The sequence below is a fragment of the Flavivirga amylovorans genome (assembly GCF_030540875.1).
GTDB classification, from domain to species: domain Bacteria; phylum Bacteroidota; class Bacteroidia; order Flavobacteriales; family Flavobacteriaceae; genus Flavivirga; species Flavivirga amylovorans.
Window position 1 is genome coordinate 288,358 of the sequence record NZ_JAUOEM010000003.1, and the last position, 115,343, is coordinate 403,700.

The 115,343-nt window shown below is 32.2% G+C and carries 98 protein-coding genes and 1 other RNA gene (2 of these 99 only partly in view); 51 read left to right on the plus strand and 48 right to left on the minus strand.

What is annotated here, in order from left to right:
- Positions 1-783 carry the 5' portion of a lysophospholipid acyltransferase family protein gene (locus tag Q4Q39_RS09680; protein WP_303282232.1) on the minus strand. 87 nt of this gene lie to the left of the window's left edge, so the window shows 783 of its 870 coding nt (coding positions 1-783); it begins with the start codon at positions 781-783; the stop codon falls past the left edge of the window.
- 61 nt (positions 784-844) lie between these two features.
- Between Q4Q39_RS09680 and Q4Q39_RS09685 the strand changes: the two genes are divergently transcribed.
- The 4 genes from Q4Q39_RS09685 to cmk all read left to right on the plus strand — a co-directional run bounded on the left by Q4Q39_RS09685 (position 845) and on the right by cmk (position 6,203).
- Positions 845-1,495 (plus strand): rhomboid family intramembrane serine protease, encoded by a 651-nt coding sequence (locus Q4Q39_RS09685; protein ID WP_303282233.1) that lies wholly within the window; start codon positions 845-847, stop codon positions 1,493-1,495.
- Between the two features lie 257 nt (positions 1,496-1,752).
- Positions 1,753-4,203, plus strand: a complete 2,451-nt coding sequence (gene lon, locus Q4Q39_RS09690) for an endopeptidase La (protein ID WP_303282234.1) — start codon at positions 1,753-1,755, stop codon at positions 4,201-4,203.
- Between the two features lie 108 nt (positions 4,204-4,311).
- On the plus strand, positions 4,312-5,331 hold the full coding sequence (gene porQ / locus Q4Q39_RS09695) for a type IX secretion system protein PorQ (RefSeq protein WP_303282235.1): 1,020 nt from the start codon (positions 4,312-4,314) through the stop codon (positions 5,329-5,331).
- Positions 5,332-5,507: 176 nt separating this feature from the next.
- A complete protein-coding gene (gene cmk / locus Q4Q39_RS09700; RefSeq protein ID WP_303282236.1) occupies positions 5,508-6,203 on the plus strand; it encodes a (d)CMP kinase in 696 nt (231 codons plus the stop codon).
- 313 nt (positions 6,204-6,516) lie between these two features.
- Here cmk and Q4Q39_RS09705 read toward each other — a convergent pair whose 3' ends face one another.
- Positions 6,517-6,897: a LysM peptidoglycan-binding domain-containing protein gene (locus tag Q4Q39_RS09705; RefSeq protein WP_303282237.1), complete on the minus strand. Its 381-nt coding sequence runs from the start codon at positions 6,895-6,897 to the stop codon at positions 6,517-6,519.
- Positions 6,898-7,291: 394 nt separating this feature from the next.
- On the opposite strand from Q4Q39_RS09705, the gene rpsA reads away from it, so the two are divergent.
- From rpsA to Q4Q39_RS09735, 6 genes are all read left to right on the plus strand, one after another.
- Entirely contained in the window at positions 7,292-9,124 is a 1,833-nt protein-coding gene (rpsA, locus tag Q4Q39_RS09710) for a 30S ribosomal protein S1 (RefSeq protein ID WP_303282238.1), read from the plus strand.
- A gap of 176 nt (positions 9,125-9,300) precedes the next feature.
- Positions 9,301-9,840, plus strand: a complete 540-nt coding sequence (gene pyrR / locus Q4Q39_RS09715; RefSeq protein ID WP_303282239.1) for a bifunctional pyr operon transcriptional regulator/uracil phosphoribosyltransferase PyrR — start codon at positions 9,301-9,303, stop codon at positions 9,838-9,840.
- A gap of 56 nt (positions 9,841-9,896) precedes the next feature.
- Positions 9,897-10,826 carry an aspartate carbamoyltransferase catalytic subunit gene (locus tag Q4Q39_RS09720; protein ID WP_303282240.1) on the plus strand — a complete coding sequence of 310 codons (930 nt, stop codon included), beginning with the start codon at positions 9,897-9,899 and terminating at the stop codon, positions 10,824-10,826.
- A gap of 3 nt (positions 10,827-10,829) precedes the next feature.
- Positions 10,830-11,162, plus strand: a complete 333-nt coding sequence (locus Q4Q39_RS09725) for a ribonuclease Z (RefSeq protein WP_303282241.1) — start codon at positions 10,830-10,832, stop codon at positions 11,160-11,162.
- Between the two features lies 1 nt (position 11,163).
- Positions 11,164-11,634, plus strand: coding sequence for a DUF3291 domain-containing protein (locus Q4Q39_RS09730; protein ID WP_303282242.1), 471 nt, complete (start codon positions 11,164-11,166; stop codon positions 11,632-11,634).
- Position 11,635: 1 nt separating this feature from the next.
- Complete coding sequence (locus Q4Q39_RS09735) at positions 11,636-12,541, plus strand: ribonuclease Z (protein ID WP_303282243.1); 906 nt, start codon at positions 11,636-11,638, stop codon at positions 12,539-12,541.
- Here Q4Q39_RS09735 and Q4Q39_RS09740 read toward each other — a convergent pair.
- Together Q4Q39_RS09740 and Q4Q39_RS09745 are read right to left on the minus strand one after the other, a co-directional pair.
- On the minus strand, positions 12,531-12,950 hold the full coding sequence (locus Q4Q39_RS09740) for a hypothetical protein (RefSeq protein ID WP_303282244.1): 420 nt from the start codon (positions 12,948-12,950) through the stop codon (positions 12,531-12,533). The two genes, Q4Q39_RS09735 and Q4Q39_RS09740, sit on opposite strands and share 11 nt — an antisense overlap.
- A 188-nt stretch (positions 12,951-13,138) precedes the next feature.
- On the minus strand, positions 13,139-13,558 hold the full coding sequence (locus tag Q4Q39_RS09745; RefSeq protein ID WP_303282245.1) for a hypothetical protein: 420 nt from the start codon (positions 13,556-13,558) through the stop codon (positions 13,139-13,141).
- A 94-nt stretch (positions 13,559-13,652) separates the two neighbouring features.
- Here Q4Q39_RS09745 and pdxH point away from each other — a divergent pair, with 94 nt between their 5' ends.
- Positions 13,653-14,300, plus strand: a complete 648-nt coding sequence (gene pdxH / locus Q4Q39_RS09750) for a pyridoxamine 5'-phosphate oxidase (protein ID WP_303282246.1) — start codon at positions 13,653-13,655, stop codon at positions 14,298-14,300.
- A 164-nt stretch (positions 14,301-14,464) separates the two neighbouring features.
- A complete protein-coding gene (locus Q4Q39_RS09755) occupies positions 14,465-14,962 on the plus strand; it encodes a CAP domain-containing protein (RefSeq protein WP_303282247.1) in 498 nt (165 codons plus the stop codon).
- Between the two features lie 261 nt (positions 14,963-15,223).
- Here Q4Q39_RS09755 and Q4Q39_RS09760 read toward each other — a convergent pair whose 3' ends face one another.
- From Q4Q39_RS09760 to Q4Q39_RS09780, 5 genes are all read right to left on the minus strand, one after another.
- Complete coding sequence (locus Q4Q39_RS09760) at positions 15,224-17,152, minus strand: OmpA family protein (RefSeq protein WP_303282248.1); 1,929 nt, start codon at positions 17,150-17,152, stop codon at positions 15,224-15,226.
- 86 nt (positions 17,153-17,238) lie between these two features.
- Complete coding sequence (locus Q4Q39_RS09765) at positions 17,239-19,155, minus strand: OmpA family protein (RefSeq protein ID WP_303282249.1); 1,917 nt, start codon at positions 19,153-19,155, stop codon at positions 17,239-17,241.
- Positions 19,156-19,168: 13 nt separating this feature from the next.
- Positions 19,169-20,095 carry a PorP/SprF family type IX secretion system membrane protein gene (locus Q4Q39_RS09770; protein WP_303282250.1) on the minus strand — a complete coding sequence of 309 codons (927 nt, stop codon included), beginning with the start codon at positions 20,093-20,095 and terminating at the stop codon, positions 19,169-19,171.
- A gap of 11 nt (positions 20,096-20,106) precedes the next feature.
- Complete coding sequence (locus Q4Q39_RS09775) at positions 20,107-27,237, minus strand: T9SS type B sorting domain-containing protein (protein WP_303282251.1); 7,131 nt, start codon at positions 27,235-27,237, stop codon at positions 20,107-20,109.
- 37 nt (positions 27,238-27,274) lie between these two features.
- A complete protein-coding gene (locus tag Q4Q39_RS09780) occupies positions 27,275-27,742 on the minus strand; it encodes a hypothetical protein (protein WP_303282252.1) in 468 nt (155 codons plus the stop codon).
- A gap of 544 nt (positions 27,743-28,286) precedes the next feature.
- On the opposite strand from Q4Q39_RS09780, the gene Q4Q39_RS09785 reads away from it, so the two are divergent.
- From Q4Q39_RS09785 to Q4Q39_RS09800, 4 genes are all read left to right on the plus strand, one after another.
- Positions 28,287-28,772, plus strand: a complete 486-nt coding sequence (locus Q4Q39_RS09785) for a SixA phosphatase family protein (RefSeq protein WP_303282253.1) — start codon at positions 28,287-28,289, stop codon at positions 28,770-28,772.
- A gap of 159 nt (positions 28,773-28,931) precedes the next feature.
- A complete protein-coding gene (gene ppk1, locus Q4Q39_RS09790) occupies positions 28,932-30,998 on the plus strand; it encodes a polyphosphate kinase 1 (RefSeq protein WP_303282254.1) in 2,067 nt (688 codons plus the stop codon).
- Position 30,999: 1 nt separating this feature from the next.
- Positions 31,000-31,905 (plus strand): Ppx/GppA phosphatase family protein, encoded by a 906-nt coding sequence (locus Q4Q39_RS09795; protein WP_303282255.1) that lies wholly within the window; start codon positions 31,000-31,002, stop codon positions 31,903-31,905.
- Positions 31,906-32,006: 101 nt separating this feature from the next.
- A complete protein-coding gene (locus Q4Q39_RS09800; RefSeq protein ID WP_303282256.1) occupies positions 32,007-32,537 on the plus strand; it encodes a porin family protein in 531 nt (176 codons plus the stop codon).
- On the opposite strand, the gene Q4Q39_RS09805 is transcribed toward Q4Q39_RS09800, so the two are convergent.
- Genes Q4Q39_RS09805 through dnaX form a run of 3 tightly spaced genes read right to left on the minus strand, consistent with a single transcriptional unit; the run spans position 32,534 to position 35,431 of the window.
- The gene (locus Q4Q39_RS09805) at positions 32,534-33,115 is read right to left on the minus strand and encodes a MiaE family protein (RefSeq protein WP_303282257.1); all 582 of its coding nucleotides are present in this window, start codon (positions 33,113-33,115) and stop codon (positions 32,534-32,536) included. The two genes, Q4Q39_RS09800 and Q4Q39_RS09805, sit on opposite strands and share 4 nt — an antisense overlap.
- Before the next feature lie 2 nt (positions 33,116-33,117).
- The gene (locus Q4Q39_RS09810; RefSeq protein ID WP_303282258.1) at positions 33,118-33,687 is read right to left on the minus strand and encodes a hypothetical protein; all 570 of its coding nucleotides are present in this window, start codon (positions 33,685-33,687) and stop codon (positions 33,118-33,120) included.
- A gap of 10 nt (positions 33,688-33,697) precedes the next feature.
- On the minus strand, positions 33,698-35,431 hold the full coding sequence (gene dnaX, locus Q4Q39_RS09815) for a DNA polymerase III subunit gamma/tau (protein ID WP_303282259.1): 1,734 nt from the start codon (positions 35,429-35,431) through the stop codon (positions 33,698-33,700).
- A 391-nt stretch (positions 35,432-35,822) separates the two neighbouring features.
- Here dnaX and rnpB point away from each other — a divergent pair.
- Positions 35,823-36,172: RNase P RNA component class A (gene rnpB / locus Q4Q39_RS09820), an RNA gene on the plus strand.
- 61 nt (positions 36,173-36,233) lie between these two features.
- Here the strand turns inward: rnpB and Q4Q39_RS09825 are convergent.
- The 6 genes from Q4Q39_RS09825 to Q4Q39_RS09850 form a co-directional block, all read right to left on the minus strand.
- A complete protein-coding gene (locus tag Q4Q39_RS09825; RefSeq protein WP_303282260.1) occupies positions 36,234-36,980 on the minus strand; it encodes a hypothetical protein in 747 nt (248 codons plus the stop codon).
- A 29-nt stretch (positions 36,981-37,009) separates the two neighbouring features.
- On the minus strand, positions 37,010-37,294 hold the full coding sequence (locus Q4Q39_RS09830; protein ID WP_303282261.1) for a nuclear transport factor 2-like protein: 285 nt from the start codon (positions 37,292-37,294) through the stop codon (positions 37,010-37,012).
- Positions 37,295-37,308: 14 nt separating this feature from the next.
- On the minus strand, positions 37,309-37,527 hold the full coding sequence (locus Q4Q39_RS09835) for a hypothetical protein (RefSeq protein ID WP_303282262.1): 219 nt from the start codon (positions 37,525-37,527) through the stop codon (positions 37,309-37,311).
- A gap of 167 nt (positions 37,528-37,694) precedes the next feature.
- Positions 37,695-38,234 (minus strand): RsmD family RNA methyltransferase, encoded by a 540-nt coding sequence (locus tag Q4Q39_RS09840; protein ID WP_303282263.1) that lies wholly within the window; start codon positions 38,232-38,234, stop codon positions 37,695-37,697.
- A complete protein-coding gene (locus Q4Q39_RS09845; RefSeq protein ID WP_303282264.1) occupies positions 38,234-39,055 on the minus strand; it encodes a DUF3822 family protein in 822 nt (273 codons plus the stop codon). The genes Q4Q39_RS09840 and Q4Q39_RS09845 overlap by 1 nt, the downstream gene beginning before the upstream one ends.
- Positions 39,039-39,776: a hypothetical protein gene (locus Q4Q39_RS09850; RefSeq protein WP_303282265.1), complete on the minus strand. Its 738-nt coding sequence runs from the start codon at positions 39,774-39,776 to the stop codon at positions 39,039-39,041. Before Q4Q39_RS09850 ends, Q4Q39_RS09845 begins: the two co-directional genes overlap by 17 nt.
- A gap of 120 nt (positions 39,777-39,896) precedes the next feature.
- On the opposite strand from Q4Q39_RS09850, the gene Q4Q39_RS09855 reads away from it, so the two are divergent.
- From Q4Q39_RS09855 to Q4Q39_RS09880, 6 genes are all read left to right on the plus strand, one after another.
- Entirely contained in the window at positions 39,897-41,324 is a 1,428-nt protein-coding gene (locus Q4Q39_RS09855) for an ATP-dependent DNA helicase (RefSeq protein WP_303282266.1), read from the plus strand.
- Positions 41,325-41,509: 185 nt separating this feature from the next.
- Positions 41,510-42,238 carry a 3-deoxy-manno-octulosonate cytidylyltransferase gene (gene kdsB / locus Q4Q39_RS09860; RefSeq protein WP_303282267.1) on the plus strand — a complete coding sequence of 243 codons (729 nt, stop codon included), beginning with the start codon at positions 41,510-41,512 and terminating at the stop codon, positions 42,236-42,238.
- A 44-nt stretch (positions 42,239-42,282) separates the two neighbouring features.
- The gene (locus tag Q4Q39_RS09865; protein WP_303282268.1) at positions 42,283-42,987 is read left to right on the plus strand and encodes an HAD family hydrolase; all 705 of its coding nucleotides are present in this window, start codon (positions 42,283-42,285) and stop codon (positions 42,985-42,987) included.
- Positions 42,988-43,605, plus strand: coding sequence for a CatA-like O-acetyltransferase (locus Q4Q39_RS09870; RefSeq protein ID WP_303282269.1), 618 nt, complete (start codon positions 42,988-42,990; stop codon positions 43,603-43,605).
- A gap of 50 nt (positions 43,606-43,655) precedes the next feature.
- Entirely contained in the window at positions 43,656-44,738 is a 1,083-nt protein-coding gene (locus tag Q4Q39_RS09875) for an iron-containing alcohol dehydrogenase family protein (protein ID WP_303282271.1), read from the plus strand.
- 1 nt (position 44,739) lies between these two features.
- Positions 44,740-45,288: a 1-acyl-sn-glycerol-3-phosphate acyltransferase gene (locus tag Q4Q39_RS09880; RefSeq protein WP_303282272.1), complete on the plus strand. Its 549-nt coding sequence runs from the start codon at positions 44,740-44,742 to the stop codon at positions 45,286-45,288.
- Between the two features lie 186 nt (positions 45,289-45,474).
- Here the strand turns inward: Q4Q39_RS09880 and Q4Q39_RS09885 are convergent, their stop codons facing one another.
- Positions 45,475-48,069 carry a zinc-dependent metalloprotease gene (locus Q4Q39_RS09885; protein WP_303282274.1) on the minus strand — a complete coding sequence of 865 codons (2,595 nt, stop codon included), beginning with the start codon at positions 48,067-48,069 and terminating at the stop codon, positions 45,475-45,477.
- Positions 48,070-48,237: 168 nt separating this feature from the next.
- Between Q4Q39_RS09885 and Q4Q39_RS09890 the strand changes: the two genes are divergently transcribed.
- The gene (locus tag Q4Q39_RS09890; protein ID WP_303282275.1) at positions 48,238-48,966 is read left to right on the plus strand and encodes an NYN domain-containing protein; all 729 of its coding nucleotides are present in this window, start codon (positions 48,238-48,240) and stop codon (positions 48,964-48,966) included.
- A gap of 109 nt (positions 48,967-49,075) precedes the next feature.
- On the opposite strand, the gene Q4Q39_RS09895 is transcribed toward Q4Q39_RS09890, so the two are convergent.
- From Q4Q39_RS09895 to Q4Q39_RS09920, 6 genes are all read right to left on the minus strand, one after another.
- Complete coding sequence (locus tag Q4Q39_RS09895) at positions 49,076-50,083, minus strand: Gfo/Idh/MocA family protein (RefSeq protein WP_303282276.1); 1,008 nt, start codon at positions 50,081-50,083, stop codon at positions 49,076-49,078.
- Between the two features lie 30 nt (positions 50,084-50,113).
- The gene (locus Q4Q39_RS09900) at positions 50,114-50,833 is read right to left on the minus strand and encodes a YebC/PmpR family DNA-binding transcriptional regulator (RefSeq protein ID WP_303282278.1); all 720 of its coding nucleotides are present in this window, start codon (positions 50,831-50,833) and stop codon (positions 50,114-50,116) included.
- Positions 50,834-51,007: 174 nt separating this feature from the next.
- Positions 51,008-51,301, minus strand: a complete 294-nt coding sequence (locus Q4Q39_RS09905; protein ID WP_303282279.1) for a 4a-hydroxytetrahydrobiopterin dehydratase — start codon at positions 51,299-51,301, stop codon at positions 51,008-51,010.
- A gap of 60 nt (positions 51,302-51,361) precedes the next feature.
- Entirely contained in the window at positions 51,362-52,204 is an 843-nt protein-coding gene (locus Q4Q39_RS09910; protein ID WP_303282280.1) for a sugar nucleotide-binding protein, read from the minus strand.
- 17 nt (positions 52,205-52,221) lie between these two features.
- On the minus strand, positions 52,222-53,304 hold the full coding sequence (gene gcvT / locus Q4Q39_RS09915; protein WP_303282281.1) for a glycine cleavage system aminomethyltransferase GcvT: 1,083 nt from the start codon (positions 53,302-53,304) through the stop codon (positions 52,222-52,224).
- A gap of 273 nt (positions 53,305-53,577) precedes the next feature.
- Positions 53,578-54,453, minus strand: coding sequence for an AraC family transcriptional regulator (locus Q4Q39_RS09920; RefSeq protein ID WP_303282282.1), 876 nt, complete (start codon positions 54,451-54,453; stop codon positions 53,578-53,580).
- 202 nt (positions 54,454-54,655) lie between these two features.
- Here Q4Q39_RS09920 and Q4Q39_RS09925 point away from each other — a divergent pair, with 202 nt between their 5' ends.
- Positions 54,656-54,913, plus strand: a complete 258-nt coding sequence (locus Q4Q39_RS09925) for a DUF983 domain-containing protein (protein ID WP_303282284.1) — start codon at positions 54,656-54,658, stop codon at positions 54,911-54,913.
- Between the two features lie 73 nt (positions 54,914-54,986).
- Here the strand turns inward: Q4Q39_RS09925 and thrC are convergent, their stop codons facing one another.
- The 3 genes from thrC to thrA form a co-directional block, all read right to left on the minus strand.
- Positions 54,987-56,279, minus strand: coding sequence for a threonine synthase (gene thrC / locus Q4Q39_RS09930; protein ID WP_303282285.1), 1,293 nt, complete (start codon positions 56,277-56,279; stop codon positions 54,987-54,989).
- 143 nt (positions 56,280-56,422) lie between these two features.
- A complete protein-coding gene (locus tag Q4Q39_RS09935) occupies positions 56,423-57,346 on the minus strand; it encodes a homoserine kinase (RefSeq protein WP_303282287.1) in 924 nt (307 codons plus the stop codon).
- A gap of 94 nt (positions 57,347-57,440) precedes the next feature.
- Positions 57,441-59,885: a bifunctional aspartate kinase/homoserine dehydrogenase I gene (gene thrA / locus Q4Q39_RS09940; protein WP_303282288.1), complete on the minus strand. Its 2,445-nt coding sequence runs from the start codon at positions 59,883-59,885 to the stop codon at positions 57,441-57,443.
- A gap of 395 nt (positions 59,886-60,280) precedes the next feature.
- Between thrA and Q4Q39_RS09945 the strand changes: the two genes are divergently transcribed.
- From Q4Q39_RS09945 to Q4Q39_RS09965, 5 genes are all read left to right on the plus strand, one after another.
- Positions 60,281-61,831 (plus strand): NAD(P)H-hydrate dehydratase, encoded by a 1,551-nt coding sequence (locus tag Q4Q39_RS09945; protein ID WP_303282289.1) that lies wholly within the window; start codon positions 60,281-60,283, stop codon positions 61,829-61,831.
- A 323-nt stretch (positions 61,832-62,154) separates the two neighbouring features.
- A complete protein-coding gene (locus Q4Q39_RS09950; RefSeq protein ID WP_303282290.1) occupies positions 62,155-62,691 on the plus strand; it encodes an RNA polymerase sigma factor in 537 nt (178 codons plus the stop codon).
- 46 nt (positions 62,692-62,737) lie between these two features.
- Positions 62,738-63,667 (plus strand): FecR family protein, encoded by a 930-nt coding sequence (locus Q4Q39_RS09955; RefSeq protein WP_303282292.1) that lies wholly within the window; start codon positions 62,738-62,740, stop codon positions 63,665-63,667.
- Positions 63,668-66,199 (plus strand): TonB-dependent receptor plug domain-containing protein, encoded by a 2,532-nt coding sequence (locus Q4Q39_RS09960; RefSeq protein ID WP_303282293.1) that lies wholly within the window; start codon positions 63,668-63,670, stop codon positions 66,197-66,199.
- A gap of 78 nt (positions 66,200-66,277) precedes the next feature.
- Entirely contained in the window at positions 66,278-67,288 is a 1,011-nt protein-coding gene (locus Q4Q39_RS09965) for a hypothetical protein (RefSeq protein ID WP_303282294.1), read from the plus strand.
- Positions 67,289-67,387: 99 nt separating this feature from the next.
- Here the strand turns inward: Q4Q39_RS09965 and Q4Q39_RS09970 are convergent, their stop codons facing one another.
- The 6 genes from Q4Q39_RS09970 to Q4Q39_RS09995 form a co-directional block, all read right to left on the minus strand.
- Positions 67,388-68,398: a redoxin family protein gene (locus Q4Q39_RS09970; protein ID WP_303282295.1), complete on the minus strand. Its 1,011-nt coding sequence runs from the start codon at positions 68,396-68,398 to the stop codon at positions 67,388-67,390.
- A gap of 131 nt (positions 68,399-68,529) precedes the next feature.
- The gene (locus tag Q4Q39_RS09975; RefSeq protein WP_303282296.1) at positions 68,530-69,384 is read right to left on the minus strand and encodes a substrate-binding domain-containing protein; all 855 of its coding nucleotides are present in this window, start codon (positions 69,382-69,384) and stop codon (positions 68,530-68,532) included.
- Between the two features lie 12 nt (positions 69,385-69,396).
- On the minus strand, positions 69,397-70,266 hold the full coding sequence (locus Q4Q39_RS09980; protein WP_303282297.1) for a nucleoside phosphorylase: 870 nt from the start codon (positions 70,264-70,266) through the stop codon (positions 69,397-69,399).
- Positions 70,256-71,197: a DUF1835 domain-containing protein gene (locus Q4Q39_RS09985; RefSeq protein WP_303282298.1), complete on the minus strand. Its 942-nt coding sequence runs from the start codon at positions 71,195-71,197 to the stop codon at positions 70,256-70,258. The genes Q4Q39_RS09980 and Q4Q39_RS09985 overlap by 11 nt, the downstream gene beginning before the upstream one ends.
- A 2-nt stretch (positions 71,198-71,199) precedes the next feature.
- Positions 71,200-71,529: a translation initiation factor gene (locus tag Q4Q39_RS09990; RefSeq protein ID WP_303282299.1), complete on the minus strand. Its 330-nt coding sequence runs from the start codon at positions 71,527-71,529 to the stop codon at positions 71,200-71,202.
- A 108-nt stretch (positions 71,530-71,637) separates the two neighbouring features.
- Complete coding sequence (locus Q4Q39_RS09995; RefSeq protein ID WP_303282300.1) at positions 71,638-72,588, minus strand: isopenicillin N synthase family dioxygenase; 951 nt, start codon at positions 72,586-72,588, stop codon at positions 71,638-71,640.
- A 160-nt stretch (positions 72,589-72,748) separates the two neighbouring features.
- Here Q4Q39_RS09995 and Q4Q39_RS10000 point away from each other — a divergent pair, with 160 nt between their 5' ends.
- The 6 genes from Q4Q39_RS10000 (at position 72,749) to Q4Q39_RS10025 (ending at position 79,017) form a co-directional block, all read left to right on the plus strand.
- Positions 72,749-74,725, plus strand: coding sequence for an alpha-ketoacid dehydrogenase subunit alpha/beta (locus Q4Q39_RS10000; RefSeq protein WP_303282677.1), 1,977 nt, complete (start codon positions 72,749-72,751; stop codon positions 74,723-74,725).
- Positions 74,726-74,827: 102 nt separating this feature from the next.
- Complete coding sequence (locus tag Q4Q39_RS10005; protein ID WP_303282301.1) at positions 74,828-76,048, plus strand: sulfite oxidase; 1,221 nt, start codon at positions 74,828-74,830, stop codon at positions 76,046-76,048.
- Complete coding sequence (locus Q4Q39_RS10010; protein WP_303282302.1) at positions 76,048-76,515, plus strand: monoheme cytochrome C; 468 nt, start codon at positions 76,048-76,050, stop codon at positions 76,513-76,515. The genes Q4Q39_RS10005 and Q4Q39_RS10010 overlap by 1 nt, the downstream gene beginning before the upstream one ends.
- A complete protein-coding gene (locus Q4Q39_RS10015; RefSeq protein WP_303282303.1) occupies positions 76,499-77,464 on the plus strand; it encodes a sulfurtransferase in 966 nt (321 codons plus the stop codon). Before Q4Q39_RS10010 ends, Q4Q39_RS10015 begins: the two co-directional genes overlap by 17 nt.
- A 2-nt stretch (positions 77,465-77,466) precedes the next feature.
- Positions 77,467-78,342 (plus strand): sterol desaturase family protein, encoded by an 876-nt coding sequence (locus tag Q4Q39_RS10020; RefSeq protein ID WP_303282304.1) that lies wholly within the window; start codon positions 77,467-77,469, stop codon positions 78,340-78,342.
- A 258-nt stretch (positions 78,343-78,600) separates the two neighbouring features.
- Positions 78,601-79,017, plus strand: a complete 417-nt coding sequence (locus Q4Q39_RS10025) for a 3D domain-containing protein (RefSeq protein WP_303282305.1) — start codon at positions 78,601-78,603, stop codon at positions 79,015-79,017.
- A 177-nt stretch (positions 79,018-79,194) separates the two neighbouring features.
- Here the strand turns inward: Q4Q39_RS10025 and Q4Q39_RS10030 are convergent, their stop codons facing one another.
- Complete coding sequence (locus Q4Q39_RS10030; RefSeq protein ID WP_303282306.1) at positions 79,195-79,752, minus strand: ExbD/TolR family protein; 558 nt, start codon at positions 79,750-79,752, stop codon at positions 79,195-79,197.
- Positions 79,753-80,657: 905 nt separating this feature from the next.
- Here Q4Q39_RS10030 and Q4Q39_RS10035 point away from each other — a divergent pair.
- From Q4Q39_RS10035 to Q4Q39_RS10050, 4 genes are all read left to right on the plus strand, one after another.
- Entirely contained in the window at positions 80,658-84,065 is a 3,408-nt protein-coding gene (locus Q4Q39_RS10035) for an RHS repeat domain-containing protein (RefSeq protein ID WP_303282307.1), read from the plus strand.
- A gap of 12 nt (positions 84,066-84,077) precedes the next feature.
- Entirely contained in the window at positions 84,078-87,620 is a 3,543-nt protein-coding gene (locus tag Q4Q39_RS10040; RefSeq protein WP_303282308.1) for a DUF6443 domain-containing protein, read from the plus strand.
- A gap of 5 nt (positions 87,621-87,625) precedes the next feature.
- Positions 87,626-88,108, plus strand: a complete 483-nt coding sequence (locus Q4Q39_RS10045; protein WP_303282310.1) for a pentapeptide repeat-containing protein — start codon at positions 87,626-87,628, stop codon at positions 88,106-88,108.
- 92 nt (positions 88,109-88,200) lie between these two features.
- Positions 88,201-88,986, plus strand: a complete 786-nt coding sequence (locus tag Q4Q39_RS10050; protein WP_303282311.1) for a DUF4262 domain-containing protein — start codon at positions 88,201-88,203, stop codon at positions 88,984-88,986.
- 496 nt (positions 88,987-89,482) lie between these two features.
- Here Q4Q39_RS10050 and Q4Q39_RS10055 read toward each other — a convergent pair whose 3' ends face one another.
- Positions 89,483-89,617, minus strand: coding sequence for a hypothetical protein (locus tag Q4Q39_RS10055; RefSeq protein ID WP_303282312.1), 135 nt, complete (start codon positions 89,615-89,617; stop codon positions 89,483-89,485).
- A 574-nt stretch (positions 89,618-90,191) separates the two neighbouring features.
- Here Q4Q39_RS10055 and Q4Q39_RS10060 point away from each other — a divergent pair.
- Complete coding sequence (locus Q4Q39_RS10060; RefSeq protein ID WP_303282314.1) at positions 90,192-90,869, plus strand: hypothetical protein; 678 nt, start codon at positions 90,192-90,194, stop codon at positions 90,867-90,869.
- A gap of 226 nt (positions 90,870-91,095) precedes the next feature.
- On the opposite strand, the gene mgrA is transcribed toward Q4Q39_RS10060, so the two are convergent.
- The 3 genes from mgrA to Q4Q39_RS10075 form a co-directional block, all read right to left on the minus strand.
- The gene (gene mgrA / locus Q4Q39_RS10065) at positions 91,096-92,109 is read right to left on the minus strand and encodes an L-glyceraldehyde 3-phosphate reductase (protein WP_303282315.1); all 1,014 of its coding nucleotides are present in this window, start codon (positions 92,107-92,109) and stop codon (positions 91,096-91,098) included.
- 369 nt (positions 92,110-92,478) lie between these two features.
- The gene (locus tag Q4Q39_RS10070; RefSeq protein WP_303282316.1) at positions 92,479-94,785 is read right to left on the minus strand and encodes a S9 family peptidase; all 2,307 of its coding nucleotides are present in this window, start codon (positions 94,783-94,785) and stop codon (positions 92,479-92,481) included.
- Positions 94,786-94,925: 140 nt separating this feature from the next.
- On the minus strand, positions 94,926-96,233 hold the full coding sequence (locus Q4Q39_RS10075) for a sulfatase-like hydrolase/transferase (protein ID WP_303282317.1): 1,308 nt from the start codon (positions 96,231-96,233) through the stop codon (positions 94,926-94,928).
- Between the two features lie 169 nt (positions 96,234-96,402).
- On the opposite strand from Q4Q39_RS10075, the gene Q4Q39_RS10080 reads away from it, so the two are divergent.
- The 4 genes from Q4Q39_RS10080 to Q4Q39_RS10095 all read left to right on the plus strand — a co-directional run bounded on the left by Q4Q39_RS10080 (position 96,403) and on the right by Q4Q39_RS10095 (position 100,343).
- Entirely contained in the window at positions 96,403-97,956 is a 1,554-nt protein-coding gene (locus tag Q4Q39_RS10080) for a DEAD/DEAH box helicase (RefSeq protein WP_303282318.1), read from the plus strand.
- Between the two features lie 103 nt (positions 97,957-98,059).
- A complete protein-coding gene (locus Q4Q39_RS10085) occupies positions 98,060-98,512 on the plus strand; it encodes a cold-shock protein (protein ID WP_303282319.1) in 453 nt (150 codons plus the stop codon).
- A 66-nt stretch (positions 98,513-98,578) separates the two neighbouring features.
- Complete coding sequence (locus tag Q4Q39_RS10090) at positions 98,579-99,493, plus strand: EamA family transporter (RefSeq protein WP_303282320.1); 915 nt, start codon at positions 98,579-98,581, stop codon at positions 99,491-99,493.
- A complete protein-coding gene (locus Q4Q39_RS10095; RefSeq protein WP_303282321.1) occupies positions 99,483-100,343 on the plus strand; it encodes a DMT family transporter in 861 nt (286 codons plus the stop codon). Before Q4Q39_RS10090 ends, Q4Q39_RS10095 begins: the two co-directional genes overlap by 11 nt.
- A gap of 274 nt (positions 100,344-100,617) precedes the next feature.
- Here Q4Q39_RS10095 and Q4Q39_RS10100 read toward each other — a convergent pair whose 3' ends face one another.
- The 7 genes from Q4Q39_RS10100 to Q4Q39_RS10130 form a co-directional block, all read right to left on the minus strand.
- Complete coding sequence (locus Q4Q39_RS10100; RefSeq protein ID WP_303282322.1) at positions 100,618-101,346, minus strand: GIN domain-containing protein; 729 nt, start codon at positions 101,344-101,346, stop codon at positions 100,618-100,620.
- 17 nt (positions 101,347-101,363) lie between these two features.
- Positions 101,364-101,495 carry a hypothetical protein gene (locus tag Q4Q39_RS10105; RefSeq protein ID WP_303282323.1) on the minus strand — a complete coding sequence of 44 codons (132 nt, stop codon included), beginning with the start codon at positions 101,493-101,495 and terminating at the stop codon, positions 101,364-101,366.
- Between the two features lie 16 nt (positions 101,496-101,511).
- Positions 101,512-102,180 (minus strand): hypothetical protein, encoded by a 669-nt coding sequence (locus tag Q4Q39_RS10110; RefSeq protein ID WP_303282324.1) that lies wholly within the window; start codon positions 102,178-102,180, stop codon positions 101,512-101,514.
- Positions 102,181-102,282: 102 nt separating this feature from the next.
- The gene (locus Q4Q39_RS10115; protein WP_303282325.1) at positions 102,283-103,368 is read right to left on the minus strand and encodes a hypothetical protein; all 1,086 of its coding nucleotides are present in this window, start codon (positions 103,366-103,368) and stop codon (positions 102,283-102,285) included.
- Entirely contained in the window at positions 103,349-103,900 is a 552-nt protein-coding gene (locus tag Q4Q39_RS10120) for a hypothetical protein (RefSeq protein WP_303282326.1), read from the minus strand. The genes Q4Q39_RS10115 and Q4Q39_RS10120 overlap by 20 nt, the downstream gene beginning before the upstream one ends.
- Positions 103,900-104,439 (minus strand): RNA polymerase sigma factor, encoded by a 540-nt coding sequence (locus Q4Q39_RS10125; RefSeq protein WP_303282327.1) that lies wholly within the window; start codon positions 104,437-104,439, stop codon positions 103,900-103,902. Before Q4Q39_RS10125 ends, Q4Q39_RS10120 begins: the two co-directional genes overlap by 1 nt.
- 170 nt (positions 104,440-104,609) lie before the next feature.
- Entirely contained in the window at positions 104,610-105,113 is a 504-nt protein-coding gene (locus Q4Q39_RS10130) for a hypothetical protein (RefSeq protein WP_303282328.1), read from the minus strand.
- Between the two features lie 288 nt (positions 105,114-105,401).
- Here Q4Q39_RS10130 and Q4Q39_RS10135 point away from each other — a divergent pair, with 288 nt between their 5' ends.
- A complete protein-coding gene (locus Q4Q39_RS10135; protein WP_303282329.1) occupies positions 105,402-107,153 on the plus strand; it encodes a chondroitinase-B domain-containing protein in 1,752 nt (583 codons plus the stop codon).
- Between the two features lie 694 nt (positions 107,154-107,847).
- Positions 107,848-108,024, plus strand: coding sequence for a hypothetical protein (locus Q4Q39_RS10140; RefSeq protein WP_303282330.1), 177 nt, complete (start codon positions 107,848-107,850; stop codon positions 108,022-108,024).
- A gap of 182 nt (positions 108,025-108,206) precedes the next feature.
- On the opposite strand, the gene Q4Q39_RS10145 is transcribed toward Q4Q39_RS10140, so the two are convergent.
- Positions 108,207-109,130 (minus strand): M23 family metallopeptidase, encoded by a 924-nt coding sequence (locus tag Q4Q39_RS10145; protein ID WP_303282331.1) that lies wholly within the window; start codon positions 109,128-109,130, stop codon positions 108,207-108,209.
- A 273-nt stretch (positions 109,131-109,403) separates the two neighbouring features.
- Between Q4Q39_RS10145 and Q4Q39_RS10150 the strand changes: the two genes are divergently transcribed.
- From Q4Q39_RS10150 to Q4Q39_RS10165, 4 genes are all read left to right on the plus strand, one after another.
- The gene (locus tag Q4Q39_RS10150; RefSeq protein WP_303282332.1) at positions 109,404-111,254 is read left to right on the plus strand and encodes a T9SS type A sorting domain-containing protein; all 1,851 of its coding nucleotides are present in this window, start codon (positions 109,404-109,406) and stop codon (positions 111,252-111,254) included.
- A 263-nt stretch (positions 111,255-111,517) separates the two neighbouring features.
- Positions 111,518-112,150 carry a dioxygenase family protein gene (locus Q4Q39_RS10155; protein ID WP_303282333.1) on the plus strand — a complete coding sequence of 211 codons (633 nt, stop codon included), beginning with the start codon at positions 111,518-111,520 and terminating at the stop codon, positions 112,148-112,150.
- A 446-nt stretch (positions 112,151-112,596) separates the two neighbouring features.
- The gene (locus Q4Q39_RS10160; protein ID WP_303282334.1) at positions 112,597-112,944 is read left to right on the plus strand and encodes a hypothetical protein; all 348 of its coding nucleotides are present in this window, start codon (positions 112,597-112,599) and stop codon (positions 112,942-112,944) included.
- Positions 112,945-112,949: 5 nt separating this feature from the next.
- Positions 112,950-114,524 (plus strand): FAD-linked oxidase, encoded by a 1,575-nt coding sequence (locus tag Q4Q39_RS10165; protein ID WP_303282335.1) that lies wholly within the window; start codon positions 112,950-112,952, stop codon positions 114,522-114,524.
- Between the two features lie 179 nt (positions 114,525-114,703).
- On the opposite strand, the gene Q4Q39_RS10170 is transcribed toward Q4Q39_RS10165, so the two are convergent.
- Positions 114,704-115,343, minus strand: partial view of a slipin family protein gene (locus Q4Q39_RS10170; protein ID WP_303282336.1) — the 3' portion only. The gene runs 125 nt beyond the window's last position; only the last 640 of its 765 coding nucleotides appear in the window; the start codon falls outside the window, past its right edge; it ends in the stop codon at positions 114,704-114,706.

Sequence of the window (115,343 nt, forward strand, 5' to 3'; positions counted from 1 at the left end):
ATCTGTTAACTCATAATCTTTATACTTATTAGAGTCTTCTGCAAGTGTTATAATTTCAGCTTCATAAAATCCTCGTTTTACTTTGTTTACTTTTAAGTAAGCAGTAGATAAATCTAATTTTTTTGCTAAACGTTCTGCACCAGTAAAACATGGCGTTTTAATTCCCATAAACTGGCTCCAATATACATCTTTGGTTAGTTTGGGTGATTGATCGCTTAAAAAACCAGTAATACTTTTTATACCGTTGGACTCGGTTTGGTTTATAATACTTATGGTTTCTTTAGTACTAATAAGCGTTGTGTTGAATTTGGATCGTATGTCTCTAATTAACTTATCAAAATATGGATTTGCTAGTTTTTTATAAACAGCCAGCCCTTTAAAGTTTATATAATTCTGAAGTACTATAGACCACTCCCAACTGGCATAATGACCAAAAATTAAAATAATGCTTTTATTTAAAGATTCTAAACGTTTAAACTCTTCTGGATTGTTAATTTTAAAACGTTTTTTTAACTCTTTTTCAGAAATTGACATGGTTTTTGCCATTTCCAGAAACATATCACATAAATGTTTATAGAATTTTTTTCTAATAACAGCTATTTCTTTATCTGTTTTTTCAGGGAAAACAAGTCTTAAATTGTTGTTGACCACCTTTTTTCTATAACCTATTATGCGGTATAGTAATACGTAAAGACCATCAGAAACTAGATACAATAATTTAAAAGGTAATCTGGATGTCATCCATAAAAAAGGATAAACAATAATATAAATTAGAAATTGCATTAATTAATTTAGATTTGTAGTGGCAAATATATGTTAAATAGATTTTAAACGATTATTCTAAATGGGCAAATTAGACTTGGTTACCATAATTATAATAGCGGCAAATGTAATCATATCCTATAAAGGTTTTGGCGATTATAGTTTTTTTGATAAGTATAAATTTCATGTAGGTAGTGTACGAAGAGGCGAGCAAATTAGAATGTTTAGTTCAGGATTTTTGCATGTAGATATGCAGCATTTATTGTTTAATATGATTACGCTGTACTTTTTTGCAGGTGTTGTTATTACACTTTTAAATCCACTATATTTTGTGTTAATTTATTTAGGGAGCTTGGTTATAGGAAGTTTACTTTCTTTATATTTCCATAAAAATGAATACCATTATAGTGCTGTTGGTGCTAGTGGTGCTGTTACTGGAATTTTATACGCCGCTATTTTATTACGACCAGAAATGGACTTGTATGTGTTTTTTATCCCAATTCCCATACCAGCTTATGTTTTCGGAATAGGGTATTTGTTGTATTCTATTTATGGAATGAAAAACAGAATAGGTAATATAGGACATGATGCGCATTTTGGCGGTGCTATAGGGGGGTACGTTATTACTTTGGTGCTATCGCCTAGATTGTTTGAAACCAATTTGCTAATGATAGGTTTATTGGCAATACCAATAGTCTTATTATTTGTTTTGAAGAAAATGGGGAAGGTGTAAACTGTTAGATATTAACTCAGTTTTCAGATTGCAAAATCATCCTTGTGTTTTTGAAAAAGTATTTCTTTTAAACTTTCTTTAGAAATTAAAAATAATTAAAAGCATTTTATACTGTGGCATAGCTATTGAATTTATAGTAGTAATGTATATCGTTATTCATGATTTAAGTAGCTGATATTCATTGGTTTAGTTTTTTATAAAACAATTATAATAAATGATCAATTCTGTTTTAATGACAGATTGACCTAAATATATATATGAAGAAATCTAATTTTATAGCCCTTGACAGTTTGTCATTACAGGAATTTGATGAAAACTCAGAATTAATTCCACTAATGACACCAGAAGATGAAGAAGCCATCAATAATGAGGAATTACCAGAAACCCTCCCTATATTATCATTACGAAATACGGTATTGTTTCCTGGAGTAGTGATTCCTATTACTGCAGGTAGAGATAAATCTATTAAACTAATAAATGATGCAAATAAAGGCGGAAAAGTTATTGGTGTAGTGTCTCAAAAAGATGAATCTGTAGAAAACCCAACTGCAAAAGATATTAATGAAACAGGTACTGTTGCAAGAATTTTACGTGTTTTAAAAATGCCAGATGGTAACGTAACGGTTATCATTCAAGGAAAAAAACGTTTTAAAGTGGCAGAGGTTCTTACTGAAGAACCATACATGAATGCGACTATTAGAGACTTGGCAGAAGCAAAGCCTGCGGTTAACAACAAAGAGTTTTCAGCAATTATAGATTCCATAAAGGATTTGGCACTAGAGATTATTAAAGAAAGTCCAAATATTCCTAGTGAAGCTTCTTTCGCTATAAAGAATATAGAAAGCAATTCATTTTTAATAAACTTTGTGTCTTCTAATATGAATCTTTCGGTAGCTGAAAAGCAGGCGCTTTTAGAGATGGATGATCTTAAAAAGCGTGCTTTGGCTACACTTAAGTTTATGAATGTTGAGTTTCAAAAATTAGAGCTTAAGAATGATATTCAGTCTAAAGTTCAAATGGACATGAGTCAGCAACAAAGAGAATATTTCTTGCATCAACAAATGAAAACCATTCAAGAAGAATTGGGAGGTGTTAGTCATGATGAAGAGCTTGAAGAAATGAAGTTACGTGCTAGTGAGAAGCAATGGGATGAGCAAGTAGCAAAACATTTTGATAAAGAAATAGCTAAGATGCAACGTATGAATCCGCAAGTTGCAGAATACTCTATTCAACGTAATTATTTAGAGCTATTTTTAGATTTGCCTTGGAATGAGTTTAGTACGGATAAATTCGATTTAAAACATGCTAAAAAGGTTTTAGATAGAGATCATTTTGGATTAGAAGACGTAAAAAGAAGAATCATAGAATATCTAGCGGTATTAAAACTACGTAATGATATGAAATCACCTATTTTATGTCTATACGGGCCACCGGGAGTAGGTAAAACATCATTAGGGAAGTCTATAGCAGAAGCCTTAGGTAGGGAATATGTACGTATTTCGTTAGGAGGGTTACGTGATGAAGCCGAAATTAGAGGGCATCGTAAAACCTATATAGGAGCTATGCCCGGGCGAATTATTCAAAGCTTAAAGAAAGCAGGAACGTCTAACCCCGTTTTTGTTTTAGATGAAATAGATAAACTATCTAATTCACATCAAGGAGACCCATCATCTGCTATGTTAGAGGTTTTAGACCCTGAGCAAAATAGTGAGTTCTATGATAATTTCTTAGAAATGGGATACGACCTTTCTAAGGTTATGTTTATAGCAACATCAAATAGCTTATCTACCATTCAGCCAGCATTACGTGACCGTATGGAGATTATTAATGTAACTGGTTATACTATCGAAGAAAAAGTTGAAATAGCAAAGCGTCATTTATTACCAAAGCAATTAAAAGAACATGGTTTAAATACTGATCATTTAAAGATTGGTAAAGCACAGTTAGAGAAGATTGTAGAGGGCTATACACGTGAATCTGGTGTTCGTGGTTTAGAAAAACAAATTGCAAAAATGGTACGCTATGCAGCCAAAAATATTGCAATGGAAGAAGATTATAATATTAAAGTGTCTAACGAAGATGTTGTTGAGGTCTTAGGGGGCGCTAAATTAGAACGTGATAAATATGAAAATAATAATGTGGCTGGAGTTGTTACGGGATTGGCCTGGACTCGTGTTGGTGGCGATATTCTATTTATTGAATCTATTTTATCAAAAGGAAAAGGCGCACTTACTATTACCGGAAACCTAGGTAAAGTAATGAAAGAATCTGCTACCATCGCTATGGAGTATATTAAATCTAATGCAGACCATTTTGGAATAGATGCGACTATCTTCGACAAGTATAATGTACATATTCATGTACCAGAAGGCGCAACACCAAAAGATGGGCCAAGTGCTGGAGTTACTATGCTAACATCATTAGTGTCTTTATTTACACAAAAAAAGGTAAAGAAAAGTTTAGCTATGACTGGAGAGATTACACTCCGTGGAAAAGTGCTTCCAGTTGGAGGCATTAAAGAAAAGATACTAGCTGCCAAGCGTGCACGTATAAAAGAGATTTTATTGTGTGAAGAGAATAGACGCGATATAGAAGAAATAAAAGCAGATTATTTAAAAGGGTTAACATTTCATTATGTAACAGATATGAGTGATGTTATTAAAATAGCACTGACAACCCAAAAAGTAAAGCATGCTAAAAAGCTTTAAAACGGCACAAGAAAAGGCCTCGATTTATTTCGAGGTTTTTTTTATGGTTTAAAATAAAAGATACCTACCATCGTTTTAAGATAGATTTACTTACTTTGTGCCGTAAATATGCTAAAGAAAATTATCACTTTTTTTTGTTTGTCTTGTAGTTCTCTTATTATTGCTCAGGTAGGGGGTGAAACGACGTATCAATTTCTTAATTTGATATCGTCACCAAGGCAAGCAGCATTAGGAGGTAAGATACTAACCAATGTTGATTACGATGTCACCCAAGGACTTTTTAATCCAGCAACTATTAATGTTGACATGGATAATCAATTGGCAGTAAATTACACAAGTTATTTGGGTGGTATTGGGTATGGTACAGCTTCTTATGCATATACTGTAGATAGGCGTACCCGAACACTTCATGCAGGTATTACCTATATTAATTATGGTTCGTTTGATGGTTATGACGAGAATGGTGTTAGTACAGGGACATTTTCAGGTAATGAAGCAGCGCTTTCTTTGGGATATGCACTTCAAATAGGTTATTCCGATTTTTATTTTGGGGCTAATCTCAAACTTATTACTTCAAAATTAGAACAATATAATTCTTTTGGTGTGGCAGCAGATTTAGGTTTGATATATATAAATGAAGACTTGGATTTTAATGCTGCTTTAGTTGTGAGAAATGCAGGAACTCAAATTACTACCTATGCAGGACTTAATGAACGATTACCATTTGAAGTTGCTTTTGGAATGACCCAACGGTTAGAAAATGTTCCTATCCGTTGGCATATTACTTTAGAGAACTTACAACAATGGCCAATAACTAGACCAAATCCAGCTCGATCGGTTAGTGATTTAGGAGGAGAACAATCAAATGAGAAAATTGGATTTTTAGGACAAGTAATAAGACATACTATTATTGGAGCAGAACTATTTCCAGAAGGTGGTTTTAATATCAGACTTGGTTATAACTTTCGAAGAGGTGAAGAGTTGCGCATTGTAGATCAGCGTAATTTTTCAGGAATATCTGCTGGGATTTCTATTAAAATGAATAAAATGCGTTTTAGTTATACGCATGCCAGATATACCAGTGCCGCTAATTCAAACTTTTTTGGATTGCAAATAGATTTACGTTGATGCTTGTTTAGTCTCAGTATTCAGTGTTCAGTTTCAGTAATCATCAGTATATTTAGTATTTGCTTTCCCCTAACAAGAAAAAAATAAGTGCTCAAGGCCGTATTAAATATAAATTATAAGAATTAGTTTTCTTGCTTAAAGCGCTTTAAGTATTTTTGGTACTTCAAATATAAAAAATGAATAAAATTACAATAGCTATAGATGGGTTTTCCTCAACAGGTAAGAGTACTGTGGCTAAGCAGCTTGCAAAGCATTTAGGTTATGTATATGTTGATACAGGTGCTATGTATCGAGCTGTTACATTTTATGCAATGGAAAATGCGCTTATTAATGATAATAGGTTTAACGTAAAAGGTCTTGTTTCTCAATTACCAAACATTGAAATAAGTTTTAAATTTAGTGAGGTTGCTGGTTATGCAGAGGTGTATTTAAATGGTGTTAATGTTGAGAAAAAAATAAGGACATTAGAAGTTTCTGGTTTTGTTAGTAAAGTGGCCGCTATTTCTGAAGTTAGACAAAAGTTAGTAGATCAACAACAGGAAATGGGTAAGAGTAAAGGCGTCGTTATGGACGGACGAGATATTGGAACCGTAGTTTTTCCTAAAGCTGACCTTAAACTATTTATGATAGCTTCTGCTGAAACACGAGCTAAAAGGCGTTATGATGAACTTACCAATAGAGGAGATGATATTAAATATGAAGACGTCTTAAAAAATGTTCAAGAACGCGATTATTTAGATTCTAATAGGGAAGATTCTCCATTGGTTAAAGCCAAAGATGCTATTGAAATAGATAATTCAAATATGACACCAACTGAACAGTTCGATAAAATCTTAAGTTTAGTTAATATGACACTTGAAAGTTTAGAATAGAAACTTGTATTTTTTTATCTCTATTTTGATCTTTAAATTAATAGAACTTCTAGCTGTGTTTTTATAAACATTATTTCAGTATACTTTCTAAAACTTTTCAATTGTATAACAATGATTTTGCTAGTTTAGCATAGAAACTGGCGTTAGTTTAAATATAAGCTTTATCAACAAGTATTGTAGAAGGGCTAAAATTAATACGAAAACTAAAATGTCGTAAATAGCATGCTTCTAGTAAGACAAAAGAGGCAGTCTAAAAAGACAGCCTCTTTTATTTAGGGATTTTAAATGTTCTAAATACTAGAACATATAAATATTATAGATTAGGAATAATCAATTCTTGATCAGGATGTATTAAATCCGGGTTTTTTAAAATATCAGAATTTGCTTTAAAAATATCTTGGTATTTTGATGCGTTTCCATAATATTGTATAGCTATTTTTCCTAAAGTTTCTCCACTTTTAACCGTGTGCCTGTGAAAAACACTTTCATCGGCAACTTTAATGTCTGCTTTAATGTCTGTTGGGTTTTCGCCTCCAATTTCTTTTATTTTATCCCATATAAGGTTTTTTTCATAAGGAGTATTGGCCGTTCCCCAAACCTTTAAAATGCCATTTTCCTCTTTTACATCACCGTTTTGAATGTTTAAAGATTCTCCCAAATCTAATACTGATTGGTATTTTGCTCTCATAGTCATAAGTGTTAATTTTAATAATTTATTCTGTTTACAATATAATAAATTTCTTATTGTAAAATTTATTTATTTAAAGATTAAGTTTTTATTCTGAACTCATCTTGACTTTTTGTTTTTAACCGAAAATGAGATGAAATTTGTTCAGATGAGCCATTTTTTAGGAAATAGAAAAAGTCAAGATGAGTTCTCTATGTATTTTGACACAAAAAAACATAAAAGTCACATAAAAGTTTATGTATCAAAAATTAGGCAGGTTTACTGAAAAAATGTATTTTTGCACTCCTTTTAGCAAATCATCGGAGAGATAAAAGGGATTGACTTATAACTTAAAATAACACTTCTGTGTGTTCATTGCATAAATCTTCCGAAGCATACAGAATACAAATTTAATCAGCACATGGCTGAAAAAGCAAAACAAGCTGAAGTTGAAGCAACAGAAGCTCCAACAAAAGAAGCTCCAGTGGTCTCTGAAGCTCAGGCAAATCCAGAAAAATTCTTAAAAGAGTTCAATTGGCACAATTACCAAGAAGGTATTGATGAAGTTGATGATAAACAACTTAAAGAATTTGAAAAATTAGTAGCAGAAAATTTCGTTGATACGCTTAATGATGAGGTTGTTGAAGGTACTGTAGTCCACATTTCTGATAGAGATGCAATTATTGATATCAATGCAAAATCTGAAGGTGTTATTTCTTTAAACGAATTCCGTTACAATCCTAACTTAGCAGTTGGTGATAAAGTAGAAGTATTAATTGATGTTCGTGAAGATGCAACAGGACAATTAGTATTATCTCACAGAAAAGCACGTGTTATTAAAGCTTGGGATCGCGTTAATGCGGCTCATGATACAGGTGAAATCGTTAATGGTTTTGTTAAATGCAGAACTAAAGGTGGTATGATTGTAGATGTTTTTGGAATTGAAGCATTCTTACCAGGTTCTCAAATTGATGTTAAACCAATTAGAGATTACGATCAGTATGTAAATAAAACTATGGAATTTAAAGTTGTTAAAATCAACCACGAATTCAAAAACGTAGTAGTATCTCATAAAGCACTTATTGAAGCTGATATTGAAATACAGAAAAAAGAAATCATTGGTCAATTAGAAAAAGGACAAGTATTAGAAGGTGTTGTTAAAAACATTACTTCTTACGGTGTATTTATTGATCTTGGTGGTGTTGATGGTTTAGTTCATATCACAGATTTATCTTGGTCTAGAATTAACCATCCAAATGAAATTGTAGAATTAGATCAAAAACTTAATGTTGTAATCCTTGATTTTGATGAAAACAAATCAAGAATCCAATTAGGATTAAAACAATTAAGCAAACACCCATGGGAAGCTCTTGCAGAAGAGGTGAAAGTTGGTGATAAAGTAAAAGGTAAAGTAGTTGTTATTGCTGATTACGGTGCGTTTATTGAAGTAGCTGATGGCGTTGAAGGATTAATTCACGTATCTGAAATGTCATGGTCTACACATTTACGCTCAGCTCAAGATTTCGTTTCTGTAGGAGATGAGGTTGAAGCTGTTATCTTAACTCTTGATAGAGAAGATCGTAAAATGTCTCTTGGTATTAAGCAATTAACTCCAGATCCATGGACAGATATTACAGGTAAATACCCATTAGCATCTAAGCATACAGGTGTTGTACGTAACTTTACAAACTTTGGTGTATTTGTTGAATTAGAAGAAGGTATTGACGGATTGATTTATATCTCGGATTTATCTTGGACTAAGAAAATCAAGCACCCATCTGAGTTCTGTGCCGTAGGAGATAAGTTAGAAGTTATTGTATTAGAGTTAGATGTTGAAGGACGTAAACTAAGTTTAGGTCACAAACAAACAACTGATAATCCTTGGGATAAATATGAAACAGAATTCGCTTTAGAAACTGTTCATAATGCTGCTATTGCTGAAATAGTTGATAAAGGAGCTACTATTGAATTTAACGAAGATATCGTTGCTTTTGTACCTTCTCGTCATCTTGAAAAAGAAGACGGAAGCAAACTTAAGAAAGGTGAAGCTGCAGAATTCAAAATCATTGAATTTAATAAAGAGTTTAAACGTGTTGTAGCGTCTCACACAGCTGTATTCAAGGCTGAAGAGGTTGCTAACGTTAAAGCAGCAGTTAAGAAAGCAGCTAGTGCAGCAGCAGAAGCAAAACCAACTTTAGGTGATGCTAATGATGCTTTACAAGCTCTTAAAGATAAAATGGACGGAAAAGCGTAATTAAAAAACTTTTTCATTTCCGTAAAAACGGAAATCTATTTATAAAATTAAAGCCTTCAGGAAACTGAAGGCTTTTTTGTTTTTAATTGATTGCCTAAGTGAAGTGTTAACTTTTATGTTTCTACTTCTAAAATTTTGCATTATCTTTGTGCTCCAAACACGTTTGGATAGAATATATGAGTCAAAAAGTTTTACTTAACGCAAAAGAGGTAAACATCATTCTTCACCGATTGGCTTGTCAACTTATTGAAAAACATACCGATTTTTCTAATACCGTTTTAATTGGTTTACAGCCTAGAGGTGTCTTTTTAGCAGATAGGTTAGCGAAGGTTTTAGAAGATCATTACAAGGTTAAAAACATTCAATTAGGACATCTGGATATTACATTCTATAGAGATGATTTCCGTAGAGGAGACAAAACGCTTGAAGCAAATACGACAAAACTTAATTTTTTAGTTGAGGACAAGAACATTGTCTTTATAGATGATGTTTTATATACGGGACGTAGTATTAGAGCTGCTTTAACAGCTATTCAATCTTTTGGAAGACCAAATGAAATAGAATTATTAACGCTAATTGATAGGCGTTTTAGTAGACATTTGCCCATACAACCAGATTATAGGGGGAGACAAGTGGATGTTATAAATAATGAAAAAGTAAAAGTAAATTGGGAAGAACATGATAATGAAGATTCCGTTTATTTAATTGAAAAGTAATCGTTTTTCTGGAATAAAAGCCATTAAAAACAACAGCTAACTGAATAATAAAAAGCATGAGTGAATTAAGTGTCAATCACTTATTAGGAATAAAATATCTTAAAGAACAAGATATCCAACTTATTTTTGAAACTGCCGATCATTTTAAAGAAGTGATTAATAGACCTATTAAAAAAGTACCTTCGCTTAGAGATATTACCATTGCAAACCTTTTCTTTGAAAATTCAACAAGAACAAAATTATCATTTGAATTAGCTGAAAAAAGATTATCTGCAGATGTTATCAATTTTTCATCAGCACAATCTTCAGTAAAGAAAGGGGAGACGTTAATTGATACTGTTAACAACATCTTATCTATGAAAGTGGATATGGTTGTTATGAGGCATCCAAATCCAGGAGCAGGTGTCTTTTTATCAAAACATATCAATGCCAGTATTATTAATGCAGGTGATGGGGCTCATGAGCATCCAACGCAAGCACTTTTAGATTCATATTCAATAAGAGAAAAACTAGGCGATGTTAATGGAAAGAAAGTCGTTATAGTAGGAGATATTCTTCATAGTCGTGTAGCACTTTCAAATATTTTTGCACTACAACTTCAAGGCGCACAAGTGATGGTTTGTGGACCAAAAACATTGTTGCCAAAGTACATTGGAGATCTTGGAGTAAAAGTTGAAACAAACTTACGTAAAGCATTAAATTGGTGTGATGTAGCTAATATGTTACGTGTGCAGAATGAGCGTATGGATATTAGTTATTTTCCATCAACCAGAGAGTATACACAACAGTTTGGAATCAATAAAGAATTATTAGATTCATTAGATAAGGAAATTACGATCATGCATCCAGGCCCTATCAATAGGGGTGTGGAAATTACTAGCGATGTTGCCGATTCGAAACAATCCATTATCCTAGACCAAGTTCAAAATGGTGTAGCTATAAGAATGGCAACTATATATTTATTAGCGTCCAAAATAAAACAGTAGATTATGATTTTAGACCAAAACGGAAACACTTCTATAATCACACAAGAAAAAGCCACGATTATAGAATTGGTTAAGAAATTACAGGCTTTATACCCAAAATTTAAAAACAACAACATTATTGTGGTTTTAACAGCTTTAAATAAATTGGGTTTGCAAGATATAGTTGAGTTTCTTGAAGTATCAAATATACATCGAGCATCTAAACAGTCTTTTGTAATTGTTTCAAATAATATTAATTTAGATAATATTCCAGACGAAATTATTGTAGTGCCAACTATTCAAGAGGCTTATGATATTATTGAAATGGAAGAAATGGAACGTGACCTAGGATTTTAATATGAGTGAATTACATCTTGCACAAGTAAACATTGCAAAAAGATTAGCCCCAATGGACGATCCTATCATGCAAGATTTTGTAAATAATTTGGATAGAATTAATGCTTTAGCCGATGAAAGCGAAGGTTTTGTATGGCGTTTAAAAGACGAAGACAAGGATTTAGGAACTCAAGTTTTTCAAGACAATGAATTACTTATTAATATATCTGTATGGGAAAATCTAGAAACATTATTTAATTATACTTATAAATCAGGTCATATAGAAGTATTTAAGCGAAAAAAAGAATGGTTTAGTAAAATGAAAATGATACATATGGCATTTTGGTACATCCCTAAAGGTTACGAACCCACGTTTCAAGATGCTAAAAATAGGTTAGATTATTTAAATAAACACGGTGATACACCTTATGCTTTTAGTTTTAAAAGTAAATTTACTCCATCAGATTCATTAAATTACAAACCTCTTTTGTAATATGCAGCTCACGATTTTAGGTTGTTATAGTGCAACACCAAGAACACTAAACAATACGACATCACAAGTATTGGAGATTAACAACCATATGTTTTTAATAGATTGTGGAGAAGGTACGCAAGTGCAACTTCGTAAGCATAAAATAAAATTCAATCGTATTAAACACATATTTATATCGCATTTACATGGCGATCATTTTTTTGGTCTAGTCGGTTTGATATCAACTTTTAGACTGCTAACCAGGGAAGCAGATTTACATATTTATGGTCCAAAGGGAATTAAAGAAGTCGTTATTCTTCAAATGAAATTGGCAGACTCCTGGACTAATTATAATCTTATATTTCATGAGTTAACTTCTAATAAGTCAGAATTGATTTTTGAAGATGAAAAGGTTCTGGTTCATACAGTTCCATTAAGCCATAGGGTTTATACTAATGGGTTTTTATTTCAAGAAAAGGAAGGAGATCGCAAGTTAAAAATTGACGAGGTTAAAGCTGCAAATATCAATGTTGCTTATTACAGAAAGCTAACCCAAGGCTTTGATGTTGTAAACGAAGATGGAGAAACAATAAAGAATAAATCTGTTACAAAAGCCGGTATAAAGCCTAAAAGCTATGCGTTTTGCAGTGATACTATGTACAAAGAAGATATAGTACCTATTATAAAAAATGTCGATGTGCTATATCATGAATCTACTTTTTTAGAAAAACACGCTCATTTAGGCCCAAAAACAAAGCACTCTACAGCAAAAGAAGCTGCTACAATAGCAAAATTAGCTAATGCAGGTACATTATTACTAGGACACTATTCAACGCGTTATGATGGCTTAGATGCTTTTAAAGAAGAAGCTCAAGAAGTTTTTGATAACGTTGAATTATGTGAAGACGGAAAAACTTTTAATTTTTAAGATTTAATTTTTTCAAGTGTTGCACCCATTCTATAGCTTCATCCAAAGATAAACAAGGGTGGATTTTAACTTTTGAAAACCTTTTTTCTAAAGACGCATTCATGTACATTATTTTGCTATAATATACAATAGCACGCTTTTCTATAATGTTATAAGTTTCAATTTTAATCCAATTATGTGGATCAATTGAATATGAATTAATTCTGTTTGATATAAAGTCTAATTTAACATCGTTGCCATAAAACTCTATAATTTCTTTAATGACAAGTTCAAGTTTAGACCAATCAAAATGGACTCCAGCATGCAATTCTGCGATTATAAATTTTTCACAAAAATAGAAGTTACCAAACGGCATTTCTTGTTTATAATAGCTTATGCTATTACAGTAGGTTGAATTTTCAAATTTCATAAGGGGCTATTTATGATGGTGCGAATTTACAACGTTTGATGAAATTTTATGCCTACGAAAACATAAAATTTTGTTATTCTTTTTCTATTACCAGAGTCATAAATAGTTATGGCTAATTTTGATATAATTCTTGCTATTATAAGCAAGAATATTTTATATGCTAAGCCCTGAAATTTTAGGAGTGAAAATTATTTTAGCGCTTCCAAGCTAAGAATCCATTCTATAGCTTCATCTAAAGATTGGCATGGATGAAGATTAACTTTTGAAAACCTTTTCTCTAAAGACGCATTCATATACATCATATCATTGTAATATACAATAGTACCACCTACTACAAAATTGTTGTTATTATACTTTTCAACTTTTGCCCAAATTTGTGGGTCAACGGAGTATGAGTTGATTCTATTAGAAATATAGCCCAGTTTATCTTTTTTATCATAAAAATTTAAAATATCTGTGACTACTTCTTCAATCTTAGGCCAATCAAAATGAATACCAGCATTTAATTCTGAAATTATAAATTTTTCACATAAAAAAAAATTACCAAACGACATTTCTAATTTATAGTAGTTTGTTGTTTTGCTAAAGTGAGAGTTTTCAAATTTCATAAGGTTATTAATTTGGAGAGAGTTCATGCTAAATTACAATGTTTCATGAAATTTTAATGTTTATGAAAACATTATTTTTCGTTATTTTGTATTTATGGAAAAAGATTTAAGCAATTATAGAAAATCTTACGAGAAGCACGAATTACTTTTAAAAGATGTTCCAGAAAATCCAATGGAATTATTCCAAAAATGGTTTCATGAAGTAGATGAATTCTTTGTAGAAGATGAAACTAATGCTATGACAGTTTCTACAATTGGTTTAGATGGTTTTCCAAAGAATAGAGTTGTCCTGCTTAAGCGTTTTACTTATGAAGGCTTTATTTTTTATACAAATTATAACAGTGAAAAAGGGAAAGCGATAACTCAAAACCCAAATGTATGTTTATCCTTTTTTTGGCATGGTGCAGAACGTCAGATTATTATTAAAGGGAAAGCGGAAAAGATTGCTGAGAATTTAAGTGATGGCTACTTTGAGTCTAGACCTAGAGGAAGTCAATTGGGTGCTATTGTTTCAAATCAAAGTGAGGTTATAGAGAGTAGGGATACTATTGAAAAAAGACTTTCGGAATTAGAGAATGAGTTTGAAGGTAAAGAAATACCAAGACCTGATAATTGGGGTGGATATATTATTAAGCCTGTAGAAATTGAGTTCTGGCAAGGTCGCCCAAATCGATTACATGATAGAATAAGATTTATACTACAAAAAGATTATAGTTGGAAAGTTGATCGGTTATCTCCTTAAACAATCGCTGAAAATCATATTATTTTTATTACAAAATGTATTTCGTCGATCAAAAGCATTATTATACGATAAAATACGTGTTTTTAATCGATTTTAACATTTAATTAACATTTACTTCAGAGTAGGCTGCTAATTTTACATCACCTAATCTAAATTACCTACTTATGAAGTCATTAATTAAACTACCATTATTGGTATTGTTTGCTGGGTTGACACTTTCTTCTTGTTCAACAGACAGCATTGATGATAAGGCAGATGCTATTGAATTAAGCCTTATCGAGCAAGAAGCAAAAGACATTGAAATAGAAATACTTAAACTTATTAATGATTATAGAGTATCATTAGATTTAAATGCTTTAAAAGATATGTCCTTAGTTAAATCTGTGGCATTTAGCCATACAGACTATATGGTGGATAATAATAAAGTATCACATGATAACTTTTTTACACGTAGCAATTACTTAAAGTCGAACGCTGGCGCAGAAAAAGTATCTGAAAATGTAGCTTACGGATATAGTTCTGCAGAAACGGTTGTTAAAGCTTGGATTAAAAGTGAAGGACATAGAGGAACTATTGAAGGCGATTTTACAAACTTTGATATTTCAGCAGAGAAGAATGAAAAAGGAAGATGGTATTTTACTAACATCTTTATTAAAAAATAAGATTGCTTTTTAATAGCAATTAAAACATAACCTAATTTAATGTACTAATTTTTAGCGAAATTTGCATGGTTAATTCATGCGATGTAAAATTAAATAGGTTATTTATTGATAACTTAATTGTTATTGAATTTAGCTTTAGGTAAAAAACCCTCTCAGTTTATGGGAGGGTTTTTGTTTTCTATATGTTGTCTTATGGTATGAAAAACCATCGAAAAGTAAAACACTCTTGATGGTTTTTAATTATTATTGAATTTGCTTAAATTATTCCATCTTTACTACAATAAACTGTGTACGTCTGTTTTCTTGATGTTGTTCTTCTGTACAATTAACAGTGCCATCACACTCGTTAGCTAACTTTTGCTTACCATAACCTTTGTGTTCGGTAATTCTAGATGGATCTACACCTTTTTCTACTAAATATTTGTATGTGGCATTTGCTCTATCTATAGATAGTCTATTATTGTATTCTGATGAACCTCTGGAATCTGTATGCGATTCTATTTTAATTACCATGCTTGGATAAGTGTTCATCATTAAGTTAACTATTCTATCTAATTCTACAGTGCCATCTCTTCTAATATCAAACTTATTGAAGTCAAAGTAAATAGGGTAGAGCTCCGTAATTGGAGTTACCTTTTTTACAATATGATTTAGATTAAAGTCTGCAGTTATACTTGTAACTTTATTTTCTACGCCTTTAGAGGTAACATGTCTAGTATCTTCTATATAATCATCTTTTTTGATGTTTACAATATAGTCCGCATCTCTATCTATGTTTATTTCATAGTATCCGTCTTCATCTGTCTTCAAAAGAGCTATTTGTTTATTATCACTATCAAGTAGTGTAACAATGGCATTAGGTACAGGCTCATTTGTAATGACGTCTGTAATGATTCCTTCTATTTTTAATTGAGGGATTCTGTCATAAGCGTAAATATCGTCACCTCCAGCACCACCGTTTCTATTAGATGCAAAATAGCCAGACAGTCCATCTTCATTCATAAAAAATGAGAAATCATCTTTACTAGAGTTTACCGGAACTCCAAGGTTTAAAACACTGATAATATTATTGTTTTTATCTGAAACAGTTCCAAAAATATCTAAAAGACCTAATCCTGGATGGCCGTCGGAAGCAAAGAAAAGAACACCTTCATTGTTAATAAATGGAAACCGTTCGTTTTTATCTGTATTAACCACATTTCCTAAATTCTGAGGGGTGCCAAAAGTACCATCATTATTTATATCTACATGATAAATATCTGTACCTCCAAAACCATCAGGCATGTTAGAAGCAAAATACAACTTCGTTCCATCATTATTTAATGCTGGATGCCCATTAGAAAAATCATCACTATTAAAAGGAAGTTCTTGAATGTTTGTCCACTCATCTTCAATTAAAGAGGCTTTGTAAATTTTAAGGTTTGTCATGCCTTCTTCATCTTTTCCTAGAATATTTTTATTAAAATTATTTCTAGAGAAATATATGGTGTTACCATCTTTTGTTATCGTAATTGGGCCTTCGTGGTAAATAGAATTTATATCGCCTTTAAGTTTAGATTTGTGATCAATAACAACAGTGCTATCATTAGCCTTTTTGTTAGTAACATATATGTCTAAAAAAGGTTCTTCATTCCAACCGTATATATGCTTAGTTGAAACTCCAGTATTTCTGGAAGACGCAAAGTAAATATTACCATTATGCTCGTAAGCTCCAAAATCGCTATATTTTGAATTGAAATTAACATCGGTTAAAAAATATTGCTGTTTTGCATTAAAAATAGAATTAATGAAATCAGAGTCTTTTAAATACCTCTCTTCATTGATGTCTCCACCAGCTTTTTTAAAGCGTCTCATCCAAACACGAGATTCTTTATAGTCTTTAATACCTCTTAACGCTTGAGCGTAATTGTAATAATATGCTATAGGAACATTAGGTTGTTCTACTGCTTTTCTATAATAAACCACTGCGCTGTCTGGATTCCTCAAGAAAGCATAGCTATCTGCTAATTGTCTTGTTGCATAGTCAGCATTAAAGTCCTTTTCTATAAGATTATGATAAACTTGGGCAGCATTAACAAACGAAAATTTGTTAAACAGATTATCTGCCTTTTTTTGAGAACCATATTGTGCAAGAGCTGAAAAGCTCAATAGCAATATAATATTTGTTAAAATATAATTTTTTAATCTCATGGGGTCATTAGTTTTAATTAAAAACCTATACTATAAGTGATAGCTTTTGTTTATTTAAACTCGGTCGGTCAATGCCAAGTTGTTTGTTATTCCATCTTTACAACTATAAATTGAGTACGTCTGTTTAATTGATGGTCTTTTTCTTCACAATCCTCACCATCTTCACAACCATTGGTTAATCTACGTTCACCAAAACCTTGGTGCTCAGTAATTCTTTCAGGAGCAATACCTTTAGAAATTAAATATTCGTAAGTTGAATTTGCTCGATCTATAGATAATTTATCATTGTATGTTAGATTACCTCTTGAATCGGTATGAGATTCAATTCGAATGACCATATCCGGATAATCGTTTTGCATTAGACTAACTATTTTATCTAGTTCTAAGGCAGCATCTTTTCTAATATTATACTGATTGAAATCAAAATAAATCGTGTTCAATTCGGCAAGCTTTATAACATTTGGAGTTGGATTCAACAATAAATTAGCTGTAATAGTAGTAAGCTCAGTTTGAATGTTTTTTGATGTAAACTCTCTGTAATCGTCTATATATTTATCTTGATTGGCAACAATTTTATAGTCTTGGTTTCTATCTATGTTTATTTGATAATAGCCATTTTCATCTGTTTTCATGTAGGCAATTTGGTTGCCTTTATCATCATATAATTTAATTATAGAATTTGGTACTGGATTTGTATTAATAGCATCAGTTACCACACCTTCTACATGTAAAACAGGCTTTCTGTGGTATGCGTAAATATCATCATCTCCACGTCCTCCTTTTCTGTTTGATGCAAAATATCCTGTGATACCGTTTTCATTCATTGTAAATGAAAAATCATCTTTATTGGAGTTTACTGGAACTCCCAAATTTATAACATCTACAATCCCACCGTCTTCATCTTTAATCGTTCCGAAAATATCATATAAACCTAAACCAGGGTGTCCATCTGATGAGAAGAATAAAACCCCTTCATTATTAATAAAAGGAAAGCCTTCAGAACTTTCTGTGTTTACAACATTACCTATATTTTGAGGTTCTCCTAGCGTCCCATCAATATTAATATCTACTACATAGATATCTGAACCACCATAGCCACCTGGTCTGTCTGATGAAAAGTATAGTTTAGTCTCATCAACATTTAAAGCAGCATGTTGTGTAGAAAAATCATCACTATTTATTGAAAGGTCTTCTATATTTGTCCATATACTATCTTGCAATGTTGCTCTGTATATTTTCATGTTTGTTAACCCTTTTTTGTCCTTTTTTTCAATATCTTCTGTGAAGTTATTTCTAGAAAAGTACATGGTATGACCGTTTTTCGTAATGGTTACTGGTCCGTCATGATAAATAGAATTTACATCGCCTTTTACTTTAGCCGTATGGTCTACATTTTTTTTAGTTCCAACGTCTGCGACATAAATATCTAAAAAGGGTTGTTCATTCCAACCATATAGACGTTTTATAGAAACACCTTCATCTCGGGTAGAGGCAAAATATACCTTACCATTTCGTTCAAAAGCTCCAAAGTCACTAAACTTTGAGTTGAAACGAATTCTGTCTAAAAAGTATTGTTGTTTAGCACCAAAGACACTGGTAATAAAGTTTACATCTTTTGAAAAGTCATTAGAATTTACGACACCTCCAGAATCTTTAAAACGCTGTAACCAAACTTGAGAGTCGTCATATTTTTTCATCCCACGCAGTGATTGTGCATATTTATAGTAATACTCAATAGGCACATTTTTTTGTTTAACAACATTTTTATAAAACCTTGAAGCATTTCTAGGGTCTCTTAAAAAAGCGTAGCAATCTGCTAATTGACGAGTTGCATAGTCTTTGTTATAATTATTTTGAATAAGCTCTCTATAAACTTTAGCAGCTTTTACAAAAGAGAATTTATTGAATAATGTATCGGCTCTTTTCTGTTTTCCTTGTTGAGAAAGAGCAGAAAAGCTTAACATTAGAGCGATACAGACTAATATGTAATTTTTAGTTTTCATGTAAAAAATCTTATTAGAAATATCTAGGTGATTTTAATTTTGAGCTTAAGAATTTAAACTCATACATAAGTAATATTTCGTGAGTTCCTGTAGTATATCTGGCTATGTCGGAAATTGGTTTTTCGTAAGCATAACCTACTCGTAGTTGTCTTGAAACTTGAAAGTCTACTATACCGCCAATAGCAGCAGTTTGTTCATTGATTCTGTAAGACCCACCTAGCCAAAATTTCTCTTTAAATAAGAAATTAGCCGTAATATCATATGATATTGGAGCCCCATTGGTCGCTTTTATTAAACCAGCCGGTTTGAATTTAAAGTTCTTGCTTAGATCTATAACACCACCAAGCGTAAAATAGTAACTTACACGTTCTAAAGCTTTGTAGTCTCCTTGGCTATTTTCATCCGTGTTTAATATTCTAGGTGCAGATAGTCCTGCATAAAATCTGTTGGTATGGTAATATACACCAGCACCAAAATTAGGAGCCCAACGATTTTCTGTTCCACTAAAAAATGGATCTGTAACAATGGATGGATCATTTATAAAATCCTGATCAAAACTATAAAGAGTTGCTCCACCCTTTACACCAAATGCCAATTTTCCGGTTTTTCCTGTAGGGATCGTATATGAAAAGTCTCCATAAAGGTATGAGTAGTTTTGTGGGCCTAAATCATCTTCGATAAAAGATAAACCTAAACCGATTCTATCGTTTCTAAGCGGCGTATGTATAGAAAGTGTTTGTGTTATTGGACCTCCTTTAAAACCAACCCATTGGCTTCTATGTAATCCAACTATACTTAATGCTTCTCGACTACCCGCATAAGCTGGATTTATTGAGATTGTATTGTACATGTACTGTGTGAATTGCGGTAATTGTTGTGCAATTCCAACCGTACAGCTTAACAATGCAATAGCGATTATATTATATTTTATAAGTTTCATAGGTTATGTTTTTATTTGGTTCCTAAATAAACAGGTCCTGTAATAGGATTCAATCCACTATCTTTTAAAGTTATTATATAATAATACGTCCCATTTGGTACTTGACCAGCACCACCTATAGATGATTTATGTGCTGTACCTTCCCAACTACCGGCTGGGGGGCTATTGTATTGATCGAACTCTTTTGTAAGAGGATAGGCATTAGATTCGAAAACTAAAGCACCCCAACGATTAAATATTTTTATTTCGGCAGTGAATCCGCATAAATCAATACCAGAGATATAGAAAAAGTCATTTTTTAAATCACCATTAGGAGTTACAGCTTTAGAGATTGTGATATCGTTCTCACCACAAGGTAATACCACACAATCTGCATGTACGTTCATGATAACCTCAGTAATGCTTATACAGCCATTGTCTGTAGTTGTATATCTGAACCTATAATCAATTCCACCACTTTCTGGTAAGAAGTCAGCGCTTAATTCAAGATTTGAAGGATCGAATATACTACCGTTTAGTGTTGCAACTGGATCACCTTCCAATAATTCCCAAGTACCATTCGTATTGAGGTCACTAGGTAATAAATTATTCATATTAATAGCACCTTCATCATAACACCAGTCTGGAGCAGATAAATCTGTAATAATTTCATCAAGTGCTACTTGAAGTGTTTGTGTATAGGTTTCTTCATTATTACATTCGTCTCTTACTATCCAAGTTCTAACAATTTCATAGTCGGCAAATACATTTTCCTGATATGAGTTTGTTTCATTGAATAGAACTGTAATATTAGTTGAACAGTTATCTGTAAAAGTTAATTCTGGTGCGTCTGGTATATCGGTGCAACTAACATTTAAAACGTCTTCAAAAGTTGATGCAGGTACAGGAGCTTTAGTATCTTGTACTGTAATAACTTGTGTGTGTGTTGTTATTAATCCACATTCATCAGTAGCTGTCCATGTGCGAGCTATTGTATAATTGTTAGGGCAATCTCCATCTGTTCTAGCATCTGTAACAATTACAGTAGCAGTGCCACAATTATCTGTAGCTGTTAATGTTTCTGCATTTGGTATCGCATCACATTCTGCTGTTATATTAGCTTGAGGAAGTGTTACTTGCTCAAATACTGGAGGTGTTTTGTCTTCAACTATAATTGTTTGGATGTGTGTATTCGTTAAACCACACTGATCAGTAGCTGTATATGTACGTCTAATAGTAAAGTTATTAGCACAATTTCCATCAATTCTTTCATCTTCTACAGTAACGGTAGCAGTACCACAATTATCTGTAGCATCCAAATCTTCCGGAACTGGTACATTACTACCGCATTCTATTGCGATGTTTCCAGGAAGTGTTGTTTGAACAAATTCTGGAGCAGTAGTATCTGATGTAGATATTGTTTGATCTGCAGTTATTTCATTTCCACACGCATCTACAGCTTTCCATGTACGAGTAATTGTAAAAGTACCAGGACATGATCCGTCTGCTCTAACATCACTAAAAGTGATTGTTGGATTTGCATCACAATTATCTGTAGCTGTAGCTGAACCAAAAGCTATTGGTGATAAGTCATCACTACATTCCGCAGTTTGATTGGCTGGTAATGTAAGTACAGGGGGTGTATTGTCTGTAACTGTAACAGTTTGAGTGTGTGTTGTAACAATTCCACAAATATTAGTAGCCGTCCAAGTTCTTAAAAGAGAATATCTATTTGGACAGTCACCATCTGTTCTTGCTTCAGTAAAAGCCACATCAATGTTACCACAAGAATTTGATGCTGTAAGAATCTCTGCAGGAGCTAATAAATCACATTCTACTGTTAGATCAGCAGGCAATGTACTTTGATCAAAAACAGCTGAAGTTGGTTGTGTAAATGTATATGTTGCAGTTTGAGTCGTAATTCCACATAAATCTTCTACAGTCCAGGTAATAGTAATTGCTCCACCAGTGCAAAAGTCAATAGATTGATTAAGAAAATCACTAGTCACCGTTGGAGAACATCCTCCAAGTATACTACCACTAATTGTATTAGTCTGATTTGAAACCCATGTAGCTATATCTGAATCTAAATTCGCTTGAGAAGCAACAAGGTCTGTTGTGCCAAATTCACATGCATCAGAAGAGTCATCTGTAGGGTTGGTATATGTAACTACCGTAGGTATAGTTAATGAATATGTAGCTGTAGGTGTTATAGTTTCACAAATATCATCAATAGTCCAAGTAACCGTAAGGTTACCTCCTGTACATAAATCAATAGATTGATTTGTAAAATCATTACTTACAGTAGGAGATCCTCCAGTTAGACTACCTGTAATTACAGCAGTTTGAGCAGTAACCCAAGCAGCAATGTCAGCATCAAGATTAGCTTGAGCGACCGTAGGATCATCATTATCGAAATCACAAGAATTAGCTGTGTTTCCAGATGGATTCGTGAAACTGATTCCATCCGGCTGAGTAAATGTATAATTAGCTGATACATTAATAGTTTGACAAAGATCTGTAATTGTCCAAGTAATTGTTATTGAACCTGAATTACAAAATGTAATAGATTGATTTGTAAAATCACTTGTAACAACAGGAGCACATCCGTTAGTAATACTTCCATCAATAATAGCCGTTTGAGCAGCAACCCATGCAGCAATATCAGCATCAAGATTAGCTTGAGCGATAGTAGCATCTGGATCATCAAATTCTGCAGCTATTGAAGTATCATTAGCAGGATTGGTAAATGAGATATCTGTCGGTGCTGTTAAATTAAAATCAGCAGTAATAGTATTAATTGTTTCGCAAAAATCTGTGATCGTCCAAGTAACCGTCGTTGTGCCACCATCACATAAAACAGGAGCAGACACTGAAGCACTGTTATTGGAAAGAACAGGTGTACAACCATTGGTAGGAGCAATAGCAGCAGATTGAGCGATAACCCAATTATCAAATGCTGTATTTACCTCATCTTGATCATCAAAATCACAGGATTGTACATTGTTATCTGCAGGATTGGTAAATGAGATATCTGTTGGCGCTGTTAAATTAAAATCAGCAGTAATAGTATTAATTGTTTCACAAAGATCAGTGATCGTCCAAGTAACCGTAGTTGTGCCACCATCACATAAAACAGGAGCAGACACTGAAGTACTGTTATTGGAAAGGACAGGTGTACAACCATTGGTAGGAGCAATAGCAGCAGATTGAGCGATAACCCAATTATCAAATGCTGTATTTACCTCTGTTTGATTATCAAAATCACAAGATTGTACATTGTTATCTGCAGGATTTGTAAACGAGATTGCAGTCGGCAGAGTCAAATTAAAATCAGCAGTAATATTAATTGTTTCGCAAAGATCAGTGATCGTCCAAGTAACCGTTGTTGTACCACCATCACATAAAAGAGGAGCAGACACTGAAGTGCTGTTATTAGAAAGCACAGGAGAACAGCCATTAGAAATAGTAATAGCAGCAGATTGAGCGACAACCCAATTATCAAATGCGGTATTTAGCTCATTTTGATCATCAAAATCACAGGATTGAACGGTATTATCTGTAGGATTGGTAAATGAAACTACCGTAGGCGTAGTTAATGAATACGTAGCTGTAGGCGTTATAGTTTCACAAATATCATCAATAGTCCAAGTAACCGTAAGATCACCACCAGTACATAAATCAATAGATTGATTCGTGAAATCATTACTTACAGCTGGTGATCCTCCAGTTAGACTACCAGTAATTACAGCAGTTTGAGCAGCAACCCAAGCAGCAATGTCAGCATCAAGATTAGCTTGAGCGACCGTAGGATCATCATTATCGAAATCACAAGAATTAGCTGTGTTTCCAGATGGATTCGTGAAACTGATTCCATCCGGCTGAGTAAATGTATAATTAGCTGATACATTAATAGTTTGACAAAGATCTGTAATTGTCCAAGTAATTGTTATTGAACCTGAATTACAAAATGTAATAGATTGATTTGTAAAATCACTTGTAACAACAGGAGCACATCCGTTAGTAATACTTCCATCAATAATAGCCGTTTGAGCAGCAACCCATGCAGCAATATCAGCATCAAGATTAGCTTGAGCGATAGTAGCATCTGGATCATCAAATTCTGCAGCTATTGAAGTATCATTAGCAGGATTGGTAAATGAGATATCTGTCGGTGCTGTTAAATTAAAATCAGCAGTAATAGTATTAATTGTTTCGCAAAAATCTGTGATCGTCCAAGTAACCGTCGTTGTGCCACCATCACATAAAACAGGAGCAGACACTGAAGCACTGTTATTGGAAAGAACAGGTGTACAACCATTGGTAGGAGCAATAGCAGCAGATTGAGCGATAACCCAATTATCAAATGCTGTATTTACCTCATCTTGATCATCAAAATCACAGGATTGTACATTGTTATCTGCAGGATTGGTAAATGAGATATCTGTTGGCGCTGTTAAATTAAAATCAGCAGTAATAGTATTAATTGTTTCACAAAGATCAGTGATCGTCCAAGTAACCGTCGTTGTGCCACCATCACATAAAACAGGAGCAGACACTGAAGCACTGTTATTGGAAAGGACAGGTGTACAACCATTGGCAGGAGCAATAGCAGCAGATTGAGCGATAACCCAATTATCAAATGCGGTATTTACCTCATTTTGATCAACAAAATTACAAGATTGAACGTTATTGTCTGTAGGATTGGTAAATGAGATATCTGTTGGCGCTGTTAAATTAAAATCAGCAGTAATAGTATTAATTGTTTCACAAAGATCAGTGATCGTCCAAGTAACCGTCGTTGTGCCACCATCACATAAAACAGGAGCAGACACTGAAGCACTGTTATTGGAAAGGACAGGTGTACAACCATTGGTAGGAGCAATAGCAGCAGATTGAGCGATAACCCAGTTATCAAATGCGGTATTTACCTCATTTTGATCATCAAAATCACAAGATTGTACATTGTTATCCGCAGGGTTTGTGAAAGAAATTGCGACAGGAGTAACATTTATAATTTGAGAAGCTGTAGTTGAGTTATCACAAGCATCCGTAATAGTATACGTTCTGGTAACAACAACTGGGCATGTGCCAGTAGCGCTATCAGAACTGGTTACCTCAAGGCTGGCATCATCAGTACAATCCTCTATAGTAAGGCCTAAAGCTTCAAGAGCAGCTACTGTATTTACAGGTGCAGTAACATCAGTAGCAATACATCCCTCAACTGTAGATTCTAAAATTGTTCCAGATACTAGTGGCCCCATTGTATCAACAATAGTAATAACTTGTACATAATCACCAATAGTAACACCACAAGCATCAGTGAAATTCCACGTATTAGTATATGTTCCACCACTAGGACAAGTTGGATTAGGAACAAATGCTCCAGGTGTTTTTGTTAATGTTAAGTTACATTTGTTTGTAACTGGTTCTAAAGCTTGTGCAGTAGTTAAACCTGCAGCGTCACTACATTCAATAGTTGCGTCTAAGCCATTAATAGGTGTTTGCCAAGATATAGTAGGCTGTATTACGTCAATAACTATTGGGTCTAATATTCCCACCCCACAATCATCTAGATTTGCAGAACTTACTACAGATTGAGGACTAGGATCTTGAGTCCCAGTGTAGGAGGCTTCTAATTGTAAGTTAAATTGAAGGTCGCAACTGGTTTCTAAAAAATAACACTCATCTCTAATTTCTAAATCAAAATCAACATTTACAGCTGCAGCCCCAGCATTAGCAACACCATCAGCAACAAAGAACTCTAATAAGTTAGTTCCTGTATTATAGTTATAAGTAATTCCAGTAGGAAGCGCAGGGCTTATAGGTTCTACTAATGTTACTTGTGGAGGGAGTATAGTAGAAATTTCTAAACTTTTGGCATCATCATTTCCTTTGTTTTCAACAGTAAAACTAGCTCCGAAACTTGCTCCAGGATTTAGAGAGGTTGTAGGTGTGTCTAGTGTTAAATGAATAGGGCCTAAATTTGGAGACCAAACATCTATAGATAAGCCCAATAAAAACAATCCATACGTTTCCTTGTTAGATGCTAGTCTAAATGTTGCGGAAGTTTGATTATTATCAATAATAGTATTGCCTGGGTTTGATAATTGAAAAATTGCAGCATCAAAACCTAGAGTATTTGTACTAGCAGGGGTTCTATTTGTGAAATTCGCATTATCAATTGTAATTTTACTATTAAAAAAGTTATTAGCATCTCTAATTGGACTTGTTGGCGATGTCGATAAGTCAACAAAAGTATTAGATGTATTTTCTATTTGTAACCTATCACCATCTAGTCCTAAATCACCTTCTAAGGCACCAATAAGAATATTAGCATTTACATCACCAGTTGGTACCGTTTGAAAACCATTAAAATCAATATTATAGCTACCCTGTCCATTTACAACATGTCCATATCCGTCAAAGATTGAAATATTCTTTAATGGTAATAGAGGGCTTTCATATACAAATACTATTTGCCAACCCCCAGAGACACCAGTAGGTAAACCATTGTCATGATCATTTAAACTACCTATTTTCCCTTCAACATTAGCAACTAGATAATTACCATAAGGACTTATATTATTGTCAATTAAATTGACAACAGAACTTGTAATGTCTTTTACACAGATATATGGATCATTACTAAAATGTCCATTGTGAGGCGGTCCTATATGATCTTCCCGGCCTCTATATATAACTTCATCTGCGGTATATGTAGTATATGCTGTTTCCGATGGAAGCATAAGTTTTATATCATTATAATTCCAATCAGGTTGATTTTCAGAATTTGGATCTAACTCATTTGGTTCTTGATCTGCAGCAGCCCAATACAATAATACTTTTTTTATTGTTAAACAACTTGTGGTGGGAGCGGGATTAGCAAAATTAGCACTACTTGAATTGAATGTCGTATCGTCAGTATCAATATCAACATATACAAGGTTAGAAAATTGGTCATTATCGTTTCCTCCATTATAATTACCAGTAGCTGTTGTAGAAATCATATTATTTGCGATAATAGTGAAATCTCCATTTACAGCCTCATTAAAACGAGGGGCAAAAGCCTTTTTTAATTGGGCTTGGGTAAAAGCACTTATCAATAGGAAAACTACCAGTATTATTTTGTGATAGTTTATATGTTTAGTAAAGATTTTCATAAGCCTTTAATTAACTAATTAATATTTTTTATAAGTTTTAGTGTCTTAAAATGTTTGGGTTCGGAATAAAAGCTCTTATTATGACATATTTTCCGATTGTTTCATTATCCAATAGGTGTGTAGCTATTTTAAAACATTTCGATGTTCCCATTTCTGTATTGTTGTGACGTGTGATTTTAACATAAAACTCAATCGATTCATTTGGGTCTAAAATCATTTGATCAATCTTTTTGCTTAATGTTTTATTATAGATTTCAACAGTTAAGCTAGAGGAGGTTTTTTCATTAACTGAAACGTCTTTATTACTATCTGCATGACCAATTTTATTCCTAACAACATCGTCATACTCGGTTTTACAGATTATCTCTTGACTTGAAATATTATAATTCATCACTTTATTTGAATTATTAGTGAGAGATAGAAGATGTAAATGTTCAATATTAGCATCTGGTTTATCGCTATAATTAATTATATTTAAATCAAATGCATCCTGTTGTGCGTTCATACATAATGAAAAGGAGCACGATAATAGAAAAGAGTAAAGAGTTAAAATCAATTTATTTTTCATGATTTAGTAAAATTATTTTGTTTTAAACGATATATAATAAACACCAAAGTGTTGAAATAGTCACATTAAGGTATTAGCGTTAATTGTTAATAAAAAAGTTTTCGAGGGAAAAAACTGTGAGGGAAAGACATTGTTAAACAATGCTGTATTTTTATATGATATTAGATTCAGGTTCATAACTTTGTAATGTTTAAGTAGGTGCTACAAAAGAACGCATATGGAACTATGTCTTCAAAAATAAATGGTAAATCACTTATAAATTCGTTTAAAAGCTTTTGATAATCTTTTGATCGGTATAATAAGTTTTTCATCGGTTTCTGAATCTTTAACTACTATTATTAGCCTATTTTTTTTACCTGTTTTTACAACTTGTAACAATATTTTATACGTTAATTTTAACTAATTTTGTAAGGTAAATGAATTGAATTTCATCGATAAAAAAAACCTTTAACCGATGAATTTTATCTCTTAATCGATTTTTATGAAAAAATTAATTCTAGTAAGGCATGCCAAATCTTCGTGGAAACATAATGTGATAGATCATGAAAGACCTCTTAATGAAAGAGGCTTTAAAGATGCTGACTTGGTTTCGGATAATTTAAAGGCAACAGGTTTGAATGTTGATTTGGTTTTATCGAGTGATGCTATGCGTGCAAAAACTACAGCAGATATTTTTACCTCTAACTTAAATATTAATGCAAGTATTGTTCATTTAAACCATGATTTATATGATTTTTCTGGAGGTAATCTTATTGAGGTTATTAAAGCGTGCAATGACTCTGTGAACACGCTCATGCTTTTTGGACATAACCATGCTATTACAGCTTTCGTGAATACTTATGGTAGTATAAGTATAGATAATGTTCCCACTAGTGGTGTGGTTATTATTCAGTTTGATATTGTTAATTGGAAAAAGTTAAAAGAAGGGAAAACAATACAAACGCTATTTCCCAGAGATTTAAAATAACTTAGTTTTCGCTTAATTTTCCAGAATAAGAGAACAGGTGTATTCGTATAATGATTAATTAATTTAAAAACCTTACTATTTCATAATGGTTTTTGCAGATATTATTAAGCTTAAATAGAATATATTTGTGTATCTATTCTAATTCATGAATTATTCTAAATGACGAAACCAGAAATACAAGATAATAAATACATTAATAGAGAAATAAGTTGGTTGCAATTTAATGCTAGGGTTTTACAAGAAGCATCAGACGAAAATAATGTACCACTAATAGAACGTTTAAGGTTTTTAGGTATTTTTTCTAATAATCTAGATGAGTTTTTTAAGGTCAGATATGCTACGGTTAAGCGTATTGTGGATGCTGGAAAAGGAGGAAAGAATGCTTTGGGAGGGATTAAAGCTAAAGAGTTATTGGAAATTATAACTCAAATTGTAATTAATCAGCAGAGCAAAAGTTTAGAAATATTAAGTACCATTCATCAAAGGTTAGAGGACGAAAATATTTATATCATTGACGAGACTCAAATTGATAAAGCGCAGCATGACTTTATAAAGAAGTACTTTTTAACAAAAGTAAGCCCTGCTTTAGTGACTATTATTTTAAACGATTCTATCGTTTTACCTAATTTAAAAGATAGTGGTGCTTATTTAGCTGTTAGGATGGTCATGTCTGATAATGAAAGACAGTTTGCTTTAATAGAAATACCCAAAACCTTTAATCGTTTTGTTGAATTGCCAAAAGAAGGCGAAAAGAGCTATCTTATAATGATTGATGATTTGCTTCGTCATTGTTTGAGTGATATTTTTAATATTTTCGATTATAAAAGTATTTCTGCTCACATGATAAAGATTACTCGTGATGGAGAATTGGATTTTGAAAGTGATTTAAGTAAAAGTTTTATTGAGAAAATATCAGATAGTGTTAAACATAGACAAATTGGAGAACCTGTTCGTTTTGTATATGATAAAACAATAGATAAAGAAACTTTAGAGTATTTAATGTCTAAGATGGGAATAGATGATACAGATAGTATTATACCCGGAGGTCGTTATCATAACAGAAGAGATTATATGGGGTTTCCTAGTTTAGGAAGAAATGATCTTCTTTATAATAAAATTGAAGCATTACCTATTAAGGGACTTAGTTTAGAGGCTAGTATTTTTGAAGCTATTAAAGAAAAAGATTATTTACTTCAGGCGCCTTATCAAACCTTTTCCTATGTTGTTAAATTTTTACGAGAAGCTGCCTTAGATCCAAATGTAAGAACAATAAAAATCACTATTTATCGCTTAGCCCAAATCTCTCATATTGCAAGTTCTCTTATTAATGCTGCTGTTAATGGTAAATCGGTTACTGTATCTATAGAGTTGCAGGCTAGGTTTGATGAACAAGCAAATATAGATTATGCACAGCAAATGAAAGATGAAGGTGTCAATTTGGTTTTTGGAGTGGCTGGCTTAAAAGTGCATAGTAAAATGTGTGTTATAGAACGAGAAGAAGGAAAAAAACTAAAACGATACGGTTTTATAAGTACAGGGAACTTCAACGAATCTACAGCAAAAATTTATACAGATTATACGTTGTTTACTTCAGATCAACGTATTTTAAAAGATGTAAATAAAATTTTCAGTTTCTTTGAGACCAATTATAAAATTTTCACTTATAAACACTTAATAACATCACCTCATTACACTCAAAAAGCGGTTTTTAAGTTAATTGATGCTGAAATTGAAAGCGCTAAAAAAGGAGAACTAGGCTGTGTAAGACTAAAAATGAATAGTATTTCCAGCTATAAAATGATTGATAAGCTTTATGAAGCTAGCAGAGCAGGAGTGAAAATTCAAATGATAGTTAGGGGGATTTGCTGTTTAATTCCTGGTGTGGAAGGGATGAGTGATAATATAGAGGTTATTAGTGTTGTCGATAAATTTTTAGAACATTCTAGAGTTTATATATTTGGCAATAATGGAGACTCTAAAATTTATATTTCTTCTGCGGATTGGATGACAAGAAATATTGATAATAGGGTAGAAGTTAGCTGTCCTATTTATGACGAAGACATTAAACAAGAAATTATAGAGACGTTTAATATTAGTTGGAGTGATAATGTTAAAGCGAGGCTATTAAACGAATCACAAGAGAATAATTATAGAATAGATGATAAAGAAAAGGTGAGGTCTCAATTTGCTATGTATAATTATTATTTAAAAAAGTTAGAGGAGTAGTATGCTTAAAATAAAGAAATATGCAGCTATAGATATTGGTTCTAATGCTGTAAGGTTACTTATTTCAAATATAATTGAACAAAAAGGGGAACCTGTACAATTCAAAAAAAATTCATTAGTTCGTGTGCCTATACGTTTAGGAGCAGATGTATTTATAAAGAATAAGATTTCTGAAGAAAATACTCAGCGAATTGTAGATACTATGATTGCTTTTAAATTGTTAATGAAATCTCACAAGGTAGTAAAATATAAAGCCTGTGCAACATCAGCAATGAGAGAATCTTTAAATGGCAAAAAAGTAGTCGATTTAGTTTTAAAAGCATCAGGAATAAGTATTGATGTTATTAAAGGAAAAGAAGAAGCTGCTATAATAGCCGCTACCGATTTACATAAGTACATAGATAATAATAAAACATATTTATATGTAGATGTTGGTGGAGGTAGCACTGAGTTTACAGTAATACATAGAGGGAAACAAGTAGCGTCTAAGTCTTTTAAAATAGGCACGGTTAGGCTTCTCAATGATATGGTTAAAAATGAATCATGGATTGAGTTAGAGGAATGGATTGGAAAACATGCAAAATTCTACCATAAAATTGAAGTTATAGGTTCTGGAGGTAATATTAATAAAATATTTAAAATCTCTGGAAAGGCCATTGGTAAACCATTAACATATTTCTATTTATCGTCTTATTATCATACGTTACAAAGTTATTCTTATGAAGAGCGTATCACAGATTTAGGTTTAAATCAGGATAGAGCAGATGTTATTATTCCAGCCATGCGAATTTATCTTTCTTCAATGAAATGGAGTGGGGCAAAAAATATTTATGTGCCAAAAATAGGATTGGCAGATGGTATAATTAAAAGTATCTATTATGATACAGTTTCTAGCAATACACAGTAAAATTGTGCACTTCACCTTTTATAGTTGTCGTTTTTTAATTTTATAATATATATTCGTACCCAGTATAATTGCTGAAAATTATATCCCAAACCTAATTTATTATGAAAAAAATATTACTATTAGCAATCCTATTTAGTTTTACTATTTATGGCTTTTCTCAAGATGTAAAATATGGTGTTAGAGGAGGTCTTAATATTTCAAATTTAGATTTCGACAATAATGCTACGGGTGTTACAAACAAGCACAGGAATAGTATGTATATTGGTTTTTTTGCAAACATCGGTTTGTCTAAAACTATCTCTGTAATGCCAGAAATACAATTTTCTGCTGAAGGAGCAAAAGCAGAACCTTTACATTTAGATTATATTCAAGCACCCATTTTCTTTAAATTTAGATTGAGTGAAAAAATCCATTTAGGAGCTGGCCCACAAGTTGGACTTAAAGTGCATAAGGAAGAAGATGGTGTAAAAAACTTAGCTTATTCTGGTGTAGCTGGTATAGAATATAAAATTAACTATGCCATATTTGCAGATGTAAGATATACGTATGGTTTGTCTAATGTTTTTGATGATGATTTACTGGTTGAAGCTAAAAATTCAAATATACAAATAGGTATAGGGTATAAGTTTTAACCGTGTATAGCTTCAGTATTTCCTAAATTAGACATAATTTCCGCTTCATATTCAAGAAGTTGTTGCCATTTGGTATCAACTTCTTTTTTATTTCCATATTTACGGGCAAATCCTAAAAACATGGTATAATGGTTTGCTTCACTAACCATTAAATTTCTGTAAAAGGTCGCTAGTTCTTTGTCTTGAAGCTCTTCAGAAAGTAACCTGAAGCGTTCACAGCTTCTAGCTTCTATTAATGCTGCATATAATAAACGATGAACCAATTGCGTTGTTCTACTACCTCCTTTAGGGAAGAATTTCACTAACTGGATCACATAATCATCACGTCTGTCGCGGCCAAGAATCCATCCGCGTTCTATAATCTTATCGTGTACCATTTTGAAATGACTCATCTCTTCTTTTACCAGTGCCGTCATTTCTTGTACCAATTCGGTATATTCTGGAAAGCTAACAATAAGAGAAATGGCAGTACTCGTTGCCTTTTGTTCACAAAAAGCATGATCGGTAAGTATTTCTTCTATATTTTTTTCTACAATATTAACCCATCGTGGATCTGTAGGAAGTTTTAGTCCAAGCATTATTATATGGTATTAGAAAGAATATCTATTTTTTCAATTTGAATACCTCCATTTTCATCTATTTTTATAATGAAATCTTTACATTCTTCAGTATTAGGAATGCAAAAAGACGTATTTAAGTAAAGTATATCGTTATTTGATGCGTCATGATCTATCCATATAAATTGCATAACGGCGCTTGCCCAAAATGTAGGGTTTTCAAATTCATAAAAAAGCTTTTTACTGATTAAGCTTTTGTTAATAATAATATCATCCTTAAATACAAGAAGTTCGGCTTCAAAATTTTTGTGATGAATTTTAGCTATAGAGTCATTTTTCATTTTTCTGGACTCTAAAACAAAATCATTTTCTAAAGAATGATAAATCATTTTAACTTTAAAGCCATTGCTTAAAATAGTATCTGTTTTAATTTCAGTATATGTTTCTGGAATAAATTTTATTTCTTCAGTAAAGGATTCTAAAAGCTTATTTTCTGTTAAAATCTCAGCATTGGTTTTATATTTCCTATCTCTACCATCACAACTACTTAAAGTCATAATGCATGTTAAAATTAAAAGTGTTAATATTCTCATTTTGGGGCTTTTATATATCTAAATCGAAAGTTTTTCTTAAGATGTCGATGTTGGGGTTTTTTTCTTTTAATTTCTCAAATTTATCAGCAGAAGTATAAACATATTTTTTTTCCATAATTTCGTTTATACTAATGGATAAACTAATATCATAGTTGTTTAAAGACTTTCTAACGTAAGATAAAAGATCATATTGATTGCGTTCTACTTCTACCTTATTTGTAGCATTAGGAAATTCTAAATAGACCTTAGTGCCTTTAACTTTTGGAGTATCAATAGATAGAATAGAGGCTAAATTGTGTTTCCCTTTTCCTCTTATTATTTCTATAAAAGTATTCCAAACGTTAATGAGTTCTTCCTCAGTAAAATCTTCTTTAGGTAAATCTTCTTCTTCAATAACAACATCCATTTGCTTTATAAGATGTTCTTTTTTTGCTCGTATACTACTTAAGGAAAGACCAGAAGCACGTTTTGTTTCTTTTTTTAAAAGAATTTTTGGAGGTTCATTTACCTGAAAAGGATTTACTTTATTGGAATATGGTAATTGAGTTTTTACATGTTCCTCTTTTGTACTGTCGGTTCCTACATTATTTTGTTCTTGTTTAGGTGCCGTTACCGGAATAGGTGTAATGCCTTTCTTTTTAAAGTATGAAGCTGGAATTATGTAATGTCTGCTATTTTTTTTTTCTCCATCAAAAGTGATAGAGGCAAGCTGCATTAAACATAACTCGATAAGTAAGCGCTGATTTTTACTGGTTTTGTATTTGAGATCGCAGTCGTTAGCGAGGTTTATGCCTTGGAGGAGAAACTCTTGTGAAGCCTTTTTAGATTGCTCTAAGTATTTTGCTTTAGTTTGATCTCCTACTTCGAGCAATTCAATCGTATCAGGGGTTTTACTTACTAATAAATCTCTAAAATGAGATGCTAAGCCTGCAATGAAATGATGACCATCAAAGCCTTTGGACAATGTATTATTAAATTGTAGTAGTAATTCTGGAATCTTGTTTTCTAAAATTAAATCGGTACTTGTAAAATAAGTTTCGTAATCAAGTACATTTAAATTCTCTGTAACGGCTTGCCTTGTTAGGTTTTTACCTGAAAAACTTACTACTCTATCAAAAATAGACAGAGCATCTCGCATGGCACCATCTGCTTTTTGAGCTATAATATGCAATGCATCATCATCTGCAGTTATATTTTGTTCTTCTGCAATATATTTTAAATATTCTTTTGCATCTTTTACAGTGATGCGTTTAAAATCGAAAATCTGACAACGGGATAAAATAGTTGGAATTATTTTATGCTTTTCGGTCGTTGCTAAAATAAAAATACAATGCTTTGGAGGTTCTTCTAACGTTTTAAGAAATGCATTAAAAGCCGCCTGAGATAGCATGTGGACCTCATCAATAATATAGACTTTGTATTTTCCAACTTGTGGTGGTATTCGAACTTGATCTGTTAAGCTTCTAATATCATCTACAGAGTTGTTTGAAGCTGCATCGAGTTCAAAAATATTGAAGGCAAAATCTTCATCACCAGTTTCAGTGCCATCACTATTGATCATTTTCGCAAGAATACGTGCACAGGTAGTTTTACCTACACCACGTGGTCCTGTAAAGAGGAGGGCTTGAGCTAAATGATGATTATCTATAGCATTCAGTAAAGTATTTGTAATAGCCTGCTGCCCCACAACATCTTTAAATGTTTGTGGTCTGTATTTTCTAGCCGATACAACAAAGTGTTCCAATCTTACTGAATTTATCTTGTTTTAATATTCGGTATTTTTTGATGCCGATTTTAATGTTTAACAAAGTTAAAAATTAAGCTTAAAATTAAAGGAAAAGCTCATGAAATTTAAAGCGAGTTATTAACAACTTACAATAATGAGACTAAGAACTCATTTAGAGGTTTTCAATTAGTTAAAAAATGGCTGTTTTCAGCTCTGTTTTTGTCTTTTTTTCCTTCTGTAGCTCTGCTATGCAACTCAAAAAAGTCTTCAACATAGGCTAAAACTTCTAATTTTCGCTTAAATCCAAAAAGTCCAAAATGAGTTCTAAAGTAAAAAAGTGTTTTTAAGATTTAGGAATAGTTCTGTTTATTTTTTGAAATTTAAACTTTCTTTATTGTAATTTTGCGCATAAGTAGATTGCCTTATCGCTCTTGTGCTGAACTTGTTCAGCGCTGGGGAGGAAAGTCCGAACACCGTAGTGCAATATAGTGGTTAATTACCACCAGCCGTAAGGCTAGGAAAAGTGCAACAGAAAGTATGTACAGGTTATGCTGTAGTGAAATCAGGTAAACTCTATGTGGTGCAATGTCATGTATACCAGTGTTTGAGGGCTGCACGCTCGATGCTGGAGGGTAGACAGCTAAAGTGTATTGGTAACAATGCACTCAGATAAATGATAAGGTATTTTTCTACTAGTTTTTGGAGTTCCAAAAACTAGTAGAAAATGAACAGAATTCGGCTTATAGATTTACTTGAATATAAATAAACCCTTCTCTATTACAAAGAAGGGTTTATTCTTAAAATTGGTTGGTGAGTTGTCTTATTTAGGAGAATAAGATAAATCAGGTCTCATTTCTCCACTATACTCTTCCATTCTGGTTATGTGGTTTATTACTTTACTAAAAGTTTCCCAGCGATCTGGCCCTAAAACGTCTTCATTAGCCTTGGCCTGTGTTGCACCATCTACTTCATCTTTAGCGGCAACAGATACCAGATAATAGTTTTCCATGGCTCCAAATCCATTTCGGTATATACGGTAATAACTTTTGGACCCTTTGCTTGCAAATAATTCTTTAACGGCTTTCATGCCCTCTTTTACCTTTTTGGCATTTTTGGGTGCATAATACATATAAAACCATTTGCGGTAGTTTTTACCTTCTATTGCTTCTTTAGAGCCGTCTGGCATATAGCTAAGTTCTTCATCATGTACCACAATATAAGAGCCATGCGAATTGTAACATTTATCATAACGTTCAAACATTTCTCCAAATTTATCTCCCATGGCCTTTGCCATATCAGCCATTGGACGTTTATCTAATTCAGCAAAATTTTCAATAGGAGTGATATAAAAATATTTAAAATCATTAGATACTGCCGTTACCCATTCGGTTTGTAAATTATGTTCTACAGAGGCGGCATGGAATTCTTTAGCAATTTTCTCATATTCCATCACCTTTGATGGTTTTACATTGTCTTGGTGTACCAAGAACATTTGTTGTGCTTGCGATAGGTTACATATTAAGCATAAAATGAATACTGGAATTAAAGTTGTTTTTAATGTTTTCATAAATTTAATATTTGGTTAGTTAGTCGTTTTTATTCTTTTTCGGCCTCAGCCTCAACTTCAGCTTTGTCAGTTGCTATGGCGGCAAATTCTTGATTCATTGCAGTACCATCAAAGTAAATATGTTCTTCTATAATTTTTCCTTTATCAAATCGTACAGCTAAATGTACAGGTATCGATAATTCTTTGTCATTTGCTGCAAAGGTACCTTTGTGTAAGGCCCAGTAATAAACCCATGTTTCATCATCTTTATCTAGTACCATTTCTATATATTCCTTATCATGATTAAAACCATAAGTAGACATGGCATTAGTCATAGCCTTTAAGCTCTCTAGTCTTTTTCTGCTGTTATTGGTTTAATAGAATTAACAAATATTTTTGCTGTGTCTGCAAAATGACTTTTCCATGTGTCCCAATCGCCACTTTCGTAAGCTTTAATGCCAGCTTTTAATGTTTCAATTTCAGTAGATTCAGCAAAGTAGCGCTGTGGCTTTTTTTCACAAGCAATAAAAATAATTACTGTAAATAGTAGTAAAAGAAGTTTTTTCATTTTGTTTATGGTTTTAAAGTTAGTACTCAAATTAAGCCATAAGTAACTGTGAGAAAAATGTGCTTTCAGACTCGTTAAATAGTAGTGGGGTAGAGCCTGGTATCTTTAAGGAAAGATTCTAAAGTACTGAAAAAAAAGGAATTAACAAAAAAAAGGAATAGCCATCTTTAAGTTACTTCAAAAAAACTGAACATATTACCGCCATAACTTTTAGAATGACTATAATGATTTAGGTCAGATAAATTTGTGTGCTTGGAATGTTCGATAATTAGGATGCCATCTTCCAGCAGCATGTTGTTTTGAAAAATTAATTCTGGAATTTTGGCAAATTGTTCTTCCGAAAAACTATAAGGAGGATCCGCAAATATAATATTGGTTTGTAAACTAGATTTTTCTAAAAATTTAAAAACGTTACTTTTTATTGTATTTATTGGCATTTCAAAAGCCTCGGCAGTTTGGTTTATAAACTTAATACAACCATGGTCTTGATCTACACAAGTAATATTTTGAGTACCTCTTGATGCAAATTCGTAACTAATATTACCTGTTCCAGCAAACAAATCTAAAACAGAGATCTCATCAAAATAAAACTGATTATTTAAAATATTGAATAAGGACTCTTTAGCCATATCTGTAGTAGGCCTTACCGGTAAGTTTTTTGGTGCAACAATTTTTCTACTTTTATAAATACCAGAAATTATACGCATTAAAAACTTTTTATTAGAGTGAAATCTGAATGACTGTATTTTGGACTTTCATCATAATTATAATCATCATTTCGTTTAGAAAAACTTATATTCCTAATGTATTTATATGCGATTTGATATAAATCGTCATTTTCATTTATATCACCAATAAAAGCTAAATGTAATGTTTCTGGATTTAAACCTAATTGTTCTACGGTAAATAGAACGTAGTATATAAAGTCTTCTTTAGTAGTGTATTCAAATGTATTATAGAGTAGCAATTTGCCTTTTTCAATAATAACTATTTCAAAATGGTTTTTGCTAATGTTTAAGTATACTTTAGGGGTGTTATTGTTCTTTTCAATTAATAAAATTTCTTCAATTAAAATAGTAGAAACATGTTTAAAAGTAAACGCTCCAAATTCTTCGTATATAAAATTATTAATGTTTATATATGGGACATAAACATTAACACTATCGTTTAAAACAATTTCATCGTAAGTGATAAAATCTGTTTTAAGAATTTTAGAATTAAACTTCAAATAATCAGCTAAACTATCTTCTTCGAAAAGAGGTTTAGGAACTAGAGTGGACAATTCGTTATCATGAATGACACAAATATTATTAAATGATTCTTGTAAATCTGTTTCTGTGTTGAAGATGTTCTTGCAAGAATCTAAAAGCTCTAAAGGCGTCAGCCTTTTGTTAAAATCAAAGTGCTTTAAGGCAGAGATTTTATTAGAATCTTTTTGTAGTATAGAAAAAGAAAGTCCACTCAAACTTATTTGAATGGACAATTCTACATTAGTTAGTTTATTAGTGTTTTTATTTTGCTGCGGCATAATTAGTTGGCCAGTTTCCAACAGTTTTAACTTCTTCCATAGAACCCACTACTAATTGATCTCCATTTACACCGTCCACCGAAACAATTTGGTTTTCTTGCATAAGAAGATCTCTGTTTTGATCGTGTAAAATAACATTCTTTTTTACAGAAGCTTCAAAAACAGGTATTTGTATATCGTTTTGTTCTATATATCCAGCTTTTAATTTAAATCTGGCACCTTCTTCACCTACAGGCACGTTCATCATTTGTTTATAACGATCTGAAGATTTAAATAACGAATCTTTTACAGAAACAAAACCTAAAGTATCAATAATAACAATTTCTTTAGTAGTATCAACACCGTATAATTTTGTTAACTCTTCATCTATAACAGTTGAATCACGACGTTGAGTAATTGTGTATTTAGCTGTGTCAATAAATTTAATTAAGCTTTCAAAATTACCTGAAAATTTACCAGTTACTTGTTTATGAGCAAGTTGAGAGTCTCTAATATCGATTAAGCTTGTAATAACTTCTTTATAGCGTTTATTTTTAAGTTTGTTAAATTGAATAGGCTCATAAATAGACATATACGTTTGATAGCCTAGAAAACCAATTAACACCCAAAGCGCTATGGTTAAAAAAGGTTTAAACTTTGAAGGTATAAATTTGTCAACCAGCTTTACTAAGCCAATTGTAAGTAGTATCACTGCTACTGCGATAAGAATAAATGTCAACATAGGATGTTCTATTAATTAAAAGTCTTTTCGCAAATCTACAATTTTTTTTTAACCGTAAAAACCTAAGAGAGTAAAAATCATTTCTATCTTTGAATAATTTTTAATTTGTCGAAATTTTAGATGACGTCATCCGAATTTTATTCCCTTATAAACCAGCAGTTCCCGTTTAAACCAACGTTAAAACAAAATATTGTTCTGCAACAGCTTTCAGAGTTTATTTTTAACAAGGCACCAAACCTGCTCTATGTGCTCAAAGGGTATGCAGGTACAGGTAAGACAACAATAGTAGGAATTATTGTGTCTAACTTATGGAAAGCAAAAAAAAGTGCTGTTTTAATGGCTCCTACGGGTAGAGCGGCTAAAGTTATTTCTAATTATTCGGGAAAAGAAGCATTTACGATTCATAGAAAAATATATTTTCCGAAGAAAGATAAGGGAGGTGGGGTTAAGTTTGTTTTACAACCTAATAAACATAAAAACACTGTTTTTATAGTTGATGAGGCATCAATGATACCAGATACTCCCGGGGAATCAAAACTTTTTGAAAATGGTTCGTTGTTAGATGATTTAATACAATATGTGTATTCTGGGCATCAATGTAAGTTGCTTTTAATTGGTGATACAGCTCAATTACCTCCAGTAAAGTTAGATATTAGCCCTGCTTTAAATGAAGATTCCCTTGGATTAAATTATAATAAGGAAGTCACTAGAATGGAATTGGACGAAGTTGTAAGACAAGGACAAGATTCGGGTATTCTTGCAAATGCAACTGTATTGCGTGAAGCCTTATCACATAGTATTCATGATAATTTTAAATTTGATTTAGCCGATTTCAAAGATATTATTAGGCTAATAGATGGCCATGAAATAATGGATGCTATTAACGATGCTTATAGCGACTTAGGTAAGGAAGAAACAGCTATTATTGTGAGAAGTAATAAACGAGCTAATTTGTATAACCAGCAAATACGTAATAGAATATTATTTAACGAAAGTGAACTCTCTGCTGGAGATTATTTAATGGTTGTTAAGAATAATTACTTTTGGATTAAGCCTACTACAGAAGCTGGTTTTATTGCTAATGGAGACATTATTGAAGTCCTCGAAATTTTTAGTATTCAAGAGCTTTATGGTTTTCGATTCGCCGAAGTTAAAATACGGATGGTAGATTACCCTAAAATGAGTCCTTTTGAAACAGTTTTACTTTTAGATACTATTGAAGCAGAAACACCGTCTTTACCCTATGACGACTCCAATAGGCTATATCAAGAGGTTATGAAAGATTTTGAAAGTGAATCCACTAAGTATAAAAAATTTCTAAAAGTAAAAGGAAATAAACATTTTAATGCACTTCAGGTAAAATTTTCTTATGCTATTACATGTCATAAATCACAAGGAGGGCAATGGCATACTGTTTTTGTCGAGCAGCCTTATTTACCAAACGGCATAGATAAAGAGTATTTACGTTGGCTATATACAGCTGTAACTAGAGCTAAAGAAAAACTATACCTTATTGGTTTTAAAGATGATTTTTTTGAAGAAGATTGATTCGGTATGTAACCTTGATTTATAGAGTACGCTTTGCAAATTGTCTTCACTAAAAGAGACTTTCACTTATTAACTTTACTTGGTGAAGCTTATCATTTTTATACTGTTTAAAAAGTTTAGACTGGATAAAAGTAAAATCTATAATAATTGTTCTATTTTTGAATTAGATTCTGACCTTAATAATTATGAAAATTATTTCAATGATTCCTGCGCGTTACAGTGCATCGCGATTTCCAGGAAAACTTATGCAAGACCTAGGGGGAAAAACGGTCATATTGCGTACATATGAAGCCACTGTGGCCACTAATTTGTTCGACGATGTTTTTGTTGTTACAGATAATAAAATTATTTATGATGAAATTATAAATAATGGAGGCAAAGCAATGATGAGTAAAAAAGAGCATGATTGTGGTAGTGATAGAATAGCTGAAGCCGTCGAATTTATGGATATAGATATTGTTATTAATGTCCAAGGAGACGAACCGTTTACAGATAGAAAGTCGCTAGCAAAATTGATTGAAGTTTTTAAAGAAGATCATGATAAAAGTATCGATCTAGCGTCTTTAATGGTTCATATTACGGATTTGGATGAGATTAATAATCCGAATACTGTAAAGGTGATAGTAGATCAATCAAATTTTGCGCTTTATTATTCTCGAAGTCCAATTCCTTATCCAAGAGAAAAAAATGTAGGTGTAAAATACTATAAACATAAAGGCGTTTATGCTTTTAGAAAAGATGCTATACTTGATTTTTATAAGTTACCTATGTTGCCATTAGAAGCTTCAGAAAAAATAGAATGCATTCGTTATTTAGAATATGGGAAACGAATTAAAATGATAGAAACAGATATTGAAGGTGTTGAGATTGACACACCTGAAGATTTGGAACGTGCTAAAAAATTGTGGAAATAAAGTATGTGCAAAACTTATTTCAGTAACTAATTAAATAAAATTAATTGATAAAAGACTACAAAAACATAAAAGTTATAGGCTTTGATGCAGATGATACCCTTTGGGTTAATGAAACTTATTTTCGTGAGGCAGAAGAAGCTTTTGGGAGATTATTGTCAGACTATGAAACCCCAAATAAAATAGACCAAGAATTGTTTAAAATGGAAATGAGCAACCTGCCTATATATGGGTATGGAGTTAAAGCTTTTGTTTTATCGATGGTTCAATCTGCTTTAGAATTATCTAATTATAATGTGCCCCATAAAACCATTGAAGAGATCCTTAACATAGGTAAAAGTATGCTCGAAAAGCCAGTTGAGCTGTTAGATGGTGTTGAAGACGTTTTAAAAGCATTATCAAATAAATATCGTTTAATATTGGCGACTAAAGGCGATTTATTAGATCAGGAACGCAAATTGGAAAAGTCTGGTCTTACAAGTTATTTTCATCATATAGAAATATTAAGTGATAAACAAGACCTTAATTATTCTAAACTGTTAAATCATTTAGAAGTCAAACCATCAGAATTTTTAATGATAGGAAACTCTTTGAAATCGGATGTTTTACCATTGGTAAATATAGGAGCTCAAGCAATTCATGTCCCTTTTCATACTACTTGGGCTCATGAAGAGGTTACTGAAAAGGATACAAATGGAAAAGCGTATAAAACGATAAGTAGTTTGCGAGATGTTATAAAATTATTAGAGTAGTTGAAAACAATAAATATAAATACTTGGAATAGAAAGCAGCACTACGAGCATTTTCGTGGGTTGAAGGATCCATATTTTTCTGTAGTAATTCCTTTTAATGTTACTAAAGCATATAAATTTTCAAAAGAAAATAATACAAGTTTTTTTGCTAAGTATCTACATGACTGTATGAAAGCCATTAATGCTATTGATAATTTTAGATATAGAATAGAAAATGAAAAAGTAATAGACTATGGAATAATTCATGCGTCAGCTACGATCATGAGATCCAATAAAACATTTGGCTTTTCATTTATTGAATTTAGTGATGATTTGAATATTTTTGCAGAAAACATAGTAATAGAAAAAGAAAGAATTGAAAATTCAGCTGAGTTATATCCGCCTCAAAATGGATTAAACTGTATACATTGTTCTGCTATGCCCTGGCTTCATTTTTCCGGACATAAAGAACCTGCTTCTGGAGAGTTAAATTCTATACCTGAAATTGCGTTTAGTAAGATAACTCAAATAGACAAAGAATTAATTATGAATGTTTCTGTTAACGTAAACCATGCATTAGTCGATGGTTATCATGTTGGTTTGTTTTCAGAAAAGTTTCAAGAATATTTAAACGAATAAAATTTAAAATAAATACATATTTTTACTTTTTGTAAAAAAAAATCTGTTAAATGAATTATAAAAACTTTCCAATGGTGCCAAGAGTGATTTTTGGCAGAGGTAGTTTCAATCAGTTAAACGAAATTTTGACCCCAAAACGTTTAAACATCAATGCCCCTTTTATTTATTTGGTAGATGATGTTTTCAAAAACAATTCTTGGTTAACTTCAAGAATCCAGTTATCATATGATGATAAGATTATTTTTATATCTTCAAAAGAAGAACCAAAAACCACTCAAGTTGATGCATTAGTTGAAGACATTATTTTATTAACAAAAGAACGCCCATCTGGAATCATTGGTATTGGAGGCGGAACACTTTTAGATATGGCTAAAGCTGTAGCTATTATGCTAACCAATGAAGGAGAAGCTAAAGATTATCAGGGCTGGGATTTAGTAAAAAATGAAGGAATATATCATGTTGGTATTCCAACAATATCTGGAACAGGAGCAGAAGTTTCTAGAACAACTGTACTAACTGGGCCACATAAAAAACTTGGTATAAACTCGGATTTCACACCATTTGACCAGGTTATATTAGACTCAGAACTTACAAAAGATATTCCGATAGACCAATGGTTTTATACAGGAATGGATTGCTATATTCATTGCGTAGAATCATTAAATGGGACTTATTTAAATGCTTTTAGTCAAAGCTATGGTGATATGGCCTTAAATTTGTGTAAAGAAATCTTTTTAAGTGATGATCTTACAGAAGTTGAATCTCAAGAAAAATTGATGATGGCTTCTTGGCATGGTGGTATGAGTATAGTATATTCTCAAGTTGGTGTTGCTCACGCTATGAGTTATGGTTTGTCTTATTTATTAGGAACAAAACATGGAATTGGTAATTGTATTGTTTTTGATCAGTTAGAAGAATTTTATCCAGAAGGGGTAAAACTTTTTAAAGACATGAAAGTAAAGCATAATATTGAATTGCCTGTTGGTATTTGTGCTAATTTATCGGATGATGAATTTAATATAATGATTGATATCTCATTAAGTTTAGAGCCATTATGGGAAAATGCTTTAGGGAAACACTGGAAAAATACAATAACCAGAGAAAAACTAAGAGCTCTCTATCAAAAAATGTAGTATGCGATGGCTGGCTAAACTTTTTTATTTTAAAATTTTAGGGTGGAAAGTTGTTGGTAATACTCATATATCTAAAGATTCAGTAAAAAAAGCAATTATTATTACGGTGCCGCATACAAGCTGGCATGACTTTTATATTGGTATTTTATTACGTTCTGTATTACATATAAAAACAAATTTTATTGGTAAAAAAGAACTATTCGTATTTCCCATTGGATGGTTTTTTAGAGCATTAGGAGGTATACCAATAGATAGACACAATAAAGAAAAGAAAGTAGATATAATAGCTAAACTATTTGAAGAAAAAGAAGAATTCAGAATGTCTTTAGCGCCAGAAGGAACTCGTAAAAAAGTTAATAAATGGCGTACAGGGTTTTATTATATGGCTAAAAAAGCTAAGGTGCCTATTATAATGATTACACTTGATTTTGAGAATAAGCAAAATAAGATTTCAGAACCTTTTTATCCGACTGATGATATGGAAGCTGATTTTAAGTTTATGTACAATTATTTTAAGGATGTAAAAGGAAAGATAGTTAAATATTCTTGATATTTTTATGCATATTTAGAATATGGCACAGAATTTGAATATTGCTTAATTGTAGGACTGAAACATAAAGTAAACAATTTATTTGTCCCTAAAAAGAAACATTTCTACTCCATAGAAACAAAAGCTACCGCATAAGTAATGAGGTAGCTTTTTTGTTTGAAACATATGGTGTCTTTAAGAAACTTATTATTTCACTTCTTTTAAAGCGTTATCAATAAGTGTTCTTAAATGTTGTTTATGGGCTCTGGATGATACATTTCCTGTATTTGAAGCCATGGTCTTAATATTTTTTAAATTATATAACGCCATAGACTTCGCATTATTGGTATATATACTATTTTGCTTACCTGTAAGCATATTTATGAGCATATTGGTATATTCTAACTGCAAATTTTGTCTAAAAGAGTTTATATTAGAATAAATATCGGTCTTAAAGATAGCACGGTTTAAATCATTCATAAAGGTAGACATCCCATATGCATTACCATATAGTTCTGAGTCTGTAATTCGTTGTAATGTATTGGGGTGTAATATGTGATTAAGTACATTTTTTTGATATCCTAAAACCTGTTTATGAATTTTAGGGTCTTCAGGTGTTCTAAAATTGTATCCTCTTCTTTGCATAGCCAGATAGTTATATAAATCATTTGGTGCATTAAAAGCATTAGGAGCAAACACATATTTGCTTAAAGCAGACATGGCTCTTTTTTGATCTTCTAGACTGACTGGTGTATAAGGTTGCTTTTCACCATTTTGTCCTGCCATAGCTCTGTCTACGTATACGCCACCAATAAACCTGGAAATCACATTAGCAGCATTACCTCTTTGACTACTTAAAATATAATAAGCTTGTCTTAACTCTTGATAGGATTGGCCAGACTTAGTAAACTTATCTTTTATGCCAGACATCATCGTATTAATAGTCTCAAATCGATCAATAGAATATTTAATTTGATCATTCGACATGTCTCCAACCATAACCCTTGGGTCAATCGCTTTTCCAGGGGAACGCATATCATCTGCATCATTACCAAAAATAAGTTCTGGTTTGGTTGATTGTTCTAATAGTGTCGTTTTTTCAAGTTTAGTTTTAAAAGGCGTATATCCAAATTGAATGGCCCAAACATCATAAGGTCCAACAGCCGTATCATAGTATTGACCTTGCTTTGTTCTGTCTTTAGTTATATTGATAGCCGCATAATCCATCACAGAGCCTGTTAAGCATTTGCCTTTAATAAAATCGGCATCTGCCAATTGCTCAGGAGAGAATAGTTGACTCGCTTTCATATTATGGTTTAATCCCAATGTATGACCAACTTCATGCATAATTAAAGCCGTCATGGCTTCTTTTTTCATACGTTTCATTTCTAAATCTGAAGCATTTGTAGCTTTTAATACCGTATTACCAAAGAGTGTATTTTCATGCATAACATGACCTAAAGAGCAATACATATTATGATCTTCTTCAATATTTGAATTTTCAAAAGTATGATGCAATGACGTTAAATCAAATAGCTTATCATACATCACTCTGTTAGTAAAATGTACATATTCTAACATGATGTCTGCTCCTAAAATTTGCCCTGTTTTTGGATTCACAAAGCTTGGTCCATAACCACCAAAAGGAGGTTGAGGAGAGGATGTCCAACGTAACACGTTATAATTTATATCTCCAGCATCCCAATCGGCATCGTCTGGTTGAATTTTAACAGCCATAGCATTTTTAAAACCAGCTTTTTCAAAAGCTACATTCCATTGTAAAACAGCTTTTTCTATAGTGTCTCGCCATTCAACTGGCGTTGAGTTTTCTATCCACCATGTAATAGGTTCAACAGGTTCTGAAATAGTGGCATTTGGATCTTTCTTTTTTAAGTTCCAACGATGTACTAAATCTCTATATGGTGTTGAGCTAGTAGATGTTTGGTCATCTACTTGACTTGTAAAATAACCAACTCTAGGGTCGTCATACCTAATTTCATAATCGTTTTCTGGCATGGCAATTAGGCTATGAAACACTTTAATACTTACATTTCTTCCATCAGCCAAAGCATTAGAACCTCTATTTAAAACAGAAGAAGAAGAATATACATATTCTACTGCTAGATCTGTATTGTTATCATAATTACGAATCTCTTTTATTTTAGTTTTTGCTTTATTTAAATTCCCTAATTTAAAAGCGGTTGGGGGAGTTCTTGGGGAATTTGGCCGCTTAATTTGTGATAGGGTTTCTGCTAAAAACAGATTGTCAGCCTTTATTAAATAAAGCCCCTTTTTTTTGTCGTGACTTTCAATTTTAATGCTGGCCATGTTTCCGTTACTAATATTGGCGTCTTTAGATTTTGAAAGTGCGCTTTCAGGGTCAAAATAAAACGATGTGTTTTGTGTTATAAATTCAATTTTATCAAAATATTTTTCAATTTTAAACACTTTAGATCCTCTGTAAGATCCTCTAATGATTCTTCCTGCATCCATAACACCATCAGCAATTTGACTGAAATAGATATACTCTTTGTTTAGTTGATCATCAGAAATAATCATTTGTATAGAACCTGTTATGGTATCTCGGTAAATAGTAAATAATCCGTCAATTTTTTTACTTGATTTAACGAGGTCAGTAATTGTTTTTGCTTTCTTCTTTTCAGGTTTTGCAACAACTTCTACTTGATTTTTTTTCTTTCCTTTTTTTCTTTTTTGAGCTTGAGCATTTTCTGATACAGAGAAAAGCAATAGTGTCAATACAAAACAAATGAGTTTTGTTACTCTCAGTTTTTTTAAATTCATAGTGTTAAAAACGATTATAGTTTTATTATTTCATTAGGTTATTTGAATTAGTCACTATAAAATTAAAAATAAAGAATAGGTTATATCCATAATTAAATGTTAAAAGAAACCTAATGTTGCATATTTTAAAGACGTTCAATAAATAATATATCTGTATCTTTAAACATTATGATAAAAGATACTAAGATTGCCGTATTAATTGATGGAGATAATATTCCATCAAAGTATATTTCTGAAATGATGGAAGAAATAGCAAAATACGGTACACCAACCATAAAAAGAATTTACGGAGATTGGACGAAGCCACACCTCACCAAGTGGAAAAACATACTCCTTGAAAATGCGATTACACCCATTCAGCAGTATGGCTATACCACAGGGAAGAATGCTACAGACTCTGCTATGATTATTGATGCTATGGATATTTTATATTCTGAAAAAGTAAATGGTTTTTGTTTGGTGTCCTCAGATAGTGATTTTACAAAATTAGCAACACGATTACGAGAAGCAGGTATGCAAGTTTACGGCATGGGAGAGAAGAAAACACCTAATCCGTTTATTGTTGCTTGCGATAAGTTTATTTATTTGGAGATTCTTAAAAAGGATCTTGAAAAAGATGATAAAGAAGGTAAATCTAAAAAAGCTAACTTATATAATATTACACCTAAGGTTATTAGACTTCTTAAAAACTCAGTATCGGATGCTGCAGATGATGATGGATGGGCATTTCTTGGTGATGTTGGCTCTTTGATACTGAAAAAACAACCTAATTTTGATTCCAGAAACTTTGGTTTTGATAAATTAACACCTCTTTTTAAATCGTTAGATAATTTTGAAATGGAACAGCGAGACCAGAGTAATGGACGGTTTAAATTAATTTATGTTAGGAATAAATAGATTAGATATTTGTCATTCCTGCGAAGGCAGGAATCCACTTATGAATGATAAAATATTCAAGATTTAACTAAGAAGACTTATAATAATGAGATTCCTGTTTTCGCAGGAATTAATTTCCTAAAATCTTATCCATAACCCAACTCGTGTGAAGTCCAGAAGCTCCAGAGGAAGGGTGAATATAATTTTTTTTGATAAGCATATCTCTCATGCCTTCTACATGATGAATTTGTATATGCTTAGGGTGACCAATCATCAATTCTTCATGTTTTGTATTACTGTTTAATATGATTGGATTATCATGGAAAACAGAAAATTGAATGGATCCTTTATTTCCAAAAATTTGGACTTTATCAATATGCTCATTGCAACCAAAATTCCAATTACCAGCTCCCGTAATACCATTTTCATGTATCCAACATGCTGTGACTGCATCTTTTGAAGTATAAAGATTTTGCTGATTAATGCTTAAACCATGAGCAGTTTTTATATTACCAAGTAGATAAGTAAACAAATCAATTCCATGACTAGCCAAATCATCAAAGTAGCCACCAGGAGCTATTTTAGAATCTGTTCTCCAATTGTATGATTTTGATTTATCTAAATCGCTAGCAGGTTTACTCAAATGCCAATTTATATGCCTAACATCCCCTATATATTTATTTTCTAACCAGTTTTTAATTTGATTGAAACGCGGTAATGATCTTCTGTAATACGCAATAAATAAAGGCAAACCTTTATCCTCGAATGCGTTATAGATTTCTAGGCTATCTTTATAAGAAGGAGACATCGGTTTTTCTATGCAGCAAACTTTTCCTGCGTTCGCAACTTTTAAAGCATAAAGTTTATGTGAGTCTGGAGGTGTAGCGATATATACAGCATCGATTTCAACATCATTAATTAAATCATCTGCATTGTCGTAAACCTTTTCTATATTATGTCGTTGTGCATAGTCCTTAGCTTTAGCCAAATCACGTCTCATAACAGCAGTTAGTTTAAAACCTTCTGTTGCGTTATAAGCAGGACCGCTTTTAACCTCTGTTACGTTTCCACAGCCTATAATTCCCCATCTAATTGTTTTATTGGATTCTTGGGAATGTGGTTTTTCGACTGCGCTCAAAATGACAATTTTTAGACGTTTAAAATTTCTTTACTCAGCACTTTCTTCCATGGTATGGTACACGTTCTGTACATCATCGTCTTCTTCAAGTTTTTCTAAAAGCTTTTCAACATCAGCAACTTGTTCTGTAGTGAGCGGTTTTGTTACTTGAGGAATACGCTCAAAACCAGAAGATAAAATTTCAATGTCGCGTGTTTCTAATTCGGCTTGAATAGATCCAAAACTTTCAAAAGGCGCATATATTAATATACCATCGTCATCTGCAAAAACTTCTTCAGCTCCAAAATCTATAAATTCCAGTTCAATTTCTTCGGGGTCTAAACCTTCTGCATTGATTCTAAAATTACAAGTATGATCAAACATAAAAACAACAGATCCGGATGTGCCTAAGCTACCATCACATTTGTTAAAATAACTACGTACGTTAGCAACAGTACGGGTATTATTATCGGTTGCTGTTTCAACTAAAATGGCGATTCCATGAGGTGCATATCCTTCAAAAACGACTTCTTTATAATCCCCTTGACTTTTATCACTGGCTTTTTTAATAGCGCGTTCTACATTGTCTTTTGGCATGTTAACGGCCTTAGCATTTTGTATAACGGCTCTTAAACGGGAATTACTAGCTGGGTCTGGACCTCCTTCTTTTACTGCCATAACAATATCCTTACCTATACGTGTAAAGGCTTTGCTCATTGCAGACCAACGTTTCATTTTCCTTGCTTTTCTAAATTCAAAAGCTCTTCCCATAATACTGATATTTTATTTTTAGTGTCCTCGAAAGAGGAAATCTCATTAATTTTAACAGACTGTTATTTATATTGACAAATTTAAAAAAATCTACTAACCAAAATAATAGTTGCCTGTTTAAATTTTTAGAATATATTGATAACCTACTGAACACTGAACACTGAACACTATACTTTACTCCTCGTCTGGTTCTACTATTGTTTCTATAGCTTCGGCTAATTTAAAATCTTTGTTGGTGACGCCATTGGCATCATGGGTAGATAGCGAAATGGTGAGAACATTGTATACATTAGACCAATCTGGATGATGGTTTAATGCTTCGCATTCAAAAGCAATTCGACTCATCGCGCTAAAGCAATCTTTAAAGTTTTCGAATTCAAATTCAGCGTGAATGGCGTTATCGTAATAATCCCAATCAGGAAAGTGTAATAATCGTTTTTCTATATCTTGTTCTGAAAGTTTACTCATAAAATATGTGTTTATGTGAATGTATTTTACTAATTTAAAGATTTCAGAGGTGATAATCAATTATAATTTTAGTTCTGATAAAATTTGTTGACTTGTAAGTTGAAGATGTTTGGGTAATAGGTTATACTTTGGTAATACGGCTAAATACCTGTCGTCATTAGTTGTGTAAACATTTTTATAAGTGACCGTTTTATTATTCAATTCGAAGGAAGCAATAATTTCTTTTATAAAATCGTCATGGTGCACCAAATCACTACTTCCTAAATGAAATACACCCGATTTATTTCTATTTATTATATAATGAACTTGTTGTGTTAGTTTGAAATCGTTCGTCACATTCATAATCAGGTTTGGAAATACTTCTATGGGCTCTTTTTCTTTTATATGTCCCTGTATTTCCAATATTCTTGGGGATTGTGCTCCAAAAACCATTGGCAATCTTAAAATGACGATTTGCTTTTTAGGCATGCGTAATAGCATGTTTTCAATTTTAATTTTGAAATGCCCGTAAATGCTATTGCTTAAGGTTTTATCTGTTTCGTAACTAGGATATTTACTATAGGCATCAAAAACATTCGCAGAGGATATAAAAATGAGTTTTATTTTATTTGTAAACACATATTCTGCCAAGTGCTGATGTGCTATTACTTGTGCTGAGAAATCACCGCGTACTGCTGAAATAATAATGGTGGGTTTTACTATTTCTAATATTTCGTAAACATCATCTTCCTCAATATTATATTGAAAAAAATGTTTATTCTTTTCATGCAGTTTATTTGAAGTATTGTATGTCCCAAATGTTTTAAAGTAGGAGCAGAGCTCTCTATAAATAGCACCACCTAAAAAACCACTAGCTCCTAATATTAAGATTCTATGTTTACTTTCTTTCGCCAGCCCTTTCATTTAATAAAAACTACTTTTTAACCTTTATAAAAAGGCAATTTCACTACGGTTGCAGGAACAGCATTTTTACGTATTTGAATATTAATTTTGCTATTAATGTCTGTAAAAACAGTAGGAACATAGCCTAAGCCAATACCTTTCCCTAATGATGGTGACATGGTGCCCGAAGTAACAACACCTATTTTATTGCCATTACCATCAACAATATCGTAGCCTTGTCTAGGAATACCTCTTTCATCTAATTCAAAAGCGATTAGCTTTCGTTCTACCCCCCGTTCTTTTTCTGCTTTTAAAGCTTCAGAATTTGTAAAGTCTTTTGTGAATTTTGTTATCCATCCTAAACCAGCTTCAATAGGAGAGGTGGTGTCGTCAATATCATTTCCATAAAGACAATATCCCATTTCTAAGCGTAAGGTATCACGAGCAGCTAACCCAATAGGTTTGATACCATAATCTGCACCAGCTTTAAATACGTTATCCCAAATTTGCTTTACTTCACTGTTCTTACAGTAAATTTCAAAACCACCACTTCCTGTATAGCCTGTGGCCGATATAATAACATGGTCTATACCAGCAAAGTCACCGACTACAAAATTGTAGAATTTTATAGCGGATAAATCATGACTGGTAATAGCTTGCATAGCTTCGATGGCTTTTGGACCTTGAATAGCTAATAACGAGTAGTCTTCACTTAAATTGCGCATGGTAGCACCAGCATCATTTTTTGACTGTATCCAGTTCCAATCTTTTTCAATATTACTAGCATTGACAACTAATAAGTAAGTCTCTTCTTTTACTTTATATATGATTAAATCGTCTACAATTCCGCCATCATCATTTGGTAAACAACTGTATTGTGCTTTACCAATTGTTAATTTTGAGGCATCGTTACTAGATACTTTTTGTATTAAATCTAATGCATGTTCACCTTCAATTAAAAACTCACCCATGTGCGATACATCAAACACACCAACAGCTTTTCTAACAGTTTCGTGTTCTATATTTACACCTTCGTATTGTACAGGCATATTATAGCCCGCAAAAGGAACTATTTTTGCTCCAAGAGCTTCATGTGTTGATGTTAATGCAGTGTTCTTCATGGTTGTTTATTAATAATTAAATTTTGTAGCGCAAAACTACACAAATTCGCAATATTCCCAACTAAAAAAGGTTTGTTAAATGGTGAAGATTTTCAGTTTGGTTTAATAGTCTTATGTTTTTAATCATTAATGGCTTTTACTTCTTTCATTTTCTCTTTAAAAAAGGTTAATTGGTCATATAACTTATTAAATTAAAAAGCCATAATGATTTGAAGTGATCCCCAAATTAAATTGCTATTGCTTTTATATTTATTTTATTTGTTTTGCTAAAGATTATTGATAGCTTTTTTTAAACTCTAAAGGCGTAACATGCGTTTTTAACTTAAATACTTTAGAGAAATAAGCATAATCTTGGTATCCCAGTATTTGTGCAATAGAAGATAAAGAATTTTTGGAATGAACAATTAATCGTTTAGACTCGAGTATCACACGTTCGGTAATTAAATCGGTAGTTGTTTTTCCTAAAGTTGCTTTTACTATTCTATTTAGATGTTTGGATGTGATATTTAAAGCATTAGCATAAAATTTTGCCGATTTTTCTGTTCGATAATGGATGTCGATTATTTTTTCTAGCGATCTCAAGGCTTCTATATAGGTAACAGATGTTATGTCTTTTAAGGGTTCGGAGATATTATAGTGTCTTGCTAAATCTATGTAAGCTGCGTTTATTAAACTGGCTATTTTTTGTTTTTTATAGACGAAGTTATTATGGTATTCTTTATTGATGGTTTTAAATATGGGCTCTAAAGAAGTTGTTTCATTTGAATTTAAATAAAGTGCTGGTGTATTTTTATATGAGTAGTAATACGGAAATTGTTCAAGTTTGCTTTTTGAAAAATGGAGTTCATAAAAGTTTTGAGTATGAAAAAAAATGTATCCTTCCGGGGTTGTATCGAATGTCCAATAATGTGTTTGACCTGGCTTTAAAAAATAGACACTTCCAGGTTTTATTTTATAGGTGTTAAAATCTATTTCATGTACACCAGAGCCTTTAGTAAACAATACACATAGAAAAAAATCATGCCTATGAGGTTTGTGGAAAAAGTCTTTATTCCTATCTAAATGACTGGTTAAGTCATTACTATAAAAATCGGACATTGGAACATCTTGCTCAAATTGTTGAATGTTTAAAATAGGAATCGTATTCATAAAGCGTAATTATGTCCTAAAAGTACAAAAAATGGCGTGTTATTTATGAACGATGTTTTTATATGTGATAGTAACTTTGCAAAATGATTCTCAATTATAAAAGATGACACTAATTTCAATTTTTAAAGGTAAGTGCCCCCAATGCAAAAAAAACAACATTTTTAGTTCAAATGGTAATTTACTATTGTTTAAAATTCCAAAAATGAATGATAGTTGTGAAACTTGCAATTTCAAGTTTGAAAAAGAACCCGGTTTTTTCTTTGGAGCTATGTTTGTGAGTTACGCTGTTGCTGTAGCAGAATTTGTAGGTGTTTTTATAATTTCTTATTTCTTTCTTGGCTTATCACTTTTAGCGTCCTTTTTTGGAATCATAATATCTGCCATTTTGTTTAGCACGATAAACTTTAGATTATCAAGAACCATTTGGATTTATCTGTTTTATAAAAAGTTAGAAGCTTAATGTAATCCCTATATTCTTTTTGTTCGTATTGAACATACTTTAAAACATTTTGCAAAAATAGAATAAGGTTGTTTTATTTTAATAAAAAAGCTTTTAAATCGTCGTAAGTAGAAATTGCTATAGCAACTTTCTCTTTGCCCATTACGGATTGAATTTGTTCTGGTAATGGTTGTTCTTCTTTTATAACGTCTTCCACAACATCTAAAAATTTGGTAGGATGTGCTGTTTCTAAAAAAACACAATGCGCATTCGGATTTTCTTTTAGATATGCTTTAGAGCCTAAATAACCCACGGCACCATGAGGATCTGCCACATAATTATATTGTGTGTAGATTTCTTTCATAGCTTCTCTGGTTTCATCATCAGAAAAACTAAAAGAAGATACATTATCCTTTAATGTCTCAAATTTGTTTTTATAGATTTCCTGAATACGAATAAAGTTACTAGGATCCCCAACATCCATAGCATTACTGATGGTTTGTACTGACGGCTTTGGAGTGTATAACTGTGTTTTTAAATACTCCGTAACCACATTGTTTTTATTGTTTGATGCAATAAAGTGATTAATTGGTAGGCCTAATTGCTGTGCCATCATGCCTGCACAAACATTTCCGAAATTCCCACTTGGTACAGAGAACACAATATCATCATACTTTTTATGAAGTTGCTTGTATGCAAACATAAAGTAGAATAATTGTGGTAACCAACGGGCTACATTTATAGAGTTAGCAGAGGTTAACTGCATGTTGTTTGTTAATGTATGATCTAGAAAAGCTGTTTTAACCATAGCTTGGCAATCATCAAATGTGCCATTAACTTCTAAGGCAGTAATGTTTTGTCCAAGTGTGGTTAATTGTTTTTCCTGTATATCACTCACTTTTCCGCTAGGGTAGAGGATCACTACATTTACACCCTTAACGCCTAAAAAACCATTAGCTACAGCACCACCGGTATCACCAGAAGTAGCGACTAAAACAGTCACTTTATTGATGTTATTTTTATTAAAATAGCCTAGACAACGTGCCATAAAACGTGCACCTACATCTTTAAATGCCATGGTTGGACCATGGAATAGCTCTAAAGTTGAGATATTATCATTCAATTGAACCACAGGAAATTCAAAAGACAAGGTTTCCTCAACAATAGTTTTTAAAACATCTTCTGGAATTTCTGGAGATACAAATTGTTTAATGGCCTGAAACGCAATCTCTGTATGTGATAATTGATCTATATTTTTAAAGAAATCATCACTTAAAGGGGTAATGCTTTCTGGAAAATAGAGTCCTTTATCTGGCGCCAACCCTTTTATAACCGCATCTTTAAAAGATGTATTTGGTGCTTGTTTGTTTAGTGAGTAATAATTCATTTTTCTATCATTCCTACGAATGCAGGAATCTGTTTATTAGTAATTTGTAGTTTTATTTTTATAATGTGATTTCTCACATGAGTTCGAAATAACAGACTTTTCAAATTTAAAATTAGTCATAATGATTAAATGTATATCATTTATCATAAAACCTTAATGCCTTCCGTATTAATTTTCGTTATATGAATTTCGAATGCAATCTTTGTTTTAGAATACACGTTATTCATGGCTTCTTTTACATTTTTAGCGTTTTCTAATCCTTTGCTTAACGCAAAAATGGATGGGCCAGAACCAGATATTCCAGCTCCTAGAGCGCCTTGTTCTAGTACAGCTTCTTTTACTTCTTTGTAATGAGGAATTAATTGACTTCTATAAGGTTCTACAATAACATCATGCAACGATTTTTGTATTACATTATAATCACTTGTGTGCAGTCCATGGATTAAACTTCCAAAATTTGCCCATTGCGTAATAGCATCTTGCAATGGTACTTCTTTTGGAAGAATGCCTCTAGCTTCAGATGTTTTTACTTCTATTTGTGGATGAATAATGGTCGCATATAAATCCTTAGGAGAAGGAATTTCTAAAATATCTATAGGCGAAACACTTTTAACCAATGTAAAACCTCCAAAAATAGCAGGAGCTAGGTTATCTGCATGGTCACATTTACTTGCTAATGCTTCTCCTTTAATAGCAAATTGTGTTAATTCCGTTTTGCTATAAGGTCTCCCTAAAAGTTCGTTCATTCCAAAAACACTACCAACAGCACTGGCAGCACTACTACCTATACCACTACCAGGTTTTATATTTTTGTAAATTTCAATTTCAAAGCCACAATCTGGTTTAGCAGCTTCATACATGGCCAAAGCTGAAACACCAGCCACATTCAATGCTGCCTCAAACGGTAAATCAAAGCCTTCAATTTTGGTGATGTGAATCCCTTTTTTATCGGTTTTTCTTATCACCATTTCATCGCCAATACTGTCTAAACAGAATCCTAATACATCAAATCCACAGGCTACATTAGCAACCGTTGCAGGCGAAAATATTTTTATTTCGTTTTTCATTCTAAATTTAACTCTAAATTATGCGATTTCTCACATAGGTTCGAAATGACTAATCTTTATTACTGTAAACTACGACTGAATACTGTTTATTAAATTAATTATTCCCTATTCTAATAATATCCGCAAATAACCCCGAAGCTGTTACTTCTGCACCTGCACCAGCACCTTTAATAATCATAGGCTGTTCTGGGTAACGTTGTGTGTAAAACATAACAATGTTATCTTTCCCTTCCAGGTTATAAAAAGGATGCCCTTCTGGTATTTCCTGTAGACCAACATTTGCTTTGCCGTTATTTAATTGTGCTACATATTTTAATTGGCAGTTTTTCGCTTTCGCGGAAGCGTATAAACCTTGATAATGCGTTTCATCTTCTATTAATGTTTGATAAAAATCATCAACCGAATCACTTTTCAGTCCAGATTCAGATAAGAAAGGTGTATTTGAAATATCTTCCAAATTCATTTCCATACCACTTTCACGAGCTAAAATCAATATTTTTCTAGCCACATCAACACCACTTAAATCGATTCTTGGATCTGGTTCTGTATAGCCCTCTGCTGCTGCTTGTTTAACAACATCATAAAACTTAGTAGTATCATTAAAATTGTTAAATACAAAGTTTAAACTTCCAGATAAAACAGCTTGAATGGATGTGATTTTATCACCTGAAGCTATTAAATTATTCAGGGTATCAATAATAGGCAAACCAGCCCCTACATTAGTTTCAAATAAATAAGGCGCATTATATTTAAGAGATAAACGTTTTAATAAACTGTAGTTTTCATAATCACTTGAACAAGCAATTTTATTACAGGCTACTACACCAATACTTTGACGTAAGTAGTTTGCATATAAATTTGCAACATCTTTATTAGCTGTAACATCGACAAAAATACTATTACGTAAGTTTAGAGACTTTGTTTTTTCAAAAAAGCCTTCTAACGTGGCTTTTTCTCCAGAAACGAGTTGATCTTTCCAATTGTCTAAATTGAGACCTTCCTCATTAAAAATCATGGTTCTGGAATTTGATAATCCAGCAATGCGTAAATTGATTTTTAAATTTTCTTTTAAATACTTGTTTTGCTGCTCTATTTGATCTACTAATTTTTCACCAACGTTTCCAACACCAGTAATAAATACATTTAACTGTTTTGTTTCAATTTCAAAGAATTGTTCATGTAAGGTATTTAAAGCCTTTTTTACATCGTTTTCTGATATTACGGCTGAAATGTTCTTCTCGGAAGCTCCTTGTGCAATAGCACGGATGTTAATATTGTTTTTTCCTAAAGTGCTAAACATCTTACCACTAATCCCTTGATGGTTTTTCATATTGTCACCAACCAGTGCAATAATGGAAAGGTTTGTTTCTACTATAATAGGATCAATTTTATTTAAAGCAATTTCGTTTTCAAAAGCAGTGTCAATAGCTTGTTTAGCCATTTCAGCATCTTTTTCTTCAATCCCTAAACATATGGAATGTTCAGACGATGCTTGAGTAATCAAGATGATGTTAATCTTTTCCTGAGATAAAGTCTCAAATAAACGCCTAGAAAACCCAGGAATTCCAATCATACCACTGCCCTCTAAAGTTAATAAAGCAATATCTCCTATATTACTAATACCTTTTACAGGAGATGTAGAGTGTGTTTCTTCATTGGAAATAATGGTTCCTACAGCATTGGGTTCTAACGTATTTTTTATGTGAATAGGAATTTCTAAGTCTAATACGGGTTGTACTGTTGGTGGGTATAAAACTTTGGCACCAAAGTGAGATAATTCCATAGCTTCCTGATATGAAATTTTATCAATAGGATAAGCTTGTTTTACCAGTTTAGGATTAGTCGTATACATACCACTAACATCTGTCCAAATTTCTAACTGATTAACTTTTAATGCAGCAGCAACAATAGCAGCAGTAAAGTCTGAACCGCCACGACCTAAAGTTGTTTGTTCTCCAACTATAGATTTTGAAACAAATCCGGGAAGGATCGTAATTTGCTGTGCAGCCGTTTTGAAATAATCTACTATATTTTTATTAGTAAGATTATATTCAACTTCAGCCTTGGTGAAATTTGAATTTGTTATGATTAATTCTTGAGAGTTTTTACGATTTACAGATAAACTACGATTTTTCATAGTTTCTGAAATAATATATGAAGACAATAACTCACCAAAACTCACTAATTTATCGGATGTTTTTGGAGATAACTCGTTTATTAAATAGATACCATCTAGTAAACTTTTTAATTCATCTAGTCTGGTTTCTGTGTATGCTATAATGGATTCTGCACTGTCTGGGTTTAATTCATTTATAGTATTTAAATGAATATCTTTTATAGTATTAAAGGTGTCTCTAAAACCTGTGTTTTTATTTTGAGCTTGTTTACCAGCTAAAAGTAGCTTGTCTGTAATACCACCTACAGCAGAAACAACACATATTATGGAATCTTCTTGTGAATATCTAGTTAAGATATCTATGACGTTATTTATGTTTTTTGCAGAACCAACTGAAGTTCCTCCAAATTTTAAAACTTTCATTTTTAATGAATTGATAATTGAAAAAATATTTTTTGATGTTGTAATTGTATAAATTACAACGATAGCCTGAAGAATATATAGTTAGTAACCCCAAAGGGTTGTAATAATTGTAGTTGTTCCAAAAATAGCAGTAGTTCCTTCTGTTAAAGAAGAGATACGTATATCTGTATTTTGGTTTAAATGATTCACTATATTCTATATATTACTACTCAAAAGTATTACTTTTAGCCTAATAAAAAAACAAATGTTGCTTTATTTATAATATTCTTATATAGAAGCTGTTTTCTTAAAATAAACGCGACGAAAGTAATGGAGAATTGAAAAATTAATAATAGAACTCATCTTGAATTTTCACTTAAATATAAAAGTATGGGTTTATCAATAAAAAAGAGTAAATGAAAGTATTTTCTAAAGAACAAATTTATGAAGGAGATAAATTAACTTCAGAACGTCAAAAAATATCATCAACAGATTTGATGGAGCGTGCAGGTACGCAAATATTTAATTGGATACATATGCGCATGCAGGGAGCGCAGGTTCCTATTCATATATTTTGTGGTATTGGAAATAATGGAGGAGATGGTTTGGTGTTAGCTAGACATTTAATTCTAGATGGTTATAATGTTAAGACCTATATTGTTAATTGTAGCGACAAAAGGTCAAAAGATTTTTTAATTAATTATGACAGAATTAAAAATGTAACTAAAGATTGGCCAACGCTTTTAAGTTGTACAGAAGACTTTCCCGAAATTGATCAGGATGATATTATTGTTGATGCTGTTTTTGGTATAGGCTTAAACAGACCTGTAGGTGATTGGGTAAAGTCATTGTTCATGCATTTTAGAAGTACTAAAGCATTTACGTTATCTATTGATATTCCTTCAGGGTTGAGTACGGATAAGGTTTTAGAAGATGAAGATAGTGCAGTTTGGGCTGGGTATACACTAAGTTTCGCATCTCCTAAATTGGTCTTCTTTTTACCAGAAACGGCAAAATATACTGTACAATGGGAAGTGTTAGATATTGGTCTTGATCAAGAGTTTTTATTCACGACTAATACAGAGGCGGAATTAATAGGGAAGCATGACGTGTTGCCATTGTACAAACCGCGAGAAAAGTTTTCTCATAAAGGGCAATTTGGTCATAGCCTTATCATTGGAGGAAGTTATGGGAAAATAGGAGCCATAACATTATCAAGTAAAGCCGCTTTATCTGCGGGTGCTGGTTTAATTACGGCCTATGTTCCAAAATGTGGATACATACCTTTGCAAGGATCTTTCCCAGAGGCTATGGTACTAACGGACATAGATGAGGACATCATCACAGACATTAAATTTGATATAGAACCGACTGTTATTGGTTTTGGAATAGGAGCAGGGACAAATACCAAAACGATAAAGGCTTTTGAAGCTTTTTTGAAGAATAACAAAACACCTTTAGTTATAGATGCAGATGGTATTAATATACTAGCAAAAAAGAAAGCATTATTAAAATTGTTGCCAGAACAAACCATTTTAACGCCACATCCTAAAGAATTAGAGCGTTTAATAGGCACGTGGAAAGATGATTTTGATAAATTAAAAAAAGTAAAGGCGTTTTCGAAAAAATATACGTGTATTGTTGTAATAAAAGGTGCCAATACAATTACTGTATTTGATGAAAAACTTTATGTAAATACTACAGGGAATCCAGGACTATCAACCGCTGGTAGTGGTGATGTGTTAACTGGAATTATTACAGGATTGATGTCTCAAGGTTATATCCCATTAGAAGCTACAGTATTTGGTGTGTATTTACACGGAAGGTCGGCAGATATAGCCGTTGAGAACTTTGGCTATCAAAGTTTAATCGCTAGTCACGTTATAGATTATTTAGGTGAAGCTTTTATCGATTTGTTTAAACAACCAGAGCAACCTACAGCTCCAGAAGAACAAGAGCAAGACTAATTATAAAGCAGCTTGATGTTTCAATCTTGGAAATATGCTAAGCTGTTTTTTGAATAGTGGTGAACTCATTTAGACTTTTAGGATTTAAGCGAAACTTATAAGTTTTTGCCTATGTTGAAGACTTTTTAGAGTTGCATAGCAGAGCTACGGAAGGAAAAAAAGACAAAAACAGAGCTGAAAACAGCCATTTTTTAGCAAATTGAAAAAGTCTAAATGAGTTCGATACTTTACAAAAAAAATAGTACAAAAGGAGGGTTTTTTTAATTTGAAACGTTTGATAGTAGGATTACTGTTTATATTAAACCCTGAAATATTTTAAATTAATGAATTGTGATGATTACTCATCTAAAGATTCTATTTGTGAAGAACGTAATTATAACATAGCTTTTAAGAAGCATTCTAAAGAAGTTTTTAACTATTTAGTATATAATTATGGAGATAAGCAATTAGCAGAAGATATTATACAAGAAGCATTTTTAACATTATGGAAAAACTGTAAAAGTGTGCCTTTAAAAAATGTGAGAGCTTATTTATATACCATTTCTAAAAACAAAATAATTGACGCTTTTAGAAATCATAATCATGCTAAAAACTATAAAAAGAATGTTATAAATACAGCAGAAAAACGAACACCTGAATATATTTTTGAAGAAAAAGAATTTCATCAAAAATTAAACGGTATTCTGGACAAAATGCCAGAAAAGTATAGAGTGCCATTTTTACTTAACCGAATAGATAAAAAGAAATATAAAGAAGTTGCTGAAATAATGGATGTTTCAGTAAAATCGGTAGAAAAAAGAATTTTTAATGCTTTAGAATTTTTACAAAAAGAATTACAAATTGATAAAAAACGATTTTAAAAGAGTTTTTTTAGTTTGAAACATTACATAATTAATAGCAATTATTATGAAAAACAATAAATCTAAGGATATAAAGAACTTTTTAAATTTTGAATTTTCTTCTGAAGAAGAAAAAGAAACTTTTAAGAAATCATCTAAGACATATTCAGAATACAAAGAAATTATTGAGCTATTTGACAATGTTAAACCCTTAGATTATAATGAAGAGGTTATTTTAGAACAGTTAGACCATGCTCGTTTAAAACCATCTACTAAAAAACAACAAGTCATTCCATTGTATAAAAAGTGGATGCCTATATCTATATCTGCTACAGTATTACTATTCGTTTCAGTAGCTTTGTTCAATATTAAAAGTAACCTTGAACACCATACGCTTGCTGGAGAGTCTGTGCAAATTTCACTTCCCGATGCGTCTAAGGTTTGGTTAAATGCAAAATCTAACATAGCCTATAATAAGGCTTGGGAGAAGTCAAGGGCAATCAACCTAAAAGGGGAAGCTTATTTTGAAGTTGCAAAAGGAGAAACATTTACGGTTAAAACACCTCAAGGAATCGTGACGGTTTTAGGAACTAAATTTAATGTAAAACAGCGTGATACTTCTTTTGAAGTTTATTGTTACGAAGGGACTGTAGCTGTTATGTATAAAGGAAAAGAAACCATTTTAAAAGCAAATAATTTTTTCAATTCGAAGACATTAGATATAGATATGCAGAAAAGCATTGCTGCTAAAACGAAACCAAATTGGATAGAAAATGTATCGATTTTTGAAAATACACCAATATATGATGTCGTTTCAGATATAAGTATTCAATACGATATAGAGTTTGACATAAATAGTAACTTAAATAAAGACTTAAAATATACAGGTAGTTATCATTATGATGACACATTAGAAACGGTTTTAAGTGTTTTTTGTGAATCACTGGATTTGGAGTATGTTAAGAAAGGAAAAAGTATTTATTTGAATAAAAAGTAGATGACCTCCAAAAAAAAGCCTACAGCAAATATATTGACTGCTCTATTTTTGCTTTTTTCAGTATTCACCTTTGCTCAAAAACATGCTATTTCACTTGAAATGCATTTAAAAAAAATAGAAACCTTTTTTAAGGTTTCTTTCAACTACGAATCATCATTGCTTAAAGATGAAATATGCGCAGATTGTTTTTATAATGAAAAAGCAACTTTAAAGGCACATTTGGAGTATTTAGAAAGAGATTTTATGATTTCTTTTACGGTAGTTACGCAAAATAAAATTATAATAAAACCTTTTAAAAAGGAAGCATTGTATTTTTATGATCATGAAGACGGCACACCTTTAGAGAATCTGTTAATAACAGATGTGAACAGTAGTAAAATATGGGCAACTAATAAAGAAGGAAAAGTGTTTTTTGAAGATGTGATCCCTAAAGAAGTTTTAATATCTCACCTTATTTATGGAAAACAACATATAAATGTTAGTAAATTAAAAACTAATAAAATATATATTGCTAAACGAATTCAAGGTTTAGAAACCTTATTTATTTACCCCTTCTTTTCTACGGGAACTTATAAGCACACAGATGGTACTTTTTTTATAAAAACTAAAGAAGTAGGTAATTTGGCTGGGTTAACATCACATGATGTTATTAAGAACCTAGAAAATTTACCCCAGGTTAGTAGTAATAGCGAGTCTATTTCAGATTTAATCGTAAAGGGAAGTACTCAAGATCAAAATTTATTTGTGTGGAATGATATTAAAATTTATCAGAACAGTCATTTTTTTGGGATGATTTCTGCATTTAATGAAAACCTGCTATCAACAATTACTTTGTATGATAATGCGACACCAGCAGAGTATGGGAATAGCACAAGTAGTGTTATTAGTTTGGAGCATGACAATGCTTTTTCAAAAAAAATAACAGGAGGTATAGGGGTTAATTTTTTAAGTGCAGATGGATATGTTAAAATACCTATAAATAAGAAGTCAGAATTATTACTTTCAACAAGAAAATCACTCACAGATATTTGGGGTTCACCAACGTATTTGAATTACGCTAAAAAGGCTTTTCAAACGTCACATATTTATATTGATGGGGCATCAAATACTACTAATAGTAATATTGTAGATACTAAAAATACAGTTGATTTTTATGACTCGCAATTACAATACAAATTAGCAATAAATGACTTTAATACTATTGGATTTAATGTATTGTCCTTTGCAAACAATTTATCTTATGAAGAAACAAGTGTATTAAATAATACCCGTAAAGAAAGTACGTTAAGACAAGAAAATATGGCTTTAGGCTTTAATTGGCAGTATGTTTTTGCTAATAAATCTCAAATAGAAACTATTATTAATTATTCTAATTATAAGCTAAGTGGCGGGAATTTTTTGTTGTCTAGAGATATTTCAAGTTTCCAAAGTAATAAAGTTAGAAATTATGGAACCGTACTAAAATATAGTTCTAAAGCCAAAGTTTCGGGCGTTACATACGAAGTAGGAATTAGTCAAGAACATTTAACTGTAACCAATAGGATTAACAATTTTAATCAGTTTTTTAAGAGCTATAAAAAGCAGCAGAGTAATATTTATGGGGTATTTGGAACACTTAATTACTATAAGAATAAAGTTAAAGGAGGGCTAAACTTAAGACATGTTTATTATAAATTTTTAGAATCATATCAATTCGAACCCAGATTTCACCTCACTTATAACCCAATACCAGAAATAGATATTCAAATTAGAGGAGAGAGAAAAACGCAAAACATTTCCCAGGTTATTAATCTGGAGAATAATTTTTTAGGAATTGAAAAACGACGATGGTTCCTTGCAAACGATTCTATTGCACCTTTACAAAAAAGTAAACAGTTGGAATTATCTTTTGGTTTCAAGAAAAGAAAACACATGTTTCATGCTAGTATTTATGCTAAAATTGTAGAAGGCACCACTACCAATAATCAGGGTTTTCAAAATCTTAATCAGTTCGATAACCTTTTTGGTTCCTATGATATTAAAGGGTATACATGCCATTATAATTATAAAAATCATTATTTAAACGCTTGGGTAAGTTATAATTATAGTACAAATAAATATGAATTTAAAGACCTTGATCCATCTCGTTTTTATAATAATAATGATATTAGGCATAGTCTTATCTCTGGAGTAAATATTAAGCATAAATCATTAAACTTTTCTTTAGGGATGGAATATAATTCAGGGAAGCCCTATACCTCAATAAATGAAAACACACCAATCATAATTGATGCCTTTAACAGGATAAATTATAATGAACCCAACACAGAACGGTTAACGGATTATTTAAGATTTGACGCTTCTGTAAGCTATAGTTTTAACATATCAAAAAAGATAGATTACGAACTAACATTGGGATTAATTAATATAGGGAATAAGAAGAATATTCTTAACCGTTATTATACTTTAACAGAAGACAAAAAAGACATAGAGATTTTAGATAGATATGGATTAGAGTTTACTCCAAACGTATCGCTAAATATTGATTTTTAATATAATTTTTTTTTAACACAAAGAGGGTTTTATATTTTACAATCGTTTCTATAGTATGAAACCCAATAAATTAATAACATGAAACATTTTTTTAAAACCCCATTTATTACGGTATTGTTTTTAGGAAGCTTACTATCTTGCTCGTCTGATGAAACGACAACTGAAACAACATCGGATGAAAAGATTTCATCGAGTTTAATAAATAAAATAATTGAAACTGCAGCCTCAACTAATGATATTGATATCATTAATTTTGAATGTGATAGGGAGGTGACTCTAGTTGGTCATTTTATAAATAATCAAGGAGATTACTATGGGCCATTTAATACGCCACTACCAAAATGGGATGAACGAATTTTATCTTCTAAAGAACATGCTTTTTCTATGACAGGGATTAAGTTTACTAATGATGATTACTTTATAGATCTTATATTTGATTTTAACGGAGGATTTGGCATATTACAAAGTAAGGAGAATATGATTGATTATTTTCAAGACTGTAGTTTTGAAGGAGATATAAAATTTTTCCCTGAGATTGGGCCAATAACTGTATCCGAGATCAATTACAGTTGTTCAGGAAAGGCAAAGTATTATATTGATGTAGCAGATGATGATGTGTACATTACTAATGATCCTATACCATTAAGTGGTGGTATTAATGCCGTAGAAGAGGCTTTGTTAGCCCACAACACAGCAAACAATTCTACATACTCTCTGGATGAACTTAGAATTAATTCTGTTGAGTTTATTTCACCAGGAGGCACCACTTCTTTTGCTATTGGTAAACCTCAAATGGTTAATTATTTTGAAGACTGTGTTTTAGATAGAAATACTAATGACTGCATAAATTTCACATATCCATTAGTAATGAATAAGATTAATCTTCAAACAGATGAAATTGTACCTATAACGATAACTAACGATAGTGAATTGACTCAAGATTTCTTTGATCAGTTTGAGAATTTAACAATTGTTTATCCTATAACTCTAAGAACATTAAACTATGATATTATTGTAGTGGAATCGAATGAGGAGCTTGAAAACGTTTTGACTGACTCAGCAACTTTTTGTACAGATGACGATTGGTAGCAATGTAGTAATAAATTAATTTACTTATTATTAAATCTATTTACTACAAAAGCCTATGAAACTTGTTTCATAGGCTTTTATTTATATGCTTTTAATATATTAAATATTTAAAGAAGTAAATAATTCGATTAGCTTTGGGCTAGATGGTCTAGGCGCATCGGCATTAACGACATTACCAGCTGGATCTATAAGGATAAAACGAGGAATCCCTTGAATCTTATAACCTTGAACAAATTCCGATTGCCAATTATTATCGGCAAATAATTGTACACCACCTAATTCTTTATCCGTAACCATTTTTTTCCATGCGTCATGGTCTTTTTGGTTATCAATAGAAATACTAACAAACTCAATGTTTTTTCCATGATATTGACCTTCAACTTTTTTAAGATCAGGAATTTCTTTTTTACAAGGTCCACACCAAGTAGCCCATACATCTATATAAACATACTTTCCTTTTAAGTCTGTTAAAGATGTTGTTCCTCCTTTATGATTTTCATAATTAACGAAGTCTGGAGAAGGTTTACCTACAAAGCTTGATAATTGCTTCGTTCTCTGTTTTTGTTGGGTATAAGCAGCTGTAATCCCTGCGTTAAATTGCTCAAGACCAGCTTTTTCATTTGCATGAATTGAGGAATCGATATCTTTATTACTTTCAATAAACTCAGTTAGTGTCTTCTCTATTTCGCTAACTTTAGTTTTAAAAGCGGCTTCTTCTAATTCAAATATATCTGGTGAAAAAATACTTTCTTGAAGTAGCATTTTTTTAGCTAGATAATTACTGGTTTTTGCACCCGTACCTGTATATTTAATAGTTTCATCAAATTCTTTTGCATTAAATGTTAAATTAATATCAAATCCATTTTCAAGAAACATGTTAGTAGATTCTGCTCCATCAAAAAGGTTGTGAATACCAGATACTACTTTTAAGGTATCACTAAATGTGCCATCTTCATTAACTTTAATGGTTTTTGAATATGTTCGTGTTCTAACTACTAAGGAATCGCTGTTTTTATCAGTGATTTTACCTGAGAAAGTTACGTAGTCTTTGGGAGCATTTTCACAAGCTACTATAGCTACTGTTAATGCTAAAAAAAGTATTTTTTTCATATTTTCGTTTAATTAATAAACCAAAAATAAACTTTTATACAAAACGGTGTTAATTATTAACATTTTGTTAGGTATTAGATCCTAGTTACTTGGTAGGGATTAAGGTGGATGTTATAGCAAATAATATTTATTTATAGCTCACAAGTTAATGTCTTGTAATCTACTATTTCTGGTATAATATTTAGAGCGTACAATTGTTTTTGCACATTCATTATGGTTGGCTTATCAATTAAATTTTGAGACCATTCAGTAATGCTTAACCATTCTTGTACGTCTTCAAGTTGCTGCTCATAGCGATTTGAAATTGTTTTATCTATACTAGGTATCTCTTTAAATTCTGAGGTGGTATTATTTATAATCTCTAAAATGGTTTCTAAATCTTCTTTATTCGATGTAATAAAATCTTCTCGTACTGCAATCACAAAACAGGGCCATGGTGACGGACAATTGCCTAGTCTTCTAAATATACCATCGTCTACTAATGGTTTTGTTGTGAATTTTTCCCATAAAAAATAATCAGCTTTACCAGTAGTAAGTCCTTCTACAGCACCGTTTAAATTTTTTATAATCTCAAAATTAAGATCTTTTTCTAAATCCCATTTGTTGTTTTCAGCATTGATATAAGCCATTAAATGAGACCCTGAACCATATCTACTTATAGCTGCTTTCGTTCCTTTTAAATCTTCAATAGTTTTATAAGAGGAATCATGAGCAACATGAATCCCCCAGTTTAAAGGTGTTTGAACAAAAGTTTGTACAATTTTACTAGGATTACCATCTATGATATCTTTTATAATACCTTCCGTAAGTATAACGGCTATATCAATTTCTTTGTTCCGAAGGGCTTTACACATTGCGCCAGTTCCACCAGCGTAATCATGCCAACGCAAATTAATGTCTTCCCTTTTATAATCCCCATTTTTTAGTGTTAAATACCAAGCTAAGTTAAAATGCTCTGGTACACCACCAATATTTACTTTCTTCATTAAGTCAATCTGTTAGTCTGTAATTTTATTGAGAGTATATTTAATAAGTTTATCAATAACCTCTGACGGGTTTTTACTAAAAGTTCCACTAGCTCTATTAGCTATAATAGCGTTTAGAGACAAGGCATGATGTCCCAATAGCTTTGCTAATCCATATATAGCAGATGTTTCCATCTCCAAATTAGTGATACGTGAGCCTTTAAAATTAAAGGTATCCATTTTGTTGTTTAGGCTAGCATCTTGAACAGGTAACCTTAAAACACGTCCTTGAGGGCCATAAAAGCCGCCAGCTGTAGCGGTTAGTCCTTTGTGAGTTTCATTGCTTTCAAATTGTGTTTCGAGTAAATCACTGTTTTTTATAATGATTGGTCTTGCCTTGTGTTCATGCCAATTTGTTTGCTTTATGAAAGCATCTTCAATATCAGGATTGTTGATGGTGTTTATTTGGTAAGCATGTAGCATACCGTTAAGGTCTAACCCATGAGTGCTCAAGAGAAATGAATCTACAGGGATATCTTTTTGTAAGGAGCCAGAAGTACCTATTCTTATAATGTTTAAACTTGTGATAGTGTTTTTTGGGACTTTAGTAACTAAGTCAATATTAAAAAGGGCATCTAATTCATTTAAAACAATATCAATATTATCTGGTCCAATACCAGTAGATATAACAGTTATGCGCTTGCCTTTATAATAGCCAGTTTGAGTTTTAAATTCACGTTTTTGCGTAGAGAATTCTATACGGTCAAAATATTTAGTGACTTTTTCAACACGATTTTGATCACCAACAAAAATGATGGTATTCGAAACATGTTCAGGTTTTAAATTTAAATGATAAACGCTACCATCTGGATTTAGTATAAGTTCAGATTCCTTAATGGGCATTTAATACAGTTTTTACAAGTTTATTTTGTTTCTTATTAAATTGAAAATCGAACTTTTTAAGTCCTCCATAAACCATGTTGTTGTCAATTTCTGTGGCAACATTGTGCTGACCCAATAAGGCTTCATGCCCATTTCTGTTAAGGTGGATATGCTGACCTTCATTTGTAAAAAAGACACTAAGTTTATCTATAATTCTAGAAATTTGAAGGTCGCCAAAGCCATAGTATCCCTGATAGTTAAGAACGTACCCTAATAAATGATGCTTGGATTTTATAGTGTTGCTTTTAACAATTTCCAATATATTTTTTTCTAAAGCATTTAAACCATGTACAGAATCTGGAAAACGCTCTAAATGTGCTTTTAGACAATTACTTAAATATTTAAATGATGATACAGTTATAATATAAGGTTTTAATAAATTATGATCTTTACCACAATAAATACCCCAAATAGTCTTAACTAAATCTAAATCATCAGAGTTTAGTTTTACTCTGTTTTTATAGTGATTTATTAATTGCTCAGCATTAAGTTCGGCTAAGCCTTTTAAAATTTTACTGCCTTTAATTCTGCCACTACAAACTAAGTAAATGGGGAGGTTGATTTTCTTTTGTATTATCAAGTTTATAACCGCTATCATGTTGATATGGCAAAACAAATCGTACTCAAACCATAGAATAATTTCTGAATAGTTTTTATAAGCATCCAGTTTGTTTAATTCAGATTTAATTTTGTCTGTATCTAAGTCTATATCATAAAACTCACTAAAAAAAGATTTTCTTACATCTAAAAAAGTTTCAGAATTTATGTCTACAATAGTAGATCCTTCGCAAAGCATTTCTTGCCAGGTTAGTTTTTCTCCAACAATGTCTAACTCATTTAAATAGTTGGTTAAAACATCGCCATTAGTAATATGAAGAGGTTGTTTGTCCATAATTAACCGCCTACGCGTTTTACTTTAAACCCTTTGTCTTGGAGTATTTTCATTATTTTATCACGATAATCCCCTTGAATAATAATCTTATCATCTTTAAAACTACCACCAACACTTAGCGTTGTTTTAATGTCTTTCGCTAATGCCTTAAAATCCTCATTAGCTCCGGTATAGCCTTCTAAAATAGTGATAGGTTTCCCTTTGCGCTTTTCATATTTGCAAATAATAGGATCGTCTTGCATCCATATTTCAGAGGCTTCACTATCATTTTTAATAGGTTCTTCTTGTACGTGATCTGGAAACAAATTTTTTAATTGGTCTTGTAAATCCATCTTTTTAGTGTTCAGTATTCAGTGGTTCGGTTGACATTGTTTACTGGTTAGTTAGCAGTTTTTTGCATTGCTATTTTTTACTGTTGACTGTAAACTGAATATTGCCAACTACTTTTTAATTAGCCCTAATTCTATTAATCGTTCATTTAAAAATTCACCAGCGGTAATATCTTCAAATGCTTTAGGGGTATTTTCATCAATACAACCTTCTAAAACATCCAATTTCATATCACTTATTGGGTGCATAAAAAATGGAATAGAGTAGCGTGATGTTCCCCAAAGTTCTTTTGGTGGGTTTATAACGCGATGTATTGTCGATTTTAATTTGTTATTAGTATGTCTTGATAACATATCTCCAACGTTAATCATAAGTTCATCAGGTTGAGCTATTGCATCAATCCATTCACCTTTATGATTTTGCACCTGTAAACCACGTCCTTGAGCCCCCATTAAAAGTGTAATTAGATTAATGTCTCCATGTGCCGCAGCACGAACAGCTTCCTTAGGTTCTTCAGAAATAGGGGGATAATGAATAGGCCTTAAGATGGAATTTCCATTATGGATAAATTTATCAAAATACGTTTCTTCAATACCTAAATGAATTGCTAATGCACGTAACACATACTTAGCCGTTTTTTCAAGCATTTTATAAGTCTCCTTGCCTACGGCATTAAATTCTGGGAGTTCATTAACAATCACGTTTTTAGGATATTCAGCTTCAAGTTTGGGATTGTTTTCAACATATTGACCAAAATGCCAAAACTCTTTTAAATCACCTTCTTTTTTGCCTTTAGCACTTTCTTTGCCGAAAGATACATAACCACGCTGTCCGCCAATTCCTGGAATTTCATAGTTTTGTTTCGTTTCTGTTGGCAAGCTAAAAAAATCTTTAACCTCTTTATATAAGTTTTCAACTAAAGTATCATCAAGAAAATGACCTTTTAAAGCAACAAACCCGATGTCTTCATAAGCCTTTCCGATAGCATCAACAAATTGTTGCTTTTTTGTTGGGTTATCAGAAATAAAATCGCTTAAATCTACACTTGGAATACTAGTCATGTATTATTATTTAATATGGATGTATTACAAATGTACAAAAACATTGCAAAGTTTGGTATAAGGAGGTTTATATAACTTTTATATAATTTTTATCTTTTTATGGTATATTTGATCAAGATAATATATTTAATCTATGAGTACAGAATCCACTCCAATTGTTATGGAATACAATATTGAAAATCTTGAAAAAGATGTATTGATTCAATTGTATAAAAATATATTAAAGCCAAGATTGATAGAGGAGAAGATGCTTATTTTACTACGTCAAGGAAAAATAAGTAAATGGTTTTCTGGCATTGGTCAAGAAGCTATTGCTGTAGGTGTTACCATGGCGCTAAATAAAGATGAGTATATATTACCCATGCATAGAAATCTAGGGGTGTTTACGTCTCGTGAGATTCCTTTGTACAGATTGTTTGGACAGTGGCAAGGCAAAGCATCTGGATTTACAAAAGGTAGGGATCGATCCTTTCATTTCGGAACTCAAGACTATAAAATAGTTGGAATGATTTCTCATTTAGGACCGCAATTAGGTGTTGCAGATGGTATTGCTTTGGCTTCCAAATTGAAAAACAAAAATAGCGTAACAGCAGTATTTACAGGTGAAGGAGGTACAAGTGAAGGTGATTTTCATGAAGCTTTAAATGTGGCATCAGTATGGCAGTTGCCTGTATTATTTTGTGTTGAAAATAATGGTTACGGATTGTCGACTCCCACAAGCGAACAATATCATTGTGAAAATATAGCAGATAGAGGTCTTGGATATGGTATGGAATCACATATTATTGATGGCAATAATATTGTTGAAGTTTATAAAAAAGTTAGTGAATTATCACAAAGCGTAAGAGAAAATCCTAGGCCTATTTTATTAGAATTTAAAACATTTAGAATGCGAGGGCATGAAGAGGCAAGTGGTGTTAAATATGTTCCAAAAGAACTTATGGATGCCTGGGCTGTTAAAGATCCTGTTTTAAACTTTGAAACTTTCTTAAAAGAAAATGATTTTTTAAGTAACACAGAAAACACATCTATTAAAGCTGAAATTATAGCAGAAATCAATAAAGGCTTGGATACCGCTTTCGCTGAAGAAGCTGTGATTCCAAATGAAATAAATGAATTAAGTGATGTGTATCAAGAATTTGATTATAAGGAGTTTGGTGATAATTTAAAATCAACAGAAATTCGTTTCATTGATGCTATTTCTGATGGATTAAAACAAAGCATGGAGCAACATGAAGACCTGGTTATTATGGGGCAAGATATTGCTGAATATGGAGGTGCTTTTAAAATAACACAAGGGTTTGTTGAGCAATTTGGAAAAGCGCGTGTACGTAATACCCCCATTTGCGAATCAGCAATTGTAGAAGCTGCCATGGGATTGTCTATAGCGGGTATTAAAAGTGTTGTTGAAATGCAGTTTGCAGATTTTGTGACATCAGGATTTAATCCAGTCGTTAATTATTTAGCAAAGTCTCATTATAGATGGGGACAACAAGCCGATGTTGTTATTAGAATGCCTTGCGGCGGCGGTGTGGCAGCTGGTCCTTTTCATTCACAAACTAACGAAGCCTGGTTTACAAAAACACCAGGTTTAAAAGTCGTCTACCCTGCATTTCCTTATGATGCTAAGGGGTTGTTGGCTACAGCTATTAATGACCCTAATCCTGTCCTGTTTTTCGAACATAAAGGATTATACAGAAGCATTCGTCAAGAAGTACCAACAGATTACTACACATTGCCTTTTGGTAAGGCTTCTGTGATTAAAGAAGGTCATAATGTTACCATTATTAGCTATGGAGCCGCTGTTCATTGGGCTTTAGAAACTTTGGAAAATAACCCTGAAATGTCAGCAGATGTCATAGATTTAAGAACACTTCAACCTTTAGATACCGAAACATTGTATACTTCAGTTAGAAAAACGGGAAAAGTGATTATTTTACAAGAAGATTCCCTATTTGGAGGTCTTGCAAGCGATATTTCTGCACTCATTATGGAACAGTGTTTTGAGTCTCTTGATGCGCCAGTAAAGCGTGTTGCTAGTATGGAAACACCTATACCTTTTGCTAGTCAATTAGAAGCTCAATATCTGTCTAAAAACAAGTTTGAAGGGGAGCTAAAAAAACTTTTAGAGTATTAAACTATTTTAGTATTCTAGTTAAAAATAACATCATGTAACTTTTGTTACAATCGTAAAAGGTTATTAATTGTAATTTTTACAAAAATTAATGACTCTTTTTATATGAAAAGACGAAAGTTTATCAGAAATACTTTTTTAGGTACAGCTGCATCACTCATGGGTGCAGACATAGTATTTTCGGCATCAATACCTAAAGGATACACACCAATAGCATTACAAAATCCAGACCCATACAAGTTATTTAATAAGGATAAAGGGATGACGATATTGAATGATAAGCCATGGAATATAGAAGCTAAAGCTCATTTGTTGGATGATAACATTACACCCAATAAATACATGTTTATTAGGAATAATGGTTTAATACCTCAAAATATTGATATAGCTAACTGGAAACTCACTATTGATGGAGAGTCGGTTTCCTCTCCAAAAACATATACACTTCAAGAGTTAAAAAGTAAATTTAAAAACTATACCTATCAGTTAACGTTAGAATGTGGAGGTAATGGGAGAAGTGAATTTAATCCACCTGCTAAAGGCAATCAATGGACAGTTGGTGCCGTTTCTTGTGCAGAGTGGACTGGTGTAAGGTTAAAAGATATACTTGAAGATGTAGGTGTTAAAGATCATGCTGTTTACATAGGCTATCATGCAGCAGATACGCATTTAAGTGGAGATCCTAAAAAAGAACCTATTTCTAGAGGGGTTCCAATGCATAAAGCACTTCAGGAAGAGACCTTGCTAGCTTTTAAAATGAATGGTGAGGATATTCCACTTGCTCATGGGTATCCATTACGATTAGTTGCCGGTGGTTGGCCAGCATCAGCTTCTGGAAAATGGATAAACAGAATAAGTGTTAGAAATAAAGTTCATGATGGTACAAAAATGAAGGCACCAGCCTATAGAGTGCCTTGCAAACCTGTAGCGCCTGGAGAAAAAGTAAAAGATGCCGATATGTGCATTATTGAAAGCATGCCCGTAAAATCTTTAATTACGTATCCCAAGTCTGGAGCTATGATTAATGAAGAGGAAATACTAAATATTAGGGGGCATGCATGGGCTGGAGAATTACAAGTTGAAACTATGGAATATTCTATAGATTTCGGAGCTACTTGGAATGCTTGTAAGTTAGAAAATCCAGTAAACCGTTTAGCATGGCAACATTTTAAAGCATCTATTGAATTTCCAAAGAAAGGTTATTATGAAATTTGGGCAAGAGCAACAGATAATAAAGGTGTTAGTCAGCCCATGATATTACCAGGTTGGAATCCTAAAGGGTATTTAAATAATGCATGCCACAGAATAGCTGTTAAAGTTAAATAATGAAAGACCAGGAATTTAGAAATAAAGTAAAGCGAATTTATTTAGGCGTCACTCTTTTTTTTGGATTGCTAGTAATAGGGGCGGGCGCATTGATTTATAAGCTGGCATACCCTTCATTCCTTTCATTTGATGATGTAAAACAAATAGAAACGTATCGTGAAGTAGAAGATCTCGATAAAATAGAAAATGGTATTCATTTAGCTACTGGTTTTAAAGATGACGTAGGACTTCAAACTGTTATAGTAAGTTGTACGCCCTGTCATTCGGCAAAGTTAGTGACTCAAAACAGAGCAAATAAAGAAGGTTGGGTGAGCATTATACGTTGGATGCAGGAAACACAAAATCTCTGGGATTTGGGCAAAAATGAGTCTGTAATAGTTAACTATTTAGCTAAAAACTATGCGCCAGAAGAAAAAGGTAGACGTGTTAATCTGGAAGATATAGAGTGGTATGATTTGGAAAAATAAAATAGCTATCCTGCTTATATGTTTTGTGTCTTGTAAAAAAGATTCAAAAACACAATTAAAAGATATGTCTAAAGAGCGTCTTAATTCTAATACAGGTTACTATAGTACAAAACACCTTATAGAATGTGAGGAGTTAATGATGCTACAAACAGCTTCTAACATTAAAATAATTGATTTTAGAAAGCCAAAAGTATTTCTAAAAGAACATATAGTGAATGCTATAAATATTTGGAGAACAGATATTGAAGACAATTCGCTTTCTTACAAAGGAATTATGGCCAGTAGGTCTAAAATTGAAGCTCTTTTTAGTCGATTAGGAATTAAACAAGAAGATGAACTTATTATTTATGATGATAGTGGAGCTTGTGATTCGTCTCGTTTATGGTGGCTCTTAAAAAATTATGGGTTTCATAATGTCAAAATTTTAAATGGTGGGTTCACAGAGTGGAAACGCAAAAAAGGAGGGTTGACTTCTAACTTTATAAAATATGACGCTTCTAATTTTAAATTTCCTTTTAAAAAGAACATGTCTTTATATGCAAGTTTAGAAGATATAAAATCGCTAATAATTGATGAAAACACCATACTTCTGGATACAAGAAACGAAGATGAGTTTTCAGGAAAACGTCAAAAAAAAGGATCAAGTAGAAGTGGGCATATTCCTAATAGTACATTATTAGATTGGGCACATGCGGTAGATTTTAATACAACAAAAAAATTCAAATCTTATAAAGACTTATTAGATTTGTATCAATTAAAAGGAATTACAAAGGAAAAAGAAATTTATGTCTATTGTCATTCTGGAGTCCGATCTGCTCATACCGCTTTTGTGTTAACAGAATTATTGGGGTATAAAAACGTTAAAAACTATGATGGATCATGGATAGAGTGGAGTTTTAATAAGGATTTACCTGTTCAACAAGATACGATAACGACCATATTTAAATAATTATGAATACTTATATAGAAGCTTTTATAAATGCATTTTCAGGAACTGTAAATTGGACATGGAAATCGATACTCTTTGAAGTGCCATGGTATACTAATTATTTCTGGGGATTAGTTGTTATATCAATCGCTGTTTGGATTTTAGAAATTATGTTTCCTTGGAGAAAAGAACAGTCTATTTTCAGGAAAGACTTTTGGATAGATGCTATTTATATGTTCTTTAACTTTTTTGTTTTTGCGATTATTATAAGTGGTATCTATGCCATGTTAGAACAACTTTTTTCAAGTATAGGTGTTACAATGAAATCTGTTGCCTTGATAAACCTAAAAGAACTACCAGTATGGGGACAATTATTGATTTTCTTTTTAATATCAGATTTTGTGCAATGGTTTACGCATGTGTTATTACATCGATTTAACTTTTTATGGCGTTTTCATAAAGTACATCATTCAGTAAAAGAAATGGGTTTTGCTGCCCATTTACGCTATCATTGGATGGAGAATATTTTTTATAAACCTCTAAAAATATTTGCTGTAATGTTACTTGGTGGTTTTGAGCCAGATCAAGCTTTTATTGTACATTTTGTAGCCATAGCCATCGGTCATTTAAATCATGCCAACATTAAGCTTACCTATGGGCCTTTAAAATATGTATTTAACAATCCTGTTATGCATTTGTATCATCATGCATACACGTTACCAAAGGAGCGTAATTATGGCGTTAATTTTGGGATTAGTTTAAGTCTTTGGGATTATATTTTTAAAACTAATTATATACCAGAAGCTAGTGGTAAATTACCATTAGGATATTCAGATGACACAAGAATGCCAAAAAATTTCTTTGCCCAGTTGCTTTATGGTTTTAGAAACGGAGACTAGCTGGAATATTTTGTAATTCATATCGTAGCGAAGAATTTTTATGAACTGTAGGAGATTAGCTAAGAGAGTCCTCGGTCTTTCCTCCCTCTTAATAACAGGATGGTTTTACTTTGTATAAAAGGTGTTGCTATTCTAAGAAGCATTAAAGTGTGATGTGTATATCTGTTTGATTCATAGCTATAATCGTTTAAAATAACTTTTTTCTATCTTCAACGTTATTAATGAGTTCAATATATAAGATTAACCTACATATATTTTATGATTCGTAATAGATTTTTAATACCAGTTCTTTTCTTAGTCCTTTTTCATTGTAAAAAAAAAGAGAGTGATAGTGATAAAGATATTTATGAGTGGAAAACTATAAACGTTACGGCATCTGCCTATAATTCATTAGCATATCAAACAGATTCTAACCCAAGTATCGCAGCTTTTGGAGATACTTTAACTCCAGGAATGAAATGCATTGCTGTATCCAGAGATTTGTTAGAATTGGGGCTAGAACATAATACTCCTGTTAAAATTGAGGGGTTAGATAGTCTTTATTTAGTTAAAGATAAAATGAATAAACGCTGGAAAAAGCATATAGACGTTTATATGGGAACCGATGTGAAAGCAGCAAGAAAATGGGGCAAGAAAAAAGTGGCTATAACCTATGGTGTTCTCATAGAAAAGTAGATTATGGATCTATCGTTAGGATAGTTTTTAAAAGACACGAATTTTCACTAATTAATCTGTTTAGATACAAAGTAAGACAACAGATTCTTATAAATTAGTAAAAATTCGTGTCCAACTTTTAGTGTGTCCATTTCATATGTCAATATTTGTATGCACAATAGGTTATAGATCTATTTCTTATTTGGTCTCCGCTTCCGAAAGTATAAAAGGATAGGCATCTTTCACTTGTTTTAACTCTTTCTTAGATAGTTTGTCAGAAGGTTTTTTTAATACATTCATGCTATACGTATTTCTTAATTCGTAATAAGCTTTTGAAAGTTCATCCTGTACGGCAATAAATTGTTTATAAGACGTGTGTCTTCCATTTTGTAGTGATAGGACGGCTTCTTTAGGATTGTCAGATGCATTTGAAGCTTTTGTACCATGGCAATAATGACAACTACTATCACCATTATTATCCAAAAAAGTTTTAGTAATCTCTTTTAATTCAGAAATTGGAATAATGTTATTTTCAATCATAATGTCATCATCATTATTGATCATAATGCGAAGGATATTGCGTTCCGCTATTACAGCATCGCAAACCTGTCCAGGTGGGCATTCTTTTGGAAGTAATCTATTTATACCCTCATCTGAAGATATGGTAGCAGTCACTAGAAAAAAGATAAGTAGTAAAAATGCAATGTCCGCCATGGATCCTGCATTTACTTCAGGAATTAATTTTGATCGTCTCATAATTATATATTTAAATGTTAATATGTTAACGGAATCACAAAAACGATACCACATTCTTACATATTGCTATGAGTGATAAATAGTTACTAATTGTTAAATAAATGGTAATCCGATAGTGTGGACTTAAGGTACAAATCCGATCCATCGGGGTTCGGTTAAGAATTGTGCCCGCTGTTTCTTGGTATGTAGCTGCCGCTAATTTCCAAAACTAGGGCAGTCAAGAGTAAGAAATAACAAGCTAAGAAGCTACTTTAGAAAAAGAGTAGCCTTTCTATTTATAGTTTTTAACTAAAACATTCATAATTTTACTTATAATTATATTTTTTATTTAACAATAGTTAAATTTAGTTGTTAAAGTAGAGATAGGTTCCGCAGTTTTCTTGTGGTTTGCCTCTAACTTAATAACATTCAACTAACGGTACATTTAATAAACATAACGTTTCAAACGCTTCCAACCATCCCGCAAAGTTTTTTAACCGTTTTCATGTGTCTTCATGAGAATTGATACAGTTCGGTATCATTATATTAGTAAATAGTTTTTATTGAACCATGCTTCCTTTAAAAGATAAGGTAAAACCTTACTTCTAGTAAGGTTTTGTTTTTCAAGTTATTAACAAATGGTAATATAATATGAAATCCTTTTGTTTTAAAGACTTAAAGCTTTTAAAAGATTATGAAAATAATGTCTTTAAAAAAAAATATGTCGTGTTAAATATTTGATTATCAAAGTATTATATAAAGTTATTAACCTTTACTAGAAGTAAGGTAAAACCTTATTTTTTATTCATAAGGCATTTCTAATTTTATAGACACATCTCAAAACCTAATATTTTCCTATGAATCCACGTTTTTTTATTTTGTTTTTATTTTTCATTCTTTATTTTCAAATCAGTTTTACTCAAAATATGGAAAGACAAATTATTCCACCCTCACCTACTGCTTCTGCCTTAGCACAGTATGCTGATGTCCCAGTAGGGTATTACACAGGAACACCTAATATATCAATACCTATATATGAAGTTTCTGATAAAGATATTTCTCTATCTATTAGTTTATCCTATAATGCTTCGGGAATTAAAGTCAATCAAGAAGCTAGCTGGGTAGGACTTGGTTGGTCTTTAAATGCAGGCGGTGTAATAACAAGACAAGTACGAGGTCTTGATGATCTTATGGAATACGGAGCAGGTGGGGAAGCTGGATATACAGTTGCAGAATTACCAGAGAGAGATGGTAACGGCGTAAACACTTCTTTTAATACACAGTGGAGTTTAAATGATTTTACAAACTTGTTAAATGATTACAAAGTTTCAACGCAGGATCCAGAGCCAGATATATTCTATTATAATTTCGCAGGAAAATCTGGGAAATTTTATCTTGAGAAAGGCTCTAGGAATAATGGTGTTTATACTGCAACCTTAGAGAAGAAAGAAGGGTTACTTATAGAATATAATACTGCTGGGAAGTATTGGACAATAATAGATTTAGATGGTACGGTTTATCAATTTAGTGTTAAAGAGACAACAAATGTGCGTTCTGCAGTAAAACAAAATCCAGTACCTGATTCATTCGACTTAGATTTAATATCAAACGGAACGACGAGCAAAGCAAATTCAGCGTGGTATTTAAATGATATTAAATCAAGATCTGGGGGGCATATTATTTTAGAATACGACACTGGTTTTGCTTCCAAAAGTCAATTGAATAGGTTAGAAAAAGTTTTAAACGCCTATAATATGAGTAATATTGCATGTACTAATAGTTGTTTTTCTACTAATGGATTCTTGGACTCTCAATATTATGAATATGCACTTTCTAGAACTGATATTGACGAAGTTTATTTGAAAGAAATAAGAACTTCAAATTTTAAAGTAGAGTTTGTTAAGAGTTCTAGAGAGGATATAATTCCTCTTTATAACATTGTGTCTACGTTTCCTCAAAAACTTGATGAAATAAAAATATTGCAAACAAATAATCCAACTCCAGTCAAATCATTTATTCTAAATAACGATTATTTTAAACAGAACCCAACCGATCAAGATTCTCGATCTCTGCGTTTAAAGCTAAAAGAAATTCAGGAAGTTTCAGGAACTGAAAATATTCCTCCATATGTGTTTGATTATTATGACGATATGTCTTTGCCATCCAAATTGACTTATAATATTGATCATTGGGGATATTATAATGGCTCATATAATGATAACTTAAGTAGGTGGGGGAATGTATCCTATCCAAATGCAGGTACTTTAATTCCTACGTTTACATATCAAAATCCTTATAATAATAATCAGTATACCACAATTGAAGGAGCAAATAGAGAACCAAATTTTAATTTTGCGAAATTATTAAGCCTTAAGAAAATTAAATATCCTACTTCTGGAATACACTTATTTGAATACCAACTTAACGAATATGGTAACTTTAGTGCGTCTTCTACAACGGAACTCGTACCTACTTTTTTAATAGCAGAGGAGATTTGTAACAATACGGGATATTGTGATGATGTTCCTGGGAATTATCCAACGGAGATTGATGAGATTTTTGAAATCACATCCGCCCAAACGCCTGTTGATATTTATTCTGAGCTATTTGGTTATATGCCAGATATACAAAGTATTCCAAATGGGTATTTTGTAAAAATATATAATGTAGCTACAAATCAGGGAGTATATCAGCATGATTATCCTGGATACAATAATCCCAATACCATACCTCAAGGTGAATATATGTACGATGACAAGGAAGTTACCATATATCTTGACCCGGGTCAATATAGAGTAACAACATACTTAGCGGATACAATGTTTGGTAGAGTAGATGTAATTAGAAATGATTTGGTTACAACAACTACGGAAACCAAAAAGAAAGGCTCTGGATTAAGGTTAAAAAAACTGACCATTAAAGATGGTATTACTAATAACGACATTATTAAATCATATACTTATGATAACGGTAGTGCTGAAAGTACATCAGGTATTTTAATGAGCTCACCCAAATATTTCTTTACTGATTTAGTTGTGGGAGCTACTACTTTTGTAAGTAATCCTAGTTGTTTGGGGCAATGCAATCAATCAGCCCATTATATGTATGCAACTTCAAATAGTATTTTACCTTTATCATCTTCTGCCAATGGAAGTTATATTGGATATTCTAAAGTTCAAGAGCATTTCGGAGAAAATGATGAAAATGGTAGTGTTAAATATATTTATTGGAATGGAAGTGATTTGACAAACTCGGCGAATTCACTAGGAATGCCTACTTATCCAGTACTGAGCAATGGGCTTTTGTCAAGTATTGAATATTTAGACAGTAATTCTAATTATAAGAAAACTATTGTTTACGATTATATTCCTGAAAATTATGACGAATTAGATGATAAAACAATACCAGGGTTTTATATAAATTCAAATTCTTTTTTTAATTCTGAATTTGGAATTCATGAAGGTGCATATAGTTATGGGTTTTACGACATACCCATAAATTGGTGGAAGTTAGATACAGAAACAACCACGGCATATTTTGATAATGGCAATTCTGTTACAACTAAGAATTATGAAAGATATAATGATGTAAACAAATTACCCGAAAAAATTAGTTTTCTAAATAGCAAAAACGAAACAGTGGAGACTGAAATCTGGTATTCTACAAGTTTTGCCAGTAATGATAATGCATTTGGGGGTAATCTACTAAGAGATGCCCATATGATTTCTATCCCTCTACAAGAACAAACTAAGATAAACGGTATTATAACTAATAGAACAACCACAGACTATGAAATAATAGGAAGCCTTAATAATATTGATTTAATTCTTCCAACTAAACAATCTGTTATCCCTAAAAATGATCTAAATAGTTTAATTGACTTTAATTATAGTTATGAGAATGATACAGGAAACCTTTTAGAATCCTATCGTACAGATGGAACAAAAACAAGCTACCATTGGGGGTATAATGATACTTATCCTGTTATAAAAGCAGAAAACATTACGGTTAACCTTTCTAGTATAGCTGAAAATACTTCCTATCTGCCTTCAGGATATAGCAATATGGAAAGTCTATTGCTTAGTTTAAACAATATAGCCACCGATTCACAGCAGAAGCTACGTTGGAAAACTTATAATGAAAACCTAAGAGCTGCCTTACCAGATGTCATGGTCACTACTTATACCTACGATCCACTCATAGGCGTCACGAGTATCACAGATCCCAAAGGTTATACTATGTATTATGAGTACGATGAGTTTAACCGATTAAAACAGGTTAAAGATGCTGATGGCCATATTTTAACCAAGAACGAATACAATTATAAACAATAAATAATGATGATTATGAAAAAGCTACTATTTTCAATGGCCACTATTTTTGTTTCATCATTAGTTATGGGGCAAACCACAACAGAGAACTATATTAAAAACACCACTTATCAAACTGAAACTACTACGGGAAGTGTTTCTCCAGATGATAAAATAGAAACCATAACTTATTTTGATGGCTTGGGTCGCCCCAAACAAAATATTGGTATTCGAGCTGGAGGAAACAGCGAAGACATTATTACTTATATGGGTTATGATGATTTTGGCAGACAGGATAAAGACTATTTACCTTATGCACTATCAAGTGGAGATGGGAGTTATCAACCTAATGCAGAGAGTGACACACGAAGTTATTATGATACAGCCACAAGGTATACAGATGATTTTATAGGCATGACTACTACTGAGATTAATCCGTTTTCCCAAAAGGAATTTGAAACCTCACCACTTAATAGAGTCTTAAAACAAGCAGCTCTAGGAAAAGATTGGAAACTAGGTAGCGGCCATGAAATAGAGTTTGAATACCAAAGTAATGCCACTGGAGAGGTGAGACAATTTGATGTTGAGCTAACTGCTGTAAACACTAATGGAGGCACCTTCTACGATCCTGTTCTTACATTAAACACTAATTCCGAATTTTATTCTGCGGGTGAGCTCTACAAAACCATTACAAAAGATGAGAACCATGATGGAAGCACTAGCAAGGAACATACCACCGAGGAGTTCAAGGACAAACAAGGTATGTTGGTACTCAAGCGTACCTATACTTTGGCAAACAATGTAGAAATACCCCATGATACTTATTACGTCTACGATGACTATGGTAACCTTACCTATGTGTTGTCCCCTAAGATGAATGCAAGTACCAATACATTAAGTGTAATTAACCAACAATTGAATGGACTGGGCTATCAGTACACCTACGATTACAGAAACCGCCTTATAAAAAAGCGCATACCAGGCAAAGCCCCTGAGGAGATCGTCTATGACAAACTGGATAGACCTATATTCACCCAAGATGGCAACCTTAAGGCTCAGGGCAAATGGCTTTTTACAAAATACGATGCCTTTGGCAGAGTCGTTTACACGGGTATTTACAGTTCCCCAAAGAACAGGAAACAGCTCCAGAAAGATGCCAACGAGAGCTCTGCGGTACATGAGACCAAACAACAATCTTCAAACATGACATTATCTGGTATTTATTATTCTAACAATAGTATTACTACAGACGCTTCAAATGTAGAGGTGCTTACCGTAAACTATTACGACAACTATGATTTTGATATAGATGGAGGAGTCCATCCAGGATTTGTGTTTAGCGTATCCCCTACAGATAAGGTAAAAGGATTGACTACAGGTAGCAAGGTCAAGGTATTGGATGATGACCCTAATACCAACGATTGGATTACAACGGTAAGCTACTATGATGAAAAGGCCAGGCCTATCCATATATATAGCCATAACGAATATCTGGTTACGACAGACAGGACGGAAAGCAAATATGATTTTACAGGGCGAGTGATCTTCTCTGAAACAGAGCATACCAAAAATGGCACGACCGTAAAAACGAAGGATAATTTTATCTATGACCATATGGGACGCCTAACCAAACAATCGCAGATTATTAACAATGTGGCTGGTGAAGAGGTTATCGTAAAGAATACTTATGATGAGTTGGGGCAGTTGATCTCTAAGGGTGTGGGCGGTAAGAAAACTGCTCCCAAGAGACTACAGAATATTGATTATACATATAACATCAGGGGGTGGCTCAAACAGATAAATGATACGGACTGGTTGGGCAAGGATCTTTTCGCATTTAAGATAAACTATAATACGGTGACCTATAGCGGAGGACATCTTAAGTTAGATACAGAGCCTCTATACAACGGCAACATCAGTGAGACCATCTGGAAAACGGCCAATGATAATAAGAAACGAGGCTACGGGTATAGATATGATGCCCTGAACCGGATTACAGATGCCACTTATAAGGCCGGTAAATGGCTTGGGGAGGAGAACCAGTTCTTTAGTTTAAAGGACGTGGTTTACGATAAGAATGGTAACATTCAGGAACTCATACGAAATGCGCCTAACGCTACCTTTACAGATAACGTAAAGTTGGACAAGCTCTTTTATAAGTACAAGGACGATAGCAATCAACTCTCAAGGGTAAGCGATATGGCCAGTACAATAAACACCTATGGGTTTAAGGACTATAACGAAGCTGGAGTCCCAGACTACGACTATGATGCCAATGGTAATATGATTGAGGACAAGAATAAGCATATAGGAATTATAAAATACAACCACCTGAACCTACCTGCAGAGGTATTGGTCGACGATCTAGACGGCTACCATCTTGCTTTTATCGAATACGTCTATGATGCTTTGGGCAATAAACTCTCCAAAAGAGTAGAGGCAGGCAATTATGAAGGACCAGCACATGAAGAGTATGTTATCATAGAATACAAGCTGACCGAATACGCAGGTAACTATGTCTATGAGACAATCGATTTAGTGGAATCAGGAACACTGAAGTTCTTTAACCACCCTGAAGGCTATGTCGAGCCCAAAGATGAATTTGATTTATCTCTGGGATTTGACTATATTTATCAGTTTAAGGATCACTTAGGGAACATTAGATTGAGTTACAAAGATAGTAACAATGACGGTACGGTTAATTCTTCAGATATACTAGAAGAAAACAACTACTATCCCTTTGGACTTAAACATAAAGGGTATAATACAAATGTTGTATCGCATCATCCTTATAAAGATTATCAAGGTCAAGAATTGACTGAAGAATTAGGTCTTAACATGCATGAATGGAAGTATCGTTTTAGTGACCCTGCATTGGGGCGATTTATAAGTATTGACCCGTTAGCTGAAGATTACCCTTATAATTCAACTTATGCTTTTCAAGAAAACAAACTTGGTATGGGAATTGAATTAGAAGGAGCTGAACTTTTAGAAAGAGTTAAAGACGCTTGGAAAGGGTTAAAAAGAGTATTTGTTACACCTGTTCAAGAAGCAAAACCACATTTACTTGATAATACCCCGACAAGTTCAACACCAACCAAAAATATTACGGGGAATTACTTTGGCGATGCTTTATACAAATTAGCTGGAGGTGAAACAATTTCAAAAGCAATCGATGGTAATCATAAGGCTCAAGGTCAAGTTATAATGAATACCCTAGTAAGTCTAGCACCGGGAAGTAAGGTTAACCCAGTAGATAACATAGCAACCAAGGCAACAGTAGTGACTGAAAAATCAATTGTAAAAGCTCTAGATGGTTCTCCTATGAAAACTATTCAATCAGAAGTGTCGTTGCCTGTAGTACAAAGATACGTAGATAAATTAGATGCAGGACTTACTGCTCCGGCAATTAAGGTAGATAACGGTGTTATTGTAGAAGGTAATCATCGTTTTGTAGCTGGGCAAGTTCAAGGTACACCTCCTGCTCAAGTCCCCGGTGTAGTTCCTCGCAGCTCAAGAGAGTTAGTAAAACCTGTGAGTGAATTGAAAGTTAATCCAATAGATTATGGCAATAAATAATCATTATGAAAATAGTATTTGCTACAGATAAAATTTTAGATATTCCTTACAATACATTAAAAGGAATCAATTTAAGTAATGAATCCTTACATAGAGCATTATTAGAAAATGTAGATATGAGTAATTCTAATTTTATAAACACAGATTTTAGAGGTGCTTTTTTAAGCGGTTCTAATTTATCTAACTGTAATTTTTCTGACGCTAGTTTTATTACAGCTTTTTTAATGGATACAAATTTGGAAAACTCAAATTTAGAAAAATGTAGGATTATAGCATGTAATTTAAAAAATGCTAATCTAAAAAAGGCCAACCTAAATGGTGCTAATGTCAATGGTGCTATATTTGATAATTGCAATTTAGAAGGGGCAATAATGACCTGCATAGACATAGAAAAAGCATCTTTTAAAAATTCTACATTTAATGATAAGACTGAATGGCCTAAAAATTTTAACCCAGTTTTTTTTGGTTCAAAAAAAGCAGATACTTAGCATCTAAGTATAATTTAATTAAAAAGCAGTTGTCAATTTTGATTACTACTTTTTTTATATCTTTAAAGATATATTAATTAAATTATTTGAGTTTGAAATCGTATTCTAATGATTCGGAGATAAAAGCATCTATTAAGAAAAATGTTAAAGACCATGGTTGTCATATTTCTTTAATTAAAAGTGATGGCTATAACCCATCTTTTGGTTATACCGTTGGATTGACAAAACAATATAATCATCCAGAGATTATAGTTTTAGGATTAGATGTAGAATCAACCCATGCAATACTTAATTCCGCTTTTTTAGATATTAAAGAGGGGACTAAATTCATTACCGAAATTGGGTATAATGGTTTTTTGGATGGATTTGAAATACAATTTGTAAATGTTTCTGGAGAATATTATTCTGATTATTTAGGCTATGCGGGTTGGTTTAACGAAAACAGTTGGAACTTTAAGGCTTTGCAAATGGTATGGCCAGATAAACAATCTCATTTTCCTTGGGATAGTGATTTCGTTGAAGAGCTTAAATTTAGGCAACCCCTTTTAGATAGAAATCTTGATTTCAAGTTTCTAGAACTGAGAAGTCTCTCCGTTTTTACTACTGAAGATGTACTTAATGGTAGTACAGTCACTAATGTATTTCATGATGAAAAAGGAAACTGGCTATTCTATTCTGAAAATGGTAATGACACAAATTCTACTAAAATTGTTAGACTGGAAGATTTGGTTAAAGATGATATTACCTTAAATCATATATATTTTTTAAATTATGGAGAATCTGCTTTTAGAAAAGATAAATTAAGTGATTGGATTATAGATTCTCATCCAATACGAAAAGTTATATCTGATACTTTAAATAATGATAATGAATCATAAGATACAACTAAATATTAATATAGCTTCCAAACCATCGTGTCCATCATTTAACATGAACACATTGGCATAATCAATACATAAATATCCAATACATAGATATTAAAAACAAACGAGTGTACTTTATGTATGCTCGTTTTTTGTGTGTAGTAATTGAGGCTAGATGTAAAAATAGATACCCCTGCTGGAGCTAGTATGCGTAACGGCTACCGCTAGCATTTGCTAGTGGCGTACTGAGCAAGTTTTAAGATAAAGAAAGAATAATATAAGAAGCTATTTTAGAAAAAGAGTAGCCTTTCTATTTATAGTTTTCAACTAAAATATTCATAATTTTACTTATAATTATATTTTTTATTTAACAATAGTTAAATTTAGTTGTTAAAGTAGAGATAGGTTACAGAAAAAGTTGTTTAGCAATAAGTACCTTGCGATTTACCACTAGTTTTTATGTAACAATGCGAAGTTTAAAACTTCGCACAGCTAAAATATAGTTGTAGATTTAATAAGCATAACGTTTCAAGCGCTTCCAAGTATCCTCATGGGAATTGATATGACTTGGTATAATTCTATTGGTAAATAAACTCTCTTGAGTGATACTATTTAAGCATCTCGATATTCTGGTAGTTGATTTCATTTTTGATTGTTTGATTGGTACTGAAATACTGAAACTAGTTCAGCACAGGTTGATGAAAGAATTGTTTTTAAAAGACGCTACTTATCTGTAGCGCCTTTTACTGTTCCAAGTGTAACTTTTAGTATTGTTTAAAGTTCCGCTTAATTGATTAGTGTTTAATGTTCTCATGATTTGTGATTTAATTTTGATTGATGATTTTTTGTCATATAAAAGACTTATCTAAAACGTCTTTTATTGTTCCATTTATTACTTTTAGTTCCTGTTAATGTTCCGCTTACTTGATTGTTGTTTAATGTTCTCATAATTGTTGTTTTTTGATTGATTTATACTAGATAGACGATCATAAATTAAAAATGTTACAGTACTATGTATAACAAAGTAATAAATTAACATATTTTAACAATTTTGATAGGGTAGCGGTAAGTAATAACGCATTTTTTAGACTTTTAAAGTATTTAGGAATGGTTATTGTGTTAAATGAATACAAAATATCAAATAAGAGTAGATATATTTTCAGATAAAAAAATATCTTTGAAACAATTTACATATTAATTCAGTGGAATAAAAGAAACAGATGAGACTTTATTTTTCATTTTTTGTACTTCTTGTTTTTTCGTTATCAACTTATGGTCAGGTAGATGCGAAAAGAAAATCTATTGCTATTCCTGCTATAAAAAGTAAAGATTCTGTTGATGCAAATCCGTTATTGCCATCTAGACCTATAAACAATAATACATCGATCAACAATATAAATACGCCTAAGGTTTCTAAAAACCTTAATATGCCTAAAAAAGAGTTTTCCATGTTCCCTGCTGAAGAGTTTGGAAATCCGGGAGAACTTTATGAAGATAGACTTAATAAAAGCTTAGATCATTTAAAACTAAGCGAAGCAGAGTTAGAATTGAAAAACGGAAGTACCACAGATCAATATTTTGGCGATTTTAGAAGTAAGGCCAAGTTTGTAAATGTGGTCTACCGAGATCATGGGTATGTTGATGGGGATGTTATTCAGGTTTTAGTTAATGATGATGTTATTCATGCCAGAGTGTATTTAACAAATGGCTTTAAGGGTTTTAAACTCGATTTACAACCAGGTTTTAATAAGATAGATTTTTTAGCTTTAAATCAGGGAGAGTCTGGTCCCAATACAGCTGAGTTTAGGGTTGTAGACGATCTAGATAATTTGATATCTTCTAATCGCTGGAATCTGGCTACAGGTGTGAAAGCTACCATTATTATTGTAAAGGAATAGGAGAGAGGCTCTATTTTGTTACAGGCATAATATAAAAAGAACAAATCCCCTCATTAGGTTCTTTAAACTCGTTTTCTTTTACAAAACCTTCTTTTTCATATAACTTAATAACTCTTTCATCAATTGTATAAACATCTTGCAGACCTTTTTAGTCTTATTAGTGTTTAAAACAAATAGCTTTAATTAATTCAATAATCGTATTGTCGTAGCCCATACAATCTTAAATTTAAGAAACAATCTTATCAATTAATTTTAATTCGCCTTCAGAGAAACTTAAGTTGTCTACAGCCTTTATATTTTCTTTTAATTGCTTTGGAGAACTGGCTCCTATTAAAACAGATGCTACTTGTGGTTGCCTTAAAATCCATGCAATGGCCATTTGTGATAGTTTTTGCCCACGTTCTTGAGCTATCGCATTTAAGTGTTGAATCTTTTCGATATTACTAGTTACAGTATCCACATTTAAATAGGTGAGATCTTTGGCAGCTCTGGAACCTTCAGGGATGCCTTTTAAGTACTTATCAGTCAATAAACCTTGAGCCAGTGGAGAAAAGGCAATACAGCCTACGCCGTTTTCTTCTAAAGTGTTTAAAAGCCCATCTTCAACCCAGCGATCGAACATAGAATAACGTGCTTGGTGCAAAATAAAAGGCACATTCAGTCTTTTAAGAATCTCGGCAGCTTTTTGTGTGTCTTCTGGTTCGTAATTAGAAATACCAACATACAGTGCTTTTCCTTGGCGTACAATATCGGCAAGTGCACCCATCGTTTCTTCTAAAGGTGTATCAGGATCTGGTCTGTGGTGATAAAAAATATCTACATAATCTAACCCCATACGTTTTAAACTTTGGTCCAGGCTTGACATCAAATATTTTCTCGATCCTAAATTACCATAAGGTCCAGGCCACATATCGTAACCAGCTTTGGTAGCAATAAATAACTCATCTCTATAAGATTTAAAATCTTTTTTAAAGATGGTACCAAAGTTTTCTTCGGCAGATCCGTAAGGAGGCCCGTAGTTATTAGCTAAATCTAAATGTGTAATTCCTAAATCGAAAGCACATCTAATAATATCTCTACCATTTTGTATGTTATCAACAAAACCAAAGTTATGCCATAAGCCTAATGATATAACTGGCAAAAGCACACCGCTTTTTCCAGATCTTTTATAAGTCATGGTATCATACCTATCGTTTGAAGCTTGATAATTTGTTGTTCCGGATTTGTCGTTGATTTGCATATTTAGAGTAGCTAATAATAAAGATGTAAATGTATAAATTAGTTTTTAAATTTGGTTATGAAAAAAGAAAATCCAAAACTCTTATTTAGTGTCATTGCGAAGGAGGCACGACTGTGGCAATCTTTTTAATCGTTTAAATTGCAATTTGAAAGATTACCACGTCGTTTCTCTCCTCGTAATGACATATCATTTTAGCTTTTAGTTACGATAACGAAAGGAGGTTGCTAAAAAATATTAGAAGTAGAAAGTTGTCCCATCGAGCGCAGTCAAGATGTATTATAAATCAATATTTTAAATAGTTCTCGACTGCGCTCGAACGGACATCTAAGTCTTATTTTTAGGTGGTTTCTTTTAGTAAATTAATTGTATTTAATCCTTTAAAGGTTGCTTAATATCCTTTTTTAAGTGTTTGGCATAAAAGCCCATCATAGATTTATAGAGGGCAATTCTGTTTTCTTCTTTACCAAATCCATGGCCTTCATCATATTTAACCATGTAAGGTACATCAAAACCTTTAGAGCGTAATGCGCTTACAATTTGGTCAGACTCATCTATATTAACTCTAGGGTCGTTAGCACCTTGAACTACAAAAAGTGGTTTTTTAATTTTATCTATTTGGTATACTGGTGATACCTCTTCCATGATGGCTTTTTCTTCTGGCACATCTTCATCATACCAAATTTCTTTAATAATTTTTAAATAAGGTTTCCAATATGGAGGAATGGTTTTCATGAAAGAGAACAGATTAGAAACTCCAACATAATCTACACCGCACGCATATAAATCTGGTGTTTTTGTTAACCCACGAAGTACAGCATATCCACCATGACTCCCCCCGTAAATAGCTGCATTGTCTTTATCTATCCATCCTTGATCTACTACATATTGTAAACCATCTTCAACGTCATCCATGGCTTTTCTACCAATTTCTTTAAAACCAGATTCTAAAAATTCTTTACCGTAACCACCAGAAATTCTAAAGTTAACTTGTAATGTAGCATACCCACGACTGGCAAATAATTGGGCTTCTGGATTGAATCCCCAAGAGTCTCTTATACCTTGTGGCCCTCCATGAGGGTTCACGATTACGGGTACTTTTTCTCCATTAAGAGCTTCTTTTGGCAAGGTGATGTAACCATGTATGGTTTTTCCATCTCTACTTTTAAAAGTAATGGGGCGCATTTCTGCCATGTCCTTTTCAATAAGATTAGGCATGAGGTTATAAAGTAAATTAAATTCATCTTTTTTAGCATCATATGAATAATAAGTACCATATAATTTGTCACTTTGCAGGAAGATTAAATACTTGCTTTCATCATCAGTCACATCTGGGATTGAATAATTATATCCTGGAAATTTTGTTGTAATTCTGTTATGTAACTTTTTGTAATATTTACTTACTGGTATCACATAGCTTTTTTCACCTTCATATGAAAAGTAGTCTAGTTCGTAGCCTCTGTTTCTAGATAGTCTTAATCCTGAAACATCATAATCATCATTTGAAAATAGTTTTTTAATGACTTTATCTTCTTTAAGATCGTATAAATATATTTGAGTTTTATCGCTATCTAAGTTTGATGTTACATAGGCTTCATGCGGATTTTTGGAAGCATAATTAAAAGAAGCTATATTAAAATTATCTTTCCAACTTAATTGTTTTTTTATTTTGTAGTTTTCTCCGTCAACAGTATAATAGAGATCAATGTTAACGCCATCACGTAGTTTTGCAAAGCCGCGTAATTTTCCGTCTTTATCAAATACATAGCTGTTAATTGGGTTAGCAGCATCTTCATTTTTATATAATTGCTCTAAAGCTCCTGTTTCAATATTGATTTTATATGGTTCGAATATCTGAGGATTGTTTTGATTCATAGAAATAATCATATGATCTTTATCTTCTTTCAAACTTTCTAAAATATTAACTTTTACACCTTCAAAAGGGGTTAATTCTTTAGCATTGCTACCGTCTATATTTACGGCAAATAAGTGGTAATCTTCGTTACCGCCTTTATCCATAACATACACCAAGCGCCCTTCGTTGGCCCAACCAAAACCTCGTATTAATTCATCTTTTTCTTCAATAACTCGCGTTACTTCATTTGTTTCAAGATTTTTTACGTAGATATGGTTTTTGGTGTTTTCGTCTTTTTCTCGATACGACAAATAGGTTCCGTTAGGCGAAAAACTAAAAGATCTGGCCTTTGGTCTTGCAAAATAATCTTCAACTGCGTATTTGTAATTTGTAGGATTCCAATTAGCTAACGCCTCCAGATCTTCATCAGAAGTTGGTAATGCAGTATTGCCGGGAAGTGTTTTTACTGTTTTTGATAGTACTAACGGAAATTCTCCACCTCCTTGGTAAAAAGTACCAGATAGTGTGTTTTCTTTTAATGTAGCAATGTATTTTATTCCTGCTTGATTAAACTTGATTGTAAGGGTATCATTTGCATAATGTGTTTCGTCCATGGGGATGCCTGTAGCGCCTTGTGAAGGACTGTCCATAGTTGAAACATAGGCGTTTTCTTCACTTTTAATATCAAATACCAAGGGGACTTCTGTTCCTTTAACAGATAACTTTCCTTTCCAAGAACCTGTAATATCTTGGGCGTTCATTTGGAGCACGGTGCATAAGAAGATGAGTAATGCACTGCTTAATTTAAAAATGGTCGTTTTCATTTTTTGATTGAATTAAAGAATTAATATTTTTTAAGCGCAAATTATCGTATCATAATAAAATGATATCTTATAGTTAGAAGACAAAAAATGAATTTTGTTACAAATTCATTTTAAAAATATCATATCGCTCGAATAAAAAATCAATTTCTAATTTTAGCTAATTCAGTCGTTAACTCATCTTTTATAGCAGAATTACTATCACTTAAAGGTAATTGATTGGCATTTAAGAGGTTTGGGTTTTCCAATGGATTGCTGTTTAAGTTGTATAAAGCTTCAGAGCCATCGTCAAAATAAATGTATTTGTGAGTACTATTCCTAATAGTTATATCTTCATTTTCGGCATACACATACTGTCTCTTACTCACATTCTCTGTGTTTGAAAGTAATTCTTTAAAACTTCTGCTATCATTAATTTCAGTAGTAGATGCACCAGCTATATTTGCTATGGTTGCAAATAAATCGGTTGTATTTATAAGAGCATCTTCTGTTTCATTAATGCGGGTTACGTTTTTTCCGGAAATAATCATAGGAACGTTAACGCCTCCTTGATATACACTTCCTTTAGCTCTAGCAGAAGCATATTCTTGTACCACTTGATTTGGAGTACCATTATCTCCTACAAAAATAATGACCGTGTTTTCTTTTTCTTCTTCAGACATTGAATTGATTAATCTTCCCATTTCACTATCCATAGCTTCTAGTGCCGCCATATAATAGGGAAGTGGATTACTGTTTATACTGGCTTGGTCTGATGGTAAAACACCTTGAGAGTGTAAATTGTTTGGGGGTAAATGAAATGGTGTATGTGGTGCATTGTATGCTAGCCATAAAAACCAAGGAGTTGTTTGTTCTGCCACCCAATTAATAGCTAGGTCTGTAAATTTGGTTGTTGTATATGCAGTTGATTTTGTTGTAACACCATTTGTTGTCAGGTTCCAATCCCAATATGATTGCACACCGCCACCCAATAGACCAGCAAAATGGTTTATGCCCATACTGTTTGGGTGCGTTTCATTATTAGATAAGTGCCATTTGCCAATAACGGCATGATTATATGCCCTGTTCGTATTTGTATCTATATAATTTTGTAAAGAAGTTTCGGAAGTCGATAACCTATCGCCAGGATCTAGTACATTAGTTTTAAAGCCATACTTTCCTGTTAAAATGGTTGCTCTAGTGGGAGAACAGGTAGGGTTGGACCATAGATTTGAAAACTTAATTCCTGAGTTTGTTAAACTTTGTAGCGTAGGCATTTTTGGTTTAACAGTTCCTATATCATAACCAGGCGTGGCATCTAATCCCATATCGTCCGCAATGATTAGTAAAATGTTAGGTACTGTATTTTGTGTGTTTTCTGTGGTTTCTTCAATAGTATCTATGATTTCTGACGAGTTATCACAGGAAAGAGATAATAATATAAATAGGTTGATTGCTAAGTAACGTCTCATAAAGTTATGTATTATGTTATTGTTATGACTAAATAAATGTTAATAGGTTTAATTGAGTGTATAACTGATTCATTTTCAGTAGAAAAAATGTTCATTTGTAATTTTCGCATTAAAGATTCTTGATAAACCCCATAAAGATGCTATTTTTGCACGTCACAAAATTATAGGGATGTCCATTTCAGTTACAGAATTAGAAGAAAGAAAAGAAGGCAAAGATTTATATAGCTATCAAAAAGGGGCTATAGATAAAATTTTTAAGAGTTTTGATGAATCGCCTCTTGATTATCATTTATTGTATCAACTTCCAACTGGAGGTGGAAAAACAGTTATTTTTTCTGAAATTGTTAGACAATATCTTAAAAACCATAAAAAAAAGGTATTGGTGATGACGCATCGTATTGAATTATGTAAGCAGACATCTAACATGCTTACAGAGTTTGGTGTGATGAACAAGGTTGTGGACAGTAAAGCTAATTTGAGTGATCAAGCTGAATATAGCTGTTTTGTAGCTATGGTTGAAACGTTAAATAATAGGCTCCATGATGATAAATTGGATATTTCTGATATTGGCTTGGTTATTATTGATGAAGCTCATTACAATTCATTTACCAAACTCTTTAAATTTTTCAGTAAATCATTTATTTTAGGTGTTACGGCCACGCCTTTAAGTTCTAGTATAGAATTACCAATGACCGATAATTATGATGAATTAATTGTTGGGGAAAGTATTGAATCTTTAATAGAAAATGGGTTTTTGGCTAGAGCAGAAATGTTTTCTTATAATGTAGGGTTAACGTCGTTAGTGGTTGGTGCCAATGGTGATTATACTGTGAAATCTTCTGAAGATTTATATACAGATAATGATATGCTTAGTAAGCTATTACAGGCTTACGAAGAGCGCTCTAAAGGGAAAAAGACATTAATTTTTAATAATGGAATTAATACGTCGTTACATGTTTACGATACGTTTAGAAGAGCTGGATATCCAGTAGCACATCTTGACAATACAAATACTAAAAAAGAACGTGAACTAATTTTACAATGGTTTAAAAAGACACCGGATGCTATTTTAACATCGGTAAGTATTTTAACTACTGGATTTGATGAGCCAACTGTAGAGAGTATTATTTTAAATAGAGCAACAAAATCATTAACGCTTTATTATCAAATGATAGGTCGTGGATCTCGTATTTTAAAAGACAAAAGTACATTTAGTGTTATTGACTTAGGAAATAATTTTCATCGATTTGGCCCTTGGGGTGACAACTTGGATTGGCAACGTATTTTTAAATCTCCTAATTACTATTTAGATGCTATTTTAAGTGATGAAGAATTAGAAAGCAATTTCAGATATGAAATGCCAGATGAACTGCGTAAAGAGTTTTCTAAATCTAAAGATGTTCATTTTGATATACAAAGAACTTATATAGAGTCTATTAGAAGCGGAGAGTCATCTAAAGTTGTGCTAGAACGTTCTATAGAACAGCATGCTAAAATTTGTATTGAAAATAGTGAAGATGTTTATGATGCATTGGGCTTAGCAAAAATGCTAGGTGACGATATCGATTTTAGAATACAACGCTATACTAAGTGTATAAGTAAGAGTACTTACAATTTTGTAGAGTGGTTAAAAGGCGATTATAGAAAAAAATTAAACGCTTATTTACGTTCAAATTTTGATGAAGTTTTTGAAGCTATTCATGGCTATCCGCCAGAAGATTAGAGTACTTATATGATTTTACTTTTAAAATTATTACAAGATCCTTAAAATAAGGCGTATCTTTGTATTTAATTATTCACATTAAACAAGTACTGTAATATAAACTATGGCAAAATCGCAAGTAACTTTTAACAAAATAGAAAAAGAAAAAAAACGCCTAAAGAAAAGAGAAGAAAAGCAAAAAAAGAAAGAAGCTCGTAGAGCTGAAGCTAAAGAAAACCCACAAGGAATTCAATTTGCGTATGTTGACTTTAATGGCAATTTAACAGACACGCCGCCAGATCCTGCTATGCGTGAGAAAGTTGAAGCTGAAAGTATTGAATTAGGAATCCCTAAGAAAGAAGATAGAGAAGAAGAAGAACCAGCAAACAAAGAAGGAAAAGTGTCATTTTTTGACCATTCTAAAGGTTTTGGTTTTATAATCGATAGTGTAAATCAAGAAAAATACTTTGTACACGTTAGTGGATTGCTTGAACCTATTGAAGAAAATGACAAAGTTACTTATGAGTTAGAACGTGGTCAAAAAGGAATGAACGCAGTTCGAGTGAAAAAGATTTAAAGTATCTTTTTCTTTACTTTTGGATAGTTTTTCGATTATCTTATTTATTTTCTAATTATAGCATAGATGAGTATATCTCGAAAAACGATTCTTATTATTTTGGCATTCTTTGCTATTTATGTTATTTGGGGATCTACCTATCTTCTCAATAAAATAGCCGTAACAGAAATACCACCGTTTTTTGTAGCCTCCATACGTTTTTCTATGGCAGGAACTATCATATTCGTAATAGCTAGGTTTATGAAACTTAAGCTATCCATTAGTAGAAAGCAATTTATTAATTGTACCATCGCTGGTTTTTTATTCTTAGTATACGGTAACGGTGTTTTTATTTGGGCTCTAAAATATTTGGATAGTGGTTTTGCTGCTCTGGAAGCTTCAACACAACCTCTTTTTGTATTATTATTAATGCGGCTTTTAGATGGTAAAAAAATGCAAACCAGATCTCTAATTGGTGTTGGTTTAGGCATTATTGGTATGTACCTTTTAGTTAGCCAAAAGGAACTCATTACTAGTGATGAAACCTTGCTGGGTATGGGTATGGCTTTTACCTGTGTTTTAGCGTGGAGTTATGGCAGTGTATTTGTTGCTAAAGCCGATTTACCACCCAATTTTTTTGTTAGTACAGCTTATCAAATGATTATTGCTGGTGGACTTTTAGTAATTATAAGTTTACTTTTAAATGAAAACTGGGTATCGCCTTTAAATTGGACTCCCAAGGTACAGTGGTCTTTAATTTTTTTAATTGTATTTGGAGGCGTTATAGCTTTTACAGCATTTAATTATTTGCTTAAAGTTGTTTCTACAGAGAAAGCCTCCACTTCTGCGTATGTAAATCCTATTGTTGCCATACTATTGGGTTGGTACGTACTAGATGAAACTATTACAACCCAAACCATAGTAGCAGCCTGTATCCTTTTAACAGGTGTTTTCTTTATTACGTCACGTAAAAAAATAAAAACCAGAACTATTGGAAGTTAAGAGTGCCATAAAGTTTATGCTTATTAGTACTTTAGCATTTGCCTGTATGAATGCTATCATTAAACACTTAGTACATGTTAGTGCATATCAAATTGTTTTTTTTAGATCGATAAGTTCTTTAGTATTCACATTTACTTTTCTAATAAAAAATAATATTTCAATTTTAGGTAATCAGAAAAAGCTTCTGGTTACTAGAAGTATAGTAGGTGTTACTTCCATGACTTTCTTTTTTATGTCTACCAAACATTTACCAATTGGCACAGCGGTTTCGTTACGATATATAGCGCCTATTTTTGCAGCAATTTTTGCTATATTCTTACTGCGTGAAAAAGTAAAACCTTGGCAATGGTTTTTTTTCGCAATGGCTTTTCTAGGTGTTTTAATTTTAAAAGGCTTTGATACAGAATTGAATACTTATGGTCTTTTATTAGCTTGTCTTTCTGCCGTTTTTAGTGGATTAGTATATGTAACAATAAGTAAAATAGGAAAAGGAGATCATCCTGTTGTTGTTGTTAATTATTTTATGGTAATTTCAACCATAGTAGGAGGGATACTTTCTGTCAATAATTGGGTAACTCCAGAAGGCATTGAATGGATGTTGCTATTTGGACTGGGAGTTTTTGGGTATTTTGGACAGTTATTTATGACGAAGGCTTTTCAAGCAGCAGCTACAAATGTTGTAGCGCCACTTAAATATTTAGAGGTGCTTTATACCGTTCTGTTTGGAGTATTTATGTTTAGTGAGGTTTATACATTTTGGAGTTTATTGGGGATTGCATTAATTATAGCAGGATTGGTGCTTAATGTCGTGTATAAAGGCAAATCGAAGCAGAATAGTAGTCATAGATGATAGTCATATTATTTTAAGCGAAGGAAATCACATAATCAATAACAAAGAACAATTTATAGATAGTTCGAGAATAAAATCAAGAATTTATCCAGGTGTAAAGTGTGATATCCTCCGCTTTATATAACCTCAAAACCGTAGTTTAAAGGAGCATTAAAATTTAGATGTTTAAATAAATAGGTTTAATAGGTTTCGACTTTAACCTGTCTTGAGTAGAATCGAAAGACTCAACCTGACCATTTAGATTTAACTTAGAATACGTTAAATAATTAGTGTATTAATCAATTTTAATAATCCTGGAATCTTCTTTTAAATTTTCACGAATAATGGTTGCATTCCCTTTATAACGTAGTGTACAGTCCTCAATAGCTTCAATATCTATCGTTTTAGTTACGGTTATATTTGCATTACAATCGGCAGTCATTTTCATTTTTAAATCCTCAATTTGCAAATCATACCCCGAAAGCTTTGCATCGCCAGAAAGCTTGGCTTTCATAATGTTTACATAACCAGATAAATCGGCATTAGCATCAGCGGCTGCGTCAAACTCTAAATAGTCAGCCTCTATTTCGCCTGAGAAAAAACTATCGGCAGTTACTTTTATTTTTACATCATCTTCAACCAAAGTGTTTTCGAAGTAGATTTGAGAATCTGCCGTTACAATAAAATCATTGATAGGTTTAGTTGTAATGTACACATTTAGAGTTTCTTTTCCTTTGATTCTAATGTTGTTTTTAAGGCGGATAACTAGTCTATTGTTTTTTTGAGTAGCAATAATATAGTCATGTAGATTTTCATTTGCTTCTACTTTTATCGACTCTTCTGTATCAGAAAATGTTATATAAGCGGTGAATCCATTAGCTATTTCAACTGATGTGTAATTAATGATGTCTATGTCTCTGTAAGTCACAGTATCATTGGCGTTTACACGAATAGTATCTACAGTACATGATGATAGAATGAAGCCTATAATTGTTAGTGTTATATAAAGTCTGTTCGTTTTCATGATTTATTGATTAATGTTTACTGATTCATATTTTTGTTAAGTTCCATAATTGGAATCCATTGAAAATTAATAGGGTACCATTCATTAGCGTCGTTATTCATTTTTACATACACTTTGTTGTCTTTAGAATGCACATATAGTGAATTCATACGGTTTGATTTTTTCTTAAATGTCATCTCTTAATTTTTTTTTATAACGATTTCGACCCATATTAAATACCCCTATTTTGATTCCCATACCTCCAGAAATACCATTTATTCTAGTTAAATCGTATTCAGGGTCAAGTTTTACTTTGCTGGAAAGTCTGTATTTTATTCCTGCTTCCAGTTGTATATATCTATTAATATTATAAAGTATATTAATACCAGGTTCAACAACGAAAACATGTTTCCAGTCATCATCATCTAAAATAACTTCCTCATCATGATCAAAATCATCTTCTACAAATATTACAGCACCACCTCCAATAAGCACAGGAAATGATAGGTTAACTTTAGATTTGCTAAAAAGTATAGGTTCTAAATGTAAGCCAGCATAACCACCCGTTAAATCTCTATTCTGTGCATCTAATCCCAGTTTATTTTGATCCGAGTAGAGCCAAGTACCAACAAAACCAACTTCGAATTGTCGATTTGCCACATATGCAATTTTAAAACTTGACGAATATGTTTCTGCTTTGTCTATGGTTCCATAATTAAAGCTTAACCCTAAATAAACACCGTGTACAGTATTATTACGGTCGTTAAACTCAATATAATCTTCGGATTCTTGCGCATTTAGGTTATTTACAAAGCAAAATAATAGTAATAAAAGAAAAGCTCTGAGAGGTTTCATGATTGATGTATTTAAGTGTATATAGTTATAGACACTAGAATTCTTGTTTGGTTGCATAAAAATGATTTTTTTTTTGATTGTTTGATTTTACTATAAAAGATTCTATTCTTTTAAAACGATAATACCTTTTTTTCCATTGAATGAAAATATACCAGAAGCAGATTTTCCGTAGATAGCATTGATTTCTCGTATTCTTTTACTTTTATCGATCATATTGTTTTCAATATTGTAAAAAGTTTTAGGTAATCTTAATAAGCCTTGTTCCAGTGTCGCATTAAATTTAAAGGACAAGCCAGTGATATTGATATTAATATCTGATGATTCCTGGTTTATGGAAACGTAAGCATCTGGTTTATTTATTTTTGCAATACGCAATTCGGCAACTTTCATGTTAAGGGTGATTTTTTCTTGAACATGTTCTATTTGAGCATTAGAAAAGTTTAATTCGCCTTGAATTTTGTTAACTTCTTGAATTATTATTTCGTCTTTGCTTGAAATGATTTCTAAATCTTCAACATGATCAATTTCAACTTTTGTTCCACTAGTTCTCAATAATAATTTGTCAGAAGATGCAATATCTAAATCTCCGTTTTTCAGATTAATGGTTCCATAAGTAATAGACTTACTTCTTAGTTTACCAAACTTCATAGTTATTCTTGCATTGGGAATATCTTCGTTAATCCACAAATCCCCATGTTCTATATTCGCTTTCAATCGACCCGTCCAATTGTCAATAATAACATCACCAAATTTATTTGTAATATCAATTTCTGCATGCATGGGTAAATAAATAGTCATATTTATTTCAACATTACTTTTGTCAAACTCAAAGGGGTTAACTTTATTAAAATACCTGGAAAAAAGACTTGTATTTTTATCTGAAATTTCTGAAATTATGCTAACAAAATCATCTACTGTTTTGCTATTGGCAACAATACGATCTATAAGGATCTTTGCATCGTCTTTTTTCTTGTTGCTTACTTTTACATCAATTTTTATAGAAATATCGTTTTCCTCCCAACCATTAATAGTAACGTTACCATATTTGTTTTCTAAATGTAACTCACCAGAATTAGTCATTTCATATATCTCTTCAATAGTTTTTGTTAAAACTTCTTGAGAGTACATTGAAAAACTCAATAACAATAAAACGATCGGAATTATTTTTTTATAAAGTATATACATCATCGTTGTCCAATTTTTTAGAACTATTAATTTGTTCTAATAAGTTTTCTATTAATTCAATTCTCTTTTTGTAATTAATTACTATGGCTTCTAAAATCCTTTCACTATCTACATTCTTTTGTAACTCTACTTTTAGTAATTCATATTCAATATCTAATTCATCCATAAAGGATAAAAATTCTTTTTTCTCTTCAGATGATAATTGTGTGCTTTTATTAACAAGTTTTACTTGGTAAGCAACTAAACCTTTGTAGTGTGAATTAATATCGTTTAGCTCTTGTAATGCCACATTATTTTGTGTGTTTTTATTTGCTTTGCCAATTAATGATATATTAATTAATGAAAACAAACCTAAAGCTATAAAGACTGTTGCTGCAACTTTAAATAATGGCATACTCCATAATTTAATAGTTTTTGTGTTTGAATCTGGTTTATTTAATCCAGATTCAATGTTTGACCAAAGCTTACTTTTATCTGCTTTATGTACATCAAAAAGCGCTTTGTTTTCTTTTATATATTTTTCAAAATTATCCATTATAATGTCTTTACAATTTCAATTAATTTTTTCTTTGCCCTGTGATACTGAGATTTAGAAGTAGATGGACTTATCTCTAATATTTCTGAAATCTCTATATGGTCATAACCTTCAATTAAATATAGATTTATAATTTTCTGGTAACCAGACGGTAATAATCTGATTCCTTTTATTATATTTTTAATGTCTATATCTGGCGGCACATCTTCTGTATCTTCTTTTATATGATACATTTGATTTTCTATTGGAACTACTGGTATTTTTTTCTTTTTCAATTGGTTAATGCTTTTATTAATCACAATACGTTTTAACCAAGAACCAAAAGTACTTTCATATCTAAAAGATGATAAATTATTAAATGCTTCAATAAAACTATCTTGTACAACATCTTCGGCGTCTTCTTTTATATGCATCATGCGCATACTTATATTATACATAGCATCGACATATAGCTCGTACAGTTTATATTGCGCATTTCTATCACCTAACTTGCTTTTTTCAACAAGTGATTTATGAGTGTATAATATATTAGTCTCCAATTATTTTGCTAGCTCTAATTTGCCTTAAAAATAGTTCTATTATTTAAGCTACTATTATAGACAAACAAAAAAATAAAAGGTTGCATTTTAGATGTTTTTTATTTTTTTTGTCAAAAAGGCGTATTAATAATATGGTATTTATACGAATATCTCAGGACTAAAATGTTAATCTAAAGACTGGTTAACTTTATAGTAAAGGAAGTATTACTACAAATACGAATAGAATAAGTATTGGTGATTGGTTTGTTAAAATAGATAGAATACTTAATCAATGTAGATATTAATGAGTCGCTCCTTAAAGAATATGAGATGCAAAGTTCGATATTTTGAAACCATATTGATAAGCTACTTTTAAAAATAGGGTACAAATATTTGTTCTTTAGTTTTTCCATCATTTTCTTTAAGTTCCATCCAGTAGCAGCTGAAATCGCATTGATTTTTGGTGCATTTAGGCAAGATAGGTCATTCTGTTGCATACGAAAGTTCTTTTTAAGATGTCCTATAACTGGTTCTATAACAGCCATTCTTCTAAATTTCTTTCGTTTTTTACGTTTTTGATACTCAGTATCGTTTTTAAGAAGAGGTGCAGGTATGGAGATTTTTGTGTCATTAATTCTAGATTTGCCTCTACTGCCCCTGTCATAGAAGACTTCTTCAGGTTGGTGCTTATGCAATCGTTGGCTTTGATCTAATAAGGGTTCTATGGTCTTGCTAATGTGGATTGCCCTTGAAGGCTTTTACAGCAGTAATGACAATGCGCTTACTTTCAAGGAATTTCAAAATATCAGCCTTGTAGCCTACATTTGGTATTCCTTTCTCCTCAAATTTAAGATTGATTTCATCAATTTACTATTAGCAACATTGTAATTACTAGAAAAAACAGCTTAATTCTTATAAAATGATATATTACATATCAAAGAAGATAAACCATACTTTAATCTAACTAAAATTAATTGATTATTATGAAAAAGAAAATACAATACATTGCACTGATGCTTTGCTTATTTCATCTTAATACGTTTGCCACAGATTTTAATGTAGGCTCTCAGGCTGAGTTTGACACCGCGCATACCAATGCTGTTGCAGGAGATGTCATTATATGGAATGAAGGTACTTTTACCGATATAGTAATGACTATTACAAAAAATGATTTAACCATACGTTCTATTATCTCTGGAAAAACTATTTTTAACGGTAATTCTAAAATAGACCTTCAGGGCAGTAACAATATCATTGAAGGCATTCAATTTATAGGTGCTGATATATCAGGAACCCCTGTAGATATTATAACTATTAGTGGTGGTGATAATAACGTGTTACAACAAATTAATATAAAAGATTGTAGATCAAAAAAATACCTGATCATTAAATCTACTTCAAGATTTAATGTAGTATCATATTGTAATTTTGAAAATAGAATTAATACTCCAAATCAAAATATTGTTCAGATAGAGGCTCACAAAAATTACCCTGGATATAATAAGATTGAATATTGTTCATTTAAAAATTTTAGAGGAAGCTCTAATGGAGGTGATGCAGGTGTAGAACCTATAAGAATAGGTACCAGTAAGCAACAAACTAGAAATAGCAGAACTATTGTAGAATATTGTTATTTTACGCAATGTAATGGTGATGGAGAGATTATTTCAAATAAGAGTGCTGAAAATATTTTTCGATACAATACATTTGAGGACAACCCTTACGCAGAGTTGGTTTTAAGACATGGTGATAAAGGTGTTGTGTATGGTAATTTTTTCATAAATGGATATGGAGGCGTTAGAGTAACGGAAGGTGCTGGTCATGAAGTTTTTAATAACTATTTTGAAGGATTAACAGACAGATCGATTATAATTGTCAATAGAAGTTTGATTGTTAATAATGGGATTGAATTGGGTACAGGAGTTAAAGATGTTGTGATTGCTCACAATACTATAGTCAATAGCGCACCAATTATTTTAGAGTTTATCTCTACCTCGGCAACAGATCCAGAAAAAAACGAACCTGTTAATATCACATTGGCCAATAATATTTTTGACAATCCAACTGGGGGATCGGGTGGGTTTTTTATAGATCCTACCGGAACCGAAACTTGGATAGGTAATATTGTTAATGGCGGCTTGGGTGATGTTGCTTCCAATTCAGGTATTACAGAGGTTGATCCGCTTTTATCGGTTAATGTAGATGGATATTCAGAACTGTCAAGTTCAAGTATACCAGCGTTAAATGCTGCACAATCTGGTTATACGCCATTATTGAATATACCTGATGATTCTGGCAATAATATGATAGATTCCAATATTGATTTTGATATTGTTCTAAATAACAGACCAGTTACTGTAACTTCTAGGGATATTGGTGCTTTTGAGTATTCAGCAGGTGCAAAAACAATTAAGCTTTTTGTGACAGCTGCTAATACAGGCCCGAGTTATTTACAGACCTTATCTACAACTACAATCGATGCAATAAACACATCTAAGCTAAAATTGTTTCCAAACCCAGCAAATACAACACTAAATTTAGGTGTTTCTAAAAAACATAATATCTTATCAGCTAAGGTTTATGACTCTACTGGACATTTGGTTTTAGAAGTAGGGGATTTTAAAATGATACATCAAGCTAAAACTATTGATGTTGCTCGATTGACTCCGGGTATATATTTCGTGGAAATAGCTACAAATACCAAAAAGGTCTTTGGTAAGTTTGTTAAGAATTAAAAGCGTATTTTTTACTTTAAAATTATTAATATACTAGCAAGTAAAAGGTCTAAAAAATCAATACTATTTGGTAGATAAATTTGTTATTCCCATCTCAATGCCATTAGGATGGGAATCTAAATAGAAAGTTTAGGTTTTTGATCTCTAAAAGTGAAAATAGAACGAAATATCCTTATAGCTCTAAATGGATTGAGTACAGTTTGTTCCAAGAAATTTTTAATGATTTGACTCTGATGTATTTATTGTAGGTCTAGCTTCTATTGTTTAAAAGCTAAGTGGGAGCTCTTTTGTCTTTTATCGGATATCACTATTACTTATTTTATAATACATACTGAATTAATATTTCCTTTTCCGTCATACTCTCGGATGGGGTTATCAGAATCCGTCATCCATTTACCATCTACTATAAACTTATAATATAATGATGCTTTCCGCCAGATAGCGGTAAGGTATACACCCAACCATAAGTAGTTTTTTATCTTATAAGTTGGTTTCATCCCAATCATTAAAACAACCTACAAGTATTACTTCCTTAGCTTTGGGATATCCAACTAGGGCAAAAGTAGCATACTCTTGAGTATCTATTACCGAATTGTATTCGTGAAATTCATTGGTGTTTTATTAGAGTTATGTGGGGCTTCCATCCATTTGTCATCAACAATAAAATAAGATTAGTTATGGTAGTTACTAAATAATGCATTCAGCATTAGCAATTGTATGTTTTACGTGTATTGGCATACTTAATATAGGAAATGGAGGTGCATCTCCAAAAATATTGATCGATGTAGGTCGTGTACAAAGATTCTGGAATGATTTAAAAACAATGAACAAAAATGATGAACAGTTTAAAAAAGTAGACCGATATGATTAAAGAATTTCCTTTTGGAATTTATAAAAAAAGTAAAGAAAGGGAAGTTATAGTAATGCGAGATGGTATGTTTTCCCTGTATATGTCAACTTGGAAAGATGTAAATGATTACCAATGTTAAGTGTTTATGTCAAGCACTCTAGAATGGCTGATTAATTAAAACTACTATTATAAAGTATCCGCTTTTAAAATGTGTATTCAAGAATTAGTTTTTGACCAATTTTTATCGGAGTTGTTTTTCTAATATGATTAGACTTACATATGGATGTTACAGAGACATTGCTTTTTGATGAAATTCCAGACAAAGTATCACCGCGCTTGACAATATAAACTTTTTTACGTGTTTCTAAACTTGCAATGGCCTCCTCTTTGGTATGTAAAACAGTTAATTTTGTTTGTCTTTTTGAGCTATGAAGCCCTGGTTGTACCCAGTTTTTGGTTACCCAAATATTTTTAGAGTGTACCATGTTCTGCTCGCTAAAATCGAATAGATATTCTGGGTTTATAGATATGCCTTTATAGTTAACAACTAAGTGTAAATGACTCCCTCTAGCATTGCCAGAAGTACCACCATAACCAAGTAGCTGTCCTTGTTTTATGGAGTCATTTGCTTTTACTGCATATTTTGATAAATGTGCATAAACAGTTTCCAATCCATTATAATGTCTTACAATCACTGTTCTTCCATGACCTCTAGTATACCTTGCAAGACGAACAATACCATCAAACATAGAAGCAACACTATCACCAGTAACTAGATCTATATCGATACCTCTGTGCGCTCTCCCTCTTCGCCATCCATAACGAGACGTTACAACTTTTTTAAAGTTAATAGGAGACGTATACAAACTATCATTAAACTTGATTTCTAAAGGAAATTTAACCTTAACATTTCTATAAGGATTATAAGTAATCGTATCCCAATATTCTTTTGTTATATCCAAGAGATTGCTATTTAAGTCACTAGTATTGCTAGAATGAGTAACCTTTACATCCGTTTTAATAAATGGAAAATCTGAATAATCAATTAGTTCAATGGAGGTTGGATTATCTTGTCCGAAGCTAAAAATAGATAATATTAAAAAAAAGAGAGACGGGAGACACTTCATGTTATAAATTCGGTACTATTAAAAAATAAATGTGTTATTTTTTTAATTTTTGCTGGACGAATTTAGATAAAAATATTAAAATAACATGTTAATATACTGTTAGAGTCTTATGTAGTCGATTTATGACATAAAATTAATAAGCAAATTAAAATAGGGTAGGAAAAGATAGAAGTTACTTGTTATATTATTTTAAAAAGAAACACTTTAGTACCAATAAAGGTTGCTCACTTTAGGTACTAAATCAATCCCGAATCTATTAATCAAATAACAATTATGAAAAACCTACTTTTAAACCAACTAAGTTTAGTGTTTAACTATTTTAACCATGTAAAAACTTACTTTACTGGCGCCAAAACCCTTATTTTAATATTATGTTTTCTCATGCACTATATAGCAATGGCAGATCCCATAGCTCAAATAACTGCAACTAGATTATCAGGGCCAGCTCCTTTATCTGTGCTCTTTGACGCAACGATGACTACCGATACGGATAATGCTATAGATCCTTTTAGACAATTAGGTTACTCGTTTTGTTTTGGAGATCCTGGTAGTGGTACTTGGGTACATAGCGGATTAAGTAAAAATATAGAAACAGGAGGGCCTCTAGCAGCACATGTATTTAATATTCCTGGTATTTATGAAGTAAAAGTTACTGTTAGAAATCCAAATGGTAGCATATCTCAGGCAACAGAAACGATAACAGTTTTAGACCCTAACACGCATTACTCAAATACAAATACGGTTGTTATTTCAACGGGTTCTAATTTTAATGGAGCTCCAAGTGGAGCCCAACAAATAGCTAATGCCACCTCATGGCCAACATGGGAAAGTAATAAACGGTACTTACTTAAAACGGGCGATGATTTTACAAGTCTGGGTGCTATAACCATCAAAGATCGCAGTAATTTTCATGTAGGAAGTTTTGGTTCCGGAGTCAAACCAAAAGTAACACAAGTAACTGTTGATATGGATGAGGATAATGCTGCGACACCTCCAGAAAATGGTGTAATACAAGGATTAGATACCCCTTTTATATTGCAGAGACTAATGTTCAATAATTTGTTAATATATCAAAACGATGTTATTGGTAATGGGGCAAATATCGTATTTGCCTCAGCGAATGCATGGTATGCTATAAATCAAAGAGGAACCTCTTCTCCTTCAGATTGGAAACAACCTGGCTCTATATTCGTAGTAGAGAATCATGTGAATATGTTAGGAGACCCTACAGGATATCTAAACGCTATAGCAGGATTAGCACATCACGTTGCTGTACTTGGTAACACTTCAGAACAAGCAAAAGAACATACACTTAGAATTTTTGGAACGTATAAATCTGTTATTGGGCATAACTTACTTTCTGGGCCTGCAACAGATAATATACGTACAGACTTTAAATTAATGTCAAACGGCATTAACGATTGGCCAGCAGATCATGTTATTTTCAACCCAGGAACTACTACAGAGGTTTTACCCAACACAAGATATGTAAGAATTCATAATAATATATTTGGTAGAGCAGGAGCTCCGCATAGCTGGCATTTGCAAGTAGCGCCTCAAGATGATGGGAATAGTAATACTGTAGAAGGACTTAGAGATATTATTATAGAAAACAATGAATTTATTGATGGTAATCAAGATGATGGACTAGAACGTGGTATACAAACTTTAGGTCATAATATTATAGAGCGAGGAAACCAATTTCCAGCATCCTGGTCACAACCAGTACTTCAAGTAAGTTATCCGTCTAATTATTCAGCTTACTCATCTTTATATACTCCATTTTGGCATGGACCGTATTATATTAATGAAACACTTCCAATTTTGAGTGCAGATCCTTGTGCAACCCTTGGTACAGATTCTGAGTCTTTCATTTTAAAACCTACTCTAAAGACTTACCCCAACCCTTTAGGTCTTGGAGACGATTTAACTGTGAAGCTTCCTCCAAAAATGACCAATGCTAGCCTTGAGGTTTATGATATTTTAGGAAAAGTGATTTACACACAAAAAAATATTCAAAATATAACAAAGGTTTCTGGTAGTATATTCAAAAAAGGAATATATCTGGTTGTTATTTATACAGATAAAGGTTCAGAAGCTAATAAAATAGTTGTAACGAATTAATTAACAGTTCACTAAATGGTACGTTTTTTTAACGGATTGTGTGTTAATAAAATGCTTAATTTAATAAATAAAGCATTTTATTGTGATTAAATTGTAGTTATTAGATTACAAATATATAATTGAGATTTGAAAAAAAACATACGTTTTGTCGATAAATTTTACCTTCAAAATCATTTCATCGTGTAATTTAAGAGTTCACATGATTTTTATTTTTTTATGAATTTAAAGACTTAATTTTATATAAATTATTAAGTTTTAGTGTTATGAAAAATCTAATGTCCCTTTTTTGCTTCGTATGTTTTATAGGCTTTTCTCATACGATTATCGCTCAAGAATCTGCAAGTATATCAGATGAAATACCTGAAGATTACAAAAAACGTAGTCCTATTTATGACTATTCAGAAAAGCAATTGAATAATGTAGATACTATTCCAGATTATGCATCTAAAAAGAATAAGCTAAAAATTACTGGTACTATTTATGAAAATGATGGTGTGACGCCAGCTAAGAATGTACTTCTTTTTATACATCATGCAGATGAGAATGGAAATTTTGAATTAAAAAGGCATAATAAAAAGCGTTATGTACGCCATAGAGGTTGGATACGAACAGATGAAGATGGTCATTATACCTTCTATACGTTTGTACCTGGTAAATATATATATGGTAATGAACTTAAACAGATTTTACCAATAGTTAAAGAACCTGGTAAGCCTGAATACAAAATTGAAACATATCTTTTTGATGATGACCCATTATTAAATGATAAGCGTTCGAAAGTAAAACGAGCAGATGTTGCGAATAGAATTCTTAAACTTGACAAAAAAGAAGGTGTATTTGTAGCAAAAAGAGATATTGTTTTAGGCAAAGATATTATTGACTCTTATGCTGAATAATGAATTTATACTTTGTAAAAAGATTTAAATAATTAGATATTTATTATAAAGGCCATCCTATAATTAGGATGGTTTTTTTATGGAATATATTAGCACCTTTACTTTTAAGTTATCATGCTCTACTAATGTTTGTATACTTTAGGAAATAATAAAAGGGTATAGAATAAACACTTTTCATACAGTAATGAAGAGGAACATACGATGTTTAATAAACCGAAAATTCTAAAATATTTTTATTATATTTAAACCATCGCTTAAGCAATAAGTGATAAATCTCTCCCTATTAAATAATAATACGGTTTACTATCTAGCATGATACCTTTAATAAGGTATTTTATTAAAGGATATGTTTAATGAATTTTGCATTAGCAATTGTTATTGTTTGTGTATTATTTATTAGAACGGTTATTAATTATATATACTTTGAATATTAAAATTATTTAAAAATGAAACCATTTAAATATGTATCAATAGCTATTTGCTGTTGTGTTTTAACGTCTTGTTATTCCGTGAGATTTCGTAATGTGAATGGAGCACCACAGCCTGATCCGTTTTCAGACAGAGATGATTATTACAGAGGCATGGCAGTCGTAGAGTTTGACACTGTTATAGGTATAAGCGCCACTTCAAAAGATTTTACGTATTTAATCAAAGAAAAAGAAGCCTGCGAATCGGGAAAACTAAACATTATTGAATATCGCAACACCTTTGGAGGTGTCTTATTAAGTGCTATTACTTTTGGAAGAAAACGAAAAGTAAAAGTTAAGTATGTATGTGAAAAACTAACAAACTAAGTATTATGGCTACTACTAAAAGTAAATTCTTAAATGAATGGAATACATTACATAAAAATGGCCCATTTCCATTAAAAATTCTGTATCAGACCAAATTGGAAGGGGAGCGCGCCATGCCAAAAAAGTTAGATCGTTATAACGATGCAGCAAAAGAAATACAGCGTTTAATAGAAGAAACACATACCGCTGGAGAAGGATTTCGTGCTTATGGATCTGCATGGTCAATGAATAATATTGCCAGTCATAAAGATAGAATGCATTATAATGGTTTTATGAATATTTCTTTGCCTATAAATGCTAGTGATTGTCACGCTAATTCCAATTATGATGCGTCTAATCTATTTTTATTTGAATGTGGAACGACTATAAAAGAAGTTTCAGAGATTTTGGCAGAAAATGGAAAGTCTCTAAAAACAACTGGAGCAAGTAATGGTCAAACGTTAGCAGGTTGTATCTCTACTGGAGTACATGGTTCTGCTTTAGATGTTGGATCTGTACAAGATTATGTTGTGGGATTAAATTTAATAATAGGCCCTAATACAGAAGATATAGTATATATAGAACGAGATTCGAAACCCGTTTTAAGTAATGAGTTTGTTAATAAGTTAAATGCAAGAATTATAAGAGACGATGATTTATTTCATGCAGCCATGGTTGGATTAGGTGGTTTTGGTTTTATACATGGTATTGTTATAGAAGCAGAGCCCATTTTTTTACTCAAGCGCTATGTGAAAAAAATTAGTAAAACGACTGCTTATGAATTAGCAGAGACTATGGATTTTAAAAATGCGTCGTTCACTATTCCAGAAGAAACAGATACCAGTGGAAAAGGAAATAGGCCGTATCATTATAAAATCTTTATTAATCAGTATAGTGATGATCCAGATTGTGTTGTGGAATTAATGTATAAGAAACCATATATAGAACCTTATCCCGATCCATTTCCAGTAATTAAAGAATCTCTTTATAGAGATCTTATTTTTCTGTTTGTAAAGCTTGCAGAAAATTTACCTAAAAGTATTCCCTGGTTAGTAAAACGATTACGCAAAACTATTTTACCTAAGGTTGATGATCAAACAACGGGCATGTTAAAAGAAATATTTTGGGACGCACCTTATCAAGGTCCTGCTTTTGCTTGTTCTTTTGGAATAGATCATAAAGACGGACCAAAAGCTATGGAGCTACTGGGGAAATTGACCAGAGATGAAGGTCCCATACCAGGCATCTTTGCCATGCGATTTGTTAAACAATCTCAAGGGACTATAGCTTTTACCAGGTTCCCTATTACATGTATGATAGAAATTGATGGTGTACTTTGGAAAGAAACCAGAAAAATTATGAGCTTAAAGAAGTTTTCGAAACGAATGATAGAAGTTCTCCAAGGTAATAATATTCCGTTCACTTTGCATTGGGGTAAAAATAGTGATTGGACATTTCCTGGATTGGTAGAGTATATGTATGGAGATGATGCAAAGAAATGGATTCAACAACGCCAGTTATTATTATCGGAGGATATGTACGAGCTATTTTCAAACAAGTTTTTAAAAACTACTGGTTTAGCTCCCAAAGCTATTACTTAAGCAGTTCGGTTTTATATGATAATTATTTATGTGTTGATTTTCAATTATTTAACGAAATGTTAAGCAGCACTTAAAAAAAGCAAAGATTAATTGGTTTCCAACCTCCACAGGAATGCTTGCCAAAGTATTTGTACGCATAAATAACCTCATACGTTAGGTATATCATACAACTAATAAAATCACTTCTTTTTCTTTTTGCTTTTTGGTAATACGTTGTTGTTTTTATGTAATACTTCCTCAGGAAAAGGAAAAAGAATGGTCGAATTTTTCTCTGCAGCAATATTAGACAACGTTTGGTATAGCCTTAGTTTTATGGCAGAGGGCGACTGATCTATCAATTTTCCTGCTTCAAGTAATTTTCCTGCAGCCTGTTCTTCTGCCTGTGCTAGTATGATACGTGCTCGCCTAGAACGCTCAGCTTCAGCTTGATTAGCCATCATACGTCGCATATTTTCAGGCAATTGGATGTCTTTAATTTTAACATCATTAATATGAATTCCCCATTCTTTGGTTTCAATTTCAACAATACTTTTTATATTTTTTCCTATCTCTTCGCGTTTTGATAAAATAGTATCGAGTTCTACTTTACCACAAACGTCTCTCAAAGCAGCTTGTGCCAGTTGAGTAATTGCAAATTTGTATTCTTCAACTTCAAGTACAGCTCGTTCTGGATCATCAATCTTAAAGAATAATACCCCATCGATACTACAAGGAACATTGTCTTCAGTCATCACTTCCTGTGACACAATATTAATGGTAATGACTCGAATATCTACTATTTGAATTGTTTCTACAATAGGAATAATCCATCTGAAACCT

What these genes read in the sequence shown, in the direction of transcription:
- Q4Q39_RS10100 (WP_303282322.1), bottom strand. Translation starts at nt 101,346, where the DNA reads ATGAAAACGAACAGACTTTATATAACACTAACAATTATAGGCTTCATT.
- Q4Q39_RS09835 (WP_303282262.1), bottom strand. Translation starts at nt 37,527, where the DNA reads ATGAAAAAACTTCTTTTACTACTATTTACAGTAATTATTTTTATTGCT.
- Q4Q39_RS10025 (WP_303282305.1), top strand. Translation starts at nt 78,601, where the DNA reads ATGATTCGTAATAGATTTTTAATACCAGTTCTTTTCTTAGTCCTTTTT.
- Q4Q39_RS09825 (WP_303282260.1), bottom strand. Translation starts at nt 36,980, where the DNA reads ATGAAAACATTAAAAACAACTTTAATTCCAGTATTCATTTTATGCTTA.
- Q4Q39_RS10155 (WP_303282333.1), top strand. Translation starts at nt 111,518, where the DNA reads ATGAAAAATCTAATGTCCCTTTTTTGCTTCGTATGTTTTATAGGCTTT.
- Q4Q39_RS10015 (WP_303282303.1), top strand. Translation starts at nt 76,499, where the DNA reads ATGATTTGGAAAAATAAAATAGCTATCCTGCTTATATGTTTTGTGTCT.
- Q4Q39_RS10045 (WP_303282310.1), top strand. Translation starts at nt 87,626, where the DNA reads ATGAAAATAGTATTTGCTACAGATAAAATTTTAGATATTCCTTACAAT.
- Q4Q39_RS09905 (WP_303282279.1), bottom strand. Translation starts at nt 51,301, where the DNA reads ATGAGTAAACTTTCAGAACAAGATATAGAAAAACGATTATTACACTTT.
- Q4Q39_RS09975 (WP_303282296.1), bottom strand. Translation starts at nt 69,384, where the DNA reads ATGAAGAAAGTAAATATTGGTGGTGTACCAGAGCATTTTAACTTAGCT.
- Q4Q39_RS10165 (WP_303282335.1), top strand. Translation starts at nt 112,950, where the DNA reads ATGGCTACTACTAAAAGTAAATTCTTAAATGAATGGAATACATTACAT.
- Q4Q39_RS09740 (WP_303282244.1), bottom strand. Translation starts at nt 12,950, where the DNA reads ATGAAATTTGAAAATTCAACCTACTGTAATAGCATAAGCTATTATAAA.
- Q4Q39_RS10055 (WP_303282312.1), bottom strand. Translation starts at nt 89,617, where the DNA reads ATGAAATCAACTACCAGAATATCGAGATGCTTAAATAGTATCACTCAA.
- kdsB (WP_303282267.1), top strand. Translation starts at nt 41,510, where the DNA reads ATGAAAATTATTTCAATGATTCCTGCGCGTTACAGTGCATCGCGATTT.
- Q4Q39_RS10120 (WP_303282326.1), bottom strand. Translation starts at nt 103,900, where the DNA reads ATGGATAATTTTGAAAAATATATAAAAGAAAACAAAGCGCTTTTTGAT.
- Q4Q39_RS09925 (WP_303282284.1), top strand. Translation starts at nt 54,656, where the DNA reads ATGAATGATAGTTGTGAAACTTGCAATTTCAAGTTTGAAAAAGAACCC.
- Q4Q39_RS09990 (WP_303282299.1), bottom strand. Translation starts at nt 71,529, where the DNA reads ATGGATTTACAAGACCAATTAAAAAATTTGTTTCCAGATCACGTACAA.
- Q4Q39_RS09745 (WP_303282245.1), bottom strand. Translation starts at nt 13,558, where the DNA reads ATGAAATTTGAAAACTCTCACTTTAGCAAAACAACAAACTACTATAAA.
- Q4Q39_RS09770 (WP_303282250.1), bottom strand. Translation starts at nt 20,095, where the DNA reads ATGAAACTTATAAAATATAATATAATCGCTATTGCATTGTTAAGCTGT.
- Q4Q39_RS10150 (WP_303282332.1), top strand. Translation starts at nt 109,404, where the DNA reads ATGAAAAACCTACTTTTAAACCAACTAAGTTTAGTGTTTAACTATTTT.
- Q4Q39_RS10105 (WP_303282323.1), bottom strand. Translation starts at nt 101,495, where the DNA reads ATGAATTCACTATATGTGCATTCTAAAGACAACAAAGTGTATGTAAAA.
- porQ (WP_303282235.1), top strand. Translation starts at nt 4,312, where the DNA reads ATGCTAAAGAAAATTATCACTTTTTTTTGTTTGTCTTGTAGTTCTCTT.
- Q4Q39_RS09945 (WP_303282289.1), top strand. Translation starts at nt 60,281, where the DNA reads ATGAAAGTATTTTCTAAAGAACAAATTTATGAAGGAGATAAATTAACT.
- Q4Q39_RS09765 (WP_303282249.1), bottom strand. Translation starts at nt 19,155, where the DNA reads ATGAAAACTAAAAATTACATATTAGTCTGTATCGCTCTAATGTTAAGC.
- Q4Q39_RS09735 (WP_303282243.1), top strand. Translation starts at nt 11,636, where the DNA reads ATGCAGCTCACGATTTTAGGTTGTTATAGTGCAACACCAAGAACACTA.
- Q4Q39_RS09890 (WP_303282275.1), top strand. Translation starts at nt 48,238, where the DNA reads ATGATAAAAGATACTAAGATTGCCGTATTAATTGATGGAGATAATATT.
- Q4Q39_RS09910 (WP_303282280.1), bottom strand. Translation starts at nt 52,204, where the DNA reads ATGAAAGGGCTGGCGAAAGAAAGTAAACATAGAATCTTAATATTAGGA.
- Q4Q39_RS09960 (WP_303282293.1), top strand. Translation starts at nt 63,668, where the DNA reads ATGACCTCCAAAAAAAAGCCTACAGCAAATATATTGACTGCTCTATTT.
- Q4Q39_RS09730 (WP_303282242.1), top strand. Translation starts at nt 11,164, where the DNA reads ATGAGTGAATTACATCTTGCACAAGTAAACATTGCAAAAAGATTAGCC.
- Q4Q39_RS10060 (WP_303282314.1), top strand. Translation starts at nt 90,192, where the DNA reads ATGAGACTTTATTTTTCATTTTTTGTACTTCTTGTTTTTTCGTTATCA.
- Q4Q39_RS09705 (WP_303282237.1), bottom strand. Translation starts at nt 6,897, where the DNA reads ATGACTATGAGAGCAAAATACCAATCAGTATTAGATTTGGGAGAATCT.
- Q4Q39_RS10110 (WP_303282324.1), bottom strand. Translation starts at nt 102,180, where the DNA reads ATGAAACCTCTCAGAGCTTTTCTTTTATTACTATTATTTTGCTTTGTA.
- Q4Q39_RS09785 (WP_303282253.1), top strand. Translation starts at nt 28,287, where the DNA reads ATGAAAAAATTAATTCTAGTAAGGCATGCCAAATCTTCGTGGAAACAT.
- Q4Q39_RS09760 (WP_303282248.1), bottom strand. Translation starts at nt 17,152, where the DNA reads ATGAGATTAAAAAATTATATTTTAACAAATATTATATTGCTATTGAGC.
- Q4Q39_RS10000 (WP_303282677.1), top strand. Translation starts at nt 72,749, where the DNA reads ATGGAATACAATATTGAAAATCTTGAAAAAGATGTATTGATTCAATTG.
- Q4Q39_RS10145 (WP_303282331.1), bottom strand. Translation starts at nt 109,130, where the DNA reads ATGAAGTGTCTCCCGTCTCTCTTTTTTTTAATATTATCTATTTTTAGC.
- Q4Q39_RS09685 (WP_303282233.1), top strand. Translation starts at nt 845, where the DNA reads ATGGGCAAATTAGACTTGGTTACCATAATTATAATAGCGGCAAATGTA.
- Q4Q39_RS09985 (WP_303282298.1), bottom strand. Translation starts at nt 71,197, where the DNA reads ATGGACAAACAACCTCTTCATATTACTAATGGCGATGTTTTAACCAAC.
- Q4Q39_RS09950 (WP_303282290.1), top strand. Translation starts at nt 62,155, where the DNA reads ATGAATTGTGATGATTACTCATCTAAAGATTCTATTTGTGAAGAACGT.
- mgrA (WP_303282315.1), bottom strand. Translation starts at nt 92,109, where the DNA reads ATGCAAATCAACGACAAATCCGGAACAACAAATTATCAAGCTTCAAAC.
- gcvT (WP_303282281.1), bottom strand. Translation starts at nt 53,304, where the DNA reads ATGAAGAACACTGCATTAACATCAACACATGAAGCTCTTGGAGCAAAA.
- Q4Q39_RS09955 (WP_303282292.1), top strand. Translation starts at nt 62,738, where the DNA reads ATGAAAAACAATAAATCTAAGGATATAAAGAACTTTTTAAATTTTGAA.
- Q4Q39_RS09935 (WP_303282287.1), bottom strand. Translation starts at nt 57,346, where the DNA reads ATGAAAAACGAAATAAAAATATTTTCGCCTGCAACGGTTGCTAATGTA.
- Q4Q39_RS10160 (WP_303282334.1), top strand. Translation starts at nt 112,597, where the DNA reads ATGAAACCATTTAAATATGTATCAATAGCTATTTGCTGTTGTGTTTTA.
- Q4Q39_RS10090 (WP_303282320.1), top strand. Translation starts at nt 98,579, where the DNA reads ATGAGTATATCTCGAAAAACGATTCTTATTATTTTGGCATTCTTTGCT.
- Q4Q39_RS09805 (WP_303282257.1), bottom strand. Translation starts at nt 33,115, where the DNA reads ATGCTTGGACTAAAACTTCCTACAGATCCACGATGGGTTAATATTGTA.
- Q4Q39_RS10140 (WP_303282330.1), top strand. Translation starts at nt 107,848, where the DNA reads ATGCATTCAGCATTAGCAATTGTATGTTTTACGTGTATTGGCATACTT.
- lon (WP_303282234.1), top strand. Translation starts at nt 1,753, where the DNA reads ATGAAGAAATCTAATTTTATAGCCCTTGACAGTTTGTCATTACAGGAA.
- pyrR (WP_303282239.1), top strand. Translation starts at nt 9,301, where the DNA reads ATGAGTCAAAAAGTTTTACTTAACGCAAAAGAGGTAAACATCATTCTT.
- Q4Q39_RS09845 (WP_303282264.1), bottom strand. Translation starts at nt 39,055, where the DNA reads ATGCCGCAGCAAAATAAAAACACTAATAAACTAACTAATGTAGAATTG.
- Q4Q39_RS09980 (WP_303282297.1), bottom strand. Translation starts at nt 70,266, where the DNA reads ATGCCCATTAAGGAATCTGAACTTATACTAAATCCAGATGGTAGCGTT.
- Q4Q39_RS09900 (WP_303282278.1), bottom strand. Translation starts at nt 50,833, where the DNA reads ATGGGAAGAGCTTTTGAATTTAGAAAAGCAAGGAAAATGAAACGTTGG.
- Q4Q39_RS09800 (WP_303282256.1), top strand. Translation starts at nt 32,007, where the DNA reads ATGAAAAAAATATTACTATTAGCAATCCTATTTAGTTTTACTATTTAT.
- Q4Q39_RS10080 (WP_303282318.1), top strand. Translation starts at nt 96,403, where the DNA reads ATGTCCATTTCAGTTACAGAATTAGAAGAAAGAAAAGAAGGCAAAGAT.
- Q4Q39_RS10010 (WP_303282302.1), top strand. Translation starts at nt 76,048, where the DNA reads ATGAAAGACCAGGAATTTAGAAATAAAGTAAAGCGAATTTATTTAGGC.
- Q4Q39_RS10035 (WP_303282307.1), top strand. Translation starts at nt 80,658, where the DNA reads ATGGAAAGACAAATTATTCCACCCTCACCTACTGCTTCTGCCTTAGCA.
- ppk1 (WP_303282254.1), top strand. Translation starts at nt 28,932, where the DNA reads ATGACGAAACCAGAAATACAAGATAATAAATACATTAATAGAGAAATA.
- Q4Q39_RS09850 (WP_303282265.1), bottom strand. Translation starts at nt 39,776, where the DNA reads ATGTTGACATTTATTCTTATCGCAGTAGCAGTGATACTACTTACAATT.
- Q4Q39_RS10070 (WP_303282316.1), bottom strand. Translation starts at nt 94,785, where the DNA reads ATGAAAACGACCATTTTTAAATTAAGCAGTGCATTACTCATCTTCTTA.
- Q4Q39_RS09830 (WP_303282261.1), bottom strand. Translation starts at nt 37,294, where the DNA reads ATGACTAATGCCATGTCTACTTATGGTTTTAATCATGATAAGGAATAT.
- Q4Q39_RS10115 (WP_303282325.1), bottom strand. Translation starts at nt 103,368, where the DNA reads ATGATGTATATACTTTATAAAAAAATAATTCCGATCGTTTTATTGTTA.
- Q4Q39_RS09755 (WP_303282247.1), top strand. Translation starts at nt 14,465, where the DNA reads ATGAAGTCATTAATTAAACTACCATTATTGGTATTGTTTGCTGGGTTG.
- Q4Q39_RS09920 (WP_303282282.1), bottom strand. Translation starts at nt 54,453, where the DNA reads ATGAATACGATTCCTATTTTAAACATTCAACAATTTGAGCAAGATGTT.
- Q4Q39_RS09855 (WP_303282266.1), top strand. Translation starts at nt 39,897, where the DNA reads ATGACGTCATCCGAATTTTATTCCCTTATAAACCAGCAGTTCCCGTTT.
- Q4Q39_RS09885 (WP_303282274.1), bottom strand. Translation starts at nt 48,069, where the DNA reads ATGAATTTAAAAAAACTGAGAGTAACAAAACTCATTTGTTTTGTATTG.
- Q4Q39_RS09810 (WP_303282258.1), bottom strand. Translation starts at nt 33,687, where the DNA reads ATGAGAATATTAACACTTTTAATTTTAACATGCATTATGACTTTAAGT.
- Q4Q39_RS09725 (WP_303282241.1), top strand. Translation starts at nt 10,830, where the DNA reads ATGATTTTAGACCAAAACGGAAACACTTCTATAATCACACAAGAAAAA.
- Q4Q39_RS09995 (WP_303282300.1), bottom strand. Translation starts at nt 72,588, where the DNA reads ATGACTAGTATTCCAAGTGTAGATTTAAGCGATTTTATTTCTGATAAC.
- Q4Q39_RS09780 (WP_303282252.1), bottom strand. Translation starts at nt 27,742, where the DNA reads ATGAACGCACAACAGGATGCATTTGATTTAAATATAATTAATTATAGC.
- Q4Q39_RS10085 (WP_303282319.1), top strand. Translation starts at nt 98,060, where the DNA reads ATGGCAAAATCGCAAGTAACTTTTAACAAAATAGAAAAAGAAAAAAAA.
- Q4Q39_RS10020 (WP_303282304.1), top strand. Translation starts at nt 77,467, where the DNA reads ATGAATACTTATATAGAAGCTTTTATAAATGCATTTTCAGGAACTGTA.
- Q4Q39_RS10075 (WP_303282317.1), bottom strand. Translation starts at nt 96,233, where the DNA reads ATGAGACGTTACTTAGCAATCAACCTATTTATATTATTATCTCTTTCC.
- Q4Q39_RS09970 (WP_303282295.1), bottom strand. Translation starts at nt 68,398, where the DNA reads ATGAAAAAAATACTTTTTTTAGCATTAACAGTAGCTATAGTAGCTTGT.
- Q4Q39_RS09880 (WP_303282272.1), top strand. Translation starts at nt 44,740, where the DNA reads ATGCGATGGCTGGCTAAACTTTTTTATTTTAAAATTTTAGGGTGGAAA.
- cmk (WP_303282236.1), top strand. Translation starts at nt 5,508, where the DNA reads ATGAATAAAATTACAATAGCTATAGATGGGTTTTCCTCAACAGGTAAG.
- Q4Q39_RS09840 (WP_303282263.1), bottom strand. Translation starts at nt 38,234, where the DNA reads ATGCGTATAATTTCTGGTATTTATAAAAGTAGAAAAATTGTTGCACCA.
- rpsA (WP_303282238.1), top strand. Translation starts at nt 7,292, where the DNA reads ATGGCTGAAAAAGCAAAACAAGCTGAAGTTGAAGCAACAGAAGCTCCA.
- Q4Q39_RS09775 (WP_303282251.1), bottom strand. Translation starts at nt 27,237, where the DNA reads ATGAAAATCTTTACTAAACATATAAACTATCACAAAATAATACTGGTA.
- Q4Q39_RS10005 (WP_303282301.1), top strand. Translation starts at nt 74,828, where the DNA reads ATGAAAAGACGAAAGTTTATCAGAAATACTTTTTTAGGTACAGCTGCA.
- Q4Q39_RS10135 (WP_303282329.1), top strand. Translation starts at nt 105,402, where the DNA reads ATGAAAAAGAAAATACAATACATTGCACTGATGCTTTGCTTATTTCAT.
- Q4Q39_RS09795 (WP_303282255.1), top strand. Translation starts at nt 31,000, where the DNA reads ATGCTTAAAATAAAGAAATATGCAGCTATAGATATTGGTTCTAATGCT.
- Q4Q39_RS10040 (WP_303282308.1), top strand. Translation starts at nt 84,078, where the DNA reads ATGAAAAAGCTACTATTTTCAATGGCCACTATTTTTGTTTCATCATTA.
- Q4Q39_RS10030 (WP_303282306.1), bottom strand. Translation starts at nt 79,752, where the DNA reads ATGAGACGATCAAAATTAATTCCTGAAGTAAATGCAGGATCCATGGCG.
- thrA (WP_303282288.1), bottom strand. Translation starts at nt 59,885, where the DNA reads ATGAAAGTTTTAAAATTTGGAGGAACTTCAGTTGGTTCTGCAAAAAAC.
- Q4Q39_RS09875 (WP_303282271.1), top strand. Translation starts at nt 43,656, where the DNA reads ATGAATTATAAAAACTTTCCAATGGTGCCAAGAGTGATTTTTGGCAGA.
- pdxH (WP_303282246.1), top strand. Translation starts at nt 13,653, where the DNA reads ATGGAAAAAGATTTAAGCAATTATAGAAAATCTTACGAGAAGCACGAA.
- thrC (WP_303282285.1), bottom strand. Translation starts at nt 56,279, where the DNA reads ATGAATTATTACTCACTAAACAAACAAGCACCAAATACATCTTTTAAA.
- Q4Q39_RS09720 (WP_303282240.1), top strand. Translation starts at nt 9,897, where the DNA reads ATGAGTGAATTAAGTGTCAATCACTTATTAGGAATAAAATATCTTAAA.
- Q4Q39_RS09965 (WP_303282294.1), top strand. Translation starts at nt 66,278, where the DNA reads ATGAAACATTTTTTTAAAACCCCATTTATTACGGTATTGTTTTTAGGA.